Raw genomic sequence first — 115,343 nt, 5'->3', positions numbered from 1 at the left:
ATGACACCCCATAGAGTATTTATTGTTGGTCATGAAGGCACAACTGGTCTTAGAATTCATGAACGATTATCCGATCGAAAAGATATAGAACTCTTAGCGACTGCTGATGAGGATCGCAAAAATGTAGAGGCCATTAAAGTGGTTGCAAAAAAAGCGGATCTTGTATTTCTTTGCTTACCTGATGTGGCATCTAAGGAAATTATGGCCGCTATTGGTGATTTTCCATGTAAGGTTATTGATACTTCTACAGCGTTTAGAACTACAGCTGGTTGGGCATATGGGTTCCCAGAACTTGGTGAAAGCTACAAAACAGCTATTGCAACTAAAAAACATATTGCAAATCCTGGCTGTCATGCGAGCGGTATGATTGCTTGTATAGCGCCTCTTGTAAAAGCAGGGCTTGTGCCAGCGGATTATCCTTTCACCATTACATCCTTAACAGGCTATAGCGGTGGTGGTAAGAAGATGATTGGTCAATATGAAAGCAGTCCTAAGGACTATTTCCTTTATGCGCCTCGTCAATATGGGCTTGGTCAAGAACATAAACATTTACCCGAAGTACAACATGTATGCGGCATTAGTGAAGCTCCAATTTTTATGCCAATTGTTGATGATTACTACTCTGGAATGGAGGTTACCGTAGGTATTCATAGTCGTTTATGTCATAAACCTGTTTGTATTGATAAGGTACAACAAACGTTAGAATACTTTTACAAAGATAGTACAATCGTTACGGTTGCACCATTTACTGAAAATAGTAATAGCGGTATGTTAAACGCTAATCAATTGAGCAATACGGACAGTATGAAAATCTATGTCACTGGTAACGATGAACGCATCATGGTTCACGCCATTTTCGATAATTTAGGTAAAGGTGCATCGGGTGCCGCCGTTCAATGTATGAATATTGCATTGGGTTTACCAGAGGATACTGGTTTAGTATTAGGTTAGAGAGGAATCTATGAAGAATGTAACAAATGCAATGCGGGCGCATATCTTAACGGCGGCCGTTCCATATATAAAACAATACACAGATCAGTACGTTGTCGTTAAATACGGTGGCAATGCCATGGTGGATGAAGCGTTAAAGAAATCTGTCATGAAGGATTTACTATTACTTCAATTAGTGGGGGTAAAAGTTGTGCTCGTTCATGGTGGTGGTCCAGCTATTAATAGCACCTTAGAGGCGATGCAAATTGAATCACATTTTGCTAATGGATTACGTGTTACCGATGAAGCAACGATGGATGTTGTACAAATGGTGCTAGCCGGCAAGGTGAATAAAGGGCTCGTGGCGGATCTAACGGATCTTGGTGGCAAAGCTGTTGGCCTTTGTGGCGTAGATGGCAACATGATTCAAGTTCATAAACAAAACGAAGAACTTGGTTATGTAGGTTATATTGATACTATTGATACGAGCATTATCCATGACGTAATTAGCCGTGGCTATATTCCGGTTATTTCTTCTATCGGCATGGGAGCCGATGGCAAGACATATAATATTAATGCGGATACGGTAGCCGCGAAAATTGCAGGTGCCCTTAAGGCGGAAACCATGGTGGCTATGACCAATATTGATGGTGTATTACGAGATGTACATAATCCTAAATCTTTAATCTCTAAAATCACTATGGCAGAGGCGAATCAATTAAAAGTAGATGGTATTATCGCCGGTGGTATGATCCCAAAAGTGGATTGCTGCTTAGAGGCTATTAAGTCAGGGGCTCAAAAAGTATTTATCATTAATGGTGAAATCCCACATGCTATTCTTATCGAGTTATTAACCGATGAAGGTCTTGGCACAATGTTTGTTGCGTAATATAGTAGATATAATGCTGGTAATCATCTATAGGTTATCTTTTATATAGATAGACGACGGCAAGGCCGTACGTTTGGAGGGTATAATGAATAATACAATCGATTTCGAACAACAAGATAAAGAATATATAGCCAATACGTATGGTCGGTTCAACGTATGCTTTCAAAAAGGGAAGGGTTCTCTCTTGTGGGATGTAGAGGGTAAAGAATACATTGACCTTGGCTCTGGTATTGGTGTAACGGCTTTTGGTGTTGACGATGATGAGTGGACTGACGCTGTTACTAAGCAGTCTCATGCGTTGAATCATATTTCTAATTTATACTATTCTTTGCCACAGATTGAACTAGCGAAACAGCTCTGCGCGAAAACGGGGATGAAAAAGGTGTTTTTCTCTAACTCTGGTGCGGAGTCTAACGAATGTGCTATTAAGGCAGCTCGTAAATATAGCCATGATAAATACGGCGAAGGTCGTCATGTAGTTGTTACCTTGGTCAATAGTTTCCACGGTCGTACTATTACTACCTTGTCTGCTACAGGACAAGATGTATTCCATCAACATTTCTTCCCATTTACTGAAGGATTTATTCACACCCCAGTCAATGATATTGATGCGGCTTTGAAAGTCCTTGCTAATCCAGCCGTTTGTGCTATCATGATGGAACCTATCCAAGGTGAAGGTGGTGTTATGCCATTAGATAAGGAGTTTGTCCAAGCAGTAACAAAATATGCGCATGAACACGATCAACTGGTACTTATCGATGAGGTACAAACTGGTAATGGTCGGACTGGCAGTCTATATGCATACCAACAATTTGGTATCGAACCAGATGTGGTATCTACTGCAAAAGGCTTGGCAGGAGGTCTACCAATGGGGGCAACCTTATTCAACGAAAAGATGCAATACGTTTTAAATGCTGGCGCCCACGCTACTACCTTTGGGGGAAATCCAATCTGCGCGGCTGCAGGGAACACTATTATTAGCCGGTTAACTCCTGAATTTCTCGATTCTGTAAAAGCAAAAGGGGAATACGTAAAGGAGACCTTAACTGGTAAACCTGGTGTCATTGGTGTTAGCGGTATGGGACTCATGCTTGGCATTGAAACTACGGTTGATGCTAGAACCGTTATAGAAAAATGCCTTGAAAAAGGTGTTGTATGTTTATCTGCTAAAAATAAGGTACGTCTTTTACCAGCCCTTAATATTCCACAAGAGCAACTAGAAAAAGCGATTGCTATTTTAGCGGAAGTGATTGAAGAATTAGCCGTAAAATAAGAATTCGTCTAGCTTTCATAAATATCGTTTACTATAGTTATGTAACATTGAACTATGGAAATAAACCGATGATTATATAGACTTTAGTCCGTATTCGTGTTACCCTAGAAGAAACAGTCTATATTGGAGGAGTAAATATGAATACAGAATCCTTACGTAATGAAGTATTGGTTCCGGCGGTAGCAAAAACGTTGGACATTGCGGCAAAAGCAAAACCTACAAAAGAAGAACTTATCACAACGGCGAAAATCACCGCTGCTGTGACAGTTGCAACAGCTGTTGTATCCTTAGCGGTACAAGCAGTATTGCGCAACCGATAAGAAACTGAGAAAACGACATGGCGCGCTGCCTGTCGTTTTCTTTTACTTTTACCATGTTATTCCCCTAAATAAGGGGTTTTTCTTGGTGCATGTAGGTTTTGTATTTATAAATTCGGAGACTGTTTAATCGTTATATATTAGCGATGCATATTGATATTAGAGGAGGCGATACGATGCATAGTCGCGATTTAATAGAGCAATATAAAGGCTACGTTCAAAATTGGCGTAGATATTTTCATAAACATCCAGAGCTCAGCAATGAAGAGTTTGAGACGACAAAGACACTCGCTAAAGAACTAGAATCAATGGGCGTAGAGGTTCATGTAGACACAGAACGTGGTATCGGCTTAATCGGCATTATCCATGGTGCTAAACATGGAAAGGCTATCGCGTTGCGTGCCGATATCGATGCACTGCCTGTTCATGAACATAATGCAGTGGACTATAAATCAGAAGTAGAAGGCAAAATGCACGCTTGCGGTCATGATGGACATATGGCTATTTTATTAGGTGCGGCTAAGATGCTAATGTCTATGAAAGACCGTATTGAAGGCGATGTGTATTTAGCATTCCAACCTGCGGAAGAAACTGGAGCAGGGGCTCCGGATTTCATTAAATTTGGCGATTGGTATGATAAGGTAGATGCTATCTTTGGAGGGCATGTGTGGATCGATTTGTCAGCGGGACTCATGTCTGTAGAAGAGGGTCCTCGTATGGCTGCGAGTAGCCAGATTACTATTAATGTAAAAGGCAAACAAGGTCATGGTGCACAGCCTCATCAAGCGATTGATGCTATCGTGGTGGCTAGTGCCATCGTTATGAATTTACAAACCGTGGTTTCTCGCAATGTAAGTGCCCTTGATTCCGTCGTTGTTACGATTGGCAATATTCATTCTGGCTCAGAATGGAATGTCATCCCTGGGGAAGCTTCCCTAGGCGGTACAGTTCGTTTCTTTGATCCAAACCAAGAACAATATATTGTCGATACTATTCGCCGCATTGTAGAACACACTGCAGAGGCCTATGGAGCGACTGCTACATTAGAATATGTAAAAAAAGTGCCCCCTACTATTAATGATCCTGAATCCAGTGAACTGGCAGAACGTGTCGTTATTGATACATTGGGTAAAGACAAGCTTTCTAAGATGCGTAAAGTCATGCCTGGAGAAGATTTTGCCTGGTATTTACAAGATAAACCGGGATGCTTTGCCTTTATTGGTATTCAAAACCCTGATGTAGAAGCTACATACGATCATCATAATAATAGATTTAATATGGATGATACTGTATTATCTGCCGCATCTGCGGTGTATGCGGAATATGCCATTCAGTGGTTAAAAGAAAATAAATAAATTTTAATCTGATAAACCCCTTTACTTTTTTCGTAAAGGGGTTTATTATATTCCAATATTAGTCATATGTAATTAAAATGGTTTCCTGTAATAGTGCATATTTTAGAGCTTTGCGGATAAAAAGGACCTTTCTTCGCCGGACGGTTCTAGAAGCCAGAAAGGATGTAATGAACGATCAAGTTTCTATTTCAACAGCAAATATTCGTGGTGCTTTTGGGGCATTTTTTATCCCCGGTATGTACACAGCTTTATGGGCTGGTTTTGTGCCATATTTAAAAGCAAAACTTAGTATTGGTGAAGATGTATTAGGTTCCATGATTTTGTTGCTCGGTGTAGGTTCTTGTTTATCCATGGCTATAGCAGGTAAGCTTGTAGAAAGCTTTGGGTGTAAGAGAGTCGTTTTGTTAGCTAGCTTTATTGGTATGGTATCTCTTGCCATCGTTACTATGTGTCCTACTATTGCTACAACAACAGTAGCCCTGTTCTTTTTTGGTATTGGTGTAGGCCTTAGTGGTGCTTCTGCTAATTTACAAGCTATCCTAACAGAAAAGGTGAGCAAAAAACATTTAATGGGCGCCTATCACGGTGGCTGGAGCTTAGGTGGTTTTACTGGTGCCGGTGTTTTGCTCGTGCTTTTAAAAATCTTATCGCTGCCTGTTAATGAAAGTATTTGGGGGCTACTCATCGTATTATTTATTGCGATGGTCATAGTTAGCCAATTTATGTTGACCTTTGGTAGTGACCCAAATGCAAAGATTACTAAAAAATCTAAAAGTCCATTGTCCTTCCATCCAATCGCTCTTATTTTTGGTTTATTGTCCTTTGTTTCTTACTTGGTAGAAGGTGCTGTAGGGGATTGGAGTGCATTATATTTATTTGAAGATAAAGGGATTCTTATCGAAGAGGCTGTCATGGGTGTAATGCTCTTTAATGGTACTATGTGTATAGGCCGTTTGCTTGGTAATAGATTAGGTAAACACTTAACATCAAAGCAAGTTGTTGTTGGTGGCTACTTACTTGGCTCTATTGCGATGGGGCTTATCGTGTTCTTGCCAGGTCATGCATCCATGTATACTTACTTATTATTGGGTATTTCATTAGCTATGATAGTACCAAACCTATTCTCTGCAATGGGGGAACAAAATGTCATTCCTATGACACAAGCGGTCGCAACATCCACAATGCTCGGTTATATGGGTATTTTGATGGGACCTGCCTTAATTGGTTTCATTGCGCACGGTACAAGTCTTACAGTAGCATTTATCGTATTGACTACATTGCTTGTTGTAAGTGCAGGTATTGGTAAATACGCATACCATTTAATGAGTAAAGACTGTGGTCTTAGTGAAGAACAAATTTAATAGCCTATAATTAAGGAGCTACGATTTTCGTATCGTAGCTCCTTTTTCATATTTTTATATTTTATGTATTTCTCGCATTAAAAAGCCACAGGTCTAGAACCTGTGGCTTTTAGAACTATCATTATATATTGATTAGATTAGCGATCGCCATTGAAGATGGAGTTTTTAACAAGCACATAGTCTACTTTGCGGATGGCTTGTAGAGTCGTACCGCCAGCGTAAGAAATAGCGGATTGTAAATCTTGTTCCATTTCAGTTAATGTATCGAAGATAGAACCTTTGGAATCGATGAAGATTTTTTTACCTTCTACATTTTTGCGTTCCCCTTTTTGGAACTCAGAAGCGGAACCAAAGTATTCTTTTACAGCTTTGCCGTCAACAATCTTTTCTTCCCCTGGGGATTCCTCGTGACCTGCAAAGAGGGAGCCAATCATAACCATAGTAGCACCAAAGCGAATGGATTTTGCGATGTCGCCATGGTCACGAATACCGCCGTCAGCGATGATAGGTTTAGTAGCTGCTTTTGCGCACCAGCGAACAGCCGCTAATTGCCAGCCACCAGTACCAAAGCCGGTTTTCAATTTTGTGATACATACTTTACCAGGACCGATGCCTACTTTAGTCGCATCAGCACCAGCATTTTCTAGTTCACGAACTGCTTCTGGAGTGCCTACATTACCAGCGATAATGAAGGTTTCAGGTAAGTTCTTTTTTATGTATTGAATCATTTCGATGACCGCATTGGAATGACCATGTGCAATATCAATAGTGATATATTCTGGGGTTAAGTTTGCTTTCTTAAATTCATCAACTAAAGCAAATTCTTCAGCTTTTACGCCGATAGAAATAGAAGAATATAGGTTAAGGTCGTGCATGCGTTTTACAAAGTCCATACGACGTTCTGGTTGGAAACGATGCATGATATAGAAATACCCTTCACGAGCTAATTTTTCAGCCAACTCTTCGTCGATAATAGTTTGCATATTAGCAGGTACTACTGGCAAGCGGAATGTGCGTTTACCTAATTTTACATGTGTATCACATTCGCTACGACTGGAGACAATACATTTGTTAGGAATCAATTGCACGTCTTCATAATCAAAGATGTTAGTTGTATTAATCATAGTTTCTATATCTCCTTCGAGTATTACATATTGAACCTGTACCATTATACAAGAGACTCATAAAATTTTCAATACGTTCCGAATATTTTGTTTGGTATAAGGGATAAACTGTAGTACAATACAAGTAGATTGTATAAATAATATATTCATTTATAGATATATGGTAAAAGGAGGTTGATTAATGTGGAACAGTCTAAAACCCGTATGCTTGCTGAAGCTGGCGTAGCAATTGCCATTGCTCAAGTGTTGTCATTTATTACGATTTTTCATATGCCACAGGGGGGCTCTATTAAGGCGGCAGCTTTGGTACCACTCATGATTTACGCATATCGTTGGGGCGGAACACGAGGTATTTTCGCAGGTGTTGTATATGGTATATTACACTTTATTTTAGGCTTTAAATCATCTGTTCATTATTTAAGTATTATATTAGACTACCTGGTTGCTTACGGTGCTATTGGCGTTTGTGGTTATTTTAAAGATTCTCTTTCTGGACTTATCACTGGATCCATCGTAGGTATTGTATTGCGTTGGGGAGCATCTGTTACGAGTGGTGCTGTAGTCTTTGCTAGCTATGCTCCACAAGGGCAGAATCCTTGGGTTTATTCTATGATTTATAATGCATCCTATATGGTGCCAGATGGCCTTTTAAATATTGCAGTTTTACTATTCGTCTACCAAGGTGTCAAACGAGGTTTACAACGTCGTGGATAAATTAGGTTTAATTATTTTGGCTGGAGGACTCAGTACTAGAATGGGGCGACCTAAAGCTTTGTTGCCTTGGATTAATGGTGAAAGTCTTATATCTCATGCACTTCGTAAGGGATTAGATGCAGATGTTCAAGATATTCTTATCTCCATCGGTGATGACGAGCAATTAGGACTTGCTATCCAGACTCATATTATAGATACATTGTCGAACGATGAGAAAAATAAGGTTTCTATTGTTCGGGATTCTGTTGGGCGATGCGGACCTTTAGGAGGGCTGTATAGTACTCTAGCGGTTGGTACTAGTTCTGCTTATGCGGTAATGGCAGTAGATATGCCATTCATGGAAATGGATTTGTATTATGATTGGCTCTATCAAGTAGAGCATAATGATTGGAATGCCATTGTCCCATATAGTGAAAGTGGAAAATCTGAGCCGATGGCGGGTATTTATAGGCCATATATTGCGTCCTTAATTCAATCTATTCTTGTTGGCGAAAATGTATCCTTGCATCATGCTCTTGACGTCATTGGGCATATTGAGTCCATTGATGCGACTGACTATAGCTGGGAATTAAGTAATATTAATCGCTTTGAAGATTATCAATGGGCGCGAGCTTTGGCGGAAAATGAATTTCGCCGTGTACCTTTAATTAGTGTGGTCGCATCAAAACGTAAAACAGGTAAGACAACTGTTGTAATGCGTCTTGTGTGTGAGTTACAAAATATCGGTTTATCGGTTGGTGTAGTAAAAAGCGATAAGCATGGCTTTCAGATGGATCATGAAGGAACAGATACAGACCTTGTCTATAAAGCTGGAGCTGATGCGGTTGCAATTGCAGGGCCTACTGAAACAGCGATTCGCATACGTACGAAAGAACAATCCAACTTGTATGAAATATCACAGTTTATGCCTGTAGATATAGTTATACTAGAAACGAGATCCCAAGGGATTGCCCCAATTATAGAGGTTACTCAAGAGGGATATACGGAAGAGCTAATCTCGGATCCGATGGACCGAGTGGCGACGATAGAAATTGGCAAATTGGATCAAGACGTACCTGAATTGGTACGCCACATACAGGAAATGATGAGGAGTTTAAATGGCCGTCGTTACTGTTGAGAAGGCTCTCCAATTATGGGATGAAGCCTTACAAACGCAAGTTCATAAAGTTGAAACAATAGATGTTAAGGCTGCGAAGGGGTACGTGTTAGCAGAGGACATTATTGCACCGACAGACGTACCTGCATTCCCAAAATCTGCTATGGATGGTTATGCCATCGCCTACGAAGAAGGTCGTAATGAATATATCGTTGACGGTATTATTGGTGCTGGTGTTGTATGGGAACATCCCGTAGACGTTGGTCATGCGGTGCGTATTATGACTGGTGCACCGGTACCAGACACATGTGATACTGTCATCATGCAAGAACAAGTGGTTGGCACTGGTGAACCACAAACTACAATTACGATTCAAGGCAAATATCATTGTGGTGATCATATTATTCCACAAGGTGAGGAGTGTGTTGCCGGCACCATTGTAATCCCACGTGGTACAGAGGTAACATCTACAGTACAAACCATTTTGACGGGACTTGGCATTATTGAGATCTCTGTTAATGCCATGCCTCGTGTATTAGTTCTTACCTCTGGTCATGAGGTTATTGAACCTGGTGAAAGCTTAACGCCTGGTAAAATTTACAACTCCAATCGAGCTATGATTTGTGGACTCTTAGAGGACTTAGGTTTTCACAAGATAACACATTATCATGTAAGTGATGCTCCGGAGGAGCTAGATTCTGAAATCAATCATGTTTTAAAACTTAGTGAAGAAGCAGATGTTATAATTAGTTCTGGTGGTGTATCGGTAGGTCTTTTTGATACGATGCCTCTTATTTATGAAAAATTGGGGGCAGAATCTATCTATGCCCGTATTCAAATGCGACCGGGTGCAGCAGCCTATGGTGCGGTTACCCCGAAAGGTCAGATTATCTTTGGCTTGTCCGGTAATCCAGGGGCTGCCTTTAATGGATGGCATTTAATCGTAGCGCCTACCTTGAGACGTTACAAAGGGTTGACTAATTGGACGACTCCAGTGGTGGCTTGTGTAATGGATACAGAAATCTTCAAACGTAATGCCTTTGATCGTTATGTACAAGGGAAAGTTATATTTGGGGGTGGAGCGCCACGTTTTGTGGCTAATCGTCACTTTAATAGTAGTAGTATGTTAGGCCTATATACTGTGAATGCGTTGGCATGTATTCCACGAGGGATTCATGAAGTACATCCTGGTGATACATTTAATGTGTATCTATTAGGCTTGCTGCCTGCAGTTTAGACCGTATTGATTTTTAGATTCTTACTCTAAGGCTTTAGATTTTTTAGCGTTTTAGAGTTATAGATACAAATATATCTAGTTAAATAACTATAATATTTATAGTTAATCATAATATAAAAAGACGAGGTCTCTTAGGAGTCCTCGTCTTTGCGTTTATTCAAAACATTTCGTTTATCCAAAAATATTTTAAATTTTGTCACCAAAGATACTGAAATTTAATCTCAATTAAATTATAATAAAATTAAGGGAAGGATATTTTTTAGTTATATCAATTGGTTTTGATAAAATTGTTTTAATCTACTTTTTATTTACTTTTACTATTATATAGCTATTAAGGAGTGATTTCTATGAGTAAGACTTTCACAAAAAATATCCCAGTAAACGAAATTTTACATCTAGGCGAACACCTGGAGTATAAAGAGGGGCAAGTGATTAGTATTACGATTGCCCAAAATGAGCGACTTAGCATTACATTATTTGCGCTGCCAAAGGGTGAAGAAATCTCTACACATGTAACTGTAGGTGATGCGATTGTGCAAATCCTCGATGGTGAGGCGCACATCGTTGTTGGTGATGTGGAACATACTGTGAAAGCTGGTGAAACCTTGATCATGCCGTCTGAAGTGCCTCATAGTTTGGATGCACGAGAAAGCTTCAAGATGCTGTTAACTGTAGTTAAATAAATATATCATAATAAATGCATCCCTTAGATTAGAATGGGATGCATTTTTATATGCTTTGAAAAATGGAATTGTTAAGATGTGCTTCACAATCAGTTGTATCAGGGAGAATGCTAGATGGATTACTTTCATTATACCTATAAACACAATTATATAGATTTCAATAGTGATATATACAAGGTTAGTACATATCATTACAACTGGCACAGTGGCGTTGAAGTCTTGATCTTGTTAAAGGGCAGAATCGACATGAGTTGTAATAGTGAGGTTTTTACAATGGAACCGCTTGATACAATTATCATTTCACCTCAAGTAGGTCATGCTACGTTGGCGTTGGAAGAAGATACGACAGCTCTTGTTATTCATGTCGGAAAGGATTTCTTTCAGCAGTTTGATCCTAACTTTGGAATGTATCAATTTGTATTACGTTCTGATGAAAGTAATCGGTACAACTCTTTCTTTACCACATTGCGTCATCATGCGGCTATGATGATGTTATTGATGGTGAATGGTGAAAGTCCTACTAATCGATTAGATGTGGAGTATCATTATTTATCTTTAGTTAGCGATATATATAAAGAAATTAATAAGGTTAAATCTATTCATGTACATACAAAGCCTGTCGATATAACAGTAGCCACCTTTGATAAAATGATTGCCTATATTGATGAAAACTATAAGCAGAAGATAGAGTTAGAAGATATTGCTAAAATAGGCGGTTATAATGTGAACTATACATCACAATTTTTTAAACGCCAATTAGGTGTCTCCTTCCTTGAATATGTATTACGATTAAGATTGAGGGAGGCTACAGTTCGTTTAGTTAATTCTAATGATGCAGTTGCACATATTGCAAGTAGCTGTGGTTTTGCGGATATTAAAGCTTTTAATGTAGCTTTTAAAAAACATTTCCATACCACGCCATCTGAATATCGTAAGCAAGCAAACGAAATAGGACGTAAAACAAAATTACATGATTGGAAGGAAATTATATCAACACAAGAACAGGATATTATAGAGATACTACAATCTTGTTTACCATATCAAGATGATTCTACTAATAAGATTAGATTAGAAGTGGCTAATCAAAAGTTAAATGACGTTAGAGAACAACTTGAGATGGTTGTAAAAAAATTACAAGATTAACTGGTATTGTTATATACCATTGTAACTGATTATAGTTGCATATTTTTGAGATTAAATTTGAGCGGATATACAATCATTAGGTTTAGGTGATTTTGTATATTTGTTAATCCTATTAAAATATATGGTGAAAGAGCACTACGATCCGATGGTAGTGCTCTTTTTTTTGTACAATCATATAGGTGAAATTGTATTTTTTTAATGGGTTAAAAGAGAATAATTAAGGAAATTTTGTATGTGTTTAACAGACTTTTACCATTGAAAATGAACTTGTAAATTGGATAGTTATATCCTAAAAAAAGAGTACAATGAAATCATCGAAAGGAGCTAAGGTTTCGAAACATAAATAATCACGTCTTAAATAATGAAGTCCATTTGGAGGTTTACGATGAGTACGAAGGAACAACAAGTACAAGAAATGACTGATAAGATAGCTAATTTCATTTCTTATATGGCAAAGGTATTGCCTGATGATGTACAAGAAAAGATTCATGAATTAGCACAGGATGAAAAAAATCCTATGGCCAAATCTATTTATGAAACAATGCAACATAATATGGATTTAGCAGCTCAGCTTAATCGTCCTTCTTGTCAAGATACAGGTGTCTTACAATTTTGGGTAAAGGTTGGATCTAATTATCCCTTACTAGGCGAATTAGAAGATATTCTAAGGGAAGCAACTTATAAGGCTACACAAGAGGCTCCATTACGATTGAACTGTGTAGAAACTTTTGATGAGTTTAATACTGGTAAAAATATTGGCCTCACTGCACCTTATATTCACTGGGATATCATTCCTGGTCGCGATGATGTAGAAATCTTACCTTATATGGCTGGTGGCGGGTGTTCCTTGCCAGGGTCAGGTAAAACATTGATGCCAGGCGAAGGCTATGAAGGTGTTGCTAAGTTTGTTCTTGATTTGATGACAAGCTATGGATTGAATGCGTGTCCTCCACTATTGGTAGGTGTAGGGATTGCTACAACTATTGATACCGCTGCTGGATTATCTAAAAAAGCATTAATGCGCCCTGTATCTTCAAAAGCACCTAATGAAAAAGCGGCTTATATGGAACAATTGTTAGAAGATGGAATTAATAAGATTGGTATTGGACCTCAAGGTATGGGTGGGGATAAAACTGTTTTAGGTGTGAATATTGAACATGGTACACGTCATCCATCTGTTATTTCTTGTGCTGTTAGTGTAGGTTGTTGGAATCATCGTCGCGGCGATCTCGTATTTGATAAGGATGGTAATTGCACAGTAAAATCTCATAAAGGAGTGACATTATAATGGCTAAGAAAATATTAACTACACCTATTCAACAATCTGATTTAGCAGGCATTAAGCCAGGCGATGTGATTTATTTGACTGGGCATATTACAACCTGTCGTGATATGGGGCATCGTCGTGTGGTAGAAGAAGGTAAAACGTTACCGGTTGATGTTAAAGATGGGGCTATACTTCATGCAGGACCAATTATTCGCACTATAAGCGATAATGAATTTGAAGTTGTATCTGTAGGTCCTACTACATCTATGCGTATGGAAAAATTCGAATATGAATTTGTTAAAAAGACGGGGGTACGTCTCATTGTAGGTAAAGGCGGTATGGGTCCTGAAACAGCACGTGCCTGCAAAGATTTTGGCGCACTACACTGTGTATTCCCTGCAGGCAATGCGGTTCTTGCAGCTACAGAAGTCGAAAAAGTAGAATCTGCTAATTGGCGTGAACTAGGTATGTGTGAGACTTTGTGGACTTTTAAGGTTAAAGAATTTGGTCCGCTCATCGTATCTATTGATGCAGAAGGTAATAACTACTTTGAAAATAAAAAAGTAGAATACAATGCGAAGAAAGAAGAAGTGTTAGAAGAGATTTATAAACACGTAAACTTCATTAAATAATCTCATTGTGAGCTTAACTTAATAGGGGGATTATACGGATTTTGTACAATCCTCCTTTTTTGTACCCTTTTTTAGGTATATTACACGTATTGGGAGGTATATATGGATACGAGTGTAATGATAACTCTTGGCTTCTTGATATTTGCCATCGTCATGTTTGCGTGGGAGAAAATCCCTTTGTCTATTACCGCTATGGTTGTAGCGGTAGGCCTACACTTAAGTGGGGTATTATCCGCTAGAGAAGCATTCGCAGGTTTTGTGGATCCAAACGTCTTACTATTTATGGGCATGTTTGTTATTGGTGAAGCTTTTTTTGCAACAGGTGTCGCAGTAGGTGTAGGTAATGTAGTTCATAAGTTTGCTAAAACTGAAACCTCTTTGCTTGTTGCTGTTATGATGATTACAGGTATTTTATCTGGTTTCTTATCTAATACTGGTACAGCTGCTGTACTGATTCCTGTAATTATCGGTATTTGTAAAAAGAGTGGTTTTAAACAAACTAAGTTATTGATGCCTCTCGTATTTGCGGCAGCCATGGGTGGTAATATCTCACTTATCGGTGCTCCTGGTAACATGATTGCTCAAGCAGGATTACAACAAGCAGGCTTAGGTTCTTTTAATTTCTTTGATTATGGTTTAGTAGGTTTACCAATCCTTATCGTAGGTACTATATTCTATGCTACAATTGGTAAACGTTTCTTACCAGACGCTCCAAGTCATCAACCAGATGGTGCTTTTGAAGGTAATGATGATTATAGTCATGTGCCATCTTGGAAGAAATGGACTGCTGCGATTGTATTGATTTTGACAGTCGTTGCTATGATTTTTGAAAAACAATTAGGTGTAAAACTTTATGTAAGTGCTTGGATAGGTGCGCTTGTTTTAGTAGCTACTAATGTTATTAGCGAAACGGCAGCTGTTAAATCTATCGACATGAAAACAATTATGCTATTTGCTGGTTCTATGGCTCTCGGTGATGCAATGGTAAAAACTGGTACTGGTAGTGTAATTGCTGACATTATCGTTAATAGTCTTGGAGCAAGCCCATCTCCAATCGTTGTGTTAGTAGTAATTTTTGTGCTTGGTGTGTTTATGACAAACTTTATGTCTAATACAGCTACTTGTGCATTATTAGTTCCAATCGGTCTTAGCTTAGCATCTCAGCTTGGATTTGATCCTAAAGCAGTACTTGCAGCTATCGTAATTGCTAGCTCTTTGGCATATGCTACACCAATTGGCATGCCTGCTAATACTATGGTATACAATATAGCTGGTTATAGCTTCATGGATTATGTGAAAGCTGGGGTACCACTTATCGTTGTATCTAGTATCGTAGCACTTATTTTACTTCCAATCCTATTCCCATTCTAATAAGATAAGTATTTGGTATATATTGAAAGCCCTGATGTATATTTACGTCAGGGCCTTTTCTTGCTTACCTGCATATATTGTGCTTGTTTTGTTATATATTAGATAGATTACTAAATTTGTTAGACATAAGTATTAGACATTAGAGAAACTTTCACATATAATAGAGTAATGTAAGTGTACAAATATACATTCACAGTAGACATATATTACAAAACGTACACGTCTATCTAATAGTTGTTATATAGGTTTATGTGGCCATGGTGCCGAGGAGGCTTTATGTTAAGCGATATTGAGATTGCCCAACAGAATACAATGGAGAAGATTCAGGTTATTGCTGATAAATGTGGTTTAACACCTGATGATATTGAACAATATGGTCATTATAAAGCGAAAATTTCTTTTGATGCCATTCGCCGTTTAGAATCCAAGCCAGATGGTAAGTTGGTGCTAGTCACAGCGATTACGCCAACACCAGCTGGGGAAGGTAAGTCTACAACGAGCATTGGTCTCGTACAAGGCTTACAAAAAATTGGTAAAAATGCTATCGCTACATTACGTGAGCCATCCTTAGGACCTGTTTTTGGGATTAAGGGTGGTGCAGCAGGTGGTGGTTATGCTCAAGTTGTACCTATGGATGACATCAATCTTCACTTTACAGGTGATATGCATGCTATTACAGCGGCTAATAATTTATTATCCGCTATGATCGATAATCACATCCATCAAGGCAATGAATTACAAATTGATTTGCGTCAGTTATCATGGACTCGTGTTCTAGATATGAATGACCGTGCTCTTCGCAATGTGACAGTTGCACTCGGTGGTAAAGTATGTGGGTTCCCTAGAGAAGATCACTTCATGATTACTGTAGCTTCTGAAATCATGGCTATTCTTTGCTTAGCTAAGGACTTAGAAGATTTGAAAGAACGTTTTGGTCGCATCGTTATCGGTTGTAACTTAGCAGGTAATCCTGTTTATGTTCATCAACTTGGTTGCCAAGGTGCGATGGCTCTCCTTATGAAAGATGCTATCAAGCCGAATCTCGTACAAACATTGGAACATACACCAGCTATTGTTCACGGTGGTCCCTTTGCAAATATCGCTCATGGTTGTAACTCCATTGTAGCTACAAAACTAGGACTTAAGATTGGTGATATCGTAGTTACGGAAGCGGGCTTTGGCGCTGACTTGGGTGCTGAAAAGTTCCTTGATATTAAATGCCGATACGGCGATATTTTCCCTGATGCAATCGTTATCGTAGCTACATTACGAGCTCTTAAAATGCATGGTGGTGTACCAAAACAAGAGTTGAATACAGAAAATGTTGAAGCCGTAACTAAAGGTTTCAGCAACTTACAAAAAGCAATTGAAAACATGCGTTATTTCAATGTGCCTGTATTAGTGGCAATCAATAAATTTGCTAGCGATACAGATGCAGAAATTGCTGAGTTGACTCGCCTATGTGATGAGTTTGGCGTGCCTGTAGAGCTTAATGAATGTTGGGAAAAGGGCGGCGAAGGCGGCACTGATATGGCGAAAAAAGTTGTAGAGTTACTTGAAGGCCCTAAGCCAACACCTAAATTCGTATATGAGTTAGAAGATAGTTTAGAGGACAAAGTTAATAAAATCGTTAAAACTATTTATGGTGGCGATGGTGTTATCTTTACGGACAAAGCCAAAAAGCAAATTAAACAATTAGCAGATTGGGGACTTGATCGTTTGCCTGTATGTATGGCGAAAACGCAATACTCCTTATCCGATAATCCAGCTCTTTTAGGCGCACCAACTGGCTTTACAATTACTGTATCCGATATTCGTGTTGCTAATGGGGCAGGCTTTATCGTATGTCGTACAGGTGACGTAATGGTCATGCCGGGCCTACCTAAACGTCCTGCTGCTCTTAATATGGATATCGAAGCAGACGGCACAATTAAAGGCTTGTTCTAATAGAAAGTGTTTTTACATGAGGCTATGTTATGAAATTAGTAGAACAACGAGTAATAGATTTTGTGGCTGCTACTGCCTCTAAAGAGCCAACGCCAGGTGGTGGTGCTATTGCGGCATTGACTGCCGCAACGGGGGCGGCTTTAGCAGAAATGGTAGCAAACCTTACATTTGGTAAAAAAGGTTATGAAGCGGTTCAGCCTGAAATGGAGGAGCTTCAAGCTAAAGCAGAAGCGATTCGCAAGCGCATGCTCGAATTATCTCAAGCTGATGCAGATGTATTTAATATCTTTATGAACGCCTTAGGATTGCCAAAGAATACAGATGAAGAAAAGGCTGCGCGTACAGCTGCTATTCAACAAGCATACAAAGATGCTGCTATGGTACCTTTTGAAATTGGAGAATTAGCGAATCAAATATTTGATTTAGCAGAATTAGCCTCTCGTAAGGGGAATCAAAACCTTATTACAGATGGTATTATTGCGGCTATTAATGCGCGTGCTGCGGTGAAATCGGCTTTTTTGAATGTGCGTATTAATTTATCTGGTATTAAAGATGAAAGTTTTGTAGAAGAACTAATATCTAAGATGTATGCCATTGAAAAAGATCTTGATGTTAAAGAGTCGTCTATCATAGGGTTATATGAATAATAAGAGATTATAATATAAATCGAATAATATAACCGAGCAAGCTATAAAAGTTCGGGAAATAATATAAAGAGAGCCTATTAATACATATAAAATAATAGACTCTCTTTTTTCTATTGTTATAATCCGAACGATAGTGTAAAATAAATGGGTGATATTTCGAGGTTTTATGTAGGAGACATTATGACAGATCAGAACCAAATAAATACAGTCGATAGTATGTTGCCCATACCACAGCTCTTTGCCTTTGGTTTACAGCATGTACTTGCCATGTATGCTGGAGCTGTTGCGGTACCGATTATCGTGGCACAGGCGATGAATTTACCTGTGGAGGACTTGATTCGTCTTATTACTGCAGACTTGTTTACTTGTGGCATTGCGACCTTAATTCAAACATTAGGCTTCGGTAATATAGGTGGGCGTATCCCTATGATCCAAGGTGTTACCTTTGCATCTGTCGGACCTATGACTATGATTGGGGCACAGCATGGTATGACTGCCATTTACGGCGCCATTATTGTAGCAGGTTTATTTACCTTTCTAGTAGCTCCATTCTTTAGTCGTCTAATTCGACTGTTCCCCCCTGTTGTAACGGGAACCATAATTACTCTTATTGGGATTAACTTAATGCCAGTTGCCATTAATTGGATGGGGGGCGGCGTAGGAAATCCAGAATTTGGAAGCTATACAAACATAGGCCTTGGGTTTCTTACGTTCTTAATTGTTGTATTTGTATATAAGTTTGCTAAAGGTTTTTTAAGTAATCTTTCTGTATTAATCGGTTTAATCGCAGGCACAGCAATTGCCTTTGCAATGGGCGTTGCTAATTTTGACGAAGTTGGTCGTTCTCAATGGGTTGCTTTCATTGAACCATTCTATTTTGGTTTGCCAACCTTTGACTGGGCTTCTGTACTATCTATGATTATCGTCATGCTCGTTGTCATGGTAGAGACTACAGGTGATAGTATTGCTATTGGCGAAATTGTGGATAAGCCAATAGGTCGAAAAGAATTGGCTTCTGTTATTCGTGCTGATGGTATTTCCACTTTAATAGGGGGAATTCTTAATAGTTTCCCATATACAGCCTTTGCTCAAAATGTAGGACTTATTGCGGTTACAGGTGTTAAAAGTCGCTTTGTAGTAGCTGCATCTGGAGTAATCTTAATTTTGTTAGGATTATTCCCTAAATTAGCTGCTATAGTTGCTAGTATTCCAAATGCAGTACTTGGTGGTGCTGGTATTGCTATGTTTGGTATGATTGTTGCCAGTGGTATCCGCGCTCTTGGCAAGGTTAGTTTTGATGGTAATCATAACTTGATGCTTGTGGCGATTAGTATTGGAGTGGCCATGATCCCTATTGCGGCGCCGAACTTTTATGCTAATTTCCCTGATTGGGCACAAATTATATTAAAATCTGGCATTACCTTTGGTAGTATTATGGCAATCTTGCTTAATTTATTACTAAATGGTGTTAATAAAGGTGACGAAATTAAAGAAATGGGTCGCCGATAATAATAACTATATGAGAACTCTACCTCTTTCGGTAGAGTTTTTTTAGTGAATAAAATCACAGGAAAAACATTAGAATATTATGCTATAATATATAGATAATTGTAGAACTATTTTGTGATGCTTTCATAAAATAGAAATATTAATTTGTATTTACAATTAAGTGTTTATAAAAGTTATGTATATGGAATGTTCCCATAAGAAGGGAAGGACTACGTGGCAGACGGAAAGATTATTGCTATCTCCATAAGTGAGAGAAAAGGGCAAAAAAAACATAATATTGAATCCGCCAATCTCATTGTTGATCATGGGATGGAGGGAGATGCTCATGCAGGAAATTGGCATCGCCAAATCAGCTTGCTTGGTATTGCGAGTATTGATCACATGAGGGCACAAGGTGCAGATGTCAAACCTGGTGATTTCGCTGAAAACATTACAGTAGAAGGCATGGTTCTTTATGAATTAGCTGTAGGGACTCACTTACAAGTAGGTGATGATGTGATTCTTGAAATTACTCAAATTGGCAAAGAATGTCATCAAGGTTGTGAAATTATGAAACAAGTTGGTTCCTGCATTATGCCTACACAAGGTATCTTTGGTAAGGTTCTTAAAACTGGTACGATTCATGTAGGTGATGAAGTATCTATTATTAAGTAATTTTGTATTAGTAAATGAGGTGTGTTATGAAAGACGCATGGGGTCGTACAATTGAATATGTACGTCTGTCGTTGACAGATGCGTGTAATTTTTGTTGTCCCTACTGCCGACCTGCAGAAATTACTCCTCAAAGTCAAACACAACTATTATCTGTTGATGAATGGATGAATATATTAGGGGCCTTCCATCATATTGGTGTGAAGGCAGTACGCCTCACAGGCGGTGAGCCTTTGCTCTATCCACATATCGAAGAGTTACTAGGTCGCATTAAAGAAACAGGTTGGTTTGAAGATATTTCTATGACTACCAATGGTAGTTTATTAGCCTCACGAGCGCAACGGTTAAAAAAACTTGGCTTGAATCGTGTGAATATTAGTTTGGACTCTCTTGAAACTGAAGCTTTTGCCACCTGTGTTGGTAAAGAGGGGCAGTTGGAGTCTGTTCTCGACGGTATACGTAGCGCTATTAATGCTAACTTTAAATCCGTTAAGATTAATACGGTTTTATCTCGTTATTGGTCCGATGATGAAGTTAAATCTTTATTACAATATGTTGAAAAATGGCCTGTTGTTTGGCGGTTTATTGAATACATGCCGTTCCAAGGTGATGCCTTTCATGGACCTACCTTTGATGAATGGAAGGAACAATTAGAACGCGTTAGTGGCGGATCTCTCACAGAGGTTCATTCTGTTTATGGCTTTGGTCCTGCTACATATTTGGCACTACCTAGTGGTAAGGCTGTAGGCTTTATATTCTCTATGTCTCATAGCTATTGTGACACTTGCAATCGTGTACGTCTTACATCTGACGGTCAAATGCGATTGTGCTTGTTGCGAGATGATGAGGCTGATCTCGTATCACTCGTACGCAAAGGTGTATCTATAAAGGACTTAGCTAATCATATTGAACGTGCTTTGCAACGAAAACAAGAACGACATGATGGTATAGGTATGGATCAACCTGAGCGTCCAATGTGGCGAATCGGAGGGTAGTATGGGATTTTTTGATTTTTTAAAGCCTAGATCAAAGGAGAATGTTGAATCATGCTGGCCTGGAGGCAAGATGCTTCAAGTCCATATAGAATACAATACACAAGAAACCGTATTTACTTATTTTGGTCGTTATGGGTTACAGTTTAGCGTTCCTAAGTCTAATTTGACGAATGTTATTGTAAAAGAAGTAAGTCGCACTCATAGTGTGCTTCAACTATATAGTGGTGAAAACTGCGTAGGGACTAGTGATCTACTCCCTACTGAGGCCTGTAATATTATGAAGGATTGGGTATTACAATATTAATAATATGAATGTTGATATTTTATAGGAGTGTAATAAATTTTCTTTACATTCCTATAAAATAAGCATATAATTATTCATGTCATGGACCACTAGCTCAGCTGGCAGAGCACCTGACTCTTAATCAGGGTGTCCAGGGTTCGAACCCCTGGTGGTCCACCAGAGTAAAGAACTCACATTTTGTGTGAGTTCTTTTTTTGTGTAAATATTTTTCTTTTAGCTTTTTACATATCTTTTTAGCCTTTATATAGTTATTTACATGGTTAAAATACGTTGTGGTTTAATCCTATTTTTCTCAAACGAGTAGTCATTGATTTAATTAAGTTTATAAACTTTGATATTAATTGAATATAGTATTGATACAATATAATATATTTTATAGACAGTAAAACTATAATAGCTTATGATGGTTTTATAATAGTTTTCTCACTAGGAGGTACCAAATGGCAGTAGATGTTTCTAGAACACAAGATGTGTATAAAGATGCTGGCCAAAGTGTCAACTTCACCACTTTGTTATTAAACCGTAAAGATCATGAGGCAGAGCTTGAAGTGATTCAAGATATGGCAGATCGTATTCAAGCCATTAAACGTTCTGTTAGTATTCGCGCTAATGGGGAAGGTTTGGGCATTGCCTTTGGCTTTAGCCGTAAGGCATGGGATTATTTGTTCCCTAATGCACCGGTACCAAAAGAGTTAGAAGACTTCGAAGGCATAAAAGGTGATAAACAAGATGTACCCGCTGTAGCAGCTGACTTATTTTTGCATGTCCGCTCTAATGATGAATCTGTTACGTATACTGTAGTAGATCAAATTATGGAGTTCTTACGCCCTATTACATCTGTTGTAGATGAAACCCATGGCTTCCACTACGAACAAGGTCGTGCGATTATTGATTTCGTTGATGGTACGGAAAACCCTGTTGGCCAAGAGGCTGTAGAGTGGGGCGTTATTGGAGATGAAGATCCTGAATTTACTAATGGCTCTTATGCATTTGCACAGAAATATGAACATGATCTTGATGCATGGCGTGCACTTCCTACAGAAATGCAAGAGAAATTCATTGGCCGCCGCAAATTTAGTGATATCGAATTAGAGGATGACGAAAAAGACCCGGCAGCTCACAATGTAGTGGCTCAAGACAATCGTGATGATGAAGAACATAAGATCGTTCGTATGAATGTTCCATTTGCTCAACCTGGTCAAGGTGTTCGAGGCACATACTTTATAGGTTATGCTCGTTACTGGGATGTGACCAAAACAATGCTTACCAATATGTTTACACAAAACGATAAATTGCTTGATTATTCTAAGCCTATTACGGGCATGCTATTTTTCATTCCGTCTCTTGATACATTGGATGCTATTGCAGAAGGTGAACTATAATCGATTTCTAATTGATGGTGGAGACTAAACATTTATCTAATTAGCTAGTAATGTTTAGTTCTATCTACAAGATTAAAATTTATTATATAATTCTATAGAAAGCGCCCCAAGTGGGCGCTTTTATGCTATAATAAATCTATTAAACTCGTAAAAATCCATTGTAGTTATAAATGAGGTATTCTATGAATTATACTAGCACCCGCGGTACCGTTGCGGTAAATGAAACATATGCATTGTTGCACGGATTGGCAGAGGATGGTGGCCTATATGTACCATCTTTATTCCCTACAAATTGCTTAACTTACAATGATGTGAAAGATAAAAACTACCAAGAAGTAGCAGCCGTTGTTTTAGCAAAGTTGTTTCCATGCTTTTCTGAAGCTCATTTAAATGAAATGATTAATTCTGCTTACTGCGATGCTAATTTCAGCACCCGTGATATTGCACCATTACACTCTTTATTGGAAAAGGTTTCCGTATTGGAATTATTCCATGGCCGCACACAAGCTTTCAAAGATATGGCGTTGTCCTTATTCCCATATTTGTTAGTGGCAGCTAAAGAGGCGGAAGGTGAGAAAAAAGAAGTTCTTATCTTAACGGCTACTTCTGGTGATACTGGTAAAGCAGCTCTTGAAGGCTTCAAGGATGTACCTGGCACTCATATTCAGGTATTTTACCCAACTGATGGCGTTAGTCCTATGCAAGCGGAACAAATGCAAAAACAAGAAGGGGAGAATGTTAATGTTACGGCTATTCATGGCAATTTTGACGATGCTCAACAATTCTTGAAACGCCTCTTTGTTGATAAAGCGACTGCAGAAGAGGTTGCTGAAAAAGGGGTTATGTTCTCCAGTGCGAACTCTATCAATATTGGTCGTTTAGCTCCACAAGTAGTTTACTATGTAAATGCCTATGCTGAACTGGTTGCACAAGGTGCAATCCATGAAGACGAAGCTTTCAACGTTGTAGTTCCAACTGGTAACTTCGGTAATATCTTGGCTGCTTACTATGCTAAAAAAATGGGGATTCCTATCGGCAAATTGATTTGTGCATCTAATCAAAATAACGTACTTACTGACTTCTTTGAAAACGGTACCTACGATATGAACCGCCCATTCTATACGACGATTTCTCCATCCATGGATATTCTTGAATCCTCTAACTTTGAACGATTCTTATATTATATTTCTGGTGAAGATAGCGAACGTACAGCAGAATGGATGAAAGATCTTAAAGCAACAGGCAAATTAACTGTTAATGAAGAAGAGTTCAAACGTATTAAGACTGATTTTGCTGGTGCCTATGTGGATGATGAAGAAACGAAAGCAATCATTGAACAAGTATACAATTCTTACGGTTATGTAATGGATCCTCACACGGCGGTTGCTATGGGGGCCTATATGAAGGAGTTGGAGAAGCATCCTGAAGATGGCGCTCGTCATACAGTGATTGCATCTACAGCACATCCATTTAAATTCCCTACACCAATCTGTGAGGCATTGGATATCAAGGTAGGCGAGACTCCTTATGAAAGCTTAGAGAATATCTCTACTGTAACGGGTGTTGCCTTCCCTAAACAATTGGAAGCCTTACAATCCAAACCATTGCGCTTTACAAAAGCAATCGACAAAGAGAATATGAAACAAGAAATCTTAGATTTTGTAGATACATTCTCTAAATAATACAATGCCGCCTTTCATTAGAAGGGCGGCATATCTATATGTTTCTTATTGAGTAACCATTTTTTATTGATTAACCAATTAAATTCATTTTCTCATTAAATTAACATTCATCATATATGGTATGGAATTTTGTTAGTATGTATTGATGTATCCATTATTTATAGAAATATGGGTTTATAATTATATAGAGAAATATAATTATAGGAGGGGCTATGGCTAAAAAGGGCCTTATATATGCATTGTTATCCGCACTTTTGTTTAGTACGATGAATGTATTCGTAAAACTGTTGGGGACGAATATTCCACCTGGGGAGATCGCTTTTGCCCGTGGATTCTTTGGGACTGTTGCGGTGCTCATTATCATGTATGTGAAGGGAATCCGATTTTCAAAAGAGAATCGGGGGCTCCTTGTCATGCGTGGCCTATACGGCGGTTTTGGTATGGTCTGTAATTTTATTGCTTTGGTACACATAAAATTATCTGATGCAACAATTCTATTTCAGACGACAGGAATATTTGTTTTTATCTTTAGTGCTCTGTTTCTGAAGGAATCGATACCTAAAGGGGCTGGCAAATGGCTCGGAGTTATTTTGATTGCTGTCTTAGTAATGGTAAATCCTTTTAGTTATGAATCATTTTCTTGGTATGCCTTGGTAGCAATTTTAGGTGCTGCTCTAGCTGCGGCGGCTTATACGACAATACGAACTATTAGTAAACGCGGACAACATAGTAATTTTGAAATTATGGCCTATTTTATGATTACTGGTATGATTGCGGGCCTCGTCACTACAGAACAGCTCGTTATGCCTCAAGGTACAGACTGGCTAATTATCTTTGCTATCGGTGGTATTAGTGTAGTGGCTCAGTTTTTCTTGACCGGAGCCTTTGTTACGACCAATGCTGTAGTGGCTCAATTCTTGCAATACGTTGGCGTATTTATTAGTTCCTTCTACGGGTTCTTGATCTTTGGTGAAAGTTTATCCATAGCCACAGTGGGTGCTGGTATTGCCATGTTTATATCTTCTGTTATGTTGGCGCGTCTTAAAGAACAGAGTGGTCCATTAAGAGAGGGCAAGGTCATAGAGGATAAAATCAAATAAATGTCGAATATATACAATATCAGATTGTATATGACAGTGGGGTGCTGATTACATTCGTGATTAGCACCTTTTTACATAAAAGAGATAATACAAGGGTATTAGTTAGTGATTTGTGGTAATGAAATATACTAGAGCTCTTTCATTTTGAAAGTAGCTACAGACGGAGGAGCTATGTATATAAAATGGATGCATATTGAAAACTATAGGAACTTAGCCGATGTAACACTAAGCTTTCACAATGATATTAATTACTTTGTCGGTGAGAATGCAGTAGGTAAGTCTAATTTTCTAGATCTCTTAGAAATTATCATGGAGTGCCATGGGTTCATTGAAAGTGATTTCACGGATGTAAACAAGCCTATCCGCATTGATTTTGAAATATCTTTAGGTGAGTTAAATTATAAAAGCATGTATACTGCTGATGAAGGCCCCACCTACCGTTTACGACTTGAACAAGTTGTACAAGAGGTATATCCACGATTATACAGAGTCACTGATGCAGGGATTGAACCTATGGCGTTATCTATGATTCGTCATGCCTTATATGTGTGTCATCGCGATACATCAGAGCAAGAGCTATTTTCTATACCCTCTGCTGTATATATTGAATTAGGACATCTCTTACAAGCTTATGTATCTCGATTAGAAATGGCGACTGATGATTTGCAGCGTGAAATTGTCAGTTTACGCAAGGATTTAGATCCCTATTGTATGCTCAATATTCAACACCTTATAGAGGTGTTGTCTACATCTTCTGCTATAGAACGCAAGTATTCTGCTGATAATGTGCGTTTAATAATGGCTGTGGCTCTTAAAATTTTAGCTCAAATCTATATGAAGGTGAGTAGTGCGACTACAAATCTAGAAGCTTTACTTGTATATGATGGAAAGGGTCGCAAGTTTTTACCAATCTTTATCAGTGTGGATGAGCCAGAGCTACATTTAAGCCCTTATTTGCAACGGGCTGTGCTCAATTATTACCGCCAAATTGCAACTAATGAAAATGAAGAGTTTTTATCGTTGTTGCGAGATGTATTTAAAATTGATGGATTGTTAGGACAACTTTTTGTAGTTACACATAGTACAGATGCGCTTGTTGATGATTATCGGCACATTATTCGCCTTTATCGGGATGAAAATAATATGGTCTGTGCAGCTTGTGGGGTTACGTTTAACTTCCCTAAAGAGGTAGAGAAACATTTGATTATGCATTTTCCAGAGGCTAAGGAGGCGCTCTACGCTCGGTGTATTATCATTGTAGAAGGAGAGACAGAGTACGGTAGCTTTGCAGGTTTTGGTAAACGATTGGGGGTAGATTTTGATTACTTTGGCATCTGTCTTATCAATGCCCGAGGAGAGTCTTCTATTAGTAAATTACAAAAATTATTTAATAGATTCTCTATTCCAACAGTAGCTCTCTATGATCGAGATGTAGAGGGAAAGTATGCAAAAGCACATAGCAATATATTTTACACACAAGAAATTTGTTTTGAAATGGATTTTGTATCGTATTTGCTTGCGATGCACAAGCGTTCCATAATGGATGCCATTATCAAGGATATTATTGATGATGCTCGGCCAATGGTAACAAAGGACATGGCACGTCGTGGTTATGCGAAACTAGGTATTACTAAAAGTCAAATTGTACAACGATGTTTATCGAATATTTCGGATCGTAAGTTAGATGATTTACATATTTATTACTTCTCTTGGTTCTATGCCAATAAAGGGGTAATTGTAGGGCGTCGTATAAGTCAATTCTTAGATGCTTCCATGATACCACCTGCATTTATTGCAGTAATAGAGCGTGCTAAACTTCTTTCACTAGGTTTAGGTTAATGGAACAATACATTAATACTTCTAATTAATAGAGTCTGACCAAAGTTTGGTTAGGCTCTATTTTCTAGTATGTATCAAAGCGTTTTAGAGTGTAGGTATAGAAAATATGGTGCAAAAAATACGCATAATACGTGATTTATTACAATAATAGATAGAATTATGAAAAACTATATTAACTAAATTTTAAAAACTACATCGAAATTTCTTGACATCTTTTTATCTTTATTTTATGATTAGTACTGTTATTAATGCATTCTCAATTAAACGTATCTAGGAGTATGAAAATGAAAGACTTTTTAAACGACTTTAAAGCATTTGCTTTCAAAGGCAATATGATGGACCTAGCTATTGGTATGATTATTGGTGCTGCTTTCACAGCATTGGTTAATTCTGTTGTAAACAACCTATTCATGCCTGTTCTCAGTGTATTCACAGGTGGTATTGATTTTAGTAATTTGTATTTGCCATTGAGCACAGGTTCTAAAGATGCATTCATGGCTGGCGCTGATATTGCTACAGCTCGTGCAGCTGGATCTGTATTGCCATATGGTACATTTATTACTGATTTGATTCAATTCTTGATTTTGGCATTTGTTGTATTCTTGATGGTTCGTGGCTTGGCTAAAATGATGAAATCCGCGAAAGAAGAGGAAGTTGCAGAAGCACCTACAACGAAAGAATGTCAATTCTGTAAATCTGAAATCAATATTAATGCAGTTAAATGTCCTAACTGTACTGCAGATTTGAACTAGTTCAAATTTAAATTATACATAAAAGGAGTGAGGTTTTGGCCTTACTCCTTTTTGTTGTATTACGTTAGCTTTCTAGTATAAAATATAATTATAATATATAGAATTTTTTAGGGAGGGATATACATGGAAAAGAAACCTCTAGTAGTAGTAAATGGACTGGTTCGCAAAGATGCGATTGCATATTTAAAAGAGCATGTAGATGTGCGCCAATGGACTGAAAAAACAGTGATGCCTCGTGAGGTACTGAAGGAATGGCTCGTTGATGCAGATGGTTTATGGTGTGTACGACCTTTAGATGTAGATGCTGATCTTGTAAAGAATGCGCCAAATTTAAAGGTTATAGCACAAGCGGCCGTAGGCTATGATAATGTAAACATTGATGAACTAACAGCGGCAGGCATTCCTTATGGCAATACACCAGGTGTTCTCAATGAAACGGTAGCAGAACTTGCATTTACCTTGATTGCCACGGCTAGTCGTCGTATTATAGAAAATGCTAACTTTGTAAAAGACGGTCGTTGGGCTCAAAGACCTTCTAATATTAAAGGTTTTGATTTAAGTCGTCGCACTCTTGGTATCATTGGCATGGGGGCTATCGGCGTGTCTATTTCTCGCCGCGCCCGTGCCTTTGGTATGACTGTTGTATATCATAATCGTAATCAACGCTTGGATGATAAGATTCATAAGACTACTTATATGGAGCTAGATGACCTTTTAGCGACTAGTGATGTAGTTTGTGTAATGGCTCCATTAACAGATGAAACCTATCATATGTGTGATGAAGCATTCTTCAAGAAGATGAAAAATACCGCTTTATTTGTAAATGTAGGTCGTGGTCCTATCGTTGATACAGAGGCACTCATTAATGCCTTAAATACAGGTGAAATTGATTATGCGGCACTCGATGTGACGGATCCAGAACCATTACCAGTGGATCATCCATTATTAGAGGTAGAAAATTGCCTCATTGTACCACATATTGGCTCTTACACAGATAGGACTCGTTATGACATGTCTATTTTGACAGCAGATAATATTATTGCCGGCGTTCATAAGAAACCGTTAAAAACATGTGTGAACGAAGAAGTGAACTACAAGAAACCTCAAATGGATGTAGAGTCTGCGCTAGAAGAGCTTAAAAAGGCTGGCGTTGATTTAACCGATTTCGACTAACAGTGCAAGACATTAAAAGATATGCGGTTTTATACAAAGTATGGTAAAATAAAAGAATATTTTTCCTATGGAGGTAAGAACGTTGGAACATAAAGACATTGAAAAAGATGTAGCTCCTGAAGAAGTTGTATCTGTTAACTTTATTGAAGCTATTATCAACAAAGATAACGAAACTGGCAAATACGGTGGGCGTGTATTGACTCGTTTTCCACCAGAACCAAATGGTTACTTGCATATTGGACATGCTAAATCTATTTGCCTAAACTTTGGTATTGGTAAACAATACAATGGTTTAACAAATCTTCGCTTTGATGATACAAATCCTGTAAAAGAAGATGTCGAATATGTAAACTCCATCATGGAAGACGTTAAATGGCTTGGATTTGAATGGAATGAACAACCACGCTATGCATCTGATTATTTTGGCCAAATGTATGAGTATGCTAAGAAATTAATCACGCTTGGCAAAGCTTATGTAGATGATCAAACTGCAGATGAAATTAAACAAAATCGTGGCGATTTCTCTACTCCTGGTGTCAATAGTCCATACCGTGATCGTAGTGTAGAAGAAAATTTGATGCTCTTCGAAGAAATGAAAGCTGGTAAATATAAAGATGGGGAAAAGGTATTGCGTGCAAAAATCGATATGGCGCATCCTAATATCGTAATGCGTGACCCTGTTATTTATCGTATTGTAAATACAGAGCATCATAATACGGGTAATGAGTGGAAAATTTATCCTATGTATGATTTTGCCCATCCTATTGAAGATGCTATTGAACGCATTACGCATTCTATTTGTACATTAGAATTTGAAGTTCACCGACCATTATATGATTGGGTGTTAGAGGAATGGGATGATACTGAAATTCCACAACAAATTGAGTTTGCTCGCTTGAATGTAACTAAAATGGTTATGTCCAAACGTAAATTGCGTGCTCTTGTTGAGGCAGGCCTTGTAGCTGGTTGGGATGATCCTCGTATGCCGACAATTTCAGGTTTGCGCCGTCGTGGTTACACGCCAGAAGCAATTCGTGATTTCTGTGATCGCATTGGTGTAGCGAAGGCGGATAGCGTTGTTGATATTGCTTTGCTTGAGTTCTGTATCCGTGAAGATTTGAAACTCAAAGCTACACGCCCTATGGTAGTTATTGATCCTGTGAAAGTTGTTATTACGAACTATCCAGAAGGTCAAACTGAACTTTGCACAGTTGAAAACAATCCAGAAAATGAAGAGTTGGGTAACCGTGAAGTTGTATTCGGTCGTGAAATCTACATTGAACGCAGTGACTTTATGGAAGAACCAGTTAAGAAATTTTTCCGCTTAGCACCAGGCAAAGAAGTACGCTTGAAAGGAGCTTATTTCATTACATGCACTGATGTTATTAAAGATGAAAATGGTAATATTACAGAAATTCACTGTACATATGATCCTGAAACTAAGAGCGGTAGCGGTTGTACACGTAAGGTTAAGGGCACATTACATTGGGTTGAAGCGTCTACTGCAGTAGATATTGAATCTCGTTTATATGATTACCTGCTTAAAGAAGATTCTGATGGTAAAGATTTCTTAGGTGACTTTAATCATGAATCTTTACAAGTGTTCAACAGTAAAGGTGAAGCAAGTCTTGCTACAACTGTACCAGGGGATCATTTCCAATTCTTGCGTCAAGGTTACTTTGTAACTGATAAAGACAGTACTTCAGACCATATTGTAGTGAACCGTATTGTTGGTTTACGCGACAGTTGGGCTAAGGCACAAAAGAAATAGCATAATGCATTATATTAATGCTTTCATGAGGAGAAAAATGAAAAAAATAGTACTACTTGCTACGGTAGCGGCTGTGTTGGTATCTATACCTGCTACGGGTTCCGCAGCGAACATTAAGTCCATTTTAAATAGAAGTCAAACTGTAACATATCAAGGTGTTAAATTGCCTGAAGGCGTTACTATGTATCAAAATAATCCTAAAGCGTTGTTTGCTGGGGAGGGCAAAAAAGATATTAAGTCTGTACTTCTTGAGGCGGGCGCGTATTCTGCAGATGTATATACATTAAATATTAAAAACGAGAATGAAATGCAATATGCTGTTTATGCTAATGTTGTGTTAGGAAAACAATTATCTAGTCGCATGAGTGAAGCAAAGCATATGAATACAGATTCTTCATCTCTTGGAGCCTTAGCAGCTGCTATTAACAATGGCGATAGCCCTGTACTTGGTACTTTCACGGTAATTAATCCATTAGCAAAACAAGGCAATGCCTATAAAGGCACATTGAAATATAAAAGTATAGCTAATAATAATTCTTATAATGAGATATTACATATTAGTATTTCTGAAGATAAATATACAGGACCAAATGCTCATTTAATTGCTGTTGACGAAGCTAATGATAGTGTTGTATTCCCTAAAGTTAAAGGTTTATTACATACCAAATAATTAATAATTATTGAAAATATATATCAATTATTCTTGACAATTTTTCTCATCAAGAGTACTATGAGCCTATAGGAATTATTCTCATTAGAGGAAATTCTAACGATGTGCAACAGGCAGGTACTATTATGATGAATTCAATTGACCATATCATTGGATATCATTGTGCACCGGCAATTCGAGGTATTAAGCTATCGAACTTGGTTTCTATTCCACGGGACATGAATGAACAAATCCAATTTGTATTGATAGAGTATAATAAAGCGTTCAATGAAAAAGGATTGTTCTTCTTTGAATTATGTCGTTGTAAAGCGCGAAGACTATTATTGGTATTCCGTGAGAAGCAATTAAGAGACTATGTACGGCAACCTGCGGTGATGTTATTTTTGAAAGCCTACGGTTATCATGATCGAATGAGCATTATGGAGATGCTCGAACATCTTAGATATCGTATGGAAGTAAGCATTGAGTTTCCACATGAAATCGGCATTTTTCTAGGTTACCCATTAAAGGATGTGAAATGTTTTATTTCTTATCGTGGTGGGGGATACCGAATGTGCGGAGAGTGGAAGGTTTACCATGATGTGGTAAATGCGCAACGCTCTTTCTTGTGTTACAAAGCATGTCGTGAATTTTGTCAAACTCAATTGATGTTGGGAAAAACATTTAGTTCATTGGTCGCAAGAACGGCCTAGGAGGTACAAGATGATTGGTGTAATTTTTTGGTCCGGTACAGGCAATACAGAACGCATGGCTTATGAAGTAGCTGAAGGTATTAAAGCTGCAGGTCAAGAAGTTGAAGTAAAATCCGTTTCTGAAGTATCTGTTGATGAAGCAGCCGCTTATGAAAAATTAGCTCTTGGCTGTGCTGATATGGGTGCAGAACAATTAGAAGAAGGCGAATTTGAACCATTTTACACTGAACTAGAAGGCAAGTTGAGTGGTAAAAAAATAGCGATCTTTGGCTCCTATGGTTGGGGTGGTACTTGGTTGGAAGACTGGGGCACTCGAATTAAAGATGCTGGTGGCGAATTAGTGGCTGATGGCGTAGCAATCTTGGGCGAACCTGATGATGATGGTAATGCACAATGCCAAGAATTAGGTAAAACATTAGCAAACGCTTAATTTGATTTTAATTACTAACATAAATACTAATAGTTAATAATAAAAGGTTGTAATGACGATAATTCGTTATTACAGCCTTTTTTGTATGTACTTATGATTGATATGATGGAGCAAAGGTCATTAAAAATTTTGATATCGATAAGTAAATGTGATGAAAATCATAATGTTTATTTATCTTTATCTCTATTTGTGTATATAAGCGCATAATTATAAATAACTTTAATACATAATTATATTGCGTTTTTGTACACATAGTCCTATAATTTAGTTAAGAACCTAACAAAAATTTAGGTTGATACAAAAATAGTTAGGGTTAATTTTATATTAGCTATTAACCGGGCTAGCGTAATTTAAACGGGAAAGGTTAATCTATGACATTGAAAGAGGGGTTATTTCAATGAGTACATTAGAGCGAATAAAAGTCATAGCCCATGGATTAGCGGTACAATTTGGACCATCCTGTGAAGTATTGATTCATGATTTACAAGGGGATATTAATTCTTCTCTTGTATATATTGAGAATGGAACTATAACTAATAGACATGTTGGTGATGGCCCATCGCATGTGGTTTTAGATGTGCTGAGTCATGACGATGGTAGCGAGGGCAGATTTGGTTATCTCACAAAGACTAAAGATGGTCGAATATTAAAATCTTCTACCATGTATATTCGTGATGATACAGGTCGTATAGCATACTTGTTGGGGATTAACCAAGATATAACAGAGTTTGTTATGATGCATCGACTTTTGGATAGTTTGGTCAATACAGGTCAGGAAGATGCAGGATCTGTTGAAAAAATTACGACGAGTGTATCGGAACTTTTAGATGATTTATTACTAGACGTAGAACGTTTAGTTGGTAAACCAGGACCATTGATGAATAAGGTGGAACGTTTAAAAGCTATTTCCTATTTAAACGAAAAAGGGGCTTTTCTTATCTCGAAGTCTTCTGAGAAGATAGCAGAGTATTTTAATATTTCTAAGTTTACTCTTTATAGTGATTTAAATACTGTAAAGGAAGAATCCTAGGAGGCAAATATGGAACGAATTCAGTGGAAACGTAATACAATGGCACCATCAAGTGACAAGTTTTTGTCAGTTATGGATGTTAGAGAGGTTAAGAAAGCTAAAGCGTTTCATGAAAGTTTTCCACAATATAGCGTTACTCCACTTGTATCGCTTAAGAATTTAGCGTCTTATATCGGTGTTGATGCACTCTTTGTAAAAGATGAATCTTACCGATTTGGCCTTAATGCATTTAAGGTATTAGGCGGTTCCTATGCGATGGCAAAATATGTGGCGCAACAAACTGGTAAAGCTGTTGAGGATGTACCATATGATGTATTAACATCTGCAAAATTAAAAGAAGAGTTTGGTCAAGCAACATTCTTTACTGCCACTGATGGTAACCATGGTCGAGGTGTAGCATGGGCAGCCAATAAATTAGGTCAAAAATCTGTAGTATTTATGCCAAAGGGCTCTACAGAATATCGTAGAAAACAAATCGAAAACGAAGGAGCTACCGTAACAATCGAAGACTTCAACTACGATGAGTGTGTACGCTTAGCAACCAAAAAGTCTAAAGAAGTTCCTAACGGTGTTGTAGTTCAAGATACTGCCTGGGAAGGTTATGAAGAAATTCCAAACTGGATTATGCAAGGCTATGGCACGATGGCTATGGAAACAGCCAATCAATTAGAAGCTGATAATTGTAAAGTTCCTACACATGTATTTGTACAAGCTGGTGTAGGTTCCCTTGCCGGTTCTGTAGTGGGTTACTTCACTAATCTATACAGCAATGTGGCTAAAAAACCTAAATTAGTTGTTGTAGAAGCGGCAGCTGCAGCTTGTTTATACAAAGGTGCTGTAGCTGATGATGGTAAACCTCGTATCGTAGAGGGTGATTTAGAAACAATCATGGCAGGCTTAGCTTGTGGTGAACCGAACACAGTTTCTTGGGATATTTTGAGAAATCATGCAGATGTATTCGTTTCTGCTCCTGACTGGGTGGCACGTTTAGGCATGCGCGTTGGCGGTGCACCGATTAAAGGCGATACTCCAATTACTACTGGAGAGTCTGGTGCAGTTCCATTAGGTCTTGTAATGGCAATTATGACAATGCCGGAATATGAAGACTTACGGAAAGAGTTAGAACTAGATGCGTCTTCAAAGGTACTCTGTTTCTCCACTGAAGGTGATACGGATCCTGAAAGATATAAAAATATTATGTGGTATGGTGAAGATCGTTAGGAGGCATTAATTATGGATTTACAAGCAATTAAACAAGCAGCGGCAACTTATGGACCAGCGATGACAAAGTTTTTACGTGAGATCGTAGCATTCCCAGGTGAAAGTGCTGAAGAAAAAGATCATGTAAAACGTATAGAACAAGAGATGAAAGACCTAGGATTTGATGAAGTTGAAGTAGATCCTATGGGGAATATTCTCGGATATATGGGTACAGGGAAAACCCTCATTGCCTTTGATGGACATATTGATACAGTTGGTATTGGCAATCGTGACAATTGGGATTTTGATCCATATGATGGTTTCGAAGACGAAACTAAAATTGGTGGCCGTGGCGTATCTGACCAATTGGGTGGTATTGTATCCGCTGTATACGGCGCTAAAATTATGAAAGACTTAGGACTTCTAAGTGATAAATATCGTGTACTTGTTGTAGGCACCGTACAAGAAGAGGACTGTGATGGCCTTTGCTGGGAATATATGATTAAGGAACGCAATATCCGTCCTGAATTTGTAGTATCTACAGAACCAACCGATGGCGGTATCTATCGTGGGCAACGTGGTCGCATGGAAATTCGTGTAGATGTACAAGGCGTATCTTGCCATGGTTCTGCTCCTGAACGCGGTGATAACGCAATTTATAAAATGGCAGATATACTTCAAGACATCCGTGAATTGAATGCTAATTCTGCTGATGAAAGCACAAAAATTAAGGGACTTGTTAAAATGCTTGACCCTAAATTCAACCCTGACCATTATGAAGAAGCTCGCTTCTTAGGCCGCGGTACAGTAACTACTTCCCAAATTTTCTATACGTCTCCAAGCCGTTGTGCAGTAGCTGACTCCTGCGCTATTTCCTTGGACCGTCGTATGACTGCTGGCGAAACTTGGCAAAGTTGCTTGGCAGAAATCGAAGCATTACCACATGTTAAAGAATATGGTGCGAAAGTATCTATGTACGAATATGCTCGTCCATCTTGGACTGGTTTGACATATCCAATCGAATGCTACTTCCCAACTTGGGTAATTCCTAAAGATCATAAAGTAACAGAAGCTTTGGAAGAAGCATACACTAGCTTATATGGCAACGAACGTATTGGTGCAGAAGATACAGTTGAAATGCGTAAAGCTCGCCCATTAACTGATAAATGGACATTCTCCACAAATGGTGTATCTATCATGGGTCGTAATGGCATCCCTTGTATTGGCTTCGGTCCTGGCGCAGAAGCACAAGCACATGCTCCTAACGAAATTACATGGAAACAAGATCTTGTAACATGTGCCGCCGTATATGCATTGTTACCATCCGTATACTGCAAAGACTAATATCACATATATTGAATTAGATCTATTTTAACGAAAATAACTGAAAATAGTTGATATTTAGAATTTCATATAGTGCCTCACTATTTGATGAGGCATCGTATAAAGTTAGATCCTAAGTAGCCCTTTAGGGAATTGAAAGAGAGGACTTACAGATGACAGACTTCAATAAAAGTATTGAAACTTTACAAAAATTAGACGTTAGTAAAATGTACGGCGAAGATTTCTTCTTAACTTGGGAAAAATCTGATGATGAATTGCAAGGTGTATGGGCAGTAGCTGATGCATTACGTGCTCTTAGAGAACGCAATATCTCTACTAAAGTATTTGACAGCGGTCTTGGCATTTCTTTATTCCGTGATAACTCTACAAGAACACGCTTCTCCTTTGCTTCCGCTTGTAATTTGCTAGGTCTTGAAGTTCAAGATTTAGACGAAGGCAAATCTCAAATCGCTCACGGTGAAACAGTTCGTGAAACAGCTAATATGATTTCCTTTATGGCAGATGTTATCGGTATTCGTGATGATATGTATATCGGTAAAGGCAATGCTTATATGCATCAAGTTTCCGATGCAGTTAAAGAAGGTCATGAAGATGGTGTATTAGAGCAACGCCCAACACTTGTAAATCTACAATGTGATATCGACCATCCTACACAAATCATGGCTGATACAGCTCATATCATCAAAGAATTTGGCGGTGTAGAAAACCTTAAAGGTAAAAAGATTGCTATGACGTGGGCGTATTCTCCATCCTATGGTAAACCTTTATCAGTACCTCAAGGTGCTATTGGTTTATTCACTCGTTTAGGTATGGAAGTTGTATTAGCACATCCAGAAGGCTACGAAGTAATGCCGGAAGTTGAAGAAATCGCTAAGAAACAAGCTGAAGCTAGCGGCGGTTCATTCCGTAGAACTAACGACATGAAGGATGCTTTCAAAGATGCAGACATCGTATATCCTAAGAGCTGGGCTCCATTCGGTGCAATGGAAAAACGTACAAAACTGTATGGTGAAAATGATCATGAAGGTATTAAAGCATTAGAAAAAGTTCTTCTTGAAGAAAATGGTAAACATAAAGATTGGGCATGTACGGAAGAGATGATGAGTCTCACAAAGGACGGCAAGGCTCTTTACTTACATTGCTTACCAGCAGATATTACAGGTGTAAGTTGTGAAGAAGGCGAAGTAGATGCAACAGTATTTGATCGCTACCGCATACCTCTTTATAAGGAAGCAAGCTACAAACCATATGTTATTGCAGCTATGATTTTCCTTAGCAAATTTAAAAATCCTGTAGAAACCTTAAAAGAATTAGAACGGAAGGGAACCGAACGAGTTCAACCGTAAAGTAAAGTTTAGGGGCCATCCGTATTGATGGCTCCTTTTATTCTTAATAGTTTGTTATGAGGCATAACATGAAAAAGAGAGTTGTAGTAGCATTAGGGGGGAATGCATTAGGCAATTCCTTACCAGAACAGAAAATTGCAGTAAAAAGTACAGCTAAAACAATCATTGATTTAGTAGAAGCTGATTGTGACGTAGTGGTAACACATGGTAATGGACCTCAAATTGGTATGATCAACAATGCGATGGCTGCATTGACTCGTGAAGTAGAAGGTCAACCAAACACTCCATTATCTGTATGTGTAGCAATGAGCCAAGCTTATATTGGTTATGACTTACAAAATGCTCTTCACGAAGAGCTTTTAAATCGTGGTATTAAAGATTTGCCAACAATGACTATGGTTACACAAGTACTTGTTGATCAAAATGACCCAGCTTTTCAAAATCCTACAAAACCAATTGGTCATTTTATGACTCAGGAAGAAGCTGAATACGCAGAAAAGAATTACGATTATGTGGTAAAAGAAGATGCGGGTCGTGGTTATCGTCGTGTGGTGGCATCTCCAGCACCAAAAGAAATCATTGAACTAGAAGCAATTAAAGGTTTAGTAGGTAAACAATTAATTGTTGCTTGTGGCGGGGGAGGTATCCCAGTAACTAAAGAAGGTAATGAACTTCATGGTGCAGCTGCTGTTATCGATAAAGACTGGACTAGTAGTTTGTTGGCCCAAGAAATTGATGCTGATGTTCTCGTTATTTTAACAGCTGTTGAAAAGGTTGCCATTAACTTTGGTAAAGAAAATGAAAAATGGCTTGATGAAATAACCGTTACACAAGCTAAAGAATATGTATCAGCTGGTGAGTTTGCAGAAGGCTCGATGAAACCAAAGGTAGAAGCCGCTATAGCATTTGCAGAATCCAAAAAAGGCCGTGTCTCAATTATCACATTATTAGAGAAATCTAAAGATGGTATAGCAGGAAAAACAGGCACACGTATCGTATTATAATAATATATAAGTTTATAAGTATGCTTTTCAACGAATCGTTGAGGAGGTGCCCACATGATTATATTAGGAAAAGGTACTGTTATTACTCGCGACGCTGATAGACCTATCATTTATGATGGTGCTGTTGCTATCGACGGGACTCAAATTGTTGATATTGGTAAATATGATGAATTATGCAAAGCTTATGCAAACGCAGAAATTATTGATGCTCATGGTGGCTTGATTATGCCAGGTTTCATTAATGCACATCATCATATTTACTCCGCTCTTGCACGAGGCTTATCGTTGCCAGGTCCAGCACCGACTAACTTCGGTGAAATCTTGGAAGGACTTTGGTTCTACTTAGATAATAAATTGACGGCTCCAGATGTAAAAGCAAGTGCATTACTTACGTATTTAGGCTGTATCGAAAATGGTGTAACTACTATTTTTGACCACCATGCAAGTTATGGTGAAGTTCCTAACAGCTTATCCATCATTGCAGATGTAGCTAAACAATTCGGCGTTCGCTCATGTTTATGCTATGAAGTATCCGACCGCAATGGCGTAGACCAAATGAAAGCCGCTGTTGCAGAAAACGTACGTTTTGGTAAAGAAGCAAAACAAGATCCATCCAGACTGGCGGCGATGATGGGCTTGCATGCATCTTTCACATTGAGCACGGAAACATTAGATTATGTGAAAGCTCATAATGAGGATCAGTTGGGTTATCATGTTCATGTTGCAGAAGGTCCTGAAGATGTGGCCGATAGTAAAGAAAAGTATGGCATGACACCTGTTAGACGCCTCGTAGAGGCAGGTATTTTATGCCCTAAGAGCATCGCTGGTCACTGTGTACACGTAACTGACGAAGATGTGGCATTATTGAAAAAATCTCAAGCTAAGGTCGTACATAACCCAGAAAGTAACATGGGTAATGCAGTAGGCACGACAGATATCTTGAAACTATTAGATGCAGGGATCACTGTTGGGCTTGGCACAGATGGTTATACAAATGATATGCTCGAATCTTATAAAGTAGCGAATTGTCTCGTGAAACATGAGCAACATAAACCATATGTAGGCTGGGGTGAAGTACCTCATATGCTATTTGAAAACAACCGCAAAATGGCTAATGAATTCTTCGATACTACGGTAGGCATCCTTAAAAAAGGTGCTGCAGCTGACGTAATTGTTCTTGATTACGCAGCACCAACACCACTTGATGAAAACAACATCAATGGTCATTTACTATTCGGTGCTAATGGTATGTATGTGGTAACAACTATTAGTGATGGTGTACCACGCATGATTGATCGTAAATTACAAGGCATTGATAAAGCTGAAGTAATGAACGAAGTTTTAGCAACATCTAAAGGTTTATGGAAACGACTAAACCCATAACGCAAACGCTTTAAAGGAGTGTGACATTATGAGTGACATTATGTATCCGGTAAGTTTCGGAAATTTGATGAACCACATTATGACTGAGTACAAGATGTACAATCGTATTTACAATGTAAATAAAATTCATCGTACGAATCATAATCAACGCTTATCTATCTTTGGTAAATCTATTGAAAATCCTGTAGGCCCAGCAGCTGGCCCTAATACACAGTTGGCACAAAACATTGTGGCATCCTATGTAGCTGGTGCTCGTTGCATTGAATTAAAAACCGTACAAATTATGTATGGTGAAGAACTAGGTATTCCTAGACCTTGTATCTACTCTGTAGACGAAGCATATAACGTAGAATGGTCTTCTGAATATAGCTGTGATGAAGCTGCTGATGAATACATTAAAGCTTGGTTCGCATTGAAATTAATCTCTAAAGAATTAGGATTAGGTGATCCAGATGGATTTTTATTCATCATGAGTGTTGGCTATAACTTGGCTGGTATTAAGAGCCCTATGGTTGATAAATTCATCAATACAATGCGAAATGCATCTCAATCTCCTATGTGGGATACATGTAAGCAATGGTGTCTTGACCATGTAGATGAATTTGAGCATATTGATGCTGATTATATTAACTCTATTAGTGATGAACTTTGCCAAGCAATTACATTGTCCACAATGCACGGTTGCCCAGCAGAAGAAATCGAATCCATTTGTTCGTACCTTATCAGTGAAAAAGGTCTTCACCTATACTTAAAATGCAACCCTACATTGTTAGGTCCAAAACGCATTAGAGAATTATTGGATAACGCTGGTTTTGAGTACATTGACTTTGAAGATCATCAATTTGAAGTTGACCTTCAATTCGATAAGGCTGTTCCAATGTTAGAGCGTCTTATCGCTCTTGGTGAAAAACACAATAAGATTTTCGGTGTTAAATTGACAAATACATTCCCTGTACAAATTCACAACAATGAATTGCCAGGCGAGCAAATGTATATGTCTGGTAAATCCTTGTTACCTGTAACAATTGGTGTAGCTGAGCTCTTAAGTGCTCAATTCGGCGAACGTTTACCTATGTCTTATAGTGGTGGTGCTGTAAAACAAAATATCAAAGCTATCTTTGATTGTGGTATTTGGCCTGTAACAGTATGTACAATTCTTCTACAAGGTGAAGGTTACAATACTTTCAAAGGCTTAGCAGACGAAGTAGAATCTACTGATTACAATGCTGCTTTAAAAGTTCATAAAGAACTTATAGCTAAACTTGCTAAAGACATCGCTGAGAACAAAATCTTCAAGAAGAGCGATGCAATGAAGAAAAAACGTGAAGCAATGCCATCCTTCCCAGGTACACGTAGTTCTGACTACCACTGCCGCGTTGTTTGTGGTGCTTGTGTTCGCGTATGTCCTAATAGATGTAATGAAGTCGTTACTGTAAATGATGCTAAATTGATCATCCATGTTGATCAAAGCTGTAATGAATGTGGTAACTGTGCGTGTCATTGCGTAGAACCTTGTCAACCATACAAGGATCGCATTACATTCTTCCACAATGCTGAAGCTTTAGCAGATAGTACAAATGATGGTTTCTACATCAAAGGCACTAGCTGTGGTTATCGCTTTAAAGGTGAAGAAGCCGTATGTGACATTGATGCATTACCTGAAGAATTGAAAGGAGTTGTACATGCCTTCTGTAAAGAGCATGTGTACTATGTATCATGATTATCATACAACAAGGGGAATTGGTCTTAACTGACAGAATCCTTACCGGAGATATATTAATTGATGGCGACAAAATTGTCGCCATTGATGAACACCTTTCTGTTCCAGAAGGGGCTAAAGTTCTTAATGCAAAAGGTTGCTATGTGTTCCCTGGATTTATTGATCCTCATACACACTTTCAAATGACAAATGCCTTGGCGTCTACTGCAGATGATTTTGATAGTGGTACAAAGGCTGCTATTCTTGGCGGCACTACTTCAATCATCAACTTTGCTTCTCCTGAGGATGGATCCCTTTGTAAAGGGTTAGAAGTTCATAAGGAGCGTGCCTTGGGGCATTGCTCCTGTGACTACAAATTCCATATGGAGCTTGTAGAAATGAATGAAGAGGTATCTCATGAAATACCAAAGGTTGTAGAAGCTGGTGTATCGTCCTTTAAAGTGTACTTAGCGTATGGCTTCCGTTTAACAGATCGAGAAATTTATGATGCTATTGAAGCTATAAAACCAACGGGTGCGCTTGTAGGGGCTCACTGTGAAAACGGTGATCTTATCGATGCCTTTGTAGCAGATAAACGTAAACGTGGTGAATTAGATGTAGACAATCATCCACTCACAAGACCGGCCATGATTGAATCGGAAGCGATTAAGCGATTTAGTACAATTGGTGCTGCATTAGAGTATCCCGTGCATATTGTGCATGTAAGTTCTAAAGAAGGCGTAGATGAAGTTCTACGTGAGCGGGCATTAGGACATCAAGTGACTTGTGAAACATGTCCACAGTATTTGGTGCTTGATGAATCACGATATAAATTACCTGATTTTGAAGGGGTTAAATATGTGATGAGTCCTCCACTTAGAACGATACAAGATCAAATGGCATTGAAGGATGCACTAGTAAATGGTGTATTCCAAACCATTGGTTCCGACCATTGTAGCTTTACCTTTAATGATCAAAAATTAAAGAGTCGTTATGACTTTACCCGAATTCCTGGAGGTATTCCTGGAGCCGAAGAACGGGGCATCATTGCTTATGATGTGTTGGTTAACCAATGCAATATGAGCGCTGTAGATTTTATGAAATTAGTTAGTGAAAACCCAGCAAAGCTATATGGCATGTATCCCAAGAAGGGTACATTAGCTGTAGGTAGTGATGGGGATATAACAATTGTAGATAAGCATATAGAACATATGCTTTCAAAAGAGTCCGCCCATACAAAGGCTGACTATATACCTTACGAAGGAATATCTGTAACTGGCAAGGTTCGAGATGTTATCCTTAGAGGTCACCATGTGGTACAAGATGGATCCTTAACAGAATCGTATCTTGGTGAATGTATTCCTTAATGAGAGGAGGGCTATATATGTACCGCTTTCAAGTGAATGGCACCCAATATGAGGTTCAAGAGGATCAACGTTTAATTGATTTCTTGCGAGCTGATTTAAAGTTGACGGGCACTAAAGAAGGTTGTAGTGCTGGTGCATGTGGTACGTGTACAGTAATTATAGACGGAAAAAAAGCAAAGGCTTGTGTAAGCAAACTATCTCAATTAGACGGTAAATCAATTGTCACGATTGAAGGTTTATCTGAACGAGAAAAAGCAGTATACACCTATGCTTTTGGTGAATGCGGAGCGGTGCAGTGTGGTTTCTGTATACCAGGTATGATTATTAGTGCAAAAGTATTGATTGACGAAAATAATGACCCTACACCTGACGATGTTAAAAAGGCGATATTAGGTAATATTTGCCGTTGTACAGGCTATGTAAAAATTGAAGAGGGCATTATGCTAGCTGCAAAAATGTTCCGTGAGAACTTACCAGTTCCAGAAAAGGATACAAATGGTAATGTAGGCGCTCGTTTACACCGTGTAGATGCTGAGGAAAAAGCATTAGGTACTGGACAATACTCTGATGATATCTATATGGATGGCATGATTTATGCCAAAGCATTGCGTTCTAAATACCCACGAGCTAGAGTTGATCGTGTTGATGTGTCTAAAGCTCTTGAACATCCAGCATGTGTAACGGCATTGACTGCTAAGGATGTACCATTCAATAAGACTGGTCATTTAGTACCGGATTGGGATGTACTTATCGCCGAAGGTGATATTACACGTTATGTAGGCGATGCAATTGCACTTGTTGCAACTACAGAAAAGAAATACTTAGACGAAGTATTGGCTCTAGTTGAAGTTGATTATACTGAATTAGAACCCGTACTAGATCCATTGGAAGCACTAAAACCAGATGCTCCTCAGTTACATCCAGAGGGAAATGTATTATCTCGTCAAACATTATCTCGTGGCGATGTAGATAAGGCTATTGCAGAGGCTGCTTTTGTAGTAACAAATCATTATTCCACACCTCAAACCGACCATGCATTTATGGAACCAGAATGTGCCGTTGCATATCGTGAGGGTGATGAAATTCATCTGCATTCAGGTAGCCAAAATGTTTATGATGATCGTCGTGAAGTTGCTCGTATGCTTGGTATTCCGAATGAGGCTGTAAAGGTTCACAGTATGCTCGTAGGTGGTGGCTTTGGTGGTAAAGAAGATATGACCGTACAACATCATGCATCACTCGTAGCTTGGCTTACAGGAAAACCAACTAAGGTACTTTTCTCCCGTCAAGAAAGTCTCAATATTCATACTAAACGTCATGCGATGGAAATGGATATTACAACAGCTTGTGATGCGGAAGGTAATTTGGTAGCAAGTAAGGTAAATATCGTTTCTAATTGTGGCGCGTATGCATCTTTAGGTGGTCCTGTACTTCAACGTGCTGGTACTCATTCTTGTGGCCCTTATCACTTTGATAATTTTGCCTTTGATGGTGTATGTGTTTATACAAATACTGTTCCTGGTGGTGCATTCCGTGGGTTTGGCGTAACACAAACTATCTTTGGTCAAGAGCAAAATATTGATGAATTAGCTGCGTTGGTAGGCATGGATCCTTGGGAATTCCGCTACAAAAATGTTGTACGCCCTGGTGACTCATTACCAAACGGCCAAATTTGTTCCAAAGAAACCGCTTTAGTAGAATGTTTGGAAGCTGTAAAAGATGCATATTATGCCTCTGATCGTACTGGCCTTGCGGTATGTTTGAAAAATAGTGGTATTGGTGTAGGACTACCTGATACGGGTCGCGTTATTTTAGAAGTACGTGATGGTAAAGTTCGTATTCGTACGGGTGCCGCTTGTATTGGTCAAGGCATGGCTACTATGGCAACACAAGTACTTTGTGAAACGACAGGCTTAACGGCGGATAAAGTATTTGTAGAACGACCTGATACAGTACGTACACCAGATTCTGGTACAACTACTGCATCTCGCCAAACGCTCTTTACCGGTGAAGCAACGCGTAAAGCAAGTCTTCGCTTAAAAGAAATGTTAGATACTAAAACATTAGAAGAACTGAATGGCGTAGAGATTTATGAAGAGTTTCTCGGTGAAACAGATCCATTTAATTCTGATAAATCGCATCCAAAAAATCACGTTGCCTATGGTTATGGTGCATGTGTAGCAACAATTGGTGAAGACAATAAGGTTGCTAATTTACATGTAGCATACGATGTAGGTCGTGTAGTGAACCCTCAATCCTGTACAGGTCAGGCCGAAGGTGGTGCCATTATGGGAATGGGGTATGCCGTTACAGAAGACTTCCCTTATAAAGAAGGGTATGTAACATCTAAATACGGTACGCTAGGACTTCTTAGAGCTACCCAATGTCCTCCAATTCATGTAAGTCTTATCGAAAAAGGGACACCAGAACAATATGCATACGGTGCTAAAGGTATTGGCGAAATCTCTAGCATTCCGATTGCACCGGCTATTGCAAATGCGTATCGTCGTATCGACGGAGAACCACGTAGGTCCTTGCCGATTAAACATACAGGTTATAAAAAATAGAATATTTGCTTAATGGTAGGGGCTTTTGCCCCTAGCCATCAAGGTTCCCACGTGAAGTCGATGAGATTTCTAAACTCTATCATGTACGATAGTATGACTATATTGTTTAACTAGTAACTAAAACGTAAGATATGAGGTGATTCTTATGAGTAAAGGTGCATCTGGTGTCGACCATGTAGATGGTATGCTGCCAATCCCGCAGTTATTCGCTTATGGTTTACAGCACGTTCTGGCTATGTATGCTGGGGCAGTAGCTGTACCAATTATTATTGCACAAGCTATGCATTTGCCAATTGAAGATTTAATTCGTTTGATTACAGCTGACTTATTTACATGTGGTGTAGCTACATTGATTCAAACATTAGGGTTCGGACCTGTCGGTGGTCGCATTCCTCTTATTCAAGGTGTAACATTTGCTTCTGTAGGTCCAATGATTCTGATTGGTCAGCAGCATGATATTACTACCATTTACGGTGCGATTATCGTAGCTGGTCTCTTTACATTCCTTGTGGCACCATTTTTCAGTCGTTTGATTCGGCTATTCCCACCTGTAGTAACAGGTACTATCATTACTATTATTGGTATCAACTTGATGCCAGTAGCTGTTAACTGGATGGGGGGGGGCGTAGGCAATAAAAACTTTGGCGATCCACTATACATAGCTCTTGGTGTAGCTACATTTGTTCTCGTTGTATTAACTTATCGATTTGGTAAAGGTTTCCTTGGTAATTTGGCAATCTTAGTTGGGCTTATTCTCGGTACAGCCTTAGCTATGATTGTTGGTATTACAGATTTTTCAGAAGTAGGGCGTTCTCAATGGATTTCTGTTGTGACACCATTCTATTTTGGCCTTCCAACCTTTGACTTTGCTTCTATTGTATCTATGATTATTGTAATGCTCGTAGTTATGGTAGAAACAACTGGTGATAGTATTGCGGTAGGTGAAATTGTAGATAAACCTATTGGTCAAAATGAATTGGCTGCGGTACTTCGCGCGGATGGCTTGTCTACTATTATTGGTGGTATCCTTAATAGTTTTCCGTATACAGCATTTGCTCAAAACGTAGGTCTTATTGCTGTAACACGTGTTAAGAGTCGTTTCGTTGTAGCAGCATCTGGTGTAATTTTAATTTTATTAGGCCTTTTCCCTAAATTAGCCGCTATCGTAGCTTGTATTCCAAATGCTGTACTAGGGGGCGCAGGGATTGCTATGTTCGGCATGATTATCGCCAGTGGGATTCGTTCTCTTGGTAAAGTTAGTTTCGATGGTAACTATAACCTGATGCTAGTTGCCATTAGTATTGGGGTATCCATGATTCCTCTTGCAGCACCTCAATTCTATACACACTTTCCAGCATGGGCTCAAATTCTGTTGAAATCTGGTATCACAGCTGGTAGTATAGTAGCTGTTATTTTAAATGTAATGTTTAATGGTTTTGGTTATAAAACTGTTAACGAACCTAATCGTGCGACTCGTAAATATCGCCACTTCACACGATTCAAAGGTTATCCTAAACATTTCTACCAATAAGATATAGTTAGACGAGTTTACTCTCATGCGATTATATGTATTGTCTCTCACAGTAGAAACCTTGTTAGTATAGGTAAAACATCAATATATATGGTTTCGTTTGTTAAAAAGATCTCACTCTGATTTGGAGTGAGGTCTTTTTTTATGGAATCGTATACTACTTTGGTATATAATTAAATAATATTATTGCAAAGGAGACGCATTATGAAAGACGAGCGATTTATAGTTACATATAGAATAGAAGCGAGTACATATGAAGAAGCAAAATCAATTGCTTGGGCTGTTCAAGTGGAGCAAACTATAGAATTTCCTTATGAGTTTGTAACGGATCCATACATTAAAGAAACTATTACTGGTCGACTAGAATCTCTTGAACCTATAGTAGAAGACTCTCCTTATATCAATGTAGGTGTGATGCCAAATGCTGTAATTGACACCTCTCGTTACTATTTGGCTCGTATTTCATATCACGTAGATACCACGGCCTTAGAGGCTACACAATTTTTAAATGTTGTCTTTGGTAATTCTTCGTTACAGCCACATATTTGGGTAGTAGATATTGAACTATGTCCAACACTTTACGATGTGTTTAAGGGACCACGATTTGGCTTGCAAGGAATTCGTTGTTTAGTGGAAACCCCGACGCGTCCAATGATTCAAGCCGTTGTAAAGCCGATGGGAACACCAAACGGGGAATTGGCTCGCATGTGTGGAGCCTATACACGTGGTGGGGCAGATGTCATAAAGGATGATCATGGTATTTCTAATCAGTCCTTCTCTCAATATAAAGATCGTGTAAAACGATGTGCTTCTATGGTACAGGAAATGAACACTACACATGGGACACATACATTATATGCAGCAAATGTATCTGGTGATGGCACAGACGTATTGGAACGCGCTTATTTTGCCAAAGAGGCTGGTGCTACAGCTCTCATGGTGGCTTCAGGTCTCGTTGGTTTCGGTTGGTTACACAAATTAGCTACTGATGAAAAATTACGATTGCCTATTATTCATCATCCCGCTTATTCTGGTGGATTTGTGAGCCCTGGTGTATCTGGTGTAGCCGATTACTTACAACTAGGTTTATTACCTCGTATTTTTGGGGCTGATATGCCAATCTTCGTATCTTATGGTGGACGCTTTACTTTTACAGAGGAACAATGCAAGAGGATTTCCTCTTACATTAAACGACCAATGGGCTTGATGAAGGCGGCTTGCCCTGCACCAGGTGGTGGCGTTACAGATACTCGTCTTAATGAACTTGTTGAGCTGTACGGAAATGATACGATGTTCCTTGTTGGAGGCGATATGTTCCGCAGAGGGCCAGATATTGAGGCTAATATGTCGTATTTTGTAGAGCGTCTGACTAAATTATCTGAAAGAACGTAATAATAGCTTGAATTTAAATGAGTTAATACAATATTTAACTAAATAACTAAGCTATTGACTTTTACAGAAATAATAGATTTATGATTAAGTATATGGAGTGTTTTGATGAGTGAATCCTCACCGTTGGAGGTCCATGTCCTTGCCAGTGGTAGTAAGGGCAATTGTACAGTGATAAAAAAAGGGAACTCCGTCATATTGCATGATGTAGGCATCAGTTGTCGACGCATTGTCAATGGGTTAAAAGAATTACAAATTGATATGGCACAGGTAGAGGGTATATTTGTCAGTCATGAACATAGTGATCACATTGCGGGATTACAACAATTACTAAAACGATTTGATATTCCTGTGTATACGAAGCAAGGCACCTGGCGTGAAATCCAAGATAAGTTAATCGTGCCAAAGAATCGATTAATCGAGCTTACAAAGGGCAGTTTGACGTTGGGGAGTCTAATTGTGGAACCTTTTTCGGTAAGTCATGATGCGGCTGATCCAATTGGTATAAATGTGTTTGCTGGGAACGATAAGGCAACTATTGTCACTGATACAGGCGTGATTTCAGATGATATTTTACGTAGAATTGATGATACGACTCTGTTAGTGCTAGAGGCGAATTATGATCCTCATATGTTGCGATTCGGACCATATCAGCCGTTTTTGAAACAAAGGGTGGCTAGTGATGAAGGTCATTTGAGTAATGAAATGGCTGCGCAAGCACTACTCATGATGAAACGTCCTGATTTTATGCAAGTTATATTGGCCCATCGTTCTGAAAATAATAATAACTCTGTCCTTGTTACCCAAACTATTGGCAAAATGCTTGTGGATGGTGGTGTTCGTATTGGACCTGAAATGAAGTTACAACATGGTCAGCCTAATGAAATTGTGTCCATCCAATCTGTGAAGAGGTAAAAATGAGATTTTATGTAGTCTGTATCGGCAAATTGAAGGATGCTTATTTACGTGAGGGCGTAGCAGAGTTTGTGAAACGCATGCGCCCCTATGGTGGCATTACAATTACAGAGCTGAATGAAAGTAAAATTGGAGATAAGCCGAGTAATGCGGATCGCAAACAAGTCGTTGCAGAAGAAGGAGACCGTTTATTAAAAGCGGTCCCTAAAAATGCGTATACCGTATTACTTGACGTGTATGGCAAACCAATGTCCTCTGAAGAACTCGCTAAGACGGTATCTAAGCTTGAGGTGGATGGTGTTAGCGATATGGCTTTCATTATTGGTGGTGCCTTTGGGGTGAGTGATATATTACGTCAGGCTGTAAATTATAAATTATCTTTTAGCCCTATGACTTTTACTCATCAAATGGTTCGATTGCTACTTGTAGAACAAATTTATCGAGCATCAAAAATCAATCGTAATGAACCTTATCATTGGTAGAAGACGTAGACTTAAAAATTATTTGTATAATACTTTCAGAAAAAAGGAGTTTTATTATACTGTGGCGAATAGTATAATAAAGCAAGATGTATTTGTAAGGAGGAATTCACTATGAAAATCCAAGAAGTAATGAATAAATACCCTGTTACTGTTGGCAAAGATGCGCCGATTTCTGATGTAGCTGATTTATTGGTTAAATATAATTTAACAGCGGTGTCCGTAGTGGATGATGATAATAAGTTGTTAGGTATTATCTCTGAAGGTGATTTACTATATAAAAAAGTACGTCCTCATGTGCCTCATTATGTTAATGTATTAGGCGCTAGCATCTATTACAATGGCATTGGCGAATACAATGCTCAATTCAAAAAATTATTGGCATCTCACGTTCATGAGTTGATGACTGATGAAGTAATTACAACCACACCGGATAAAGATGTAGAAGAAATTGTATCTGTTATGCTTGATCAACATTTGAAAAATGTGCCAGTTGTAGATAAAGAGTATCGTTTGATCGGGATTTTGTCTCGTCGTGACATTATCAAATTGATTGCTAAAGATAACTAATTAGCATAATTATGTAAAATATGTAAAGACCACCCATTTTGGGGTGGTCTTTTAGTGTATATTGAGAAGAATTGCATTGACCTTGCATTTATGTTATTATTAGGAGTGCATAATATACTACAGAAATTTGGGCATATTGCCCTTCGAGGAGGACATATTTTAAATGAAAGCAACTGTAAATCCTGTTGATCAACACGTAGTAACGTTAACTATTGAAGTACCTGCAGCAGAAGTAGATAAGGGCATTAAACAAGCTGTAAAACGCATTGCAGGTCAAGTGAACATCCCTGGCTTCCGTAAAGGACATGCGCCTCGCCGTATTTTGGAAATGAACTTCGGCAAAGAAGCTATCTTGGAAGAAGCATTTGAAGTATTGGCTAGCCAAAACTATAGTGCTGCACTTCGTGAAAATGATATCGTGCCTGTATCTGAACCTGAAATCGAACGGGAACAATTCGAAGAAGGCAAAGATTTGATTTTCAAAGCTACTGTAACTAAACGCCCTGAAGTTAAACTTGGCGATTACAAAGGCTTAGAAGCAGAAAAACAAGATGCTACAGTATCTGATGAACAAATCGAAGAACAGTTGAACAATATTCGTGAACAACAAGCAAAAATGGTTGTTGCTGAAGAAGGCGCTACAATTCAAAAAGATGACTTCGCAGTAATCGACTTTGCTGGTTCCGTTGATGGTAAACCTTTTGATGGTGGTGAAGGTAAATCCTACCCATTACAAATCGGTTCTGGTAGCTTCATTCCTGGCTTCGAAGATCAATTAATTGGCGCTAAAGCTGGTGATGATGTAACTGTAAAAGTAACATTCCCTGAAGACTACTTCGTAGCAGAACTTGCTGGTAAAGAAGCAGAATTCAAAACTCATATCCATGATATTAAACGTAAAGAATTGCCTGAATTGAATGATGAATTTGCAAAAGAAGCAAGCTCTTACGAAACTATTGAAGAATTGAAAAAAGATCTTCGCACTAAAATGGAGGAAGAAGCTTCCCGTCGTGCAATCGATACTTACAATGCTGACTTGATTCAAACAGCTGTTAAAAATGCAACTGTAGAAATCCCAGAAGTAATGATTAAAGATCGCGTAGAACAAATGATTCAAGAATTGGCTATGAATATGGAAGGCCGTGGCTTGAAACTTGATGACTACTTGAAATTCTCCAATAAAACTATCGAAGATTTACGCTCTGAATACAAAGATTCCGCAGCTGAAAACGTACGCGCTGATTTAGTATTGGATGCTATTGCAACTGCTGAAGGTATCGAAGTAACTCCAGATGATATGAACCGTGAAATCTTCATTATGGCTCAAAACTTTGGGGCAGATCCTAAAGAAGTTTGGGATATTATTGCAAAAGAAGGTCGTGTAGCTATGTTGGCAGGCTCTGTAGCTCGCAAAAAAGCAGCTCGATTCATTATTGATAATGCAAAAGGCGCTGAAGCGGCTGAATAATAGTTTGCTCAACTAGGTACATGAAAAGGTGATTACATGTATGTACCAATCGTAGTTGAACAAGGTGAACGCGGAGAGCGTTCCTATGATATTTACTCTCGCTTGTTAAAGGATCGCATTATTTTCCTTGGTGGCCCCATCGATGATAATGTGGCAAATGCGGTTATTGCGCAAATGTTATTCCTGGAAGCAGAGGATCCTGATAAGGATATCCATTTGTACATCAATAGCCCTGGTGGTGTTGTAACCGCAGGTATGGCTATTTATGATACGATGCAATATATTAAACCAGATGTGTCTACTATTTGTGTAGGCTCTGCAGCGAGCATGGGTGCTGTGCTTTTAACAGCTGGCACTAAAGGTAAACGATATGCGTTACCTCATGCGCGCATCATGATTCACCAACCATTAGGTGGTGTACAAGGACAAGCATCTGAAATTGAAATCCATGCCCGTGAGATTCTTCGCATGCGTGAAGAGTTAAATGGTATCTTAGCTTCTCGCAGTGGACAAGATATTGAAGTAGTAGCTCGCGATACAGATCGCGATAACTTCATGAGTGCTCAGGATGCCGTTGAATACGGCTTAATTGATGAGGTGCTCACAAGAGAACCTGTAGAAAGCAAGTAATGGAGGCGCCCCTTGGCAAAAGATAAAGACACTATGCGCTGCAGTTTTTGTGGACGCACAAGCGAAGAAGTCCGCAAATTAGTGGCGGGGCCTAACGTGTATATTTGTGATGAATGCGTTGAAGTTTGTGAACGCATCATTGCAGATGAGTTGGGTGCGGTTGAGACGGACGACTTCAATTTAAAAGAATTGCCAACGCCTAGAGAAATTAAAGCTCATCTTGACGAATATGTCATTGGTCAAGATGATGCTAAAATCTCTTTAGCCGTGGCTGTATATAATCACTACAAACGTTTACAAACAGATAATGTAGTTGATGATGTAGAATTACAAAAGGCTAATGTTTTATTCATTGGTCCTACTGGTAGTGGTAAAACACTATTGGCTCAAACCTTAGCGAAAATGCTAGAAGTACCATTTGCTATTGCAGATGCTACAAGCTTAACTGAGGCTGGGTATGTAGGGGAAGATGTAGAAAACATCTTACTCAAAATTATCCAAGCTGCAGATTATGATATAGCTCGGGCTGAACGTGGCATTATCTATATCGATGAAATTGATAAGATTGCTCGTAAGTCTGAGAACCCTTCCATTACACGTGATGTGTCTGGTGAAGGCGTACAACAAGCATTGCTTAAAATCTTAGAAGGTACTGTCGCTTCTGTTCCCCCACAAGGTGGTAGGAAGCATCCTAATCAAGAAATGCTTCAAATTGACACTACGAATATTCTCTTTATTTGTGGTGGTGCATTTGATGGTATGGATAAGGTTATTACTAAGCGTACCGCTAAGAAAACACTTGGCTTTGGTGCAGATGTACAGCGTAAAGAAGAACGCAATGTATCGGCTATCTTAAAAGATGTTGTACCTGAAGATTTATTAAAATTTGGCTTGATTCCTGAGTTTATTGGACGTTTGCCAGTAATGGTGACATTAGATCAATTAGACAGAGATGCGTTAATTCAAATTTTGACAAAGCCTAAAAATGCATTAACAAAACAATATGAAAAAATTCTATCCCTTGATGGTGTAGAATTAACTTTCACTGAAGATGCATTAGAAGAAATCGCTGATGAAGCATTACAGCGAAAAACAGGTGCTCGTGGTTTGCGTGCTATCATTGAAAAGGTGATGAAACGCGTAATGTTTGAGGTTCCTTCCATGCCGGAAGTAACTAAGTGCATTGTGAATCGTGAATCCGTATTAAGCACAGGTGAACCTATACTCAAAAATGAGGCAGACCAAGACATCCAGTTGAAATCGTAATTCGAAGAAACTCATTTCTGTGTAGGAATGAGTTTCTTTTCATAATATATATACCTGGAGGAAGTATGAATTTACTCGAAGTTGGGATCCCTACCGTACCTCTCAGAGGCATGGTAGTATACCCGAATATCGTGATTCACCTCGATATCGGTCGAGACAAATCCATTAAGGCGGTGGAAGCCGCAATGAATGAGGACCGCATTTTAGCCGTCGTAACTCAAAAAGATGATGCTGTAGATGCACCAACAGTTCATGATTTAGCCCAAATGGGTACATTAGTAAAAATTAAACAAATGTTGCGCTTACCAGGTGGTATAGTACGTGTTCTTGTAGAGGGCATCACTCGTATTCGTCTTATGAATATCACTAGCATGGATCCTTATTATATAGGAGACTATGAACGAGTGGCGTCTGAATTTGAAGACGATGTAGAGCTTGAAGCTTATCGTCGTTTGGTTCAAGCTAAATTTGGCGAATGGGCAGAAGAAGCTAAATCAGTTACTGATGAAGGTGTAACGCGCGTTATGGAATTACGCAATCCTTGTGAATTAGCTGACCAAGTTGCATTTCTATTGCCTATTAATAATTTGAAACGTCAAGAGTTACTTGAAGAATTATCTGTGGCTCGTCGTCTTAACATGATTGTAGGCATTTTAAATATGGAATTACAAATCTCTGATTTGGAAAATTCCATCAATAATCAAGTGCGTCAATCCATGGAAAAAGCGCAGAAGGAATATTTCTTGCGCGAAAAAATCCGCGTTATCCACGATGAGTTGGGTGATAAAGGAGATCCCGAGGAGGAGGCAGAAGAACTACGAGTTAAGTTAAAAGCACTTAACCTAAGTGAAGACGTACATACGCGTATTGATAAAGAAATTTCTCGTTACAGCCGCATGCCTCAATTGATGCCGGAAGCAACAATTTTGCGCAACTACTTAGATTGGGTATTGGCATTACCGTGGAACGAATTAACGGAAGACCGTTTAGATATCAAGGGCGCTCATGCTATGCTCGAGGCCGATCATTATGGCCTTGAAAAGGTTAAGAAACGCATTTTAGAATTTTTAGCGGTTCGTAAATTAACCGGTAAAAATAGTGGCTCTATTCTTTGTTTAGTAGGCCCACCAGGCGTTGGTAAAACCTCTTTGGCTACCTCTATTGCTAAAGCAATGAATCGTAAGTTTATCCGTGCATCCTTAGGTGGTGTTCGTGATGCAGCTGAAATTCGTGGACATCGACGTACTTATATTGGTGCTTTACCTGGTCGTATGATTCAGGGGTTAAAAAATGTAGGTACTAAGAACCCTGTATTTTTATTGGATGAAATTGATAAATTAGCATCTGATTATAAAGGTGATCCATCCTCAGCGTTATTAGAGGTATTGGATCCAGAACAAAATAGCACATTTAGTGATCACTTTATCGAAGTACCGTTCGACTTCTCTGAAGTTTTCTGGATTACTACGGCTAATGTAGCATCTAATATTCCTGGTCCATTGTTAGATCGTATGGAAATTATTGAGTTGTCCAGCTATATGGAAGAAGAAAAACTAGAAATTGCTAAGCGTTACTTAACACCTAAGCAAATTAAGAAAAATGGCCTTGAAGATTACAAGGTTAAATTATCTGATGCTGTGTTAAGAAAGGTAATTTCCGAATATACTCGCGAAGCAGGTGTTCGTACTTTAGAGAAAACAATTGCTAAGATTTGCCGTAAGATTGCTTTCAAAGTAGTTGAAGAAGGCGGAGACGCACCAAAAGTCACTACTAAGAATCTTCACGAATTCTTAGGCGCACCAATCTTTGTTGACCAAGAGCGAGAAAAGAAAGCACAAGTTGGCTATGTAAATGGATTAGCTTGGACATCTGTTGGTGGTGTAGTATTACCATGTGAAGCTACAACTATGAATGGTACCGGTAAATTGGCTTTAACTGGTAGTCTCGGCAAGGTTATGCAAGAGTCTGGTCAAGCAGCTATGAGTTATATTCGCCATAATGCAAAAGCTTTAAAGATTGAAGAAGATTTTTATAAAAAGCTTGATATTCACGTTCACTTGCCAGAAGGGGCAACCCCTAAAGATGGTCCTTCAGCAGGTATTACAATGACATTAGCTATGGTATCTATTTTGACTAACCGCAAGGTTCGTTCTGATATTGCCATGACTGGTGAAATCACATTGCGTGGCCGCGTATTACCAATAGGCGGCTTAAAAGAAAAATTATTAGCAGCCTTGTCTCATGGTATAAAAGAGGTATTGATTCCAAAAGGCAATGAAAAGGATATTGCAGAATTACCTGACATTGTGAAAGAAGGCCTCATCATTACGCCAGTTAAGACAATGGATGAAGTATTAGCAAAGGCACTTGTGTAATGCAAAAGAAGAAAAAATCCACTAAACCAATGGACCCAAAACCACAATATACACGAAAAGAACCAAAGGGGCCTCGTATTATAGCTGCAAAATATAATACTTCCTGTGTGAAGGCGGATCAATATCCTGAAGGGGATACCGTAGAAATCGCCTTCCTTGGACGCTCTAATGTGGGCAAGTCTTCGTTGATTAATTCTTTATGTAACTATCGTGGGTTAGCCCTCGTTAGTGGTCAGCCAGGTAAGACTAAGACGATAAACTACTTTGATATTGAATCAAAAGAGGATATTTCTGAAACCGAGGAATGCAGATATAACTGGTTTCTCGTTGACCTTCCTGGTTATGGTTTTGCAAAGACAAATAAAGGAAACCGCAATCTGTGGTCTTCCTTTATTGCCGATTATATTTTACATTCTGAACGATTGATGTTGTTGTGTTTACTTATCGATGGTCGCCATCCTGAAATGGCTATTGATAAGGTGGCCTTTGATTGGCTCGTCGAAGCTGGTGTTCCGTTACAAATTGTAGTGACCAAGGCCGATAAATTGACGGCTAAAGAAAAGTCTGCAAACTTGTCTATTATTAAAGAGCTATATCCAACGGCTACCCCGCCGATTTTGTACAGCTCTTTAAAGCATACTGGACGTGAGCTTTTACAACAACGAATCAATAAAATTTTGGTAGGAGATGAAGCATGAGTCAAATGAACGAATTAGAGATTATGGAACGCATTGCTTTAGATTTAGAGCATGTCGAAGAGTCTCTTGCATCATCTTTTAATACCGGTGCAGAGGACTTCAATGCACTGATTCGACCGTTATCAGCAGCAGGTGGTAAGCGTTTGCGCGCTCAATTGTGTCTATTGATTGCTAATGCAGGTACATCTATAGAGCGTCAACGCATTAAAATTGCTGAGGCTGTTGAAATGCTTCATTTAGCAACACTTATCCATGACGATGTTTTAGATCAAGCTGAAATTCGCCGTGGGGAGGATACAATTCATATGCATAAAGGTAATAAGGTAGCTATCCTTAGTGGTGATTATTTATTTGCCAAAGCATTTAAAATCGTATCTGAAATGACGAATATGAAGTATCTTCAAGTATTCTCTCATATTATTACATGCCTCGTAGAGGGTGAGTTCATGCAAATGGAAGATGTATATCGCATCGATCAAGGCATAGAGCGTTATATGACAAAAACGCAAAAGAAAACAGCAGACTTTATGGAAGGTTGTATGGAGCTTGGTGGTCTCTTAGGAGATTGGCAAGAATCTGAAATCATAGAATTGAAAAAATATGGTCATGCATTAGGTATGGCATTTCAAATTACAGATGATATTATGGATTATCGTGAAACAGCGGAAACAACGGGAAAGCCTGTAGGGAATGATCTTCGAGAGGGACTATTGACGTATCCGTTATTAAGCATCGTTAACGATGGTAATAAAGATAAATTGCTTGAAGAGATTAAAGGCTTAAATAATGGTGGTAATGAGCAAGACATTATTGATTATGTTATTGCTCAAGGTGGAATTGATAATACATTAGCTGTAGCTGATAAATATTGTAAAGATGCTCTAGCGGCACTCGCTGCAGTGCGTGATTTCCCAGGGAAGGAATTTCTTGTGATGGCTGTAGAAAATCTGGCTGATAGAAAGGTATAATATGGAACCATTCGAACCAAAATCGGATTTCGAATATCCCATGCAAAAACCTTCTTTTGATAGTGTAGTTCGTCAAAAAAGGCGTGAAGCAGAACAAAAGTCTGAGCAAGAACGATATAAGGTGGCAACTCAACACATTTCTGAGGATGTGGAAGATGAACCAGTTTATACGGCTATAGAGCAGAAGATGATGGGTGAAGCAAGGGAATTGTCCCTTGTAGGACATCTTTCAGAGCTGCGAAAACGATTGATTATAATAGCTGTAGCGGTTATTGTGGGAACTTGTATTTCTTATTATTATGTAGACTTATTATTGGAAATACTCCTAAAACCGGCTGGCAAGCTCTATTATATGAGACCTACTGAAGCATTTTTTACATATATGAAGGTGTCTGTTGTAGGTGGCTTAGTCATAGCCGCTCCCATTATATTGCATCAGATTTGGCTATTTGTTAAGCCTGCACTAACTGTGCGAGAAAAGCAGCTATCTAACTGGATCTTACCAGTAGCAATTGGTCTATTCGGGATAGGTATTGTATTTTCTTATTTTCTCGTATTGCCTGCAGCAGTGAAGTTCTTTATGGGCTTTGCTACAGATGAATTACAGCCGATGTTTTCTATTGGTCAGTATATGGACTTTGTATTATCCTTTGTACTGCCCTTTGGATTTATCTTTGAGTTGCCGTTGATCTTAATTATTTTGGGATATTTCAACTTAATTACATCACGCTTTTTAAAAACGAAGCGAAAGATATTTATTCTTATATCCTTTATCATAGGTGCTGTCATTTCACCTACACCGGATATGTTCTCGCAAACGATGATTGCATTACCTATGATATTGCTATATGAAACAAGCCTATTTGTATTGGCTAAAATTATGAAGCGCTAAGGAGTCTTTTAGGAGGAACGATGAAAACCTACGAAAATTTAACCACATATAATCCTGGTGAAATAGAAGGCAAATGGTATTCTTATTGGGAAAATCAAGGATACTTTCACGAAGAAGTAGACACGAATAAAGAGCCATTTAGTATCGTATTACCACCTCCTAATGTAACTGGTATGTTGCATATGGGGCATGCCCTTGATAACACATTACAAGACATCCTCATCCGTTTCAAACGCATGCAAGGCTACAATGTATTGTGGATGCCAGGTACAGACCACGCTGGTATTGCTACACAAATCAAAGTAGAAGAGATGCTTGCTAAAGAAGAAGGAAAATCTCGCTATGATTTGGGCCGTGAAAAATTCGTAGAGCGCGTGTGGGAATGGAAAAAAGAATATGGTGATACTATTGTAAAACAAATCCGTAGCCTTGGCGCATCCTGTGATTGGAACCGTGAGCGATTTACTTTGGATGAAGGGTATTACCATGCAGTGCGCGAAGTATTTGTAAGCCTTTATGAAAAAGGTTTGATCTATCGCGGTGAACGCATCATCAACTGGTGTCCTCGTTGTGCCACTGCGTTATCTGATGTTGAAGTTGAGCATGAAGACGAACATGGCCATTTATGGCATATTAAATATCCTGTAAAAGGTGAAGATAATCGTTTTGTTGTTGTTGCTACAACTCGTCCAGAAACAATGTTTGGTGACGTAGCAGTAGCAGTAAATCCTGATGATGATCGTTATAAAGATCTCATTGGTAAAACATTGATCTTGCCATTTGTTAATCGAGAAATTCCTGTAATTGCCGATGACTATGTAGATGCTAGCTTCGGTACAGGCTGTGTAAAAATTACACCTGCTCATGACCCTAATGACTTTGAAATGGGCCAACGTCATAATTTGGAATCCATCGTTGTTATGAACAATGATGCAACAATGAATGAAGGTGCTGGCAAATTTAATGGCTTACCTCGTGAAGAAGCGCGTAAACAAGTATTAGCAGAACTTAAAGAATTAGGCCTACTTGAAAAAATTGATGATCATGACCATGCAGTAGGTCATTGCTCCCGTTGTAATACAATCATCGAACCAATGGTATCTAAACAATGGTTCGTAGATATGAAACCATTGGCAGAGCCAGCTCTTAAGGTTGTTAAAGACCACGAAGTAGAGTTCGTTCCTGAACGTTTTACAAAAACATATGTGAATTGGCTTGAAAATATCCGTGATTGGACTATTTCTCGTCAATTGTGGTGGGGCCATCGTATTCCTGCATGGTATTGTGATGACTGTGGTGAAACGATCGTTAGCCGTGAAGATATTACAGAATGTCCTCATTGCCACGGTCATGTTACACAAGATCCAGATGTTCTTGATACATGGTTTAGCTCTGGTTTATGGCCGTTTGCCACAATGGGTTGGCCTAAGCAAACTCCAGAACTTAAACAATGGTATCCAACAAGTGTGCTTGTAACTGGTTACGATATTATCTTCTTCTGGGTTGCTCGTATGATCTTTATGGCTCTTGAGTTTGAACATGAAATTCCATTTAAACATGTATTTATTCACGGTCTTGTCCGCGATAGCCAGGGCCGTAAAATGAGTAAATCTTTGGGCAATGGTATTAATCCGCTTGAAGTTATCGACCAATATGGTGCTGATGCATTGCGCTTTACTCTTGTAACTGGCAACACACCTGGTAACGATATGCGTTTCTATATGGAACGTGTTGAGGCTAACCGTAACTTTGCCAATAAGATTTGGAATGCATCAAAATTTGTATTGATGAACCTTACAAATTATGATGAAAGTTTCGTTCCAACAGCAGATGATTTGACATTAGCAGACCAATGGATTGTTCAAAAATACAATGAAACAGTACAAAGCGTAACATCTAATCTCGATAAATTCGAACTTGGTGAAGCGGCAAGTTCCGTATATGATTTCATTTGGAATACGTACTGCGATTGGTACATTGAATTAGCGAAACCTCGTTTGTATAGTGAAAGCAACGAACGTGATCGTCGTACAGTTCAATATTTACTTGTAACAATCTTACGTCATATGCTCGAATTATTACATCCATTCATGCCGTTCGTAACTGAACATATTTGGCAACATTTGCCACACGAAGGGGACAGCATCGTTGTTACTAAATGGCCTGGAGCATTGAAATTCGATAATCTTGAAGGGGCAGCACGTCAAATGGAAGTTATGATGGATGCTATCAAAGGTATTCGTAACATGCGTGCTGAAATGAATGTGCCTTTAGGTAAAAAAGCTGAGGTTATCGTAGCGCCAACAGATGAAGCATTAGCTAAAACTGTAGCAGAACATAGTGACTACTTCGTAACATTGGCTTGGGCTGAGAAAGTAACAATTCTTAGTATCGATGATCCAAAACCAGAAAATGCGACTGTAACCGTTGTCAATGGTATGGAAGTATATCTCTTACTTAAAGACTTGATTGACGGTGAAAAAGAAAGAGAGCGTATTGCAAAGGAAAAAATCCAAATGGAAAAAGAAATTTCTCGTTTGGAAGGTAAATTGTCTAACCAAGGCTTCTTAGCAAAAGCTCCTGAAGCTGTAGTAGCAAAAGAAAAAGAAAAGTTAGAAGAATATAAACAAAAACAACAAGCGTTATTGGAACGTGAAGCGTTCCTTGAAACCTTATAATAGGAGGTTTATATGACATATCAGGAGGCCTTAGCCTATTTGGAGCAGGCATCTTCATTTGGTATTAAACCTGGTCTTGAACGAATTACGGCTCTTATGGATGTGTTAGGGAATCCACAAGAAGATTATAAAATTGTTCATGTTACAGGTACAAATGGTAAGGGCTCGGTTACCTCATATATTTCCTACGCACTGTTTACAAGTGGATTACGGGTGGGGCGATTTACATCGCCTCACCTTCAATCCTATACGGAGCGTATTCAAATTAATGATGGAAATATAACAGAGGAAGCCTTTGGAAAATTAATTAGTCGCGTAAAGGTTGCCGTAGATACTATTATTAACAATGGAATAGAAGCGCCAACACAATTTGAAATATTAACAGCTGCCGCATTTTTATTCTTTAAGGAGCAAGGTGTCGACTATGCTGTAGTAGAAGTTGGTTTAGGTGGCTTACTAGATTCTACTAATATCGTGACTCCAAAAGTATCTGTTATTACTAATGTAACAATAGATCATCAAGCATATTGTGGTGATACTGTCGAGGAAATTGCACGCCATAAAGCGGGGATTATTAAACCTAAGGTGCCTGTAGTGACAGCTGCACAAGATACACCTCTTAATATCATTGAGGACGTAGCTAAAAAACGACATGCCAAGCTTTATGTTTTTAATAAAGATTTTGGTATTGATAGCCGCAGCGCTGTAACGGGTGGTCAAATGATTACGATTAGTTCTAACGATGCTGCACCTGCTATGTTGTTTACGACGATGGCTGGCATTCACCAATCTGTAAATCTCGCTTGTGCATTGATGGCCGTACGTTTATTGATGAAAGAGGATACGAACATCAGTGAAGAAACGATGCGTGAAGGATTTGCCCGCACTACGTGGGCGGGGCGCTTTGAAGTTAAACGAGGCTTAGATCGTACCTTTATATTTGACGGTGCTCACAATGCGGCAGGGGCTGAGTCTTTTGCCATGACGTACAATGAACTATTTAAGGACACACCGAAAACGGTGGTAATGGCTATCCTTAAAGATAAAGATCAAGAGGCTATTATTCGTGAAGTAATTAAATCTGGCGACACAGTCCTCGCTGTACCTGCACCAACAGATAGAACAGAGGTACCTGAAAACTTGGTTGAAGTGATTCGTCGTACTGTACCTAAGGTGACGGCTCAAACTGCAGAATCTGTTGAGGCTGCATTAGCATTGGCTTATAAACATACAAAGACTGGTGATATCATTGCTGTATGTGGTTCTTTATATATTCTAGGAGATGCTCGTCAGTGGTTTTTCCATGAGATGAGCCATTGAGGTGAGAATATGGAACTCTCACTCATTCCTAATCAGAAACGACTTACCTTTTATATTGAACGATTAATCTATGGTGTTGTCATTGCGATGCCACTTCAGCCAATGGTGGGAGATGTACTTCTCTGGTTGGCTATAGGTCTAGCATTATATGATTTGATTTCTAGTAAATCATTGAGTTTGCCGACAGGTTATTTATCTTGGACTGTTATGATCTTTGTTATCTGGACAGGTATATCGTCGTTAATGTCCCCAAACTGGGATTGGTCTATTCAGAGCTGGTTCTACCAAATTGTAGCGGGTGGGGGCATGTACTATTTAGTTCGTACCTATATCCGAACACCTAAACAGTGGAACTATTTTCTTCGTGCCTTTTTAGGTACAGCCGTTCTTGTATGCATTATTGGGGCCTATCAGTATATATTTGTTCCTAATATACATATAAAAGAATGGGTAGATGCAGCACAATTCCCTAAATTGATGCGTCGAATGGCGTCTACATTGCAAAATCCTAACTTGTTAGGGGCTTATCTATTGATGGTACTAAGTGTATGTATTAGCTATATTCTTGTTTATATGAAAGAGAATCGTACTCGTGAAGTTGTTACAATGCTGATTATTGGTGTTGTATTATTTTTAACGATGTTATTAACCTATTCGCGTGGTATTTGGATTAGTTTTGCGGCCATGATTCTGTATTGGGCTATTTTCGTAGAACGAAGACTATTCTTATCCTTGTTAGTGGTACCGTTAATTCTATACTTCTATGAAGGGGAAGTTGCTTCGCGACTTTGGTCTATATTCCAAGGTCATGATACGTCATCAGATCTTCGCTGGGCTCTATGGGATAGCACAATGTATATCGTACGAGAAAATCCAATCTTTGGTATTGGGTGGAATACATTCTACTTAGTTTATCCAGAGTATAACTATTACATTCAAGGTCCTAATGTGTTGATGTATCATGCCCATAATTTATATTTAAATATATTGGCTGAAACAGGTATTCCTGGCTTGCTATCATTCCTAGCAGTTATCGTCGGTCATGTTATTACATCTGTTCGTTTGAAAGGGGATATGTTCCGACAAGCTGCACAGATAGGTATAGGCGCTTTAGCTATCGGAGTTCTTTTTAGTGGATTGTCTGATTTTGAGCTCTATAGCCATCAAGTTACTATTGTTTTTTGGCAACTCCTTGGTTGGGTTGGGGCCTTTGTGAAAGTACAACTTTCCACAAAGGCCCATATGTAAAAGGTATATTTTGTATAATTAGTAAGTTTTATGGTAGCGATACAATTTCATAGTATGGTATAATTTATACATACCTTAGCAGGGTAAGCTTAAGTATATTTAACCGGTTTTCTAATGTTAGAATAATTGAACATTATTGCTTGCATTTGAAAACCGGTTTTTTGTATATCTATATTTTTATAGGAGGTGTAGCGGTCAGTTTCTGTATATATTATTTTTTTATTATATTGATAAGGCTCTATATATTGTATTGAGATAGTTCGATATACATAAAAAACAACAATATATACTATTAAATTGATAATTCCTGTGAGTTATATCGGTGTGAATAAAACTTATGTGAAAATGTAAAAACCTATGCGTTTTGGTCATAATGCACAGTCGGAGTGTGATAAAAAATACATTTTAGTCATATAAGTTGACAATACATTGGATGTGGACTACGATGAAGTCGGTTTAAGGAACGTATTAGACCAAAGAGATTCAATTGTCGTTTAACAATGTTACTCTTAAAGGAGATGGTTATGGTGATAGACATCAAAGACCGCGTAAAAAATGTGGACCTGCAAGGTAAAATTGTCACTGCTTATGATGCAGCTCAGTTGATTAACCCTAATGACAAAGTTGGTATTTCCGGCTTTACACCATCGGGTTATGCAAAAGTTGTGCCATTGGCATTGGCAGAAAGAATGGAAAAAGAACCATTCAAAATCGATTTGTGGACAGGTGCTTCCGTAGGTGATGAAGCTGATGGTGCGTTAACTCGTGCTAATGGTATTAATCGCCGCTTTCCATATCAAACCAATAAAGATATGAGAAAGGCTTTAAATAGTGGAGATGTTAAATACATCGATATGCATTTAAGCACAATGGCACAAAATATTCGTTATGGATTTTTCGGAGATTTAGATGTAGCAATAATTGAAGTATGTCAAATCAACGAAGATGGTTCTTTAGTACCGACTACCTCTGTTGGTAATTCTCCAACATTTGTTAGTCAAGCTAAAAAGGTTATCGTAGAGGTAAATGTATCTCAACCATTATCCTTAGTTGGTATGCATGATATCTATGAACCGTTGGATCCGCCACATCGTAAACCAATTCCGTTGGAACAGTCCGGCGATCGCATCGGTACAGAAGCAATACCTTGTGATCCTAGCAAAATTATTGCTGTGGTTCCAAGTGATGTACCTGATACAACAAGACCTTTAGCTGCTATTGATGATGATGCAAAGGCAATGAGTCAACATCTTATCAAATTCTTTGAACAAGAAATTGCAGAAGGTCGTTTGCCTAAAAACTTGCTTCCATTGCAATCCGGCGTAGGTTCTGTAGCAAATGCGGTAATTAGTGGCTTGGCTCAAGGGCCTTTCACAGATTTATCTATTTATACAGAAGTAATTCAAGACGGTATGTTTGACTTGATCGATGCTGGTAAAGTAACTGTATGTTCCGGTACTGCATTGAGTCCTTCTCCAGATGGATTGAAACGTTTCTATGCGAATATTGATGAATATCGTAAAAAAATTATTCTTCGTCCGCAAGAAATCTCCAATAACCCTGGTATTGCTCGTCGTATTGGTGTCATTGCCATGAATACCGCTATCGAATTTGATATTTTTGGCAATGTAAACTCTACTCATATTATGGGTAGCAAAATGATGAATGGTGTTGGTGGTTCTGGTGACTTTGCACGTAGTGCATATCTCACTATCTTCTGTACCAATTCCGTTGCTAAAAATGGCGACATCAGTTCTATCGTTCCATATGTATCCCATGTGGATCATCCAGAACATGACACTATGATTTTCTGTACAGAACAAGGTGTTGCTGACTGTCGTGGTTTGAGCCCAGTGGAAAGAGCTCGTTTGATTATTGAAAAATGTGCTCACCCAGACTACAAACCTATGTTAACTGAATACCTAGAAAAAGCATTAGCTGCAACAAAGAATGCCCATACACCAATGTTGCTTGATGAAGCTCTTTCTTGGCATAAACGCTTCACAGAAACTGGAAGCATGAAAAAATAACCTGTTTTTTTAGGAGGATGATGAAAACATGGCTTACGAAAACTTAAAAGCCCAAATTGCTGAGTACAACAAACTTTGTGACGAAAAATGCGCAAAAACTCCAGAACGTCAAAACTTAAAATACAACCGTGTGTATACACCAGTTGATATTGAAGGCTTTGATTATGAACGCGATTTGGGAATGCCTGGCGAATTCCCTTATACTCGTGGCGTACAACCTACTATGTACCGTGGTCGTTTCTGGACAATGCGTATGTATGCAGGCTTCGCTACAGCTGAAGAATCTAACAAACGTTACCGCTACCTAATCGAATCTGGTGCAACAGGTCTTTCCTGTGCGTTCGACTTGCCAACTCAAATCGGTTATGACTCTGATGATGTTATGGCTGAAGGCGAAGTTGGTAAAGTAGGTGTAGCGATTGACTCTTTGGCAGATATGGAAATCTTGTTCGATGGCATCGACCTTGGCAAAGTATCCACTTCCATGACAATCAACGCTCCAGCATCCGTTTTGTTGGCAATGTATATCGCAGTAGCTGAAAAACAAGGTGTACCTTCCACAGAATTGAAAGGTACTATTCAAAATGATATTTTGAAAGAATATGCAGCTCGTGGTACTTACATTTTCCCTCCAAAACCATCTATGCGTTTGATCACTAATATCTTCGAATATTGTTCTCAATACGTTCCAAAATGGAATACAATTTCTATTTCCGGTTACCACATCCGTGAAGCAGGTTCCACAGCAGCACAAGAAATCGCATTTACAATTGCTGATGGTATCGCATACGTAGAAGCAGCTTTGAAAGCTGGTCTTGATGTTGATACATTTGCTGGTCGTCTTTCCTTCTTCTGGAATGCTCATAATAATGTACTTGAAGAAGTTGCTAAATTCCGCGCATCTCGTCGCTTATGGGCAACAATCATGAAAGAACGTTTTGGTGCAAAAAAACCAAAATCCATGATGCTTCGTGTACATACTCAAACAGCTGGCTCCATGTTGACTGCACAACAAGTTGATAACAACATCGTTCGTGTCGCTCTTCAAACTGCAGCTGCTGTAATGGGCGGTACTCAATCCTTACATACAAACTCTCGTGACGAAGCTTTGGCTCTTCCTACAGAAGCATCTGTACAAGTAGCTCTTCGTACTCAACAAATCGTGGCTTACGAATCTGGTTTGGCTGACGTAGTTGACCCATTGGGCGGTTCCTACTATGTTGAAGCTATGACTAACGCTATCTATGACGAAGCTATGGCATACATCAAGAAAATTGATGAAATGGGCGGCGCTGTAGTAGCAATCGAAAAAGGCTATATCCAAAAAGAAATTCAAGAATCCGCTTACAAATGGCAAATGGAAGTTGAATCTGGCTTACGCACAATCGTTGGCGTAAACAAATTCCAAGTTGAAGAAGAAGCTCCAAAAGACTTGCTTCGCGTAGACGCTTCCGTAGGTGCTAACCAATCTAAGAAAACTCAAGCAGTTCGTGCTAACCGCGATCAAGCCGCAGTTGATAAAGCCTTAGCTGATTTGAAAGCTGGCGCAGCTGACGAATCTGTTAACTTGATGCCATTAATTCTTGCAGCAGTTAAAACATATGCTACTTTGGGTGAAATTTGTAATGTATTGCGCGAAGTATTCGGTGAATACGAAGCTCATTCTACATTATAATATCGGCTGATTTCGGAGGTAATATATCATGGCAGAAAAACGTATTAGAGTAATTGTAGCAAAACCAGGTCTTGATGGTCATGACCGTGGTGCAAAAGTAGTAGCACGCGCACTTCGCGATGCTGGTTTCGAAGTAATCTACACTGGTCTTCGTCAAACACCAGAACAAATCGTTGAAGCAGCGCTTTCTGAAGACGTTAATGTAGTTGCATTATCTCTTCTTTCCGGTGCTCACAATACATTGTTCCCTAAAATTGTTGAACTTTTGAAAGAAAAAGGCATGGGGGATGTTCTTGTAATCGGTGGTGGCGTTATTCCTGACGCTGATATCCCTGGCTTGAAAAAAGCTGGCGTAGCGGCAGTATTCACACCTGGCACACCAACTAGCGATATCGTTAACTTTATTAAAGAAAACGTAAAATAATTGCTTGGGCAAAGAGGGGTGCAACTCTAATAGTTGGCTCCCCTCTATTCCCATATTCGAAGATAGGTGGTGAGGCGAATGGATTTAGTTAAAGGCCTTTTTGAAGGTTCTAGACTAGCCTTAGCACGGTCCATAACAGCTGTAGAAAACGAGTATGATAATGCCATCGATATTATGAAGGCAATTTACCCTAAAACGGGGAACGCACGTATTCTCGGTATTACAGGGGCCCCTGGTGCTGGTAAAAGTACTTTGACCGATAAGGTGGTTAAACATTATTTAGATCAAGGTAAAAAAATCGGCATCGTTGCCATCGACCCAACTAGCCCATTCTCTGGAGGTGCTATTTTGGGGGACCGTATTCGAATGAATGATTTAACATTAAATGAAAATGTGTTCATTCGAAGCATGGGCACGCGTGGTAGTCTTGGTGGATTATCTAAGAAGACTGCAGACGTTGTAAAACTCATGGATGCCTTTGGCATGGATTTAGTAATTATTGAAACTGTAGGCGTAGGTCAATCTGAAGTAGATATTGTAAAAAATGCTGATACTACATTGGTTGTACTGGTTCCTGGTCTCGGTGATGATATCCAAGCTATCAAGGCGGGTATTCTTGAAATTGGCGATGTATTTGCTATCAACAAAGCTGACCGAGATGGTTGCGATCGTTTGAATGTAGAAATTGAAATGATGCTTGACCTAGATTCTCGTGAAGTAAAATGGCGCCCACCAATTAAGCGCACAATTGCTAGTAAAGACCAAGGCGTAGATGAACTTATCGACGCTTTAGATGAACATTTTGAGTATCTTGAAGATTCTGGTGAATTGGAATCTCGTCGGGCAGAACGTACTCGTGATGAAATCATCGCAATGATTAATGAACAAATTGGTCGTTATGTAGCTGATAAAATTGTTACAAGCGACGAATTTAATAGCCAAGTGGCAGCTGTTAATGAACGCGAAAGCGATCCATATACAGTTGTTAATGGCGTAATGACAAGCGTGCTAAAGTAGACGGCGACTACATAGCATTAGAGATTTAGCCTTGAAAAGGAGATAATCAAAATGGCTTTTAAAGTATTACAAGTGGATCACATCGGTATTGGTGTTAATGATTTAGCAGCAACTAAAGAATTCTATAAAAATGCATTAGGCATTGAACATCTTCCTGAAGACGAAATCGTAGAAGAACAAAAGGTAAAAGTATCCTTCTTCCCTTGTGGTGATGCTGAACTTGAATTCTTAGAAACTACAACTCCAGATGGCCCTATCGGTAAATTTATCGAAAAAAATGGCGGTCGTGATGGTATCCAACACGTTGCATTGCGCGTTGATAATATTGAAAATGCTATTGCTGATTTGATGGCTAAAGGCGTTCGTATGATTGACGAAAAACCTCGTTATGGTGCAGGCGGCTCCTCAATTGCTTTCTTACATCCAAAAGCAACTGGCGGTGTTTTGCTTGAATTATGTCAACGTATGAAATAATACAGTATCCAATTCACATCATTATATATGAGTTGTAGATATACATATACATATAATCCTACGTTATATATTAAATATGTATGCTTCTTGAACTTTATTCATTTATGAAATAAAATGATACTGTAACAAGTTTTATTTGGAGGTGCTATAATGGCAACAGTGCAGGAAAAAATCGAGTTATTGCACGAAAAACTAGCTAAAGTTAAAGCTGGTGGCGGCGAAAAACGCGTTGAGAAACAACATGCTCAAGGTAAAATGACTGCTCGCGAACGCTTGGCTAAATTGTTCGATGATAATTCCTTCGTTGAACTTGATCAATTCGTTAAACATCGTTGTGTTAACTTCGGTCAAGACAAGAAAGAATTACCAGGTGAAGGTGTAGTAACAGGTTATGGTACTATCGACGGTCGTTTAGTATATGCATTCGCACAAGATTTCACTGTAGAAGGTGGTTCTCTTGGTGAAATGCATGCTGCTAAAATCGTTAAAGTACAACGTTTAGCAATGAAAATGGGTGCTCCTATTGTTGGTATCAACGATTCCGGCGGTGCTCGTATTCAAGAAGCAGTAGATGCCCTTGCTGGTTACGGTAAAATTTTCTTTGAAAATACAAATGCATCTGGTGTTATTCCACAAATTTCCGTAATCATGGGCCCATGTGCGGGCGGTGCTGTATATTCTCCAGCATTGACTGACTTCATCTACATGGTTAAAAATACTTCTCAAATGTTCATCACTGGTCCTGCAGTAATCAAATCTGTAACTGGTGAAGAAGTAACCGCTGAAGATCTTGGTGGTGCAATGGCTCACAACTCCGTGTCTGGTGTTGCTCACTTTGCAGCTGAAAATGAAGATGATTGTATCGCTCAAATTCGTTACTTATTAGGCTTCTTGCCATCCAACAATATGGAAGATGCTCCATTGGTAGATACTGGTGACGATCCAACTCGTGAGGATGAAAGCTTGAATAGCTTGTTGCCAGATAACAGTAACATGCCTTACGACATGAAAGATGTTATTGCAGCTACTGTAGATAATGGCGAATACTATGAAGTACAACCATTCTATGCTACTAATATCATTACTTGCTTCGCTCGTTTTGATGGTCAATCCGTTGGTATCATTGCTAACCAACCAAAAGTAATGGCTGGTTGCTTGGACATTAACGCTTCTGACAAATCTTCCCGTTTCATCCGTTTCTGTGATGCTTTCAATATTCCAATCGTTAACTTCGTTGACGTTCCTGGTTTCTTGCCTGGCACAAATCAAGAATGGGGCGGTATCATTCGTCATGGTGCTAAAATGTTATATGCTTACTCTGAAGCTACAGTACCAAAAATTACTGTTATCACTCGTAAAGCATATGGCGGTTCCTACCTCGCTATGTGTTCCCAAGATTTAGGCGCAGACCAAGTATATGCTTGGCCTACATCCGAAATCGCTGTAATGGGTCCTGCTGGTGCAGCTAATATTATCTTCAAGAAAGACGAAGATAAAGATGCTAAAACAGCTAAATATGTAGAAGAGTTTGCGACTCCTTACAAAGCTGCAGAACGTGGCTTCGTAGATGTTGTAATCGAACCTAAACAAACTCGTCCAGCAGTTATCAACGCTTTGGCAATGCTTGCAAGTAAACGCGAAAACCGTGCTCCAAAGAAACATGGTAATATTCCATTATAATTCGATTCGGTAAACATATCATCGAATTTGGGAGATACCTTTCTTTACTACTTTTTTAGAAAGGGGAATGATTATGGAAGGACAAGCAGTTACTACCAATCCTTGGTTAATCATGGCGATTAATATGACAGTTGTATTTGCTGTATTGATAGCTTTAGGTATTCTTATGGAAATCGTACATTTAATCGATCCTACTAGGAAGAAAAAAGAAGCACCAGCAGCAACTGCTCCTGTTGCTACTCCAACAGCTACTCCTGTAGCTCCGGCAAATGCATCTGCTCAAAATGAGGATGAAGTAGTAGCAGCTATCGTAGGTGCCATTGTGGCGATGGGGTACTCATCTGAACAAATTGCATCTATTCGACCTACAGCAACTAGTGCTAAATGGCGCTTGGAAGGTCGCTTAAGCGGTAGAGGTTAAAATATTTTTAGGAGGCATTTGTAATGAGCAATGCTACAACAACTAACGGTAAAGCTCCATCTCAAGATGTAGTAGCAGTAATCGTTGGTGCATTAGCGGCAATGGGTTATTCCGCTGATCAAATCGCGCATATCCGTCCAATCGTAAGCTACAATTGGAAAATGGAAGGCCGTTTGCGTGGTAATCGATAAGATAATTGGCTATTTTGATAATCCGTGGGATTACTCAATTTATATGTGTAAAAATATTTATAAGTTTTGTGTAGGAACTACACATTTTGGAGGAATTTAAGATGAAAAAATTCAACGTTACAGTAAATGGTACAGCATATGATGTAGAAGTTAATGAAGTGAAAGCAGCGGCTCCTGCAGCAGCTCCTAAAGCAGCTCCAGCAGCAGCTCCAGCTCCTAAAGCAGCTCCTGCACCAGCTCCTGCTGCAGCAGCAGCTCCAGTTCCAGCAGGTGCTGAAACTGTAAAAGCTCCAATGCCTGGTAAAATCTTATCTGTAGCAGTATCTGCTGGTCAAGCAGTTAAAAAAGGCGAAACTTTGTTGATTCTTGAAGCTATGAAAATGCAAAATGAAATCGCAGCTCCTCATGATGCTGTAGTTTCCGAAGTTCGCGTATCTGCTAACCAAACTGTATCCACTGGCGATGACATGGTTGTTCTTGGCTAATACCAAGTGTTGTATGACGTGGCTGCGCCACGTCATCTAACAATTTTATATTTGTGAAAGGGGAACGCATATGGAGGCTTTTGCTGTTGCGATACAATCTGTTATTAACGATAGCGGGTTCCTCGCATTTACAACAGGCAATGCTATTATGATTCTTGTAGGTTTGATCCTATTGTATTTAGCATTTGCTCGTGAGTTCGAACCATTATTGTTGGGTCCGATTGCGTTTGGTTGTTTACTTGCCAATATTCCTCGTAACGGTTTCGAAGAAGGCGTTATGGCGCTTATTAGTGCAGGTATCTCCCAAGAAATCTTCCCACCTTTAATTTTCCTTGGTGTAGGTGCAATGACTGACTTTGGTCCACTCATTGCCAATCCTAAAACATTGCTTTTAGGGGCTGCAGCTCAAATTGGTGTATTTGCTGCCTTAGGTGGCGCAATGATGCTTGGCTTTACAGCTCAAGAAGCGGCTGCTATTGGTATCATCGGTGGTGCTGATGGTCCTACATCCATTTACTTAGCTACTAAGCTAGCTCCTCATTTGTTAGGTGCTATCGCGGTTGCCGCATATTCCTATATGTCTTTGGTACCGTTGATTCAACCACCTGTAATGAAACTCTTCACTACTCAAAAAGAACGTGAAATCGTTATGGAACAATTGCGCGAAGTAACACGTTTTGAAAAAATCGTGTTCCCAATCGTTGCAACGATCTTCATTTCCTTATTGCTTCCTTCCATTACATCCCTTTTAGGTATGTTGATGTTAGGTAACTTGTTCCGTGAATCTGGCGTAACTGATCGTTTGTCCGATACTTCTCAAAACGCATTGATCAATACAGTTACAATTTTCTTAGCAACTGGTACTGGCTTGACAATGAGTGCGGAACACTTCTTAAGCTTAGAAACCATCAAAATTATTCTTTTAGGCTTATTCGCATTTATTTGCGGTACAGCTGGTGGTGTATTGTTCGGTAAATTGATGAGCTTAGTAGATGGTGGTAAAACAAATCCACTTATTGGTTCTGCCGGTGTATCCGCGGTTCCAATGGCAGCTCGCGTATCTCAAGTAGTAGGTGCGAAAGCTAACCCAGCTAACTTCTTGCTCATGCATGCTATGGGACCTAACGTAGCTGGCGTTATTGGTACGGCAGTAGCTGCAGGTACAATGCTTGCTATGTTGTCTAACCACTAATAATTTAATATTTATTCACCCAGGTGTACCTAAATAGGTACACCTATTGGTGAATCAAAAAGCCCTTGGTCATTATGTAATCATACATAAAAGGGAATATTTGCAATAAATGCTTTTCAGATCGGTCATTAGGTGATTAGCAAGATTTCACAGAATAACCTTCTAGTGCTTTAAATATAGTAGAGGTGGTCACTTGTTATCAATTGAATTAAAAATACTGATTTGTTTTGTTTGGGCATTTATTGTTTTTTTTATTACTGCACTGATTATCGGTGCTGAAGGTAAAGCTAAATGGTTTCAGCAGAGAACTAAATATTCTTGGTTTAATCGCCGAGGTTTTCTTGGTGAAACTTTATTATTTGGGTATCCTAAAACAAGAGAGGGATATGGGATTACTTTTATAATGGCCTCTGCCATTGGTATCGTAGGTTATATTTTATATCTCTTATAATTATGTCAGTGCATTTCTCTGAAGGGAGATGATGATGTATGGGTACTGCAGAACAAACCTTAATCGTCCTTGCAGTCATGGCTGTTTTATTCGTTACGGAAATTATTCCTCTAGCTATTACTTCTTTAGGCGGCGCAATTACATTAGGCCTTATGGGTATTATTACTCCTAAGGTTGTATTCTCTGGTTTATCTGATAGTACAGTTGTGTTGTTTGCAGGCATGTTCGTTGTTGGTGCTGCATTATTCTATACTGGTTTGGCTCAAAAAATTGGGGAAACCGTAGTATCTCATGCAGGGACTAGCGAAAATGGCTTGATGCTTGCGATTATGCTTGTAACAGCTACCATGTCCGCATTTTTATCTAACACTGGTACAACAGCTGCTTTACTTCCTGTAGTTGTTGGTATCTGTGCTGTTGCTAAGATTCCTGCATCTCGTCAATTGATGCCTTTAGCATTCGCTGCAGGTATCGGTGGTATCATTACAATGGTTGGTACACCACCTAATATCATTGTAAGTGGTACATTGACTAAATTTGGTATTGAACCATTTGGTTTCTTTGAGTTTGCTTGGATTGGCATTCCTTTGACTATCGCTACTATCGTATTCATGATGCTCATTGGTAAACATTTATTACCTAAACATGAAATTACTGATGCCGGTGATGTAGAACAAGAAGTAGCTGCTGAAGATATTTCTAACGATCCTAAGAAACAATTGTTCTCCGGACTTATTCTTTTAGGTGTAATCCTTGCCATGATTTTAGGTGAACCATTGAAAGAACACTTTGGTATTAACTTACCGTTGAGCATGGTTGCTGTTATTGGTGCAATGCTTTGCGTATTAACTGGTTGTTTGAATGAAAAACAAGCTTACACATCTATTGACTGGGTAACAATTTTCTTGTTTGCTGGTATGATGCCAGTGGCAACTGCACTTGATCAATCTGGTGCAGGTAAAATGATTGCTGATGCAGTAATTGGTGTTATGGGTTCCGATCCTAGTCCTTACTTTGCAACAGGCGTATTGTTCATTTTGTCTTGTGTTATGACGCAATTTATGTCTAATACTGCATCTTGTGCATTATTGGCTCCTATCGGTATCTCCATTGCTCAAGGTATGGGTGCTGATCCTCATGCTGTATTGATGGCTATCGGCGTTGCCGCATCCTGCGCATTCGGTACACCTGTAGGTACACCTCCAAATACATTAGTACTTGGTCCTGGTCAATACAAATTTACTGACTATGTAAAAGCTGGCGTTCCATTGATTTTAGTTTGCTTCGTAGTAAGCTTAATTATCATTCCAATGGTATGGCCATTCTTCCCTGGTAAATAATAGGGAATAGGTTACTCTACTATACAAGCACACACGAGGTCGAATCGTAAGATTCGGCCTCGTTTTTTATGATTTTAGTCTATATGATTTTAATATAGATTACATATAAGTGTAATCAAAAGCAATATGAATTAAACTAATTTGCATGATTAATTTTACACAATTGACTACATCGAAAAAAATATGATATAGTATATTGTGTAAGATATAATAATGTAATGTTGAATAAGGAGGTCATCTATGACAAAAGAAAGATTTAACATGTTAGTTGGTTCTATTGGTGCATTTATTGGTGTATTTGTATTTTTAGCCTATATCCCACAAATAATTGCTAATCTTCATGGTCAACCTAGTCAACCATGGCAACCATTATTTGCAGCAGTATCCTGTTTGATCTGGGTATTATATGGTTGGACAAAATCACCTAAACGTGATTATATTTTAATCGTACCAAACCTTGCAGGCGTTATTTTAGGTACACTAACATTCTTAACATCTTTCTAAGTGCTATAAGAAAAAAATAGTATTATTGTTATATAGTGAATAATAGTAAAGATATTACTTTACTTTATAAATATAAATGAGGTCGAATCGTATGATTCGGCCTTTTTTAGAGTGAAGTTTATATGTTAGATTAAAATATAGATAAGCGTTAAATCTGTTGTAATAAAAAAATAGTTTTTATGATAATAAATATTGATAATTGAATTCCTAGTATAATAGTACGTATTTTAATTGAAATGATAATTAGTGCATTCTCAATTATTGATTATTAAACTCAATTACATAAATGAAAAGAAATATCAAAATGCATATGAATATAGGCTTTTTATGATAAAAAGGAACAATTATTATGCAAAATATTCTATAATTTTTTATCATTTTCATTTGACTTTCAATTTGAACTGTGTGATAATGAGAACATAAGTTGAGGCAAGTGCCTTTCTAAATGATAATAAAAAGTTCTGATCTATATTTTGATGGAGGTCCTAATTATGAGAGTTATTGCTGATGGTTGCATTAAATGTGGTTCTTGCGCATCTGTTTGCCCAGTTTCCTGCATTACTGAAGGCGAAACTAAATACGAAATTGGCGATGCTTGCATCGATTGCGGTTCTTGCGAATCCGTTTGCCCAGTTTCTGTAATTTCCGCTGAGTAATCACAAATAAAACACGCCCCTCATTGAGGGGCTTTTTATTTTGCCTAAATTTGCGTAACTTAGTATAATAGGACTATTAAGAATTATATTATAGTAAGGGAGTTAATCTTGTTTTATACAGTACTTATCATTTGGTTATTATTGGACCAATTAACTAAATATTATGTAATGAATCATTTTTTGTTAGGTGAATCTTTACCTGTTATTCCTAATGTATTTCATCTTACCTATATTATTAATCGCGGTGCAGCCTTTGGCATGTTAGCGAATCAACGATGGTTTTTCTTACTAGTGGCTTTTGTTCTATTAGCTGTTTGTGCTTTTTATTGGAAGCGATTAGCTAAGGGCCATTGGACTTTGCAAATCGGATCCGCCTTATTAGTCGCAGGTGCAATTGGTAATGGCATTGACCGATACATGATTCATGGGGTAGTGGACTTTTTTGATTTTCGTGTATGGCCTATTTTTAATGTGGCAGATATTGGTATTTGCATAGGTGTAGCTTTTGTTGTATTTTATTTGTTTTCATTGAAAGAGGACCATGAATAGCTTTCATTATTAGGGTCCTTTATAGATCATTGACTTGATTCGTCAATAAATATATATCTTATACTTGACTCAAAGAGGAATAGAGGATGAATGAATATATTGTAAGTGCTGAGCAAGAAGGCATGAGACTAGATGTATTTTTAACTGAACAGATGGAAGGATCTCGTAGCTATATTCAAAGTTTAATTAAAGGTGGTCATGTTACAGTAGGTGATAAAGTAGGAAAGGCTAATCTTCGGCTTACACCTGATACTGTCATTCATGTAGAAATCCCAGAGCCCGAATCGATTGAGGTTAAACCTGAGGATATCCCTATAGATTATTTATACGAAGATCACGATATTGTTATTGTTAATAAACCTCGTGGCATGGTGGTACATCCTGCAGTAGGGAATTATTCTGGAACCCTTGTAAATGCTCTATTATTCCATTGTAAGGACCTATCAGGTATTAATGGTGAAATTAGGCCAGGTATTGTGCATCGCTTAGATAAAGATACGTCTGGTGTTATGATGGTGGCAAAAAATGATGCAGCACACATTGGTCTAGCAGAGCAAGTAAAAGTACATTCTGCAAGACGTACGTACTGGGCGCTAGTACAAGGCAATATTGTAGAAGAAAAGGGGACTATAAAGGCGCCTATTGGACGCCATCCTAAGGACCGTATGAAAATGGCTGTTGTCTTTGAAAACAGTAAAGATGCAGTAACACATTTTAAAGTATTGGAGCGTTATGGTCATCAAACATTGGTTGAATGTAATTTGGAGACTGGCAGAACCCATCAAATTCGTGTTCACTTTGCTCATATTGGACATCCTGTTGTTAATGACCCATTTTATGGATATAGACGTATGGATTTTCCTATAGAAGGGCAAGCATTACATTCTAAATCGTTAGATGTTAAACACCCTATTACAGGTGAAGAAATGCACTTTGAAGCACCGGTACCAGCTGACTTTGAGGCGTGCTTAGAATTTGCTAAGACCTACCGTGAAGATAAACGAAAATAGTCTAAATGTTTACATTGATTGTCTAAGTACTTATTTTTACTACTTATTTGGATATAGGGGCATAGAACAATCCTATGCTGTAAGGGCGTATATATGGAAAAGAAACGCTTACTAATGGATCAAGACGCTATAATGCGTGCGATTCGTCGTATTAGTCATGAAATTTTAGAACGCAATAAAGGTTTATCTAATGCGTTAATTGTAGGTATTGAACGGCGTGGTGTCATTTTGGCAAAACGTTTACAAGCGGAAATTGAGCGTATAGAAGGTATTCATATTGATTGTGAGTCTTTGAATGTTGCAGTGTATCGTGATGATCGTGATGCTCGTCCTAAAGAGGGGGAACCGTGTACGATTGATACAACGGAAAAGACAATTATTCTTGTAGATGATGTTTTGTATACGGGCCGTACCATTCGTGCTGCTTTAAATGCATTAATGACGGCTGGTAGACCAAGATCTATTCAATTGGCCGTTCTCGTCGATCGTGGTCATCGTGAATTGCCTATACGAGCGGACTATGTAGGTAAAAATATTCCTACATCACATCTTGAAAGTGTACGCGTTGCCGTCGCTGATCTGGATGGTGAAGAAGGGGTTACAATACAGGAATAATCTGTATTGTAACCCCTTCTTCTTTTTGAGTATTACCATATAATAAGATGATTAACTTAATAAAATTAAATTATTTGACTCTTATATTTATGTGCAGAATGTTTCTACTAGATCGTAGTTCTGCTTATTTTATGTATTGTGGCGTATAGGTGTAGTCCATATGACCCATTCGTTTAACTTCATTATGTAAGCATAAGGCCTGTATATCTGTAGCTAATGTATCAATTTGATGCATCGTTTGTCCCAACGTATTTAATTCATTAGGTGCTTTGGCCCATTTTTGAATAAGTGGTATTTCAAAATCATTTCGAAGCCATTGACGACCTCTATCGTTGAAGGCAAGTAAACGAGCATATTGTGGACCTTCTTGCATAGCATTTTGCAATACATCTTTTTGGATTCCTAGAGCGAGATAGGCCCCCATCCGTTGTAAACGTGCATAGGTATAGCGCTTTGATTTTATATGCTCCATAGCCAAGTTCCACGTAGGTTGTTGAGCTGCTTTAGACCATAAGTGTTCAATACCTTCGTTGAACTCCCCAAAGCTTTCCAGCTTGGTTGTTGATGTACGACGACTTAAGGAATGGATTATATCATAGTAGCGGTTATAGTTTACATAAGCACCATTAGAAATTATATTAGTCATATCGTCTGCAATAGTCTTAGGAATGATTGACTGAAGTTGTAACTCTATTTTACTATTTAGTGTATTTAATTTTGTTAATGTAGTTGCAGTTGAATTTGAATTTGAATTTGAAGTTGTATTTGTATTTGTATTTGTATTTGTACTTGCACTGGTCGTTGTATCTATATCTGTAGAAGTGTAGATACTATTTTTATTACAATTGTTACTACCTGTAGCCATATTTGTTATAAGTTTACGCAATGCTGTACCAGAAGGAAAATCTTTTGTAATATTCGCGTCGTGATGATCTGATGTGCGTAAGATTGGTATATATTTTAAGGAAGGATAATAGGTAAGTCCTGCCCGAATATATTCAAGTCCTAACAGTGCATTAGGGGTGTTGAGCATCTCTGTATTAAGGGCTTTACGGAAGGCAGAGCCATAGGACATACCTTCGTTAATATAGGTCCGTAATACTGTTTGAGTACTTTCACAATCCATACGTTTAGTTATATCAACGAGTGTATCTAGATCAGCCGTTTCAGAACCAAAGGAGAGTGCATCGATATGTAAAGCTTTTACCATGCGAATAGCACCTGTTCCAAACAGTTGTGCACTACCCAAAGAATAGAGTGTAGGTAGCTCGATAACGATGTCTGCACCACCGAGAATAGCCCAACGAGCACGGTCAAATTTAGAAAAAATAGCAGGTTCTCCTCGTTGTACAAAGGAACCACTCATGATACAAATGCGCAGCGCTTCAGGATGCTCTTGTGCTAAGGTATGTAATTGATGCGCATGTCCATTGTGAAATGGATTATATTCACAGATGATACCGATTGTTTTCATAGTGACTCCTTTCATTATTGTTAGTGTAACAAAGCGAAGAAATGCTGTAAATAACATTTCATGATATCCATATAAAAGGTCTGGTTATAGAAATGATGTTATGTGCAAATATTAAGTTTAGTATAGATTTTCTTGACACTATAGGCTATAATTAACTGTAAATGCTGAATTGATGTGAGGTATATGATGAAACAAAATTGGAAACGTACATTACAAGGGGCTCTGCTCGGTGCTGTGCTGCTAGCAATGGCGGGATGTGGCTCTACAAATGTAATGGATACATATAGTTTTGGCCATCAAGTTATCCGTGCTGGTCAATCTGAAATTACCATTGCTTTGCCTTATGAAATGGGTAAAAGTACAAAAAATATGTCTGATAAGGGGTATCCAATCGATATTTATGGATCTGTTACAGAACATATGGTAATTGAGGTTGAGGCTTTACGGCCTGGTGAAAATAAACCGTTACCTACGGTAGATGAGTATATTAATCACAGTAAGTCTGAATTTGCTAAAGTAGGCGCGACCATCAAAGAAGAGTCCGTAGCATTAGAAGGTGCATCTGCTAAAAAGCTTGATGTTACTGTTACATCGCAAGGACAAATATTTAGAATTTCTCAATACGTATTCTTAGATCATGGCGTATTGTGGAATATAGTCTACCAATATCCTGAAAAGGATCAGGTAGGTGCTGATATCAGCAAAGAAATTCAAAACAAGATTCAAGTTACACAACAGAAAGAGGGTTAATCGATGAACGTATTAGTAGTTAACTGCGGTAGTTCTTCTTTGAAATATCAATTACTTGATATGACAACTGAAACAGAATTGGCAAAAGGTCTTTTTGAAAAGATTGGTGATCAAGATGCTATCTTCACTCACAAACGTCCTAATGCAGATAAATTAGAACGCATTGAACCAATTTTGAACCATAAAGAAGCGCTTCGCATTTTGCTAGATATTTTAGTTGATGCTGAATTTGGTGTTATTTCTTCCATGGATGAAATCGATGCTGTAGGTCACCGTGTAGTACACGGCGGTGAAAAATTTGCTGATTCCGTATTGATTACTCCAGCAGTTATGGAAGCATTGGAAGAATGTGCTTCTCTTGCACCATTGCATAACCCACCAAACATTCAAGGTATTGAAGCTTGTGAAGCTATTATGCCAAATGTACCTCAAGTTGCTGTATTTGATACTGCATTCCATCAAACTATGCCAAAAGAAGCATATATGTATGCGCTTCCTTACTCTTATTATGAAGATTATGGTATTCGTCGTTACGGCTTCCATGGTACATCCCATAAATATGTAGCGCAACGTTGTGCAGAATTAATGGGTAAACATATGACTGATCTTCGTATTATCACATGCCACTTGGGTAATGGTTCCTCTGTGGCTGCTATTAAAGGTGGTCGCTCCATCGATACTACAATGGGCTTTACTCCATTGTCCGGTTTGATCATGGGTACGCGTACAGGTGATATTGACCCTGCTATCGTTCCATTCTTGATGGAAAAAACAGGTATGACCTATGAAGAAATCGATAGAGTTATGAATAAAGAATCCGGTGTATTAGGGATTTCTGGTGTATCCAATGACTTCCGTGTGATTGAAGAAGCTGCTGCTAACGGCAATAAACGCGCACAATTGGCATTGAATATGTTCCATTACAAAGTTCGCCGTGTAATCGGTGCCTTTGCTGCTGTTATGGGCGGTGTAGATGCTATCATCTTTACTGCTGGTATTGGTGAAAACGGTATTGGTAACCGTGATGCAATCTGTAACGGTTTGGAATACTTAGGTACTCGTATTGATTCTGAACGCAATAATGTTCGTGGTAAAGAACAAGAAATCAGTGTTGAAGGCTCTAAGGTTAAAATCTTCGTAATTCCTACAAACGAAGAAATCATGATTGCTCGTGATACTCAACGTATTACTGCAGCGTTGAAAAAATAATATAGTTCGCATCTGAACTGAGTGACTAATAGAGTCATAAAACCCCGTCTATATCTCGGATATGGACGGGGTTTTTGTAGTTTTTATGCATAGAATATCTTATAATAGGATGTATAGTTATTAATTAGTGATTTCTTTAAAAGGGGTAAAGCATGACAGTATTATATAAAGAAAAATCTCAGCGCACCAGAAGTGCAGAGTTATTGGTAGTATTTTTTGTGATTTTATTGTTGTGTGCAGCAGCTTATACAACGTATCGCAGTATTCAATTACATACGGTTTTATTAGCTGAGTATTTTATTGAAATCATGGCCATCATTGTTATGGTTAAACAGGCTGTTAGTCGATATACATATATTTTGACAGATACAAAGCTTGTGATTGAAGAGCACTCTATCTTTAGAAATCGCCATTTTGAAGTAGATTATAACATGATTGATGGGGTGTTCAAGTTTGAACGTGAGTTGTTGACAAATATTAAATACCGCTATAAATATAGAAAATGTTCTACCTCTGACCCGCGCCCGATTTGGTCTCTTGTGTATTCTATTGTAGATGGAAATAAAGTTAAAAATGGTCGTTTGCTGTTGAAAGCCGACGATAGATTCTTTGAAATATTAGAAGAGCATGTGCCTGGCCGTATTCGTGTGCCTCAAGCGGATATTGTATTTTATGCAGCGGTGCGAGCTGATGCGGTAAAACATGGGGAAGATGTACAAGAATATTATGAAAGATTAATTTCTTCAGAAGAAGATAAAGGAACAACTATGTAAGGGATGGTAAGTTCTGGGGGATAGGCAGGATAGTTTAGTTATACCAAGAATTTTATGTACAAGTTTTTTAATACGAAGGAGCGTATATGGCTGGATTATATTTGGCGAGTCAATCACCACGTAGAACTGAATTATTAACACAGGTTGGGATTGATCATACTGTTGTATCCAGTACTTATGAGGAATCTAATGAGGGTTACGACAACCCTATTGAAATGGTGAAAGCCCAAGCATTAGGTAAGGCTCGTTGTGCTGTAGGTGTTCCAGACGGAAGTATTGTGTTAGGCGCAGATACTATTGTTGTCCTTGATAATAAAGTATTAGGAAAGCCACATGATGAATCCGATGCACGCCATATGTTGGAGCATTTATCGGGTAGAGCACATTCTGTAATCACTGGAGTCGCGTTACTCATCAAAGGGGAGGAGATAGTTTTTCACAATGAAACAAAAGTATATTTTAAACAATTAGCACCCTTTGAAATCGAGTCTTATATTGCTAGTGGGGAACCGATGGATAAGGCTGGAGCTTATGGCATCCAAGGAAAAGGCGCACTATGGGTAGATAAAATAGAGGGTTCTTATACTAATGTGGTAGGGTTACCAGTTGAACATGTATACGATGAACTTTGCAAGGCGTTAGGGGCTAAATAACACTAGCGCATCAGATGAATCGTGTTATAATTGGCTGTGCTGTGCTGTGCTGTGCTGTGCTGTGCTGTGCTGTGCTGTGCTGTGCTGTGCTGTGCTGTGCTGTGCTAAATAAATTTTAAGAGAGTAGATGTGTTTGTTGCTTGATTTACAAATGGTGTTATCTATTTGAATGGAGAGATTCTATGGAAGTACCAACAGTAAGTGTAAAAGATATGTTACCATTCCAGCGACCTCGAGAAAAATTTCTCGCCTTAGGTCCATCACATATGGCGATGGAGGAGTTGTTGGCTATTTTATTACGTACAGGGGTAAAGGGGCAATCTGCGATTTCTTTGGCAAGTGATATTGTACAATCCTTTGATGATGGTGTTTATGGTCTTAACCGAATGACCGTAGATAATCTGATCAAAATCAAGGGTATTGGTAGAGATAAAGCAGTGACGCTATGTGCAGCACTTGAAATGGGTAGGCGATTAGGGGAGTTAAAGATTAAAGAGACTTATGAAGATTTTTCGCAACCTTTTGTAATAGCTCAATATGTGATGGAGCGACTGCGTCACGAAGATGTGGAACATGTGTGGGCTGCCATGCTAACATCTCGAAATAAGCTTATTCAGTTGGAACATATCTCTAATGGTGGATTAGTATCAAGCCTTGTAGAGCAAAGAGCAGTATTTAAAAAAGCTATAGCATGCAATGCGGCGGCTATTATTCTAATCCATAACCACCCGTCAGGTGATAGTAGACCAAGTGATGAAGATATACGGCTAACGAAAATGTTTGTTAGTGCTGGTCAATTTATGGGGATTCCTGTACTTGATCATATTGTTATAGGGGATAATGAATTTACGAGCCTCAGCGAAATTGGTAAATTGAGCTGAGCCTAAATAAACTGAACAAAGCCAAGTAAGATTATTAAAAGCACTCATTTTGAACTATACCTAATTTTGACGCATGGGTAAGTTCCTATAAATGAGTGCTTTTCCTTATTGTGTATGAGATTATATGTATGAAGTTATGTAATTTTTATGTATGACTTATGAGTACAGGGATTATGCGTTATCTGTGCTTTTAACAAAAGGAAAGGTACTGATATCAATGGAAAAAGTCGCGTTATATATGGTAAAATGGAATGATGATGTAATGAAGGAGAAATTACTATGAGTTCCATTTTACCTACTCTAGGAAAAGATGTAAGTATAGATATTGGTTCCATACAAACGCGCCTCATGGGGGGGACGCGAGGGACTGTTATAAGCGAACCATCGATTATAGCAACTGATACAAAACAAGAAAAAGTAGTAGCCGTTGGTGATGAAGCGGCGCGCCTCGTATTGCGCATGCCCGATATGTGGCGTCCGTTAACGCCTTTAAAGGATGGATTTATCGTTGACTATCGTGTTATGCATACTATGCTTAGCTACTTTCTTAATAAGGTGTCTAATGCGTTGCGTCGAGCCCGCGTTGTCGTAGGGGTTCCTTGTGGCATGACCGATGTTGAGCAACGAGCTATGATGGATGCTGTTATTCAAGCTGGTGCTCGAGAGGTATTCCTCATTGAACGACCTGTGGCAGCTGCTATTGGTTGTGGTGTGCCTATTTTTGAAGCGCAAGGATCTATGGTTATTGACATCGGTGGTGGCACTATTGATATGGGGATTGTTTCTTTAGGTGGTATCGTAGATAGCAAAACAATTCGTTTTGGTGGTTCTGATATTAATAATGCCTTATTGCGCTATGTGCGTGAGTGTTTTGGCGTTATCGTATCTGATGAGACCATATTAGATATTAAGCATACATTAGGTACAGCTATCGCTCCTTTAGAGGATGCAGAGTATGCCTTTCAGGGGCGCGATATGATGAACGGCTTAGGTAGACGTTGTGTGATTCATCAATCTGAAGTGTACCAAGTTGTAAATGAATGTTTGATAGGACTCTTGGATGAGGTTAAGCAAATGATTCGTGCTACGGCACCAGAAATCGTGGCTGATATTATGCAACATGGCATATGGCTTACTGGCGGTACGGCAAGACTATCTGGCTTAGCGGATCGGATTGGTACTGAAGTAGGTGTACCTGTTCACGTTCCTGAAGCACCTGAAACAAAAGTTGTGGTAGGCCTTAATGGGGCCTCATCTGATTTGGTGAGCTTATCGCGTTTTATTGTAAATTCTAAGAATAGAAAGGGCCGAGACTAGCATGATACAGTCAGATAAAAAGTTAATTATCATCGTTGTCATTGGTTGTATCCTAATGGCATTGCTCGGCTTTGCGTGGAAGCAACGGACTAGTATTCCCTTTGTTACGGTTACCCTTGAAGGAATTACAACGCCTTTCTCTTATGGGTCAGCTCGTTTATTAGAGGGCGTCCAAACTAGCTTTACAGTACTTAATAATGCTATTTTCTCTACTATCGAACGTGAAGAGGAAGCATCTCGTAAAGCTACATTGGAACAAAAGGTAGTTAACTACGATGAAGTAGTAGCAGAGAATATTCGCCTTCGTCAGCTTTTAAACTATAAGAGTAGCCATCCAGAATTCTCCATGACCCTAGCAGGTATCATTACAAAGGATTACGGTACTTGGACAAATACTTTCACCATTGATAAAGGGAGTGAAGAAGGTATGGCAGTTAATATGGCTGTTGTTGTACCTAGTGGTGTCGTTGGTTTTATTACAGATGTATATCCGCATTCTGCTCGCGTTCAAACCATTCTTGATCCGCGTAGCGCAATAGGTATCCTTGTACAACGACCTGAATCTCGTTTGTCTGGCGTTGTAAAAGGTAATGGCAATACACCTCGTACACCATCTATGGTAAATATTGCTCGCGATGGTGATGTATTGGTAGGTGATAAGTTGATTACCTCTGGATATGGAGGCATTTATCCGAAAGGTCTACCTGTTGGCAACGTGCAATCTATCGAAAATGATTCGGAAGGATTTGTTAAAAATGCGGTAGTCACACCGAGTGTAGATTTTCATCGTTTAGAAGAAGTTTTTGTGCTTACCTCGTCTTCTCTAAGTGCACCACAAAAACCAGAACTTGAACCTAAACTTGTGCCTCAAACACAACGAGATCAAGTAGAGGGTGCAAAGGGGGCCGTTAAACAATGATGCGTCTAGCTTTAGTTCTCTCTGGATTTTTAATATATTTTATACAAGCGCAATTATTGCCTACTATTTTTCATACAAATTGGTTACCAAACTTAATTTTGACGATAATTGTTATGATTACTTTATTTAAAGGTCGTCGTATGGGGCTGATATCCGCTGTTGTTGGGGGTATCGTACATGATGTATTGATATCTAACTTTTTTGGGCTCCATCTATTCCCTTACGTAATTGTGGTATACCTACTATCTGCCGTAAAGCATCGTATCTATGAAGAACGCTGGTATTGGTCTAGCGGTATAGTAGCTATTTGTACGCTACTAGATGGCGTTATTCGTAGCTTTATGATATTAGCTAGTGGTGGCGATTTGCACTTTGGACTATACTTGTGGCATATGGTATTACCCGTGATGTTCTGGAATGGCTTGTTAGGCGCTATTGTGCATGGTTTGTTATGGCGTAAAGATGATGAACAACAAGGTTATATTTGGTAAGGATTAAGGGGGTGAAAGAGTGCTTGAAGGCCTCTATAAACGAAGAAAAACGAATCGCTTTGATGTACTCTTTTACATTGTAGCCGGCATATTTATAGTCTTGGCATTACGCCTGATGTCGTTGCAAATCTTGTCTGGTGGTTATTACCAAGCTAAGGCAGAAGGCAACCGTTTGCGCATGGTATCCATGACAGCTGCTCGTGGTATTATGTACGATCGAAATGGTCAGATCTTAGTAGGTTCTAGACCGGCATACACTATCTCCATTTTGCCTACGGGGAAGGCTCTAGACGAAGGTGAAGTTGCTAAGTTGGCAACTTTGCTGAAAATTAAACCAGAAGATATTACAAAAAAGGTAAATGATCATAAATATGGTTATGAGCCAATTCGTATTGCTAATGATATTTCTATGGATGTAGTTACAAGCATCGAAGAGCATCGTCATGAATTACCAGGTGTTACCATAGATGTAGAACCACTTCGCTATTATCCATATGAAACGATGGCTTCTCAGCTCTTTGGTTATGTGGGTGAAGTGAGCGAAGAAGAATTAGAAGAGCTAAAACAGCAAGATCCAAATACCCTTATTAGTGGTGGTACTATTTTAGGCCGTTCTGGTCTTGAAAAACTATATGATTCCATCTTGCGTGGTACTGATGGTGGTAAACAGGTAGAGGTTGATGCTACAGGCCGACCGGTTGCGGAGGTAGATAGAAAGCATACAGTGCCTGGATCTAATATCCATTTGACAATAGATGCAAATCTACAAAAGGCTGCTGAAGAAGCTGTTAAGAACCAATTAGAACAGTTGCGTGCCCAAGGCATTCCAGCTCAAGGAGCTGCTGTAGTAGCAATGGATCCAAATACGGGTGCCATTTTGGCCATGGTCAGCGCCCCTGAGTTTAATCCTAACTGGTTTGCGAAAGGGATTACAACGGCACAGTGGAATCAATTGAATAACGATAAGAATCATCCATTTGATAATAAGGTTATTTCTGGTGAATATCCACCAGGTTCTCCGTTCAAGATTATTACAGGTACGGCGGCTTTAGACCTGAAAAAGGTTACCCCTGAAGAAATGATTTTTGATAGTGGTAAACATTGGCTTATCGATAAACGAAATGCAGAAGGTGAAGCATTAGGGTGGCTTAACTTTAATAAAGCTCTTGCAAAATCAGATAATGTTTACTTCTATGAAATGGGCAATCGCGTTGGCATAGAAGGACTTGTAAAATATGCTGGCTACTTTGGTATTGGCGAAAAGACAGGCATCAATCTTGTTGGTGAGGCCTCTGGTAATATGGCAAGTCCTGCTTATAAACGCAAAGTGTATGATGAAGATTGGTATTTAGGTGAAACCTTTGATGCGGCCATAGGTCAGTCTTTTACTTTGGTGACACCATTACAAATGGCTGTTATGCTCAGTGAAGTAGCAAATGGTGGCATTAAATACCGCCCATATGTAGTGAGCCGTATTGATAATAAGGATGGCACGCCAAAAGAAATCTTTGGCCCAGACAAGCTCGGTATCTTACCTGTACCAAAAAATATTATGGATCTTGTTCGCGAAGGCTTGCGTGATGTTACTAATGAAGGTGGTACAGCAGGGGAGTTGTTTAAAGGATTCCCTATTGATGTAGCTGGTAAAACAGGTACTTCAGAGAATGCACATGGCAGAGATCACGGCTGGTTTGTAGCCTATGCACCATATGATAAGCCACAAATTGTAGTGGTTGCACTTGTTGAGCAAGGTAGCTTTGGTGCGGGCTCTGCAGGGCCTATCGTACGAGATATATTGGCTGCGTACTTCAATGTACCAGTGAATAAGAAATCTAATGATACAAATAGTAAGAGCAATAAGGAAACTGCTACGGGGACAAGTATTAATAAAGGGCAAAAACCTCAGAATGCGGTAACTAGTGGACAACCAAGAAAGGATTAGTATGGGCGAGATAATCGGCGTTGTATCCGGTAAGGGGGGCGTAGGTAAGACTACGATTACCGCTTGCTTGGGTTCAGCCTTAAGCAATGCAGGGCATCACGTATTGCTCTGTGATGGAGATTTTGGATTGCGCGATTTAGACCTTGTGTTAGGTGTGGCAAATGAAATTATTTACGACGCACTAGATGCGAGCAAAGATAAAGACTATATGGATGATGCTATCGTATCAATTGCTGAAAACTTAGATTTTCTACCAGCTAGCCAAAGTGCTCGTTGGGAAGATATAGGTCGTAAGAAATATAAAAAATTAGTCCGTCGCCTCTGTGAGGAATATGATTATATTTTAATCGATGCTCCTGCTGGTATCGGCAAGGGCATAGAGGCTATTTTAGAATTAGTAAATCGCTGTATCGTAGTGACACATCCATTATGGGTGTCCTTACGTAATGGGGCACGCATGATTCAAGTATGTCAGGAGCATAATATTCGTGATTATGCCATTGCTTTTAACGCGGTACCTATCGACGGAGAGGATATCAATTTATATGATATGTTAGATGTTCTTCGCGCTGAATATGTAGGGGCTATAATCCCTTATGATGAGGATGTTCTGACCTATACACAAGATGGTCGTTTGTTAGAATTTGTTTCTAGTGAACTAAAAGCTGTGTTAGCACCTCTTGTAGATTATGTAACGACCGGTGATTGTTGGGAAGACTACGATGTACAAAAGCACTTTGATGCTTATGTAACTAAGAAAAAAGCATCTAAGGAGCAAGATAACATACCAAGTCTTGCGACAGTAGGTGAGTCTATTTTTGAGGATTCTAACAATGTTCATTACATTAATCGTGGTGGTTGGACCACGCAGCGCTTGTTGGTGCAAGGTAAACAAAGCTTGTGGCGCCGTAGCAAGTTGAAATAGGTGATATGATGTGGCGTAAAATATGGACAGATAGTGATTGGACTATCATCATATGTACTATATTACTTGTCGGAATTGGTCTTACAGCTATTGGTAGTGCTACCCATGTGAATCACGAGGCTATCGGTTTTGGTAGTCTAGTGATAAAACAACTCGTATTCTTTTTAGCAAATATAGCTGTCGTTATAGGTATGCAATTTCTAGATTACCATCGTATTAAAGGGTGGGGAAATATGATTTATGTGATTACCATGCTTATGTTAATCGCAGTCATGGTAGTTGGTACCTCCGCACTAGGTGCACAGCGTTGGATTCAATTGGGGCCAATAACTATTCAGCCTTCAGAGTTTTCTAAACTACTGATGATTATCTGTATGGCTAAAATGCTAGAACCGCGCATTGGCAAGTTAGATACCTTTAAATCCCTATTGATGCCAGTGTTATATGTAGGGATTCCTATCCTTCTCGTATTCTTACAACCTGACTTGGGGACATCCCTCGTATATATTGCTATATTTGTAGGGATGCTCTTTATATCTGGTATCAAAACAAAGCTTATAAAAATCATTGCGAGTGTGACTTTATTCTTGATGCCTTTGGGCTGGTTTGTGCTAAAAGAATATCAAAAACAACGTATTCTAGTATTTTTAAATCCAGATATTGATCCTTTTGGTTCTGGCTATCATATCATTCAGTCTAAGATTGCTATCGGGTCGGGTATGATTTTTGGTAAAGGAATCTTTAATGGCACTCAAAGTCAGTTGAACTTTTTACCAGAAAATCATACGGACTTTATCTTCTCTGTAATTGGCGAAGAATTTGGTTTTGTGGGATGCATTGTAGTATTGCTATTATTGTTTATGCTTATTTATCGCAGTATTCAAATAGCATATACCTGCAATGATAATTTTGGTATGTTATTAGCAACGGGTATCGGTACGATGTTTGCCTTCGAGGTGCTCGTAAACGTAGGCATGACGATTGGTATCATGCCTGTAACGGGGATTCCGTTGCCATTCCTTAGCTATGGCGTTAGTGCGCTAACAACTAATATGCTGAGCATTGGTATTTTAATAAATATCGCTAGACAGCGGACAAAATATATATTTTAATATCCTTTCATAGGATTGATTGTGAAAGAAGTCTTTCATTAAAGACGGAGGATGTATGATTCAATTAGATACGTCATGGTTACAACATGTCCAAAAGCCAGCTCGTTATACGGGCGGCGAATACAATAGTATCGTGAAAGATCACAGTACTGTTGATGTAACTATGGCTTTAGGTTTTCCCGATGTGTACGAAGTGGCCATGAGTCATTTGGGCATCAAGATTTTGTATGGTCTCGTAAACCGTCGTGAAGATGCGGTAGCAGAGCGCGTATTTGCACCGTGGCACGATATGGAAGAGGAAATGCGGAAACGTAATATTCCATTATTTTCCTTAGAAACACGTACGCCTATTAAAGATTTTGATGTGTTAGCATTTACGCTTCAATATGAAATGAGCTTTACTAACATTTTAAATATGCTCGATTTAGCAGGCATTCCTATGTATGCTAAGGATCGTGATTTAAAATTCCCACTACTTGTATGCGGAGGCCCTTGTGCGTATAACGTAGAGCCTATTGCAGATTTCTTTGATATCGTATCCCTCGGGGAATCTGAAGAGTGGGGTGATGAGTTTATCGACCTATTCAAAGCAGAAAAAGCGAAAGGCTTCCCAGGTGGTAAAGAAGGCTTCTTGTGCAAAGTAGCTCAAATTCCTGGTACCTATTGTCCAGCTCTATACGATGTTGAATATACAGAACAAGGCGATTTTAAATCGATTATGCCGCGTTTTGAAGACGTACCAGCAGCCGTTGAGAAACGTATTATAGAGGATGTAGAGAATGTATTCTATCCAACAAAGCCTGTAGTACCATTCCTTGATATTGTTCATGACCGTGCAGTTCTTGAATTGTTCCGTGGTTGTACTCGTGGTTGTCGTTTCTGTCAGGCCGGTATGCTATATCGTCCTGTCCGTGAAAAGACACCAGAGCGTTTGTTGCAAATTGCTAAAGATACGATTGCCAATACTGGGTACAATGAAATATCCTTGATGAGTTTAAGCTCTGCAGACTACTCCAAATTACCTGAGCTTGTAGATATGCTCATGGAAGAGTTTAAAGATAAACAAGTTAGTGTTAGCTTACCGTCCTTGCGTATCGACAGCTTCTCTATTGATATTGCGAAAAAGGTACAGCAAGTGCGCAAGAGCGGGCTTACCTTTGCTCCTGAAGCAGGTACGCAACGAATGCGTGACGTTATCAATAAAGGCGTTAGTGAAGAAGACTTATTGGCGGCCTGTACTAATGCTTTCAAATCTGGCTGGAATACAGTTAAATTATATTTTATGATGGGCCTTCCTACAGAAACAGACGAAGATTTGGCTGGTATTGCAGATCTTGCTTACAAGGTACTCGATTTACACCGTGAAATTACAGGGAAGCGAAATGGTTCTGTAACGGTGAGCGTATCCTTTTTCGTACCAAAAACACATTCTCCATATCAATGGTATGGTCAACAAGATGTGGAGGAAATCCATCGTAAACAACGTTACTTAAAGTCTCTCATCAATAATCGTAATATTTCCTACCACTACCATGATGGTTATACTGGTTACATGGAAGCCGCTTTTGCTCGTGGGGACCGCAGATTGTCTAAAGTTCTCGTAGAGGCTTGGAAGGCAGGTTGTAAATTCGATGGTTGGACCGAGTTTTTTAACTATGAAACTTGGTTGAAAGCATTTTCTGACTGCGGATTGGATCCTGCATACTATGCACGTCGCACCCGTGATTTCGATGAGCCATTGCCTTGGGATCATTTAGATTGCACTGTAAGCAAAGCCTTCTTAAAACGCGAGTGGGAACAAGCAGTAGAAGCGAAGCTTACAGGCGATTGTCGTCGAGCTCCATGTAAGGGCTGTAATGTATGTCCAGAGCTCAATACAGCTATTATTGACTATAAGGAGGGTGGCAGAGTTGAAAAAGTTACGTTTGGCCTTAAATAAAGGCGAAGAATTACGATTCCTGTCACACCTTGATTATGCTCAAGCTGTAGAGCGGATGATACGTCGAGCAGAAATTAAAATGGCGTATTCTGAAGGGTTTAACCCTCACATGAAAATTAGCTTCTCCTCTGCACTCGCCTTAGGCGTAACCGCAGCGGCTGAATATATCGATATGGATGTGCTCGAAGATGATAGTTTAGAGTCCATTATGGACCGCTTAAATCGTGTGGCGCCTCCTGGTCTTGAGGTCCTAGATGGTAAAGAAATGCCTGAAAAGGTGAAAAAGATGATGGCCATCTGTAACTTTGCTATCTATGAGGTAACAGGTCCTGTGACAGATAAAAATGCAGATTGGGATGCGTTACTTAAACCTTTTAATGAAGCAACGGAAATTTCTTATGAAAAGGTGACACCTAAGAAAACTCGTACCATTGATGTAAAAGAGTTTGTAAAAGAACCGGTCGTAGCCTCTATTAAGGATGACATGGTGACTCTTACAATGGGCATCGGTATTTATCCGCAAGGGACTATTAAACCTAGCGAAGTATGGAATCTTGGTAAAGAACAGTATAATTGGCCTATTACAACTAGCTACGAAATTCATCGTAAAGCAATTATGGTAGAAAACGAAAAAGGCCGCTATACGCCTTTAGAGATTAATTACTAATTATAATTTAGATGACAAAGAAGGGAGGGATAGGATGCATAAAATTTTGGTCAATGTTATGCGTGAAGAAATTCGTATGGCTGTTATCGACGAAGAAGGCCAGCTAGTGGACTTTGTCTTGGAGCGTACCGATGAGTCTCATATGGCAAATCATATGTACAAAGGCACAGTAAAGAACGTATTAAATGGTATGCAAGCGGCCTTTGTTGATATTGGGGGCTCTCAAAATGCGTATTTGAACCTTCAACAAGGGAAGGAACAGAAAATTTTGCCACGCCTATCTGTGGGGCAACAAATTCTCGTTCAAGTAGTGAAAGAAGAAATGCTCGGTAAAGGTGCCCGCGTGACTGCAGACGTCAGTTTGGCTGGTCGTTATATGGTACTATTACCATATTCTGAAGGCATGCATATTTCTAAGAAAATTACAGACGAAACCATGCGCAGTAAACTACAAGAATTGGCAACTCCTTATGTACAAGAAGGTTGCGGTTTTATCATTCGTACTGCAGCAGCTAAGGCCAGTGCCGATGAAATCGGTCGCGATATGGAGTATCTGTGGCGGACCTGGCAACATGTGTTGAAGCGCTTTAAGGTGGCGAAGAGCGGTACTGATTTATATAGTGACGCGGATTTCTGGTTCCGCCTTGTACGGGACTATGCGCATCGCAATGTAGAGGAAATTATCGTCGATTCCGATATGGGAGAATCCCGATTGCTGGACCTCTTAGGGCATGGACCTACGTCACAACAAATTAAAGTAACACGTCATCGTGATAGCACACCGATTTTTAAAGCAAATCACATTGAACCTCAATTGGAAGATCTTATCTCTCGCGATATTAATCTTCCTTCTGGTGGTTCAATCCGTATTGATCATACTGAAGCTCTTACCGTGTTTGATGTGAACTCTGCTCATTATACTGGCAAGTCTAATAAGCTGGAAGATTTAGCTTTCACAGTCAATAAAGAGGCGGCAAAAGAAATCTGTCGTCAATTGCGTTTGCGCGATATTGGCGGTATTATTGTGGTCGATTTTATCGATATGAAAGATAAAGAGCATCAACAAGAATTGTTAAAATTGTTGGGGGTACAAGCTAAGTTAGATAAAATGAAAACTGTTGTATGCGGCATTAGTTCGCTTGGCCTCGTAGAGATGACCCGAAAGCGAGCTCGCCAAGGTTTACAAACCTTGATGTTTGATACATGTCCTCAATGCGGTGGTACGGGCTATATGTTGTCAGGCCGCACCGTGTATATGCAGATTGTGCGTCGTATCCGCGAGTTATTTAAGTCGGGACGTATTAAAACGAATCTAGAAATCGAAGTTCATCCGGAGGTGGCTCAGTATTTAACAAAGGCTGTTCTCGAGGATTTAGGTGAGTCCATAGGTCGCAAGATTTCTATTGTGGTAAATCCACAAATTAGTCGAGAAGGGTATTCCTTGATGGCTATAGCTGAATAAGTAAGTAGTTTGTTTATAGGTGAGGATAGTGTCTATATTTGAAATTATATTAATTAGTATAGGCCTAGCGATGGATGCCTTTGGTGTATCTATCGGTAAGGGGCTGACAATGCCTGTAGGTGAGAATGGTCGCAAGGTAACCTTGGCATTTCTTTTTGGTTTGTTCCAGTTTCTTATGCCTCTTATTGGTTGGCTCATCGGTCGTCAATTTATCGATGTGATTGCTGATTGGGATCACTGGATTATCTTTGGCCTTCTTGGTTATTTAGGTATCGCTATGATCAGAGAGGGACTTAGCGATGATGATGATGAAGATGACGATGATGATAAGCAATTCTTGGGTGTCTGGGAAATGATGATGCTCTCCGTAGCGACTAGTCTTGATGCAATGGCTGTAGGACTGACCTTTGCATTCTTACCTATCAATGTATGGGAAGCATCTACGATGATTGGTGTTATTACCTTTGGTATATCTTTAGTGGGTGTTTACTTAGGTAAATTTATGGGCCGATTTGTTGGAAAATATGCAGATATAGTAGGTGGCGGTGTATTAATCCTCATCGGTACAAAGATACTTTTACAACATCTTGGGATTATTGGAGAATTTTAAGGCTTATATATATGAAAGTGTCAGAAACTGAGCGGATTCTGTTCATTTTTGTTTGACATGACTGTGTAAATAGGATATACTATATCAGTATTAGTTCGGTTTACTGAACTTTGCAATCCGCGTGAAGCAGGTTTAAACGCCCGACCGAAGTTCGGGTCGGGATACCGAATTCAGCGAGTTCGATAACAAGGAGGTGTTCTCATGTACGCAATTATTAAAACTGGTGGTAAACAATATCGCGTTGCTGAAGGCGATGTAATTACTATCGAAAAATTGGAAGCAGCTGCTAACGAGTCCGTTACATTCGAAGAAGTTTTGACTGTAGTGAATGACGGCGACGTTAAAGTTGGCGCTCCTCTTGTAAACGGTGCAAAAGTTACAGGTACAGTTCTTGAGCATGGTAAAGGTAAAAAAATCTTAGTATTCAAATACAAAGCTAAATCCAACTACCGTCGTCGTCAAGGCCATCGTCAACCGTTCACAAAAGTTCGTATTGAATCTATCCAAGCTTAATTATGGTTTCTATTGGAATCCAGCGGAATAGTGATGGTCAAGTAGTTGGTTGTCATATGTCCGGTCATGCAGGATATGATGAACATGGCTTCGATATCGTATGTGCCGCAGTGTCCGCCTTGTCGGCAACGGCAATGTTAGGACTCACCCAAATTGCTCGACAAGAAGGGGAGTATACGAATAGCGAAGGTCAATGTGATATAGTTCTCTCTGGTACGATTAATCAGAGTGGACAGGATATTCTGGGGACTATGCTTCTCGGTTTGGAGGAAATTAGCCGTCAATATCCAGAGTTTGTCCAAATTCACGAAATATAGGAGGTGAACTTAATGTTTACTTTTGATTTGCAATTGTTCGCACATAAAAAAGGTGTGTCCAGTACTCGTAACGGTCGTGACAGTGAATCTAAACGTCTTGGTGTTAAATGCCATGATGGTTCCATCGTAAAGAGCGGTAACATCATCGTTCGTCAACGTGGTACTCACTTCCACCCTGGTACTAACGTAGGTATCGGTAAAGATGACACTTTATTTGCACTTGTGCCTGGTAAAGTAGCATTTGAACGTGCTGGTCGTTATAACCGTAAAGTTAGCGTATACCCTGTAGAAGCTTAATTTTATAAGACTATTAATCCCTAGTGGTTTCCACTAGGGATTTTTTGTTGTTTACAGGTGATCGTAATTGAATGAATAAACCATATACATTTTAGTCATGTTCGATATAGATAATCGATATAGATTAGAAACTCCCATGATATAAAGGTTGCTTCCTCTTATGAGGTGGCAACCTTTTTGCATGTATCAAATTCCTGTGCTTTTTAGTAGGAATAGTGGTATACTATGTACAGTATCAGTGAAATACCAGAAGACTGGTTGTCATATACTTTCATAAACCTAAAGAGGGGTGGCATTGCCACTAGAAAGATTTGAGGTAAGTACTATGTATGATGTAAAATCTCCAAAGGCGGAGGAATTTATTTCCCATCAGGAAATCCTTGACACACTTGCCTATGCAGAGGAAAACAAGGAAAATAGGGAGTTGTTAGATGCTATTTTAGCGAAAGCTGCTACATTTAAGGGATTAAACCACCGAGAAGCAGCAGTTCTCTTAGAATGTCCGTTACCTGAATATAAGGAAAAGCTTTTTGCTTTAGCAAAGGAAATCAAGAAGGCTATCTACGGCGATCGTATTGTTCTATTTGCACCGTTATACTTGTCTAACTATTGTATCAATGGATGTGTGTATTGTCCGTACCACTCCAAAAACCGCGATATTAAACGTAAAAAATTAACGCAAGACCAAATCAGAGAAGAGGTTATTGCGTTAGAAGCGATGGGCCATAAGCGTATTGTAATTGAGTCTGGTGAAGATCCTCTTAATAATCCACTGGAATATATTTTGGAATCCATCAAGACGATTTACAGTATCAAAAATAAAAATGGTGAAATCCGCCGTGTAAACGTAAATATTGCAGCTTGTTCCGTTGAGGACTACAAAAAATTACATGAAGCTGGTATTGGCACGTATACATTATTCCAAGAAACATATAATAAAGAAAACTATGAAGCTTTACATCCTACAGGCCCTAAGAGCGACTACGCCTACCATACAGAGGCGATGGACCGCGCTATGCAAGGTGGTATTGATGATGTAGGCATCGGAGTTCTTTATGGTTTGGAACATTATAAATACGATTTCGTTGGTTTGTTGATGCACGCAGAACATTTAGAGGCTGTGTATGGGGTAGGTCCACATACTATTTCTGTACCTCGTATTTGTCCAGCGGATGATATCGATGTAGATGATTTCAGTAATGCTGTACCTGATGATGTATTTGAAAAAATTGTTGCTCTTATCCGCGTCTCCACACCGTATACAGGTATGATTATGTCCACTCGTGAAAGTCAATCCATGCGTGAACGTGGCTTGGCATTAGGTATCTCCCAAATTAGTGGTGGATCTCGTACTAGTGTAGGTGGTTACAAAGAAGAAGAAAAGCCAGAAGATAATACGACACAATTCGATCGTAGTGATACGCGTACATTAGATGAAATCGTTAACTGGTTGCTAGACCTTGGGTATGTTCCAAGCTTCTGTACTGCTTGTTATCGTGCAGGTAGAACTGGGGATCGATTCATGGCTCTTGCAAAATCCGGTCAAATTCACAACTGTTGTCAACCAAATGCGTTGATGACATTGAACGAATATATCATGGATTACGGTGATGAAAAGACTAAGGCTCATGGTGCTAAGGTCATCGAACAACAGTTAGAAAATATTAAAAATGATTTAGTTAAAGAAAAAGCTAAAGCTTATATTGCACAGATGAAAGACGGCGAACGGGACTTCCGGTTCTAAGGAATTCACTGATATGGAGCCTCCTATTGATAATGGGAGGCTCTTTCTTGTTGAGAAAATAGCAAAGTTTAAATGAGAATAAAATATATAAAATGGTTTATTTTATTTGCGTTTTAAGGTATAATAAATAAAAATGATAATGATAATACGTTGAATTCTAGAATAATATTGATTATAAACTACTGAGGGATATGATGATTAAGAAAAAACGTTGGCGCCTTTGTAAAGGTGATCAAGAGAAAGAGAATATCTTAATCCGTGAACTTGGTGTAAACCCTATTGTGGCTAAATTAATGGTGAATCGTCACATTGATGTAGACGAAGGTCGTCAGTTTTTACAAGGTACTTTGTCAGATTTGTTAGATCCATTTACATTAAAAGATATGGATGTGGCTGTTTCACTAGTTCTGGAAACAATTGAAAGTCACAAACCAATCGTCATTTATGGTGATTATGATGTAGATGGTATTACTGCAACATCAGTACTTTATCGATTTTTAAAGAAATTAGGTGCCGATGTTACCTATTACATACCAGAACGTCAAAGTGAAGGGTATGGCCTCAATTTAGAGGCTTTAGAGCACCTTATTGAACGGGGAACGGCTTTAGTCATTACTGTAGACTGCGGCATTAGTTCTTACGATATTGTAGAGGCTGTACGAGACCGTATCGATATGATTATTACGGATCATCATACGGCTCCTGATATGATTCCACGAGCCAAGGCCGTTATAAATCATAAGCAAAAGGACTGTCCATATAAGGATAAAAACTTATCTGGCGTAGGTGTTGCTTTTAAATTATGTCAAGCCTTGTGGCTTACAAAGCGCGGAGAGTGGTACTTAGATGATTTAGATATCGTTGCACTTGGCACTGTGGCCGATGTAGTGCCTTTGGTCGGTGAGAACCGTATCATTGTAAAATCAGGCCTTGATAAGATGAATAGGGAACCTAACTTGGGGATTAAAAAGCTTATTGATGTAGCGGGGCTCCATGAACGAACTATTACATCTGGACATATTGGTTTTACCTTAGCACCTCGTCTTAATGCAGCGGGTCGTGTAACGCATGCAACGCGTGCGGTCGAACTACTTGTGACCGATGACGAGGATATAGTAGAGGCAATTGCAGATGAACTAAATGAAACGAATCGTGAACGACAAGAGTTAGAACGAAATATTCATGAGTTGGCTCGTGTTGATGTAGCTAATCAAGGACATAAAGCTGATTATGTAACTATTGTGGCCGGCGAAGAGTGGCATCCAGGAGTCATTGGTATTGTTGCCTCTCGTCTAGTAGAGGAGTTTTACAAACCAACCTTAGTCATCAGTATTCATGATGGCGTTGGTAAAGGCTCGTGCCGTAGTATAGATGGCTTTAACATATATGATGCATTAAAATCTTGTGAGGATATCTTGCTACAGTTTGGCGGACATGCTGCTGCAGCAGGCTTTAGTATCGATGCAAATCGTATTGATGAGTTACGAGAACGGTTAACCAAGTATTGCAAAGCAGTTATTACAGAAGAGGAATATATTCCTGTGGTTGCTATTGATGCGGAATTACCTGTTGATGATATCGATGTCGATATTATTGACCGCGTATCAGACCTTGAACCTTATGGGATGGCCAATAGCACGCCAGTCTTTGCTATTATGGAAGCTACCGTGCAAGATATTATGCTCATGGGCCAATTAAAAAATCATTGTAAGATAATATTTGAAACTTCGAGTGGTACATTAGATGCTATAGCTTGGAATCGTCCAGACTTATTTAAATCTATCTTTGTGGGAACTGTGGTAAAAGTGGCATTTTCCTTGCAAAAGAATGAATGGCAAGGCTTGGTTTCTCCACAGCTCATGATTCAAGCGATTGAACCATTGACTGAAGAGCCGATTAAGCTTTCCACAGAAGGGCTTAGACAAATGTATGTCATAATAAAACAGTCCATGCGAGGTCGTAGTCAATCGGTTTATAATGTAGAACAAGATATATTGCGCCGTAAGCCGGCAGATCAGAATAATCGCAGTGCTCTAACATCTATCGATGTATTTAAAGAATTGGGCATTGTTGAAGAATATACAAGTGATGATGGTCAATTAATGCTTAGATGGAACGCCATTGAAGGAAAATTAGATCTTGTCACATCCGTAACATTCCTTACGTATAGTGTATAGAAGGTGACATCATGACAACTGTAAATGAAGAAGGCAAAGCTTTGGTGGAACAAAGTACATTTGATAAAAGTAAAGCCTTAGCTGAGTTTATGGAGTATATCCATACGTATTTAACAGATGATGAGTGTGACCAAGTATTGAAAGCTTTTGAGCTTGCTGATAAGGCTCATGAAGGTCAATTTAGAGCTTCCGGTGAACCGTATATCATGCATCCTCTAGCTGTAGCTGATATTTTGGCACATTTACAAATCGACCATATTACACTCATGGCAGCTCTTATGCATGATGTGGTTGAAGATACATCTTACTCGAAGGAAGACCTAGAGGAGATGTTTGGCTCTGAAGTAGCATTCCTCGTTGATGGGGTAACAAAATTAAACCAATTCCAGTATGAAACAAAAGAAGATCGCCAAATGGAAAACTATCGAAAGATGATTTTAGCTATGGCGAAGGACGTACGTGTCGTAGTTATTAAATTGGGTGATCGCTTACATAATATGCGCACCTTAAAGCATATGCGTAGTGACAAACAAAAACGTATTGCTAAGGAAACCCTAGAAATCTTTGCACCTTTGGCACATCGTCTTGGTATCTTCAATGTGAAATGGGAGTTGGAAGATTTATCCTTCCGTTATTTAGAGCCGGAAAAATACTATGATCTAGTCGATCAAATGAAACAAAAACGCCAAGTCCGGGAAGACATTGTTAATGATACGATGAGGCAACTTACAAAGGCCTTAAGTGAAGCCCATATTAAGGCGGATATCAAAGGTCGTCCAAAACACTTCTACAGTATTTATAAGAAGATGAAAAAGGACAATCGTGATTTATCCCAAATTTATGATTTGCTTGCCGTTCGTGTAATTGTTGATAGCATTCCTGATTGTTATGCAGTACTTGGCATTGCACATAGCTTGTGGAAGCCATTGCCTTATCGCTTCAAAGATTATATTTCCATGCCGAAGTCTAATATGTATCAATCCTTGCATACAACCGTTATCGGCACGATGGGGCAACCGGTAGAGATTCAAATCCGTACTTGGGAAATGCACCGTGTATCTGAATATGGTGTGGCTGCTCACTGGCGATATAAAGAAGGAAATAAAAACGGCGATAAAGAATTTGATCAAAAGGTTGCATGGCTGCGCCAGGTTCTTGAATGGCAAGATACTAGTAATCCAACGGAACTCGTTAATGCTTTGAAATTAGACGTTTTCTCTGGTGAGGTATTTGTATTTACGCCAAAGGGTGACGTTGTTAAGTTGCCAATAGGCTCTGTACCGCTTGACTTTGCCTATCGAGTTCATACCGATGTAGGTCATCATTGTGTTGGTGCTAAGGTAAACGGCAAAATTGTGCCGTTGGATTATACCTTGCAAAATGGTGATATTGTTGATATCATCACATCCAAAACAGGTCGTCCTAGCCTTGATTGGTTGAATATCGTAGGTTCTTCTGAAAGTAAGAGTAAAATTCGCAATTGGTTCAAGCGTGAAAATAAAGCTGAAAATATTGAAAAAGGCTTAGAAGCTCTTGAAAAAGAAGCGAAACGATTGAATCATAATTGGAAAGAATTATGTGCAGACAACCGTTTACAACATGTAACGAAACAACTTAAAGCCGGTACAGAAGAGGAAATGTTTGCAGCCTGTGGCTATGGCGGCATTCCTGTAAGTACTGTTCTCTTGCGTTTAATTGAACTTTATAAAAAGTCGAAAGAGGTAGAGGAATCTAAGCGCAGTACAGAGCAAATTATTGAGAAATTAAAATCTCAAGGACAAAAGAAAACTAAAAATGGCACTGGTGTTCTCGTAAAAGGTGAAGCTGGTGTGATGGTGCGTATGGCAAAATGCTGTAATCCTGTACCTGGTGATGATATTATAGGTTACATAACCCGTGGTCGTGGCGTTTCTATTCACCGCTGTGATTGCCCTAGCATGGGACATTCTCCTGAAGACTTAGAGCGGATGATAGAAGTCTCTTGGGACGGTTCTTCTGGCGAATCTTTCCACGTAGGCATTGATATTCAAGCTTATGATCGAGCTGGCATTCTCATGGAGGTTATGGCAGTGCTTTCAGAATTGAAAATCACCATTACTAACATCAATGCTAAGGTTCAAGAAGATACAAAAAATGTAAGTATCAATTTGGTGGTTGATATCCGGGATATTTCACAACTAGATTTCGTAATGACTAAATTGCGTCGTATTCGTGAAGTGTATACTGTTCAACGTAGTAAAGGAGGGGCTTAATGAGCGAACAACAATTAGTGCTTATGCGCATGCCTTTAGGTCCACTAGGAACAAATTGCTATGTTATCGGTGATAAAGCGATAGGTGAAGCTTTCATTATCGATCCTGCAACAGCTGAAGTACTAGATGCGCTAAAAAAACATGACTTAAAGCCGAAGGCGGTTGTACTGACACATGGTCATGGAGATCATATTGGTGGCATTCAAGAGATTGTAAATATCTATCACGTACCTGTATATATTCATAAGGGCGATGTACCGTATTTATCTGATCCTGAACTTAATCTTAGTGCTTATAGCAATCCAACGCCAATTATGGTAAAAGCGGAAATCATCGAGGTTAAACAAGGTGATCACATTACATGTGGTGATATCGATCTTGAGGTGCTTGAAACACCAGGTCATACGCCAGGAGGTGTGTGCTATTACATGGAAGGTCTTGTGTTTGTGGGGGATACTCTATTCAGAGATTCCGTAGGCCGTACAGATTTTCCAAATGGTTCTTATGAGACACTGATATCATCGATTAAGACTCAGCTTTATACATTGCCTGATAATACAATGGTGTATCCTGGTCATGGACCGGAAACAAATATAGGGTATGAAAAACAATACAACCCATTCGTTGGTCAGTAGGTTTAAACGAATTATTTTTTACAGTCGGGGGAAAATTTATTATGAACACAACATTAGAAAAATTAAAAGAACGCATTAAAGACAAAAAGTACAAATTGACAACTCAACGTCAAACAATCTTACAAGCATTCATTGATGCTGATGAAAATCACTTGAGTGCTGAAGATGTATATGTTCTTGTAAAAGAAGTAGCACCTGATATCGGGCTGGCAACAATTTACAGAACTCTTGATCTCTTTACAGAACTTGATTTGTTAAAACGTCTTGATTTTGGTGATGGCCGTAATCGTTATGAATTAAATGACGAAGAGTTCGCTCATTTCCATCACCATTTGATTTGCGTAAAATGTGGTAAAGTTTCCGAGTTTGAAGACGACATGCTTGAAACATTGGAGTCTATTATCGCTAAGAAATTAAACTTCCGTACCATTGATCATCAATTGAAAGTATATGGTTATTGTAGTGATTGCCAAAATCATATGACTGAAGCAGAATTAGAAAAGCTTGAGCGTATGTCCCATCATGGTTAATGGATATCTATATACGGGTCCATTACCACTTGGCTCCGTAGTAGCTCATAACTGTGGCGCGGCGGGACTCTTTTCTGATAAGATAAATCCAGAGGTTATCCTTGAAGCGCATGAAATGGAAGGGATGTACACATTAACTGTTACTATTGGTGATTCGGTTCAGATTTTTGAAGGACCTGTTTCCTTTATGGGGCGTCGTCAAATTGGACAAGCCTTGTTGCGCTATTTGCGTGAATATCAAGGCTTACCTGCTGAGGCTCCGTGGGGAACCATGGTAGGTGTGCGCCCTACAAAGCTACTACATAAATATATAGATACATATGGCTCTGTCCACGCAGCAACTCGTCACATTCGGGACGAGTTTTCTGTGTCTATGGAAAAGCTTGCTACTTTGGGGGACATTGGCGAGTATCAACGTCCATTTCTATCTGATACAGATGATAAAAAGGTAAGCCTCTATTGTGGTATTCCTTTCTGTGACACGCGTTGCGTATATTGCTCGTTTCCATATGGTCTCTATCAGGATTATGCTGGTAAAAGTCAATTTCTAAGGGCTTTAACCCGTGATATAGAAGATATGAAAGCCATTATAGAATCTTATAATCTAACCGTAGATACCCTCTACATGGGCGGTGGTACTCCGACAGTGCTAGCGGATGAAGACTTTTACCAGGTTCTAAAACAGTTGTCTCTACTCGTACCAGAAGGTCATGAATTTACTGTAGAGGCAGGACGACCTGATTCTGTTAATCCTACAAAACTACGTTCCATGCTTGAGCTAGGTGTGAATCGTATTAGCATTAACCCGCAAACGATGCAAGATGATATTTTGCGTCGTATTGGGCGTGGTCATAGCGTACGGGATGTTGATGAACTTTTACAATATGTAAAAAACAATACATCACTATCTGTAAATATGGATTTTATTGCAGGCTTGCCTAACCAAACAATGCCAAACATGATAGAGAATATGGATTATGTATGTCAAAATCTGCCAGAAAATGTTACAATTCATACGTTAGCATTAAAACGTGGTAGTCCGTTGTACGATTTACATATGGAAGATGATATTCCTGAAGAACATCTTGTGGCGGAAATGGTACAATATGGTAAAGAGCGTCTTGAAGCAGCTGGTTATTTGCCATATTATTTATATCGCCAACAATATATGAGAGGGCAGTTAGAGAATATTGGCTATACCTTGCCTGGCAAAGCGTGTGAATATAATATTCAGATCATGGAAGAACGGCAGAGTATTCTATCTATGGGGCCTGGCAGCTCGTCTAAGTGGATGCGAGCCCCTGAATACCGTCAACTTAAACAGCATATGCCAAAAGACGTAGATGTTTATCACGAAACGATAGATGCACTTTTAGAGAAACGACATAGAATTTGTGAAAGATTTTGGGAGGTTGTGTAATGGCTATAAGAAAACCAAGAGGTACACAAGACTTTTTGCCAGAACAGATGATACATTGGCATTATATTGAACAACGTATGCGCGAAATTTGTAAAGTATATGGGTTCAATGAAATTCGCACACCTGCCTTTGAAGAAACTAAATTATTCTTACGCGGTATCGGTGAGACTACAGATGTAGTACAAAAAGAGATGTACACCTTTACCACTGGTGATGACGGTGGTTCTAGCTTTACCTTACGCCCTGAAAATACGGCGTCTGCTGTGCGCGCATACTTAGAAAATAAAGTATATGGTAAAGAAGGTCTCACAAAATGGTATTACATGGGCCCTATGTTCCGTCATGATAAACCGCAAGCGGGTCGTTATCGTCAATTCCACCAATTTGGTGCAGAGGTACTAGGTTCGCAATCTCCAGTGGTAGATAGTGAAGTTATCTGCATGGTTGTACAATTGTTAAAAGATTTTGGTCTTAAAGATCTCAATGTAGAGGTGAACTCCGTAGGTTGTCCAACATGTCGCCCTGTATACCGCGAAAAATTAATCGCCTTCTTTGAACCAAAAAAGGAACAATTATGTAGCGATTGCCAAGAACGGTTGTACAAAAATCCTTTGCGTATACTGGATTGTAAAAATGAAACATGTAAATCCTTATCCGTAGGTGCTCCTGAAATTCACGAACATTTATGTGAAGAGTGTCATGATCATTTTGAAGAATTGAAAACCTATTTATCTGCAGCTAATGTGCAATATACTTTAAATCCTCGTCTCGTACGTGGCCTTGATTACTATACAAAGACAGCCTTTGAGGTACAATATACTCCTTTAGGTGCTCAAAGTGCTGTAGCCGGTGGTGGCCGTTACGATGGTCTCGTAGAAGAGCTCGATGGACCTCATACTCCAGCTATCGGTTTTGCTATGGGCATGGAGCGTTTACTATTAGCTCTTGAAAAACAAAACTTATTGCCTGAGCCAACTGTAGAACCATCTGTATTCGTAGTCGCTCTTGGTGATGCGGCTAAGGTAGAGGCTTTCAAAATTTGCCAAGCCTTACATGATGAATATATTACCGTTGAAATGGACGGGCAGGGCAAGAGTATGAAGGCACAATTAAAATACGCTAACAAAATTAATGCGAAATATGTTATTATATTGGGTGATGATGAATTGGCTCGTAAAGAAGCCATAATTCGATTCATGGATACTAGTGAACAAGAGACTGTATCTCTTGATACAGTGGCTGAACGTATAACTTCTTTGGTGAAAGGATGACAATTAGAATGGAAACAATGCAAGGCTTACACCGTACGCACGGTTGTGGCACCATCTCTGAACAAGAGGTAGGTAAAGAGGTCGTATTATGTGGTTGGGTTGAACGCCGTCGTGACCATGGTGGTTTGATTTTCTTGGATTTACGCGATCGTTCTGGCGTAGTACAAGTGGTAGCATCCCCAGATCATAACGTAGAATCTTTCCACAAAGCGGAGGATGTTCGTAATGAATATGTTCTTTGCGTACGTGGTAAGATTACAAAACGTGATGAGGCTGCTATTAATCCAAACCTTCCTACAGGTGCATACGAAATGTTCTGTGAAGAGTTGCGCGTATTGAATTCCGCTAAAACTCCTCCTTTCTATATCCAAGATGATATCGATGTAGATGAAAATATTCGCTTGAAATATCGTTACCTTGACTTACGTCGTCCAGAAATGCAACGCAACTTGATTTTGCGTCACAAAGTAACTAAAGCAATGCGCGACTTCTTCGATAGCCGCGATTTCTTGGAAATTGAAACGCCAATGCTTACTAAATCTACACCAGAAGGCGCTCGTGACTATCTAGTGCCTTCCCGTGTAAATGCTGGTACATTCTATGCGTTGCCACAATCTCCACAAATTTTCAAACAAATCTTGATGGTTGCTGGTTATGAAAAATATTTCCAAATCGTTCGTTGCTTCCGCGATGAAGATTTGCGCGCAGACCGTCAACCTGAGTTCACTCAACTTGACTTAGAAATGTCCTTCGTAGATGAAGAAGATATTTATGCATTGCTTGAAGAGATGATCGCTCATGTATTTAAAACTGCATTAGGTAAAGAAATTTCTTTGCCTATGCCTCGTATTACATGGGACGAAGCAATGGATAAATACGGCTCTGATAAACCAGATCTTCGTTTTGATATGGCCTTTACTGATGTAACTGATCTTGTAAAAGATACAGAATTCAAAGTATTCCGTTCTGTTATCGACAATGGTGGTGTAGTTAAAGGTATCGTTGTACCTGGTGATGCTGGCATTCCTCGCCGTGAACTTGACGACCTTGTTGAATATGTAAATCGTTACGGCGCTAAAGGCCTTGCATGGGCTTGCTTCAACGAAGATGGTTCCATCAAGTCTCAAATCATGAAGTTCTTAGGTGAAGACACAATTCGCAATATCGGTGAAAAAATGGGCGCTAAAGGTGGCGACCTTGTATTGATGATTGCTGATAAACCTGCAACTGTGGCACGTGCATTAGGTGAACTACGCCTTGAAATGGCACGTCGTATGAATATGATTGACCAAGATAAATTGGCATTCACATGGGTAACTGATTTCCCTATGTTCGAATATAACGAAGATGAAAAACGTTATGTTGCAATGCACCATCCGTTCACAATGCCACGCCATGCGGATCTTGATAAATTAGAATCCGATCCTGGCAGTGTAAAAGCGATTGCTTACGATATGGTATTGAATGGCGTAGAAATCGGTGGCGGTTCCTTGCGTATCTACCAAGCTGACGTACAAGAAAAAGTATTCAAAGCAATTGGTTTGTCCATTGAAGAAGCAAGATCCAAATTCGGCTTTATGCTTGATGCATTCCAATATGGTGCACCTCCTCATGCAGGTTGTGCATTTGGCTTAGATCGTCTTGTTATGTTGATGGCAAAACGTCAATCTATCCGCGACGTAATCGCATTCCCTAAAACTCAATCTGCTTCTGATATCATGAGCCAAGCTCCATCTGAAGTAGAACCTAAGCAATTAAAAGAGTTGCATATTAAACCAGATGTAGAAGAAGAACAAGAGCAATCTTTAGTGTAAAAACATAGGCAAGAATTGATTAAATTTGAAATGTCAAGACTTGTTAATTGCTAATCTTTCTGATACTATTTATGTATAAGATATCCCTGCCATGTGCGTGTGATATCGCAGTTTTGAGCCAACACATTTACTTTGGGAGTCTGAACTCTCGTCTGAACGTTACGCCCTTACGGGACAACTGCAGGATGAGGAGGACACCCACCTGCCCTTGCAGGATCAAAACGCGGTACATTACGGCATGGTGGGGCTTTTTTGCGTGTAAAAATAGACTGAAATATCATATACTATAAATATATCTTTGGTAAGAATTTAAACTTTTTAAAATCTTAAGAGTCCTAAATGTCATAAACGTCATAAATGTCTTGCCAATATTATCAGTGTTACCGAGTTACTGATGTTATTAGGCTTTTATGACGGGGAAGTAATTGTTTTTTGATTGAATAGTTATAGATATGAAAATACGACAGTTAAACTGAGTGAGAATTGAGGTGATAGAATGGATAGTTTGTTTGATATGACACCTACAAATACATACGAGCCGCTTCCTGTACGAATGCGTCCTACTAAACTAGATCATTTATATGGTCAAGAGAAGGCCGTAGGTAAGGGGACTTTCTTGAGAGCTATGGTAGAGAAGGATACAATACCATCTATGCTTTTTTATGGGCCTTGTGGAACGGGTAAGACTACATTAGCCGGAATCATAGCTAAGGTGAGCAATAGTTATTTTGTAAATCTGAATGCTACTAACGCTGGTATTGGTGAGTTGCGTACTATCATTGAAGACGCGCGAAAACGGGTTCGTTCTTTACAGCAACGAACAATTCTATTCCTTGATGAAATCCATCGCTTTAATAAAAGCCAACAAGATGTGTTGTTACCCTGTGTAGAGGATGGTACTATCATTCTTATTGGCGCTACTACAGAGAATCCGTTCTTTGAAGTTAATAGACCACTTTTATCTCGTTTGCGTCTTATTACATTAGAAGCACTTACACCAAAGGCTATCGGTCAAATTTTACGTCGCGCCATTACCGATGAAGAGGTAGGCCTTGGCAAACGCCATCTACAGGTAACCGATGAAGTTCTGGAGGATGTGGGGATTTTCGTCAATGGCGATGGGCGTATGGCTCTCAATATTCTTGAACAAGCAGCAGCTATGGTTCCTGATGAGGGGATGATTACTATTGAAGTTCTCGAAAAGGTCGTAGGTCGTCGCATATATACATACGATAAAAAAGGTGATAGTCATTACGATACAATTTCAGCTTTTATTAAAAGTATGCGTGGCTCCGATGTGCAGGCAACAGTACATTATTTAGCGCGTATGATTGAAGCCGGAGAGGATCCTAACTTCATTGCTCGTCGTATTGTTATTTGTGCAGCAGAGGATGTAGGTCTTGCGGATCCACAAGCTCTCATACTCGCAAATGCAGCAGCTCAAGCGGCTCATATGGTAGGTTTTCCGGAGGCGCGCATTATATTATCTGAGGCTGCGTGCTATGTTGCTCTCGCACCTAAAAGTAATTCTGCTTATGTAGCTATTGATGCCGCGATATCTGATGTGCGACATAAGGATTGTGGACAAGTACCGGATCATTTGAAAGATAGTCACTATAGCGGGGCTAGTAAATTAGGCCATGGGAAAGCTTATAAGTATGCCCATAATTATCCTAATGGATTTGTAAAACAGCAGTATTTACCAACGCCTCTAGTCGATGCAACCTACTATAAGGGCATAAAGAGAGGGACTGAGGAACAGTTACTTCACGACTGGGAGAAACGTTGTAAAAATTAACTTAATATTACGATATATGCTATAATATAATGATAAGTTAATTTACTGTAATGTTATATAAGTAAGGGGTTTGTATAGATTTATGGCAGAAGAAAATACTTCCACCAAAAGACGCAACACACGCCGTAAGCGAACAAGTACAAAACAGCAATCAAAGTCTCAAAGTTTTTCTTTGCGCAGCGAAGTGAAAGGCCTTATTGTCATTGCCTTTGCTGTGATTTCCTTTCTGGGCTTTTTCGGCTTTGAACTCGGCCTTGTAGGACAGATTTTAACAGGTATATTCCGTTATGGCTTTGGCTTAGGGGGGATTATTCCTTGTTTATGTGTTTTCTGGTTAGGTTGGAGATTATTATATAAGGATACATTTATTTCCATTACAAAACGAGGGGTTGTAATGACCTTGTTTTTCCTATTTTTGTTAGCTCTTGTTCCCTTGTGGCGCGTTCCTGAGGGGCAGGAACTCATTACTACACAACTAGCTAATCAAGGTGGTTTCGTAGGTGGTGCAATTGCTACATTCCTTCGTACACTATTAGGCAATCTAGGGGCTATTATTCTTGATGTATTCTTACTCATAGCTTTTGGATTACTGGTGACACGTTTGTCTTTGCGCAGTGGATTACAGAAGGCCGCGGACAAAACACAGGTTGGCCTTGATGTTGCAAAAGAGGTAGCTGCCGAGAAGGTTGCTGTTGCAAAAGAAGTCTTTGAAGATTGGAATGAACAACGTAAAGAAGCGGCAGAACAGCGTAAAGCTTATAACAGGGAAAAAGATACACGCTTTGCTGATGCGGCAGATCAAGCATTAGATGCCCTAGAAAAACAAGGCATTGCTACTGGAAGAGACCTTTTTGACTCTACCACAGCTGTAGATGTTGATCCTATTGAAGATACAGTTACTACTATGGAGTCACAAAGAACTCCTACATCTTGGAAGGAATTGGCTGAGATAGAAGCACGTAATCGTGCGGCTGAGCAATTGGCTAATATATCTGAAGCATCTGGTGATGCTAAGTCTTATGAAGCTGATAATTTTGAACAATTCTCTGATACGCATAGATCTACGAGTGATGATTATGTATATGTTCCAGATGAGGACTATTCATATACACCAGATGAAGAGTATTCAGATGAGGGTGGAACTGTAGAAAACTCTGATGATGAAGAACCAGAATTCTCTTATCAAAATACAACAATAGGACCATTGGAAACGAATCACGGTGCTATTGCCTCCGCTGTGCCAGGAACGGGTGCAGCGGCAAGTTCTGTAAGTGCTGGAGCTGGTATGGCAGGTATGGGGTTACAAGTACCGTCCATTATTAGTACTACAGAAGATACGGCGCAAGTAGCTGTATCTAAAGATGGACAGATTCATCGGTCCTATGATAGACCTTACCATTTCCCAAGCCTAGATATTTTGGCGAAAGGGAAGGGGAGTCAAAACAATGGTGAAGAAGTAGCACAAAATGCGATGATGCTTGAACATGTATTGAGTGACTTTGGTATTACTGCAAAGGTTGTTAATGCTACACAAGGCCCAACTGTTACACGTTATGAAATTGAACCTGCACCAGGCGTGAAAGTGAGTCGTATCGTTAATTTAACAGATGATATTGCCCTCAACTTAGCAGCGCAACATATCCGTATGGAGGCTCCGATTCCAGGTAAATCTGCCATCGGTATTGAGGTCCCTAATAAAACGACAGAAGCCGTTCATTTACGCGATGTACTTGATTGCAGTGACTTTAAAGATGCTCGTGGAGGTATTCCTGTCGGCCTTGGTAAGGATATTGCAGGAAAGCCTGTTATTACAGACCTTGCGAAGATGCCTCACTTGCTCGTAGCTGGTACAACTGGCTCTGGTAAATCCGTATGTGTAAATACATTAATTTCTAGTATTCTCTTTAGCCGCAAACCGGAAGAGGTTAAGTTATTATTAATCGACCCTAAGATGGTTGAATTGTCTATTTACAATGGGATTCCGCACTTGATGGCTCCAGTTGTAACGGATATGAAAAAAGCAGCAGCTGTATTGCGTTGGGCCGTTCGTGAAATGGAGGCTCGTTATAAGGCGTTTGCTGCATCTGGTAAACGTGATATCAAGAGCTATAATGAAGCGCATCCTAAGGCTGCTATGCCGCTAATCGTGTTGATTATCGACGAGTTAGCTGATCTTATGATGACGGCTCCTGATGATATTGAAGAATCTATTAGTCGTTTAGCACAAATGGCTCGTGCTGCAGGTATTCACATGGTTCTTGCTACGCAGCGGCCATCTGTTAACGTTATTACCGGTTCTATCAAGGCCAATGTGCCAAGTCGTATTTCCTTTGCTGTAGGCTCTCAAATTGACTCTCGTACCATTCTTGATATGGCAGGAGCAGAGAAACTATTGGGTAAAGGGGATATGTTATTTGCTCCGATTGGTGCTAATAAACCTATTCGTGTACAAGGGGCCTTCATTTCTGATGATGAGGTAGAAAAACTTGTAGAGTTTGTGAAAGCTCAACGAGAACCAGAATATGATAATACGGTAACTCAAGAAGTGGAAAAGGAAGCTGAAAAAGAATCTTCTGATAATAATGATGTTTACCGCGATGAATTATTAGAGCGAGCTGTCAATCTCGTTATGGAATCTGGTCAAGCTTCCGTATCGATGTTGCAACGTCGTTTCCGTATAGGTTACACCCGTGCGGCACGTCTTGTAGATACAATGGAAGACCTTAAAATCGTTGGCCCTAGCATGGGCAGTAAGGCTCGAGAAATTTTAATGAGCCCTGAACAAGCTAAGGCTAGATATTTCTCCGATTCTAATGATGAGCAATAATTAGCTAATTACTATATGAATATTACGTAGATTTAGAAAGGAACGAAAATGGCTGAATTAGGCGAAGAATTACGACGTGAACGGGTAAGACGTAATCTAACCTTTAAAGATGTGGAGCAAGTGCTGCACATTAAAACAACCTATTTAGAGGCTATCGAAGATGGTAACTATGATATCATTCCTGGTCAAGTCTACGTAAAAGGTTTTATTCGAAACTATGGTAACTACTTAGATCTTGATGGGGATCGCTTGGTGAAAGTATATCAGGGCCAAGTAGGAGACATAGATACCTTTTCTTTACGTTCTGTTACAAGACGGAAGGCTCAAGCAACTCCTAATTTGGTACAAAGTGAGTTTGTTGAATATCAAACATCTAAAAAGCGTATGTCCTTAGAAACGCGTCAACGAAAACGTCAACGCTCTATTGTACAAGAACGCATTATTTTAGGGATTATTTTAGTTTGCATGGCATTATTTTTACTATGGTTATTCCTGTTCTAGTATCTGATTAGGCATGATAGAAAGGCATTTACACAATCAATGGATAGATTTTTAGTAACAGAACCTTCGGATATGAAGGAACGTGGTTGGGCTGAATTAGATTTCGTTCTCATCAGTGGGGACGCTTATGTGGACCATCCATCCTTTGCGCCTGCAGTTATCGGTAGATACTTGGAATCCAAAGGTTATCGTGTAGGCATTATAGATCAACCAGATTGGAATGATGTAGAGGCTTTTAAAAAACTAGGTAAACCACGTCTAGCATCCCTTGTTACGGCAGGGAATTTAGATTCAATGCTTAATAAATTTACGGCAGCAAAGAAAGTTCGCCGTCAAGATGATTATTCTCCAGGTGGTGAGTCAGGTCATCGTCCAGATCGTGCTACCTTGGTATATGCTAACCGTATGAAGGAGGCTTACAGTGATGTACCTCTTATCATTGGTGGTATAGAAGCGTCTTTGCGTCGCTTTGGTCATTATGACTATTGGTCAGATACGGTGCGTCGATCCATCTTAGTAGATTCTAAGGCCGATGTACTCGTCTATGGCATGGGAGAACTTCAAATTGTTGAACTAGCTGATGCCTTAGATCAGGGGCGATTTAAAGAGTCTTTGCCATCTATACGTGGCATTTGCTACATGGCAAAGGAAATTCCAACTATTGACTATGTAGAGTGCCCATCGTATGAAGCTATTAAGGCGGATAAGATGGATTTTGCCGATGCATTCCGCATTCAATACGATGAACAAGATCCGTTCTATGGACGTATTGTAGTCCAAAAGCATGGTGATAGATATCTCATTCAGAACACGCCTGCCTTGCCATTGACACAGGAGGAAATGGACGGTGTCTATAACTTGCCATATACTCGAAAGTGGCATCCTAAATACGATGATAAGGGTGGTGTGCCAGCATTAAGCGAAGTTCAATTTAGCCTTGTGAGCCAACGAGGTTGCTTTGGCAGTTGTTCTTTCTGTGCTATTACTAATCACCAAGGGCGTATCATCCAGAATCGTAGTCATGAGTCTTTGATTGAAGAAGCTCACATGATGATCAAGATGGACAACTTTAAAGGGTATATTCATGATGTAGGGGGCCCTACGGC

At 39.2% G+C, this 115,343-nt stretch carries 103 protein-coding genes, 1 tRNA gene and 1 other RNA gene (1 of these 105 cut by a window edge); 103 read left to right on the top strand and 2 right to left on the bottom strand.

All coding sequences use genetic code 11. The features are described 5' to 3' along the window. The 6 genes from argC (at position 1) to HMPREF0873_RS03530 (ending at position 6,125) form a co-directional block, all read left to right on the top strand. Positions 1-951 (top strand): N-acetyl-gamma-glutamyl-phosphate reductase, encoded by a 951-nt coding sequence (gene argC / locus HMPREF0873_RS03555; protein WP_008714374.1) that lies wholly within the window; start codon positions 1-3, stop codon positions 949-951. A 10-nt stretch (positions 952-961) separates the two neighbouring features. After that, a complete protein-coding gene (gene argB / locus HMPREF0873_RS03550) occupies positions 962-1,819 on the top strand; it encodes an acetylglutamate kinase (protein ID WP_008714371.1) in 858 nt (285 codons plus the stop codon). A gap of 85 nt (positions 1,820-1,904) precedes the next feature. Continuing rightward, on the top strand, positions 1,905-3,092 hold the full coding sequence (locus HMPREF0873_RS03545; RefSeq protein WP_008714369.1) for an aspartate aminotransferase family protein: 1,188 nt from the start codon (positions 1,905-1,907) through the stop codon (positions 3,090-3,092). A gap of 137 nt (positions 3,093-3,229) precedes the next feature. Then, positions 3,230-3,412 (top strand): hypothetical protein, encoded by a 183-nt coding sequence (locus HMPREF0873_RS03540; RefSeq protein WP_008714368.1) that lies wholly within the window; start codon positions 3,230-3,232, stop codon positions 3,410-3,412. Positions 3,413-3,585: 173 nt separating this feature from the next. Then, positions 3,586-4,764, top strand: a complete 1,179-nt coding sequence (locus HMPREF0873_RS03535) for a M20 family metallopeptidase (protein ID WP_004696601.1) — start codon at positions 3,586-3,588, stop codon at positions 4,762-4,764. Between the two features lie 167 nt (positions 4,765-4,931). Continuing rightward, positions 4,932-6,125: an MFS transporter gene (locus HMPREF0873_RS03530; protein ID WP_004696599.1), complete on the top strand. Its 1,194-nt coding sequence runs from the start codon at positions 4,932-4,934 to the stop codon at positions 6,123-6,125. 137 nt (positions 6,126-6,262) lie between these two features. On the opposite strand, the gene HMPREF0873_RS03525 is transcribed toward HMPREF0873_RS03530, so the two are convergent. Then, positions 6,263-7,249: a GMP reductase gene (locus HMPREF0873_RS03525; RefSeq protein WP_004696596.1), complete on the bottom strand. Its 987-nt coding sequence runs from the start codon at positions 7,247-7,249 to the stop codon at positions 6,263-6,265. Between the two features lie 183 nt (positions 7,250-7,432). Between HMPREF0873_RS03525 and thiT the strand changes: the two genes are divergently transcribed. The 66 genes from thiT (at position 7,433) to pyrR (ending at position 79,017) form a co-directional block, all read left to right on the top strand. Next, positions 7,433-7,963: an energy-coupled thiamine transporter ThiT gene (thiT, locus tag HMPREF0873_RS03520; protein ID WP_004696592.1), complete on the top strand. Its 531-nt coding sequence runs from the start codon at positions 7,433-7,435 to the stop codon at positions 7,961-7,963. Beyond that, complete coding sequence (gene mobB, locus HMPREF0873_RS03515) at positions 7,956-9,080, top strand: molybdopterin-guanine dinucleotide biosynthesis protein B (RefSeq protein ID WP_004696590.1); 1,125 nt, start codon at positions 7,956-7,958, stop codon at positions 9,078-9,080. Before thiT ends, mobB begins: the two co-directional genes overlap by 8 nt. After that, positions 9,061-10,296 (top strand): molybdopterin molybdotransferase MoeA, encoded by a 1,236-nt coding sequence (locus tag HMPREF0873_RS03510; RefSeq protein ID WP_008714363.1) that lies wholly within the window; start codon positions 9,061-9,063, stop codon positions 10,294-10,296. Before mobB ends, HMPREF0873_RS03510 begins: the two co-directional genes overlap by 20 nt. A gap of 347 nt (positions 10,297-10,643) precedes the next feature. Next, the gene (locus HMPREF0873_RS03505; protein WP_008714361.1) at positions 10,644-10,979 is read left to right on the top strand and encodes a cupin domain-containing protein; all 336 of its coding nucleotides are present in this window, start codon (positions 10,644-10,646) and stop codon (positions 10,977-10,979) included. A 114-nt stretch (positions 10,980-11,093) separates the two neighbouring features. Then, positions 11,094-12,122, top strand: a complete 1,029-nt coding sequence (locus HMPREF0873_RS03500) for an AraC family transcriptional regulator (protein WP_008714359.1) — start codon at positions 11,094-11,096, stop codon at positions 12,120-12,122. Positions 12,123-12,507: 385 nt separating this feature from the next. Then, positions 12,508-13,410, top strand: a complete 903-nt coding sequence (ttdA, locus tag HMPREF0873_RS03495) for a L(+)-tartrate dehydratase subunit alpha (protein ID WP_038125500.1) — start codon at positions 12,508-12,510, stop codon at positions 13,408-13,410. Continuing rightward, on the top strand, positions 13,410-14,021 hold the full coding sequence (gene ttdB / locus HMPREF0873_RS03490; protein ID WP_008714356.1) for a L(+)-tartrate dehydratase subunit beta: 612 nt from the start codon (positions 13,410-13,412) through the stop codon (positions 14,019-14,021). The genes ttdA and ttdB overlap by 1 nt, the downstream gene beginning before the upstream one ends. A 102-nt stretch (positions 14,022-14,123) precedes the next feature. Next, a complete protein-coding gene (locus HMPREF0873_RS03485; RefSeq protein WP_008714354.1) occupies positions 14,124-15,392 on the top strand; it encodes an SLC13 family permease in 1,269 nt (422 codons plus the stop codon). A gap of 276 nt (positions 15,393-15,668) precedes the next feature. Continuing rightward, a complete protein-coding gene (locus HMPREF0873_RS03480) occupies positions 15,669-17,339 on the top strand; it encodes a formate--tetrahydrofolate ligase (protein WP_008714352.1) in 1,671 nt (556 codons plus the stop codon). Between the two features lie 29 nt (positions 17,340-17,368). Continuing rightward, positions 17,369-17,986, top strand: coding sequence for a cyclodeaminase/cyclohydrolase family protein (locus HMPREF0873_RS03475; protein ID WP_008714350.1), 618 nt, complete (start codon positions 17,369-17,371; stop codon positions 17,984-17,986). 180 nt (positions 17,987-18,166) lie between these two features. Then, positions 18,167-19,495 carry a nucleobase:cation symporter-2 family protein gene (locus HMPREF0873_RS03470; protein WP_038125499.1) on the top strand — a complete coding sequence of 443 codons (1,329 nt, stop codon included), beginning with the start codon at positions 18,167-18,169 and terminating at the stop codon, positions 19,493-19,495. 213 nt (positions 19,496-19,708) lie between these two features. Next, positions 19,709-20,149, top strand: coding sequence for an MOSC domain-containing protein (locus HMPREF0873_RS03465; RefSeq protein WP_004696570.1), 441 nt, complete (start codon positions 19,709-19,711; stop codon positions 20,147-20,149). 26 nt (positions 20,150-20,175) lie between these two features. Beyond that, the gene (moaA, locus tag HMPREF0873_RS03460; RefSeq protein WP_038125498.1) at positions 20,176-21,141 is read left to right on the top strand and encodes a GTP 3',8-cyclase MoaA; all 966 of its coding nucleotides are present in this window, start codon (positions 20,176-20,178) and stop codon (positions 21,139-21,141) included. Position 21,142: 1 nt separating this feature from the next. After that, positions 21,143-21,445, top strand: coding sequence for a hypothetical protein (locus HMPREF0873_RS03455; RefSeq protein WP_008714343.1), 303 nt, complete (start codon positions 21,143-21,145; stop codon positions 21,443-21,445). A gap of 83 nt (positions 21,446-21,528) precedes the next feature. Next, a tRNA-Lys gene (locus HMPREF0873_RS03450) sits at positions 21,529-21,604 on the top strand. Positions 21,605-21,885: 281 nt separating this feature from the next. Then, on the top strand, positions 21,886-22,827 hold the full coding sequence (locus tag HMPREF0873_RS03445) for a Dyp-type peroxidase (RefSeq protein WP_008714341.1): 942 nt from the start codon (positions 21,886-21,888) through the stop codon (positions 22,825-22,827). Between the two features lie 182 nt (positions 22,828-23,009). Then, complete coding sequence (gene thrC, locus HMPREF0873_RS03440) at positions 23,010-24,509, top strand: threonine synthase (RefSeq protein ID WP_008714340.1); 1,500 nt, start codon at positions 23,010-23,012, stop codon at positions 24,507-24,509. Between the two features lie 212 nt (positions 24,510-24,721). After that, a complete protein-coding gene (locus tag HMPREF0873_RS03435) occupies positions 24,722-25,609 on the top strand; it encodes a DMT family transporter (RefSeq protein ID WP_008714338.1) in 888 nt (295 codons plus the stop codon). A gap of 171 nt (positions 25,610-25,780) precedes the next feature. Continuing rightward, complete coding sequence (locus tag HMPREF0873_RS03430; protein WP_004696557.1) at positions 25,781-27,448, top strand: ATP-dependent endonuclease; 1,668 nt, start codon at positions 25,781-25,783, stop codon at positions 27,446-27,448. A 284-nt stretch (positions 27,449-27,732) separates the two neighbouring features. Beyond that, positions 27,733-28,200 carry a large conductance mechanosensitive channel protein MscL gene (gene mscL / locus HMPREF0873_RS03425; protein WP_004696554.1) on the top strand — a complete coding sequence of 156 codons (468 nt, stop codon included), beginning with the start codon at positions 27,733-27,735 and terminating at the stop codon, positions 28,198-28,200. 123 nt (positions 28,201-28,323) lie between these two features. Further along, positions 28,324-29,373 carry a D-glycerate dehydrogenase gene (locus HMPREF0873_RS03420; protein ID WP_004696553.1) on the top strand — a complete coding sequence of 350 codons (1,050 nt, stop codon included), beginning with the start codon at positions 28,324-28,326 and terminating at the stop codon, positions 29,371-29,373. Positions 29,374-29,455: 82 nt separating this feature from the next. After that, positions 29,456-31,144 carry a glutamine--tRNA ligase/YqeY domain fusion protein gene (locus HMPREF0873_RS03415; protein ID WP_008714335.1) on the top strand — a complete coding sequence of 563 codons (1,689 nt, stop codon included), beginning with the start codon at positions 29,456-29,458 and terminating at the stop codon, positions 31,142-31,144. 37 nt (positions 31,145-31,181) lie between these two features. Continuing rightward, positions 31,182-31,814, top strand: a complete 633-nt coding sequence (locus HMPREF0873_RS03410; protein WP_004696549.1) for a hypothetical protein — start codon at positions 31,182-31,184, stop codon at positions 31,812-31,814. 104 nt (positions 31,815-31,918) lie between these two features. Further along, positions 31,919-32,506, top strand: coding sequence for a DUF3793 family protein (locus HMPREF0873_RS03405; RefSeq protein ID WP_008714331.1), 588 nt, complete (start codon positions 31,919-31,921; stop codon positions 32,504-32,506). Positions 32,507-32,516: 10 nt separating this feature from the next. Next, positions 32,517-32,936, top strand: coding sequence for a flavodoxin (locus HMPREF0873_RS03400; RefSeq protein ID WP_004696544.1), 420 nt, complete (start codon positions 32,517-32,519; stop codon positions 32,934-32,936). A gap of 397 nt (positions 32,937-33,333) precedes the next feature. After that, positions 33,334-33,966: a transcriptional regulator gene (locus HMPREF0873_RS03395; RefSeq protein ID WP_004696542.1), complete on the top strand. Its 633-nt coding sequence runs from the start codon at positions 33,334-33,336 to the stop codon at positions 33,964-33,966. A gap of 9 nt (positions 33,967-33,975) precedes the next feature. Beyond that, a complete protein-coding gene (dpaL, locus tag HMPREF0873_RS09940; protein ID WP_004698734.1) occupies positions 33,976-35,187 on the top strand; it encodes a diaminopropionate ammonia-lyase in 1,212 nt (403 codons plus the stop codon). A gap of 12 nt (positions 35,188-35,199) precedes the next feature. After that, on the top strand, positions 35,200-36,510 hold the full coding sequence (locus tag HMPREF0873_RS09935; RefSeq protein WP_008714326.1) for a YgeY family selenium metabolism-linked hydrolase: 1,311 nt from the start codon (positions 35,200-35,202) through the stop codon (positions 36,508-36,510). 152 nt (positions 36,511-36,662) lie between these two features. Continuing rightward, positions 36,663-37,856, top strand: a complete 1,194-nt coding sequence (ygeW, locus tag HMPREF0873_RS03380; RefSeq protein WP_004696537.1) for a knotted carbamoyltransferase YgeW — start codon at positions 36,663-36,665, stop codon at positions 37,854-37,856. A gap of 68 nt (positions 37,857-37,924) precedes the next feature. Continuing rightward, positions 37,925-38,860: a carbamate kinase gene (gene arcC / locus HMPREF0873_RS03375; RefSeq protein ID WP_004696535.1), complete on the top strand. Its 936-nt coding sequence runs from the start codon at positions 37,925-37,927 to the stop codon at positions 38,858-38,860. Positions 38,861-38,914: 54 nt separating this feature from the next. After that, complete coding sequence (gene ssnA / locus HMPREF0873_RS03370) at positions 38,915-40,243, top strand: putative aminohydrolase SsnA (RefSeq protein ID WP_008714324.1); 1,329 nt, start codon at positions 38,915-38,917, stop codon at positions 40,241-40,243. A 28-nt stretch (positions 40,244-40,271) separates the two neighbouring features. Further along, complete coding sequence (locus tag HMPREF0873_RS03365; RefSeq protein WP_004696531.1) at positions 40,272-41,963, top strand: selenate reductase; 1,692 nt, start codon at positions 40,272-40,274, stop codon at positions 41,961-41,963. Further along, positions 41,960-43,309 carry a dihydropyrimidinase gene (gene hydA, locus HMPREF0873_RS03360; protein WP_004696530.1) on the top strand — a complete coding sequence of 450 codons (1,350 nt, stop codon included), beginning with the start codon at positions 41,960-41,962 and terminating at the stop codon, positions 43,307-43,309. The genes HMPREF0873_RS03365 and hydA overlap by 4 nt, the downstream gene beginning before the upstream one ends. Positions 43,310-43,326: 17 nt before the next feature. Beyond that, entirely contained in the window at positions 43,327-45,876 is a 2,550-nt protein-coding gene (gene xdh / locus HMPREF0873_RS03355; protein ID WP_004696528.1) for a selenium-dependent xanthine dehydrogenase, read from the top strand. Positions 45,877-46,021: 145 nt separating this feature from the next. Then, the gene (locus HMPREF0873_RS03350) at positions 46,022-47,407 is read left to right on the top strand and encodes a nucleobase:cation symporter-2 family protein (RefSeq protein WP_038125495.1); all 1,386 of its coding nucleotides are present in this window, start codon (positions 46,022-46,024) and stop codon (positions 47,405-47,407) included. A 204-nt stretch (positions 47,408-47,611) separates the two neighbouring features. Beyond that, positions 47,612-48,799 carry a RuBisCO large subunit C-terminal-like domain-containing protein gene (locus HMPREF0873_RS03345; RefSeq protein WP_008714318.1) on the top strand — a complete coding sequence of 396 codons (1,188 nt, stop codon included), beginning with the start codon at positions 47,612-47,614 and terminating at the stop codon, positions 48,797-48,799. A 105-nt stretch (positions 48,800-48,904) separates the two neighbouring features. Then, a complete protein-coding gene (locus HMPREF0873_RS03340; protein ID WP_008714316.1) occupies positions 48,905-49,711 on the top strand; it encodes an MBL fold metallo-hydrolase in 807 nt (268 codons plus the stop codon). A gap of 2 nt (positions 49,712-49,713) precedes the next feature. Next, on the top strand, positions 49,714-50,193 hold the full coding sequence (gene rlmH / locus HMPREF0873_RS03335; protein WP_008714315.1) for a 23S rRNA (pseudouridine(1915)-N(3))-methyltransferase RlmH: 480 nt from the start codon (positions 49,714-49,716) through the stop codon (positions 50,191-50,193). A gap of 111 nt (positions 50,194-50,304) precedes the next feature. Continuing rightward, positions 50,305-50,760 (top strand): CBS domain-containing protein, encoded by a 456-nt coding sequence (locus tag HMPREF0873_RS03330; RefSeq protein ID WP_004696521.1) that lies wholly within the window; start codon positions 50,305-50,307, stop codon positions 50,758-50,760. A gap of 163 nt (positions 50,761-50,923) precedes the next feature. Further along, a complete protein-coding gene (gene tig / locus HMPREF0873_RS03325; protein ID WP_004698674.1) occupies positions 50,924-52,228 on the top strand; it encodes a trigger factor in 1,305 nt (434 codons plus the stop codon). 36 nt (positions 52,229-52,264) lie between these two features. Beyond that, entirely contained in the window at positions 52,265-52,858 is a 594-nt protein-coding gene (gene clpP / locus HMPREF0873_RS03320; RefSeq protein ID WP_004696517.1) for an ATP-dependent Clp endopeptidase proteolytic subunit ClpP, read from the top strand. Positions 52,859-52,870: 12 nt separating this feature from the next. After that, the gene (clpX, locus tag HMPREF0873_RS03315) at positions 52,871-54,124 is read left to right on the top strand and encodes an ATP-dependent protease ATP-binding subunit ClpX (RefSeq protein WP_008601448.1); all 1,254 of its coding nucleotides are present in this window, start codon (positions 52,871-52,873) and stop codon (positions 54,122-54,124) included. Between the two features lie 65 nt (positions 54,125-54,189). Continuing rightward, complete coding sequence (gene lon / locus HMPREF0873_RS03310) at positions 54,190-56,499, top strand: endopeptidase La (RefSeq protein ID WP_008714312.1); 2,310 nt, start codon at positions 54,190-54,192, stop codon at positions 56,497-56,499. Then, positions 56,499-57,197 carry a ribosome biogenesis GTP-binding protein YihA/YsxC gene (gene yihA, locus HMPREF0873_RS03305; protein ID WP_008714310.1) on the top strand — a complete coding sequence of 233 codons (699 nt, stop codon included), beginning with the start codon at positions 56,499-56,501 and terminating at the stop codon, positions 57,195-57,197. Before lon ends, yihA begins: the two co-directional genes overlap by 1 nt. After that, on the top strand, positions 57,194-58,165 hold the full coding sequence (locus HMPREF0873_RS03300) for a polyprenyl synthetase family protein (protein ID WP_008714308.1): 972 nt from the start codon (positions 57,194-57,196) through the stop codon (positions 58,163-58,165). The genes yihA and HMPREF0873_RS03300 overlap by 4 nt, the downstream gene beginning before the upstream one ends. Position 58,166: 1 nt before the next feature. Further along, complete coding sequence (gene tatC, locus HMPREF0873_RS03295; RefSeq protein ID WP_038125493.1) at positions 58,167-59,057, top strand: twin-arginine translocase subunit TatC; 891 nt, start codon at positions 58,167-58,169, stop codon at positions 59,055-59,057. 20 nt (positions 59,058-59,077) lie between these two features. Next, on the top strand, positions 59,078-61,735 hold the full coding sequence (locus tag HMPREF0873_RS03290) for a valine--tRNA ligase (protein WP_008714302.1): 2,658 nt from the start codon (positions 59,078-59,080) through the stop codon (positions 61,733-61,735). Positions 61,736-61,747: 12 nt separating this feature from the next. Further along, positions 61,748-63,055, top strand: coding sequence for a folylpolyglutamate synthase/dihydrofolate synthase family protein (locus HMPREF0873_RS03285; protein ID WP_008714299.1), 1,308 nt, complete (start codon positions 61,748-61,750; stop codon positions 63,053-63,055). Between the two features lie 9 nt (positions 63,056-63,064). Next, entirely contained in the window at positions 63,065-64,303 is a 1,239-nt protein-coding gene (locus tag HMPREF0873_RS03280; RefSeq protein ID WP_004696499.1) for an O-antigen ligase, read from the top strand. Positions 64,304-64,827: 524 nt separating this feature from the next. Then, positions 64,828-66,333, top strand: a complete 1,506-nt coding sequence (locus HMPREF0873_RS03275; RefSeq protein ID WP_008714297.1) for an acetyl-CoA hydrolase/transferase family protein — start codon at positions 64,828-64,830, stop codon at positions 66,331-66,333. Positions 66,334-66,361: 28 nt separating this feature from the next. Beyond that, a complete protein-coding gene (locus HMPREF0873_RS03270; protein WP_004696495.1) occupies positions 66,362-68,008 on the top strand; it encodes a methylmalonyl-CoA mutase in 1,647 nt (548 codons plus the stop codon). 28 nt (positions 68,009-68,036) lie between these two features. Continuing rightward, positions 68,037-68,432: a cobalamin B12-binding domain-containing protein gene (locus HMPREF0873_RS03265; RefSeq protein WP_004696492.1), complete on the top strand. Its 396-nt coding sequence runs from the start codon at positions 68,037-68,039 to the stop codon at positions 68,430-68,432. A 78-nt stretch (positions 68,433-68,510) separates the two neighbouring features. Next, positions 68,511-69,449: a methylmalonyl Co-A mutase-associated GTPase MeaB gene (gene meaB, locus HMPREF0873_RS03260; RefSeq protein ID WP_004696489.1), complete on the top strand. Its 939-nt coding sequence runs from the start codon at positions 68,511-68,513 to the stop codon at positions 69,447-69,449. A 51-nt stretch (positions 69,450-69,500) separates the two neighbouring features. After that, the gene (mce, locus tag HMPREF0873_RS03255) at positions 69,501-69,923 is read left to right on the top strand and encodes a methylmalonyl-CoA epimerase (RefSeq protein ID WP_004696488.1); all 423 of its coding nucleotides are present in this window, start codon (positions 69,501-69,503) and stop codon (positions 69,921-69,923) included. Positions 69,924-70,073: 150 nt separating this feature from the next. Beyond that, the gene (mmdA, locus tag HMPREF0873_RS03250) at positions 70,074-71,603 is read left to right on the top strand and encodes a methylmalonyl-CoA decarboxylase subunit alpha (RefSeq protein WP_008714294.1); all 1,530 of its coding nucleotides are present in this window, start codon (positions 70,074-70,076) and stop codon (positions 71,601-71,603) included. Positions 71,604-71,676: 73 nt separating this feature from the next. Further along, positions 71,677-72,024: an OadG family protein gene (locus HMPREF0873_RS03245; protein WP_008714293.1), complete on the top strand. Its 348-nt coding sequence runs from the start codon at positions 71,677-71,679 to the stop codon at positions 72,022-72,024. A 23-nt stretch (positions 72,025-72,047) separates the two neighbouring features. Further along, on the top strand, positions 72,048-72,215 hold the full coding sequence (locus HMPREF0873_RS10000; RefSeq protein ID WP_004696483.1) for a hypothetical protein: 168 nt from the start codon (positions 72,048-72,050) through the stop codon (positions 72,213-72,215). Positions 72,216-72,316: 101 nt separating this feature from the next. Then, a complete protein-coding gene (locus tag HMPREF0873_RS03240; protein WP_008601436.1) occupies positions 72,317-72,700 on the top strand; it encodes a biotin/lipoyl-containing protein in 384 nt (127 codons plus the stop codon). A 70-nt stretch (positions 72,701-72,770) separates the two neighbouring features. Beyond that, entirely contained in the window at positions 72,771-73,892 is a 1,122-nt protein-coding gene (locus HMPREF0873_RS03235; protein ID WP_004696480.1) for a sodium ion-translocating decarboxylase subunit beta, read from the top strand. A 193-nt stretch (positions 73,893-74,085) separates the two neighbouring features. Continuing rightward, positions 74,086-74,343: a hypothetical protein gene (locus tag HMPREF0873_RS03230; RefSeq protein ID WP_004696478.1), complete on the top strand. Its 258-nt coding sequence runs from the start codon at positions 74,086-74,088 to the stop codon at positions 74,341-74,343. A 38-nt stretch (positions 74,344-74,381) separates the two neighbouring features. Further along, positions 74,382-75,683: an SLC13 family permease gene (locus tag HMPREF0873_RS03225; RefSeq protein ID WP_004696476.1), complete on the top strand. Its 1,302-nt coding sequence runs from the start codon at positions 74,382-74,384 to the stop codon at positions 75,681-75,683. Between the two features lie 240 nt (positions 75,684-75,923). Beyond that, positions 75,924-76,187 (top strand): SemiSWEET family transporter, encoded by a 264-nt coding sequence (locus HMPREF0873_RS03220; RefSeq protein WP_004696474.1) that lies wholly within the window; start codon positions 75,924-75,926, stop codon positions 76,185-76,187. A gap of 491 nt (positions 76,188-76,678) precedes the next feature. Then, positions 76,679-76,843 carry a DUF362 domain-containing protein gene (locus tag HMPREF0873_RS09865; RefSeq protein WP_004696472.1) on the top strand — a complete coding sequence of 55 codons (165 nt, stop codon included), beginning with the start codon at positions 76,679-76,681 and terminating at the stop codon, positions 76,841-76,843. 105 nt (positions 76,844-76,948) lie between these two features. After that, positions 76,949-77,392 carry a signal peptidase II gene (gene lspA / locus HMPREF0873_RS03215; RefSeq protein WP_287507655.1) on the top strand — a complete coding sequence of 148 codons (444 nt, stop codon included), beginning with the start codon at positions 76,949-76,951 and terminating at the stop codon, positions 77,390-77,392. An 86-nt stretch (positions 77,393-77,478) separates the two neighbouring features. Next, complete coding sequence (locus HMPREF0873_RS03210) at positions 77,479-78,402, top strand: RluA family pseudouridine synthase (protein ID WP_038125489.1); 924 nt, start codon at positions 77,479-77,481, stop codon at positions 78,400-78,402. Between the two features lie 93 nt (positions 78,403-78,495). Beyond that, positions 78,496-79,017, top strand: coding sequence for a bifunctional pyr operon transcriptional regulator/uracil phosphoribosyltransferase PyrR (pyrR, locus tag HMPREF0873_RS03205; protein WP_004696466.1), 522 nt, complete (start codon positions 78,496-78,498; stop codon positions 79,015-79,017). Between the two features lie 124 nt (positions 79,018-79,141). Here the strand turns inward: pyrR and HMPREF0873_RS03200 are convergent, their stop codons facing one another. Then, complete coding sequence (locus HMPREF0873_RS03200; protein ID WP_008714289.1) at positions 79,142-80,491, bottom strand: nucleotidyltransferase family protein; 1,350 nt, start codon at positions 80,489-80,491, stop codon at positions 79,142-79,144. Between the two features lie 186 nt (positions 80,492-80,677). Here HMPREF0873_RS03200 and HMPREF0873_RS03195 point away from each other — a divergent pair, with 186 nt between their 5' ends. The 31 genes from HMPREF0873_RS03195 to HMPREF0873_RS03050 all read left to right on the top strand — a co-directional run. Next, positions 80,678-81,241: a hypothetical protein gene (locus tag HMPREF0873_RS03195; protein ID WP_004696462.1), complete on the top strand. Its 564-nt coding sequence runs from the start codon at positions 80,678-80,680 to the stop codon at positions 81,239-81,241. A gap of 3 nt (positions 81,242-81,244) precedes the next feature. Continuing rightward, positions 81,245-82,450 carry an acetate/propionate family kinase gene (locus tag HMPREF0873_RS03190; protein WP_004698711.1) on the top strand — a complete coding sequence of 402 codons (1,206 nt, stop codon included), beginning with the start codon at positions 81,245-81,247 and terminating at the stop codon, positions 82,448-82,450. A 152-nt stretch (positions 82,451-82,602) separates the two neighbouring features. Continuing rightward, complete coding sequence (locus HMPREF0873_RS03185; protein WP_008714287.1) at positions 82,603-83,223, top strand: hypothetical protein; 621 nt, start codon at positions 82,603-82,605, stop codon at positions 83,221-83,223. Between the two features lie 86 nt (positions 83,224-83,309). Continuing rightward, a complete protein-coding gene (locus HMPREF0873_RS03180) occupies positions 83,310-83,876 on the top strand; it encodes a nucleoside triphosphate pyrophosphatase (RefSeq protein WP_008714284.1) in 567 nt (188 codons plus the stop codon). 182 nt (positions 83,877-84,058) lie between these two features. Then, entirely contained in the window at positions 84,059-84,757 is a 699-nt protein-coding gene (gene radC / locus HMPREF0873_RS03175; protein WP_008714282.1) for a DNA repair protein RadC, read from the top strand. A gap of 279 nt (positions 84,758-85,036) precedes the next feature. Continuing rightward, on the top strand, positions 85,037-86,074 hold the full coding sequence (locus HMPREF0873_RS03170) for a rod shape-determining protein (protein ID WP_004698656.1): 1,038 nt from the start codon (positions 85,037-85,039) through the stop codon (positions 86,072-86,074). Position 86,075: 1 nt separating this feature from the next. Further along, the gene (gene mreC, locus HMPREF0873_RS03165) at positions 86,076-86,993 is read left to right on the top strand and encodes a rod shape-determining protein MreC (RefSeq protein WP_004698531.1); all 918 of its coding nucleotides are present in this window, start codon (positions 86,076-86,078) and stop codon (positions 86,991-86,993) included. After that, complete coding sequence (mreD, locus tag HMPREF0873_RS03160) at positions 86,990-87,484, top strand: rod shape-determining protein MreD (RefSeq protein WP_008714280.1); 495 nt, start codon at positions 86,990-86,992, stop codon at positions 87,482-87,484. Before mreC ends, mreD begins: the two co-directional genes overlap by 4 nt. Before the next feature lie 19 nt (positions 87,485-87,503). Beyond that, positions 87,504-89,426: a penicillin-binding protein 2 gene (gene mrdA / locus HMPREF0873_RS03155; protein ID WP_008714278.1), complete on the top strand. Its 1,923-nt coding sequence runs from the start codon at positions 87,504-87,506 to the stop codon at positions 89,424-89,426. A 1-nt stretch (position 89,427) separates the two neighbouring features. Further along, positions 89,428-90,351 (top strand): P-loop NTPase, encoded by a 924-nt coding sequence (locus HMPREF0873_RS03150; RefSeq protein ID WP_008714275.1) that lies wholly within the window; start codon positions 89,428-89,430, stop codon positions 90,349-90,351. A gap of 8 nt (positions 90,352-90,359) precedes the next feature. Beyond that, positions 90,360-91,463, top strand: coding sequence for a rod shape-determining protein RodA (rodA, locus tag HMPREF0873_RS03145; protein ID WP_083788808.1), 1,104 nt, complete (start codon positions 90,360-90,362; stop codon positions 91,461-91,463). A gap of 55 nt (positions 91,464-91,518) precedes the next feature. After that, on the top strand, positions 91,519-93,402 hold the full coding sequence (locus HMPREF0873_RS03140) for a TIGR03960 family B12-binding radical SAM protein (protein WP_038125484.1): 1,884 nt from the start codon (positions 91,519-91,521) through the stop codon (positions 93,400-93,402). Continuing rightward, on the top strand, positions 93,374-94,069 hold the full coding sequence (locus HMPREF0873_RS03135) for a TIGR03936 family radical SAM-associated protein (protein ID WP_038125481.1): 696 nt from the start codon (positions 93,374-93,376) through the stop codon (positions 94,067-94,069). The genes HMPREF0873_RS03140 and HMPREF0873_RS03135 overlap by 29 nt, the downstream gene beginning before the upstream one ends. 34 nt (positions 94,070-94,103) lie before the next feature. After that, positions 94,104-95,531 (top strand): Rne/Rng family ribonuclease, encoded by a 1,428-nt coding sequence (locus tag HMPREF0873_RS03130; protein WP_008601406.1) that lies wholly within the window; start codon positions 94,104-94,106, stop codon positions 95,529-95,531. A 28-nt stretch (positions 95,532-95,559) separates the two neighbouring features. Beyond that, entirely contained in the window at positions 95,560-96,141 is a 582-nt protein-coding gene (locus HMPREF0873_RS03125; RefSeq protein WP_008601405.1) for a manganese efflux pump MntP family protein, read from the top strand. Positions 96,142-96,342: 201 nt separating this feature from the next. Further along, positions 96,343-96,654: a 50S ribosomal protein L21 gene (gene rplU / locus HMPREF0873_RS03120; RefSeq protein ID WP_004698652.1), complete on the top strand. Its 312-nt coding sequence runs from the start codon at positions 96,343-96,345 to the stop codon at positions 96,652-96,654. 2 nt (positions 96,655-96,656) lie between these two features. Continuing rightward, the gene (locus tag HMPREF0873_RS03115; RefSeq protein ID WP_008601403.1) at positions 96,657-96,971 is read left to right on the top strand and encodes a ribosomal-processing cysteine protease Prp; all 315 of its coding nucleotides are present in this window, start codon (positions 96,657-96,659) and stop codon (positions 96,969-96,971) included. Between the two features lie 12 nt (positions 96,972-96,983). Continuing rightward, positions 96,984-97,268 carry a 50S ribosomal protein L27 gene (gene rpmA, locus HMPREF0873_RS03110; RefSeq protein WP_004696430.1) on the top strand — a complete coding sequence of 95 codons (285 nt, stop codon included), beginning with the start codon at positions 96,984-96,986 and terminating at the stop codon, positions 97,266-97,268. Positions 97,269-97,593: 325 nt separating this feature from the next. After that, entirely contained in the window at positions 97,594-99,012 is a 1,419-nt protein-coding gene (gene hydG, locus HMPREF0873_RS03105) for a [FeFe] hydrogenase H-cluster radical SAM maturase HydG (protein WP_038125479.1), read from the top strand. A 194-nt stretch (positions 99,013-99,206) separates the two neighbouring features. Continuing rightward, positions 99,207-101,189 (top strand): single-stranded-DNA-specific exonuclease RecJ, encoded by a 1,983-nt coding sequence (gene recJ, locus HMPREF0873_RS03100; protein WP_008714267.1) that lies wholly within the window; start codon positions 99,207-99,209, stop codon positions 101,187-101,189. Between the two features lie 11 nt (positions 101,190-101,200). Then, the gene (locus tag HMPREF0873_RS03095) at positions 101,201-103,441 is read left to right on the top strand and encodes a bifunctional (p)ppGpp synthetase/guanosine-3',5'-bis(diphosphate) 3'-pyrophosphohydrolase (protein WP_004696424.1); all 2,241 of its coding nucleotides are present in this window, start codon (positions 101,201-101,203) and stop codon (positions 103,439-103,441) included. Next, complete coding sequence (locus tag HMPREF0873_RS03090) at positions 103,441-104,076, top strand: MBL fold metallo-hydrolase (protein WP_008714261.1); 636 nt, start codon at positions 103,441-103,443, stop codon at positions 104,074-104,076. The genes HMPREF0873_RS03095 and HMPREF0873_RS03090 overlap by 1 nt, the downstream gene beginning before the upstream one ends. Positions 104,077-104,117: 41 nt before the next feature. After that, positions 104,118-104,606, top strand: coding sequence for a Fur family transcriptional regulator (locus tag HMPREF0873_RS03085; protein WP_004696420.1), 489 nt, complete (start codon positions 104,118-104,120; stop codon positions 104,604-104,606). Next, positions 104,599-106,026 carry a coproporphyrinogen dehydrogenase HemZ gene (gene hemZ / locus HMPREF0873_RS03080; RefSeq protein WP_008714259.1) on the top strand — a complete coding sequence of 476 codons (1,428 nt, stop codon included), beginning with the start codon at positions 104,599-104,601 and terminating at the stop codon, positions 106,024-106,026. Before HMPREF0873_RS03085 ends, hemZ begins: the two co-directional genes overlap by 8 nt. Continuing rightward, complete coding sequence (gene hisS, locus HMPREF0873_RS03075; RefSeq protein ID WP_008714258.1) at positions 106,026-107,297, top strand: histidine--tRNA ligase; 1,272 nt, start codon at positions 106,026-106,028, stop codon at positions 107,295-107,297. Before hemZ ends, hisS begins: the two co-directional genes overlap by 1 nt. Positions 107,298-107,305: 8 nt before the next feature. Further along, on the top strand, positions 107,306-109,111 hold the full coding sequence (gene aspS, locus HMPREF0873_RS03070) for an aspartate--tRNA ligase (protein WP_008601374.1): 1,806 nt from the start codon (positions 107,306-107,308) through the stop codon (positions 109,109-109,111). Positions 109,112-109,191: 80 nt separating this feature from the next. Beyond that, positions 109,192-109,363, top strand: a non-coding RNA gene (ssrS, locus tag HMPREF0873_RS09860) — 6S RNA. Between the two features lie 244 nt (positions 109,364-109,607). Beyond that, a complete protein-coding gene (locus HMPREF0873_RS03065; protein ID WP_004698739.1) occupies positions 109,608-110,909 on the top strand; it encodes a replication-associated recombination protein A in 1,302 nt (433 codons plus the stop codon). An 82-nt stretch (positions 110,910-110,991) separates the two neighbouring features. After that, entirely contained in the window at positions 110,992-113,736 is a 2,745-nt protein-coding gene (locus HMPREF0873_RS03060) for a DNA translocase FtsK (protein WP_038125475.1), read from the top strand. Between the two features lie 48 nt (positions 113,737-113,784). Next, positions 113,785-114,237 carry a helix-turn-helix transcriptional regulator gene (locus tag HMPREF0873_RS03055; RefSeq protein WP_004698676.1) on the top strand — a complete coding sequence of 151 codons (453 nt, stop codon included), beginning with the start codon at positions 113,785-113,787 and terminating at the stop codon, positions 114,235-114,237. A gap of 39 nt (positions 114,238-114,276) precedes the next feature. Next, positions 114,277-115,343: the 5' portion of a YgiQ family radical SAM protein gene (locus HMPREF0873_RS03050; RefSeq protein WP_004698698.1), read on the top strand. 880 nt of this gene lie beyond the right edge of the window; only the first 1,067 of its 1,947 coding nucleotides appear in the window; its start codon is at positions 114,277-114,279; its stop codon lies off the right edge, out of view.

This window comes from Veillonella sp. 3_1_44 (assembly GCF_000163715.1).
Taxonomy (GTDB): Bacteria; Bacillota; Negativicutes; order Veillonellales; family Veillonellaceae; genus Veillonella; species Veillonella parvula_A.
This window is presented reverse-complemented; position numbering and strand designations above follow the sequence as displayed.

Bases quoted from the DNA above. Each gene is read 5' to 3' on its own strand.
- hisS (WP_008714258.1), top strand. From the start codon at position 106,026: ATGGCTATAAGAAAACCAAGAGGTACACAAGACTTTTTGCCAGAACAG.
- rplU (WP_004698652.1), top strand. From the start codon at position 96,343: ATGTACGCAATTATTAAAACTGGTGGTAAACAATATCGCGTTGCTGAA.
- mmdA (WP_008714294.1), top strand. From the start codon at position 70,074: ATGGCAACAGTGCAGGAAAAAATCGAGTTATTGCACGAAAAACTAGCT.
- HMPREF0873_RS03350 (WP_038125495.1), top strand. From the start codon at position 46,022: ATGAGTAAAGGTGCATCTGGTGTCGACCATGTAGATGGTATGCTGCCA.
- HMPREF0873_RS03085 (WP_004696420.1), top strand. From the start codon at position 104,118: ATGAACACAACATTAGAAAAATTAAAAGAACGCATTAAAGACAAAAAG.
- HMPREF0873_RS03530 (WP_004696599.1), top strand. From the start codon at position 4,932: ATGAACGATCAAGTTTCTATTTCAACAGCAAATATTCGTGGTGCTTTT.
- HMPREF0873_RS03345 (WP_008714318.1), top strand. From the start codon at position 47,612: ATGAAAGACGAGCGATTTATAGTTACATATAGAATAGAAGCGAGTACA.
- HMPREF0873_RS03475 (WP_008714350.1), top strand. From the start codon at position 17,369: ATGAAATTAGTAGAACAACGAGTAATAGATTTTGTGGCTGCTACTGCC.
- hydA (WP_004696530.1), top strand. From the start codon at position 41,960: ATGATTATCATACAACAAGGGGAATTGGTCTTAACTGACAGAATCCTT.
- HMPREF0873_RS03195 (WP_004696462.1), top strand. From the start codon at position 80,678: ATGAAACAAAATTGGAAACGTACATTACAAGGGGCTCTGCTCGGTGCT.
- hemZ (WP_008714259.1), top strand. From the start codon at position 104,599: ATGGTTAATGGATATCTATATACGGGTCCATTACCACTTGGCTCCGTA.
- HMPREF0873_RS03535 (WP_004696601.1), top strand. From the start codon at position 3,586: ATGCATAGTCGCGATTTAATAGAGCAATATAAAGGCTACGTTCAAAAT.
- radC (WP_008714282.1), top strand. From the start codon at position 84,059: ATGGAAGTACCAACAGTAAGTGTAAAAGATATGTTACCATTCCAGCGA.
- HMPREF0873_RS03225 (WP_004696476.1), top strand. From the start codon at position 74,382: ATGGGTACTGCAGAACAAACCTTAATCGTCCTTGCAGTCATGGCTGTT.
- recJ (WP_008714267.1), top strand. From the start codon at position 99,207: ATGATTAAGAAAAAACGTTGGCGCCTTTGTAAAGGTGATCAAGAGAAA.
- HMPREF0873_RS03235 (WP_004696480.1), top strand. From the start codon at position 72,771: ATGGAGGCTTTTGCTGTTGCGATACAATCTGTTATTAACGATAGCGGG.
- pyrR (WP_004696466.1), top strand. From the start codon at position 78,496: ATGGAAAAGAAACGCTTACTAATGGATCAAGACGCTATAATGCGTGCG.
- argC (WP_008714374.1), top strand. From the start codon at position 1: ATGACACCCCATAGAGTATTTATTGTTGGTCATGAAGGCACAACTGGT.
- HMPREF0873_RS03220 (WP_004696474.1), top strand. From the start codon at position 75,924: ATGACAAAAGAAAGATTTAACATGTTAGTTGGTTCTATTGGTGCATTT.
- HMPREF0873_RS03510 (WP_008714363.1), top strand. From the start codon at position 9,061: ATGGCCGTCGTTACTGTTGAGAAGGCTCTCCAATTATGGGATGAAGCC.
- HMPREF0873_RS03185 (WP_008714287.1), top strand. From the start codon at position 82,603: ATGACAGTATTATATAAAGAAAAATCTCAGCGCACCAGAAGTGCAGAG.
- HMPREF0873_RS03060 (WP_038125475.1), top strand. From the start codon at position 110,992: ATGGCAGAAGAAAATACTTCCACCAAAAGACGCAACACACGCCGTAAG.
- HMPREF0873_RS03190 (WP_004698711.1), top strand. From the start codon at position 81,245: ATGAACGTATTAGTAGTTAACTGCGGTAGTTCTTCTTTGAAATATCAA.
- HMPREF0873_RS03210 (WP_038125489.1), top strand. From the start codon at position 77,479: ATGAATGAATATATTGTAAGTGCTGAGCAAGAAGGCATGAGACTAGAT.
- ygeW (WP_004696537.1), top strand. From the start codon at position 36,663: ATGACAGACTTCAATAAAAGTATTGAAACTTTACAAAAATTAGACGTT.
- HMPREF0873_RS03245 (WP_008714293.1), top strand. From the start codon at position 71,677: ATGGAAGGACAAGCAGTTACTACCAATCCTTGGTTAATCATGGCGATT.
- HMPREF0873_RS03055 (WP_004698676.1), top strand. From the start codon at position 113,785: ATGGCTGAATTAGGCGAAGAATTACGACGTGAACGGGTAAGACGTAAT.
- mce (WP_004696488.1), top strand. From the start codon at position 69,501: ATGGCTTTTAAAGTATTACAAGTGGATCACATCGGTATTGGTGTTAAT.
- dpaL (WP_004698734.1), top strand. From the start codon at position 33,976: ATGGAACGAATTCAGTGGAAACGTAATACAATGGCACCATCAAGTGAC.
- argB (WP_008714371.1), top strand. From the start codon at position 962: ATGAAGAATGTAACAAATGCAATGCGGGCGCATATCTTAACGGCGGCC.
- tatC (WP_038125493.1), top strand. From the start codon at position 58,167: ATGGAACCATTCGAACCAAAATCGGATTTCGAATATCCCATGCAAAAA.
- HMPREF0873_RS03365 (WP_004696531.1), top strand. From the start codon at position 40,272: ATGAGTGACATTATGTATCCGGTAAGTTTCGGAAATTTGATGAACCAC.
- HMPREF0873_RS03395 (WP_004696542.1), top strand. From the start codon at position 33,334: ATGAGTACATTAGAGCGAATAAAAGTCATAGCCCATGGATTAGCGGTA.
- ssnA (WP_008714324.1), top strand. From the start codon at position 38,915: ATGATTATATTAGGAAAAGGTACTGTTATTACTCGCGACGCTGATAGA.
- meaB (WP_004696489.1), top strand. From the start codon at position 68,511: ATGGATTTAGTTAAAGGCCTTTTTGAAGGTTCTAGACTAGCCTTAGCA.
- HMPREF0873_RS03290 (WP_008714302.1), top strand. From the start codon at position 59,078: ATGAAAACCTACGAAAATTTAACCACATATAATCCTGGTGAAATAGAA.
- HMPREF0873_RS03455 (WP_008714343.1), top strand. From the start codon at position 21,143: ATGGGATTTTTTGATTTTTTAAAGCCTAGATCAAAGGAGAATGTTGAA.
- mscL (WP_004696554.1), top strand. From the start codon at position 27,733: ATGAAAGACTTTTTAAACGACTTTAAAGCATTTGCTTTCAAAGGCAAT.
- tig (WP_004698674.1), top strand. From the start codon at position 50,924: ATGAAAGCAACTGTAAATCCTGTTGATCAACACGTAGTAACGTTAACT.
- HMPREF0873_RS03470 (WP_038125499.1), top strand. From the start codon at position 18,167: ATGACAGATCAGAACCAAATAAATACAGTCGATAGTATGTTGCCCATA.
- HMPREF0873_RS03430 (WP_004696557.1), top strand. From the start codon at position 25,781: ATGTATATAAAATGGATGCATATTGAAAACTATAGGAACTTAGCCGAT.
- HMPREF0873_RS03065 (WP_004698739.1), top strand. From the start codon at position 109,608: ATGGATAGTTTGTTTGATATGACACCTACAAATACATACGAGCCGCTT.
- HMPREF0873_RS03410 (WP_004696549.1), top strand. From the start codon at position 31,182: ATGAAAAAAATAGTACTACTTGCTACGGTAGCGGCTGTGTTGGTATCT.
- HMPREF0873_RS03095 (WP_004696424.1), top strand. From the start codon at position 101,201: ATGACAACTGTAAATGAAGAAGGCAAAGCTTTGGTGGAACAAAGTACA.
- HMPREF0873_RS10000 (WP_004696483.1), top strand. From the start codon at position 72,048: ATGAGCAATGCTACAACAACTAACGGTAAAGCTCCATCTCAAGATGTA.
- mreC (WP_004698531.1), top strand. From the start codon at position 86,076: ATGATACAGTCAGATAAAAAGTTAATTATCATCGTTGTCATTGGTTGT.
- rodA (WP_083788808.1), top strand. From the start codon at position 90,360: ATGTGGCGTAAAATATGGACAGATAGTGATTGGACTATCATCATATGT.
- HMPREF0873_RS03140 (WP_038125484.1), top strand. From the start codon at position 91,519: ATGATTCAATTAGATACGTCATGGTTACAACATGTCCAAAAGCCAGCT.
- HMPREF0873_RS03540 (WP_008714368.1), top strand. From the start codon at position 3,230: ATGAATACAGAATCCTTACGTAATGAAGTATTGGTTCCGGCGGTAGCA.
- HMPREF0873_RS03170 (WP_004698656.1), top strand. From the start codon at position 85,037: ATGAGTTCCATTTTACCTACTCTAGGAAAAGATGTAAGTATAGATATT.
- thrC (WP_008714340.1), top strand. From the start codon at position 23,010: ATGAATTATACTAGCACCCGCGGTACCGTTGCGGTAAATGAAACATAT.
- HMPREF0873_RS03265 (WP_004696492.1), top strand. From the start codon at position 68,037: ATGGCAGAAAAACGTATTAGAGTAATTGTAGCAAAACCAGGTCTTGAT.
- rlmH (WP_008714315.1), top strand. From the start codon at position 49,714: ATGAGATTTTATGTAGTCTGTATCGGCAAATTGAAGGATGCTTATTTA.
- HMPREF0873_RS03545 (WP_008714369.1), top strand. From the start codon at position 1,905: ATGAATAATACAATCGATTTCGAACAACAAGATAAAGAATATATAGCC.
- yihA (WP_008714310.1), top strand. From the start codon at position 56,499: ATGCAAAAGAAGAAAAAATCCACTAAACCAATGGACCCAAAACCACAA.
- HMPREF0873_RS03240 (WP_008601436.1), top strand. From the start codon at position 72,317: ATGAAAAAATTCAACGTTACAGTAAATGGTACAGCATATGATGTAGAA.
- HMPREF0873_RS03525 (WP_004696596.1), bottom strand. From the start codon at position 7,249: ATGATTAATACAACTAACATCTTTGATTATGAAGACGTGCAATTGATT.
- HMPREF0873_RS03270 (WP_004696495.1), top strand. From the start codon at position 66,362: ATGGCTTACGAAAACTTAAAAGCCCAAATTGCTGAGTACAACAAACTT.
- xdh (WP_004696528.1), top strand. From the start codon at position 43,327: ATGTACCGCTTTCAAGTGAATGGCACCCAATATGAGGTTCAAGAGGAT.
- HMPREF0873_RS03340 (WP_008714316.1), top strand. From the start codon at position 48,905: ATGAGTGAATCCTCACCGTTGGAGGTCCATGTCCTTGCCAGTGGTAGT.
- HMPREF0873_RS03200 (WP_008714289.1), bottom strand. From the start codon at position 80,491: ATGAAAACAATCGGTATCATCTGTGAATATAATCCATTTCACAATGGA.
- HMPREF0873_RS03435 (WP_008714338.1), top strand. From the start codon at position 24,722: ATGGCTAAAAAGGGCCTTATATATGCATTGTTATCCGCACTTTTGTTT.
- HMPREF0873_RS03500 (WP_008714359.1), top strand. From the start codon at position 11,094: ATGGATTACTTTCATTATACCTATAAACACAATTATATAGATTTCAAT.
- HMPREF0873_RS03480 (WP_008714352.1), top strand. From the start codon at position 15,669: ATGTTAAGCGATATTGAGATTGCCCAACAGAATACAATGGAGAAGATT.
- HMPREF0873_RS03285 (WP_008714299.1), top strand. From the start codon at position 61,748: ATGACATATCAGGAGGCCTTAGCCTATTTGGAGCAGGCATCTTCATTT.
- hydG (WP_038125479.1), top strand. From the start codon at position 97,594: ATGTATGATGTAAAATCTCCAAAGGCGGAGGAATTTATTTCCCATCAG.
- mreD (WP_008714280.1), top strand. From the start codon at position 86,990: ATGATGCGTCTAGCTTTAGTTCTCTCTGGATTTTTAATATATTTTATA.
- rpmA (WP_004696430.1), top strand. From the start codon at position 96,984: ATGTTTACTTTTGATTTGCAATTGTTCGCACATAAAAAAGGTGTGTCC.
- HMPREF0873_RS03330 (WP_004696521.1), top strand. From the start codon at position 50,305: ATGAAAATCCAAGAAGTAATGAATAAATACCCTGTTACTGTTGGCAAA.
- lon (WP_008714312.1), top strand. From the start codon at position 54,190: ATGAATTTACTCGAAGTTGGGATCCCTACCGTACCTCTCAGAGGCATG.
- arcC (WP_004696535.1), top strand. From the start codon at position 37,925: ATGAAAAAGAGAGTTGTAGTAGCATTAGGGGGGAATGCATTAGGCAAT.
- HMPREF0873_RS03485 (WP_008714354.1), top strand. From the start codon at position 14,124: ATGGATACGAGTGTAATGATAACTCTTGGCTTCTTGATATTTGCCATC.
- HMPREF0873_RS03090 (WP_008714261.1), top strand. From the start codon at position 103,441: ATGAGCGAACAACAATTAGTGCTTATGCGCATGCCTTTAGGTCCACTA.
- clpP (WP_004696517.1), top strand. From the start codon at position 52,265: ATGTATGTACCAATCGTAGTTGAACAAGGTGAACGCGGAGAGCGTTCC.
- HMPREF0873_RS03420 (WP_004696553.1), top strand. From the start codon at position 28,324: ATGGAAAAGAAACCTCTAGTAGTAGTAAATGGACTGGTTCGCAAAGAT.
- HMPREF0873_RS03150 (WP_008714275.1), top strand. From the start codon at position 89,428: ATGGGCGAGATAATCGGCGTTGTATCCGGTAAGGGGGGCGTAGGTAAG.
- HMPREF0873_RS03505 (WP_008714361.1), top strand. From the start codon at position 10,644: ATGAGTAAGACTTTCACAAAAAATATCCCAGTAAACGAAATTTTACAT.
- HMPREF0873_RS03300 (WP_008714308.1), top strand. From the start codon at position 57,194: ATGAGTCAAATGAACGAATTAGAGATTATGGAACGCATTGCTTTAGAT.
- HMPREF0873_RS09935 (WP_008714326.1), top strand. From the start codon at position 35,200: ATGGATTTACAAGCAATTAAACAAGCAGCGGCAACTTATGGACCAGCG.
- aspS (WP_008601374.1), top strand. From the start codon at position 107,306: ATGGAAACAATGCAAGGCTTACACCGTACGCACGGTTGTGGCACCATC.
- ttdB (WP_008714356.1), top strand. From the start codon at position 13,410: ATGGCTAAGAAAATATTAACTACACCTATTCAACAATCTGATTTAGCA.
- HMPREF0873_RS03130 (WP_008601406.1), top strand. From the start codon at position 94,104: ATGCATAAAATTTTGGTCAATGTTATGCGTGAAGAAATTCGTATGGCT.
- ttdA (WP_038125500.1), top strand. From the start codon at position 12,508: ATGAGTACGAAGGAACAACAAGTACAAGAAATGACTGATAAGATAGCT.
- HMPREF0873_RS03400 (WP_004696544.1), top strand. From the start codon at position 32,517: ATGATTGGTGTAATTTTTTGGTCCGGTACAGGCAATACAGAACGCATG.
- HMPREF0873_RS03115 (WP_008601403.1), top strand. From the start codon at position 96,657: ATGGTTTCTATTGGAATCCAGCGGAATAGTGATGGTCAAGTAGTTGGT.
- moaA (WP_038125498.1), top strand. From the start codon at position 20,176: ATGAAAGACGCATGGGGTCGTACAATTGAATATGTACGTCTGTCGTTG.
- HMPREF0873_RS03180 (WP_008714284.1), top strand. From the start codon at position 83,310: ATGGCTGGATTATATTTGGCGAGTCAATCACCACGTAGAACTGAATTA.
- HMPREF0873_RS03275 (WP_008714297.1), top strand. From the start codon at position 64,828: ATGGTGATAGACATCAAAGACCGCGTAAAAAATGTGGACCTGCAAGGT.
- HMPREF0873_RS09865 (WP_004696472.1), top strand. From the start codon at position 76,679: ATGAGAGTTATTGCTGATGGTTGCATTAAATGTGGTTCTTGCGCATCT.
- HMPREF0873_RS03280 (WP_004696499.1), top strand. From the start codon at position 63,065: ATGGAACTCTCACTCATTCCTAATCAGAAACGACTTACCTTTTATATT.
- HMPREF0873_RS03445 (WP_008714341.1), top strand. From the start codon at position 21,886: ATGGCAGTAGATGTTTCTAGAACACAAGATGTGTATAAAGATGCTGGC.